Origin of the sequence: Pseudomonas sp. MOIL14HWK12:I1 (assembly GCF_000510705.1) — a bacterium.
GTDB classification, from domain to species: domain Bacteria; phylum Pseudomonadota; class Gammaproteobacteria; order Pseudomonadales; family Pseudomonadaceae; genus Chryseomonas; species Chryseomonas oryzihabitans.
Genome location: NZ_KI783308.1, coordinates 284,133 through 395,655, shown reverse-complemented (window position 1 = coordinate 395,655; position 111,523 = coordinate 284,133). Strand labels below are relative to the sequence as shown.

General features: G+C 67.0%; 103 protein-coding genes and 1 pseudogene (2 of these 104 only partly in view). 44 read left to right on the top strand and 60 right to left on the bottom strand.

Going from position 1 to position 111,523, the window contains the following annotated elements; translation table 11 throughout:
* Together PSEK12I1_RS0119465 and PSEK12I1_RS0119460 are read left to right on the top strand one after the other, a co-directional pair.
* Positions 1-35, top strand: partial view of a xanthine dehydrogenase family protein subunit M gene (locus PSEK12I1_RS0119465; protein ID WP_027596998.1) — the end only. It extends 946 nt beyond the left edge of the window; the window shows 35 of its 981 coding nt (coding positions 947-981); the start codon falls outside the window, past its left edge; the stop codon is at positions 33-35.
* A gap of 10 nt (positions 36-45) precedes the next feature.
* Entirely contained in the window at positions 46-2,268 is a 2,223-nt protein-coding gene (locus tag PSEK12I1_RS0119460) for a xanthine dehydrogenase family protein molybdopterin-binding subunit (protein WP_027602641.1), read from the top strand.
* A gap of 16 nt (positions 2,269-2,284) precedes the next feature.
* Here PSEK12I1_RS0119460 and PSEK12I1_RS25115 read toward each other — a convergent pair whose 3' ends face one another.
* Together PSEK12I1_RS25115 and PSEK12I1_RS0119450 are read right to left on the bottom strand one after the other, a co-directional pair.
* Positions 2,285-3,181, bottom strand: coding sequence for a DMT family transporter (locus PSEK12I1_RS25115; protein WP_027597000.1), 897 nt, complete (start codon positions 3,179-3,181; stop codon positions 2,285-2,287).
* A 22-nt stretch (positions 3,182-3,203) separates the two neighbouring features.
* Entirely contained in the window at positions 3,204-4,106 is a 903-nt protein-coding gene (locus PSEK12I1_RS0119450; protein ID WP_027602640.1) for a DMT family transporter, read from the bottom strand.
* Between the two features lie 104 nt (positions 4,107-4,210).
* Here PSEK12I1_RS0119450 and PSEK12I1_RS0119445 point away from each other — a divergent pair, with 104 nt between their 5' ends.
* The 5 genes from PSEK12I1_RS0119445 to PSEK12I1_RS0119425 all read left to right on the top strand — a co-directional run bounded on the left by PSEK12I1_RS0119445 (position 4,211) and on the right by PSEK12I1_RS0119425 (position 7,196).
* A complete protein-coding gene (locus PSEK12I1_RS0119445) occupies positions 4,211-5,167 on the top strand; it encodes a LysR substrate-binding domain-containing protein (protein WP_027602639.1) in 957 nt (318 codons plus the stop codon).
* Positions 5,168-5,221: 54 nt separating this feature from the next.
* Entirely contained in the window at positions 5,222-5,599 is a 378-nt protein-coding gene (locus tag PSEK12I1_RS0119440; protein ID WP_027602638.1) for a lysozyme inhibitor LprI family protein, read from the top strand.
* A 70-nt stretch (positions 5,600-5,669) separates the two neighbouring features.
* Entirely contained in the window at positions 5,670-6,326 is a 657-nt protein-coding gene (locus PSEK12I1_RS0119435; RefSeq protein WP_027602637.1) for a DUF2726 domain-containing protein, read from the top strand.
* Between the two features lie 16 nt (positions 6,327-6,342).
* Positions 6,343-6,669, top strand: a complete 327-nt coding sequence (locus PSEK12I1_RS0119430; RefSeq protein ID WP_027602636.1) for a hypothetical protein — start codon at positions 6,343-6,345, stop codon at positions 6,667-6,669.
* The gene (locus PSEK12I1_RS0119425; RefSeq protein ID WP_327170493.1) at positions 6,576-7,196 is read left to right on the top strand and encodes a GNAT family N-acetyltransferase; all 621 of its coding nucleotides are present in this window, start codon (positions 6,576-6,578) and stop codon (positions 7,194-7,196) included. The genes PSEK12I1_RS0119430 and PSEK12I1_RS0119425 overlap by 94 nt, the downstream gene beginning before the upstream one ends.
* A gap of 220 nt (positions 7,197-7,416) precedes the next feature.
* On the opposite strand, the gene PSEK12I1_RS0119420 is transcribed toward PSEK12I1_RS0119425, so the two are convergent.
* Positions 7,417-8,433: a LacI family DNA-binding transcriptional regulator gene (locus PSEK12I1_RS0119420; RefSeq protein WP_027602634.1), complete on the bottom strand. Its 1,017-nt coding sequence runs from the start codon at positions 8,431-8,433 to the stop codon at positions 7,417-7,419.
* A gap of 186 nt (positions 8,434-8,619) precedes the next feature.
* On the opposite strand from PSEK12I1_RS0119420, the gene PSEK12I1_RS0119415 reads away from it, so the two are divergent.
* Both PSEK12I1_RS0119415 and PSEK12I1_RS0119410 read left to right on the top strand, forming a co-directional pair.
* Complete coding sequence (locus PSEK12I1_RS0119415; RefSeq protein ID WP_027602633.1) at positions 8,620-9,153, top strand: gluconokinase; 534 nt, start codon at positions 8,620-8,622, stop codon at positions 9,151-9,153.
* A gap of 61 nt (positions 9,154-9,214) precedes the next feature.
* Positions 9,215-10,567, top strand: coding sequence for a GntP family permease (locus tag PSEK12I1_RS0119410; RefSeq protein ID WP_007159329.1), 1,353 nt, complete (start codon positions 9,215-9,217; stop codon positions 10,565-10,567).
* A 4-nt stretch (positions 10,568-10,571) separates the two neighbouring features.
* On the opposite strand, the gene PSEK12I1_RS0119405 is transcribed toward PSEK12I1_RS0119410, so the two are convergent.
* The 4 genes from PSEK12I1_RS0119405 to PSEK12I1_RS0119390 form a co-directional block, all read right to left on the bottom strand.
* On the bottom strand, positions 10,572-12,125 hold the full coding sequence (locus PSEK12I1_RS0119405; RefSeq protein WP_027602632.1) for an alkaline phosphatase: 1,554 nt from the start codon (positions 12,123-12,125) through the stop codon (positions 10,572-10,574).
* A 62-nt stretch (positions 12,126-12,187) separates the two neighbouring features.
* A complete protein-coding gene (locus PSEK12I1_RS0119400) occupies positions 12,188-12,490 on the bottom strand; it encodes a putative quinol monooxygenase (protein WP_027602631.1) in 303 nt (100 codons plus the stop codon).
* 88 nt (positions 12,491-12,578) lie between these two features.
* On the bottom strand, positions 12,579-12,983 hold the full coding sequence (locus PSEK12I1_RS0119395; protein ID WP_027597011.1) for an RcnB family protein: 405 nt from the start codon (positions 12,981-12,983) through the stop codon (positions 12,579-12,581).
* 85 nt (positions 12,984-13,068) lie between these two features.
* Entirely contained in the window at positions 13,069-13,320 is a 252-nt protein-coding gene (locus PSEK12I1_RS0119390) for a hypothetical protein (protein ID WP_027597012.1), read from the bottom strand.
* A 172-nt stretch (positions 13,321-13,492) separates the two neighbouring features.
* On the opposite strand from PSEK12I1_RS0119390, the gene PSEK12I1_RS0119385 reads away from it, so the two are divergent.
* The 3 genes from PSEK12I1_RS0119385 (at position 13,493) to trmA (ending at position 17,456) form a co-directional block, all read left to right on the top strand.
* Positions 13,493-14,884 (top strand): MFS transporter, encoded by a 1,392-nt coding sequence (locus tag PSEK12I1_RS0119385; RefSeq protein WP_027597013.1) that lies wholly within the window; start codon positions 13,493-13,495, stop codon positions 14,882-14,884.
* Positions 14,885-15,008: 124 nt separating this feature from the next.
* Positions 15,009-16,304: an NCS2 family permease gene (locus tag PSEK12I1_RS0119380; RefSeq protein WP_027602630.1), complete on the top strand. Its 1,296-nt coding sequence runs from the start codon at positions 15,009-15,011 to the stop codon at positions 16,302-16,304.
* Between the two features lie 63 nt (positions 16,305-16,367).
* A complete protein-coding gene (trmA, locus tag PSEK12I1_RS0119375; protein WP_027602629.1) occupies positions 16,368-17,456 on the top strand; it encodes a tRNA (uridine(54)-C5)-methyltransferase TrmA in 1,089 nt (362 codons plus the stop codon).
* 359 nt (positions 17,457-17,815) lie between these two features.
* Here trmA and PSEK12I1_RS0119370 read toward each other — a convergent pair whose 3' ends face one another.
* Both PSEK12I1_RS0119370 and PSEK12I1_RS0119365 read right to left on the bottom strand, forming a co-directional pair.
* Positions 17,816-18,736, bottom strand: a complete 921-nt coding sequence (locus PSEK12I1_RS0119370; RefSeq protein ID WP_027602628.1) for a Gfo/Idh/MocA family protein — start codon at positions 18,734-18,736, stop codon at positions 17,816-17,818.
* A gap of 50 nt (positions 18,737-18,786) precedes the next feature.
* Complete coding sequence (locus tag PSEK12I1_RS0119365; protein ID WP_027602627.1) at positions 18,787-19,671, bottom strand: LysR family transcriptional regulator; 885 nt, start codon at positions 19,669-19,671, stop codon at positions 18,787-18,789.
* 109 nt (positions 19,672-19,780) lie between these two features.
* Here PSEK12I1_RS0119365 and PSEK12I1_RS0119360 point away from each other — a divergent pair, with 109 nt between their 5' ends.
* The 3 genes from PSEK12I1_RS0119360 to PSEK12I1_RS0119350 all read left to right on the top strand — a co-directional run bounded on the left by PSEK12I1_RS0119360 (position 19,781) and on the right by PSEK12I1_RS0119350 (position 25,180).
* Positions 19,781-20,926: a YbfB/YjiJ family MFS transporter gene (locus PSEK12I1_RS0119360; protein WP_027602626.1), complete on the top strand. Its 1,146-nt coding sequence runs from the start codon at positions 19,781-19,783 to the stop codon at positions 20,924-20,926.
* Positions 20,927-21,078: 152 nt separating this feature from the next.
* A complete protein-coding gene (locus PSEK12I1_RS0119355; RefSeq protein WP_027597019.1) occupies positions 21,079-22,725 on the top strand; it encodes an acetolactate synthase large subunit in 1,647 nt (548 codons plus the stop codon).
* A 541-nt stretch (positions 22,726-23,266) separates the two neighbouring features.
* Positions 23,267-25,180, top strand: a complete 1,914-nt coding sequence (locus PSEK12I1_RS0119350; RefSeq protein WP_027602625.1) for a methyl-accepting chemotaxis protein — start codon at positions 23,267-23,269, stop codon at positions 25,178-25,180.
* A gap of 249 nt (positions 25,181-25,429) precedes the next feature.
* Here the strand turns inward: PSEK12I1_RS0119350 and PSEK12I1_RS0119345 are convergent, their stop codons facing one another.
* Entirely contained in the window at positions 25,430-26,299 is an 870-nt protein-coding gene (locus tag PSEK12I1_RS0119345) for a LysR substrate-binding domain-containing protein (protein ID WP_027602624.1), read from the bottom strand.
* Positions 26,300-26,433: 134 nt separating this feature from the next.
* Here PSEK12I1_RS0119345 and PSEK12I1_RS0119340 point away from each other — a divergent pair, with 134 nt between their 5' ends.
* A complete protein-coding gene (locus tag PSEK12I1_RS0119340) occupies positions 26,434-27,075 on the top strand; it encodes a DUF998 domain-containing protein (protein ID WP_037007252.1) in 642 nt (213 codons plus the stop codon).
* Positions 27,076-27,249: 174 nt separating this feature from the next.
* Here PSEK12I1_RS0119340 and PSEK12I1_RS24170 read toward each other — a convergent pair whose 3' ends face one another.
* The 7 genes from PSEK12I1_RS24170 to PSEK12I1_RS0119305 all read right to left on the bottom strand — a co-directional run bounded on the left by PSEK12I1_RS24170 (position 27,250) and on the right by PSEK12I1_RS0119305 (position 33,813).
* Positions 27,250-27,951 (bottom strand): ATP-dependent Clp protease proteolytic subunit, encoded by a 702-nt coding sequence (locus PSEK12I1_RS24170; RefSeq protein WP_051399075.1) that lies wholly within the window; start codon positions 27,949-27,951, stop codon positions 27,250-27,252.
* Positions 27,952-28,047: 96 nt separating this feature from the next.
* Positions 28,048-28,404, bottom strand: coding sequence for a YajD family HNH nuclease (locus tag PSEK12I1_RS0119330; RefSeq protein WP_007159345.1), 357 nt, complete (start codon positions 28,402-28,404; stop codon positions 28,048-28,050).
* A 78-nt stretch (positions 28,405-28,482) separates the two neighbouring features.
* Entirely contained in the window at positions 28,483-30,102 is a 1,620-nt protein-coding gene (locus PSEK12I1_RS0119325) for a bifunctional aspartate transaminase/aspartate 4-decarboxylase (RefSeq protein WP_027602622.1), read from the bottom strand.
* Positions 30,103-30,118: 16 nt separating this feature from the next.
* A complete protein-coding gene (gene aspT / locus PSEK12I1_RS0119320; RefSeq protein WP_027602621.1) occupies positions 30,119-31,816 on the bottom strand; it encodes an aspartate-alanine antiporter in 1,698 nt (565 codons plus the stop codon).
* Between the two features lie 480 nt (positions 31,817-32,296).
* Positions 32,297-32,728, bottom strand: a complete 432-nt coding sequence (locus tag PSEK12I1_RS0119315; RefSeq protein ID WP_027602620.1) for a carboxymuconolactone decarboxylase family protein — start codon at positions 32,726-32,728, stop codon at positions 32,297-32,299.
* 3 nt (positions 32,729-32,731) lie between these two features.
* Positions 32,732-33,370 carry an FMN-dependent NADH-azoreductase gene (locus PSEK12I1_RS0119310; protein WP_027602619.1) on the bottom strand — a complete coding sequence of 213 codons (639 nt, stop codon included), beginning with the start codon at positions 33,368-33,370 and terminating at the stop codon, positions 32,732-32,734.
* Complete coding sequence (locus PSEK12I1_RS0119305; RefSeq protein WP_027602618.1) at positions 33,367-33,813, bottom strand: GNAT family N-acetyltransferase; 447 nt, start codon at positions 33,811-33,813, stop codon at positions 33,367-33,369. The genes PSEK12I1_RS0119310 and PSEK12I1_RS0119305 overlap by 4 nt, the downstream gene beginning before the upstream one ends.
* 86 nt (positions 33,814-33,899) lie before the next feature.
* On the opposite strand from PSEK12I1_RS0119305, the gene PSEK12I1_RS0119300 reads away from it, so the two are divergent.
* The 7 genes and pseudogenes from PSEK12I1_RS0119300 to PSEK12I1_RS0119275 all read left to right on the top strand — a co-directional run bounded on the left by PSEK12I1_RS0119300 (position 33,900) and on the right by PSEK12I1_RS0119275 (position 42,770).
* Positions 33,900-35,300: a PLP-dependent aminotransferase family protein gene (locus PSEK12I1_RS0119300; RefSeq protein WP_027602617.1), complete on the top strand. Its 1,401-nt coding sequence runs from the start codon at positions 33,900-33,902 to the stop codon at positions 35,298-35,300.
* A 349-nt stretch (positions 35,301-35,649) separates the two neighbouring features.
* A pseudogene (locus tag PSEK12I1_RS25420) lies at positions 35,650-36,423 on the top strand (CHASE3 domain-containing protein); the annotation flags it as partial.
* Positions 36,418-37,281 carry a methyl-accepting chemotaxis protein gene (locus PSEK12I1_RS25415; protein WP_371099747.1) on the top strand — a complete coding sequence of 288 codons (864 nt, stop codon included), beginning with the start codon at positions 36,418-36,420 and terminating at the stop codon, positions 37,279-37,281. The pseudogene PSEK12I1_RS25420 and the gene PSEK12I1_RS25415, both read left to right, overlap by 6 nt.
* A 139-nt stretch (positions 37,282-37,420) precedes the next feature.
* Positions 37,421-38,614, top strand: a complete 1,194-nt coding sequence (locus tag PSEK12I1_RS0119290; RefSeq protein WP_027602615.1) for a DUF2252 domain-containing protein — start codon at positions 37,421-37,423, stop codon at positions 38,612-38,614.
* A 212-nt stretch (positions 38,615-38,826) separates the two neighbouring features.
* Entirely contained in the window at positions 38,827-39,396 is a 570-nt protein-coding gene (locus tag PSEK12I1_RS0119285) for an Sbal_3080 family lipoprotein (protein ID WP_007159355.1), read from the top strand.
* Between the two features lie 73 nt (positions 39,397-39,469).
* Positions 39,470-40,108 (top strand): HNH endonuclease, encoded by a 639-nt coding sequence (locus PSEK12I1_RS0119280; RefSeq protein ID WP_231500971.1) that lies wholly within the window; start codon positions 39,470-39,472, stop codon positions 40,106-40,108.
* Positions 40,109-40,157: 49 nt separating this feature from the next.
* Positions 40,158-42,770, top strand: a complete 2,613-nt coding sequence (locus PSEK12I1_RS0119275) for an excinuclease ABC subunit UvrA (protein WP_027602613.1) — start codon at positions 40,158-40,160, stop codon at positions 42,768-42,770.
* On the opposite strand, the gene PSEK12I1_RS0119270 is transcribed toward PSEK12I1_RS0119275, so the two are convergent.
* Positions 42,767-43,900, bottom strand: a complete 1,134-nt coding sequence (locus tag PSEK12I1_RS0119270; RefSeq protein ID WP_028700274.1) for an MFS transporter — start codon at positions 43,898-43,900, stop codon at positions 42,767-42,769. The two genes, PSEK12I1_RS0119275 and PSEK12I1_RS0119270, sit on opposite strands and share 4 nt — an antisense overlap.
* A 203-nt stretch (positions 43,901-44,103) precedes the next feature.
* On the opposite strand from PSEK12I1_RS0119270, the gene cobF reads away from it, so the two are divergent.
* The gene (gene cobF, locus PSEK12I1_RS0119265) at positions 44,104-44,865 is read left to right on the top strand and encodes a precorrin-6A synthase (deacetylating) (RefSeq protein WP_027602611.1); all 762 of its coding nucleotides are present in this window, start codon (positions 44,104-44,106) and stop codon (positions 44,863-44,865) included.
* Here cobF and PSEK12I1_RS0119260 read toward each other — a convergent pair.
* Complete coding sequence (locus PSEK12I1_RS0119260) at positions 44,832-45,377, bottom strand: GNAT family N-acetyltransferase (RefSeq protein WP_027602610.1); 546 nt, start codon at positions 45,375-45,377, stop codon at positions 44,832-44,834. The genes cobF and PSEK12I1_RS0119260 overlap by 34 nt on opposite strands.
* Before the next feature lie 103 nt (positions 45,378-45,480).
* Here PSEK12I1_RS0119260 and PSEK12I1_RS0119255 point away from each other — a divergent pair, with 103 nt between their 5' ends.
* The 3 genes from PSEK12I1_RS0119255 to PSEK12I1_RS0119245 all read left to right on the top strand — a co-directional run bounded on the left by PSEK12I1_RS0119255 (position 45,481) and on the right by PSEK12I1_RS0119245 (position 48,610).
* Positions 45,481-45,888 carry a hypothetical protein gene (locus PSEK12I1_RS0119255; RefSeq protein WP_027602609.1) on the top strand — a complete coding sequence of 136 codons (408 nt, stop codon included), beginning with the start codon at positions 45,481-45,483 and terminating at the stop codon, positions 45,886-45,888.
* An 89-nt stretch (positions 45,889-45,977) separates the two neighbouring features.
* Positions 45,978-47,351, top strand: coding sequence for a PepSY domain-containing protein (locus PSEK12I1_RS0119250; RefSeq protein WP_027602608.1), 1,374 nt, complete (start codon positions 45,978-45,980; stop codon positions 47,349-47,351).
* 650 nt (positions 47,352-48,001) lie between these two features.
* On the top strand, positions 48,002-48,610 hold the full coding sequence (locus PSEK12I1_RS0119245; protein WP_027602607.1) for an FMN-dependent NADH-azoreductase: 609 nt from the start codon (positions 48,002-48,004) through the stop codon (positions 48,608-48,610).
* Positions 48,611-48,740: 130 nt separating this feature from the next.
* Here PSEK12I1_RS0119245 and hutC read toward each other — a convergent pair whose 3' ends face one another.
* The 8 genes from hutC to PSEK12I1_RS0119205 all read right to left on the bottom strand — a co-directional run bounded on the left by hutC (position 48,741) and on the right by PSEK12I1_RS0119205 (position 58,823).
* Positions 48,741-49,454, bottom strand: a complete 714-nt coding sequence (hutC, locus tag PSEK12I1_RS0119240) for a histidine utilization repressor (protein WP_007159364.1) — start codon at positions 49,452-49,454, stop codon at positions 48,741-48,743.
* A 76-nt stretch (positions 49,455-49,530) separates the two neighbouring features.
* Positions 49,531-51,063 (bottom strand): histidine ammonia-lyase, encoded by a 1,533-nt coding sequence (gene hutH / locus PSEK12I1_RS0119235; protein WP_027602606.1) that lies wholly within the window; start codon positions 51,061-51,063, stop codon positions 49,531-49,533.
* Positions 51,064-51,066: 3 nt separating this feature from the next.
* Positions 51,067-52,737: a urocanate hydratase gene (gene hutU, locus PSEK12I1_RS0119230; protein ID WP_027602605.1), complete on the bottom strand. Its 1,671-nt coding sequence runs from the start codon at positions 52,735-52,737 to the stop codon at positions 51,067-51,069.
* 33 nt (positions 52,738-52,770) lie between these two features.
* Positions 52,771-53,715, bottom strand: coding sequence for a formimidoylglutamase (hutG, locus tag PSEK12I1_RS0119225; RefSeq protein ID WP_027602604.1), 945 nt, complete (start codon positions 53,713-53,715; stop codon positions 52,771-52,773).
* Entirely contained in the window at positions 53,705-54,919 is a 1,215-nt protein-coding gene (gene hutI / locus PSEK12I1_RS0119220; RefSeq protein ID WP_027602603.1) for an imidazolonepropionase, read from the bottom strand. The genes hutG and hutI overlap by 11 nt, the downstream gene beginning before the upstream one ends.
* A 158-nt stretch (positions 54,920-55,077) precedes the next feature.
* Positions 55,078-55,434 (bottom strand): hypothetical protein, encoded by a 357-nt coding sequence (locus tag PSEK12I1_RS0119215; protein ID WP_027602602.1) that lies wholly within the window; start codon positions 55,432-55,434, stop codon positions 55,078-55,080.
* 27 nt (positions 55,435-55,461) lie between these two features.
* A complete protein-coding gene (locus PSEK12I1_RS0119210; RefSeq protein WP_027602601.1) occupies positions 55,462-56,343 on the bottom strand; it encodes a transglutaminase family protein in 882 nt (293 codons plus the stop codon).
* Positions 56,343-58,823 carry a circularly permuted type 2 ATP-grasp protein gene (locus tag PSEK12I1_RS0119205; RefSeq protein ID WP_155951350.1) on the bottom strand — a complete coding sequence of 827 codons (2,481 nt, stop codon included), beginning with the start codon at positions 58,821-58,823 and terminating at the stop codon, positions 56,343-56,345. The genes PSEK12I1_RS0119210 and PSEK12I1_RS0119205 overlap by 1 nt, the downstream gene beginning before the upstream one ends.
* Before the next feature lie 311 nt (positions 58,824-59,134).
* Here PSEK12I1_RS0119205 and PSEK12I1_RS0119200 point away from each other — a divergent pair, with 311 nt between their 5' ends.
* The gene (locus tag PSEK12I1_RS0119200; RefSeq protein WP_027602599.1) at positions 59,135-60,334 is read left to right on the top strand and encodes a putative zinc-binding metallopeptidase; all 1,200 of its coding nucleotides are present in this window, start codon (positions 59,135-59,137) and stop codon (positions 60,332-60,334) included.
* A gap of 12 nt (positions 60,335-60,346) precedes the next feature.
* Here the strand turns inward: PSEK12I1_RS0119200 and PSEK12I1_RS0119195 are convergent, their stop codons facing one another.
* Both PSEK12I1_RS0119195 and erdR read right to left on the bottom strand, forming a co-directional pair.
* On the bottom strand, positions 60,347-60,715 hold the full coding sequence (locus tag PSEK12I1_RS0119195) for a diacylglycerol kinase (protein WP_007159374.1): 369 nt from the start codon (positions 60,713-60,715) through the stop codon (positions 60,347-60,349).
* A gap of 111 nt (positions 60,716-60,826) precedes the next feature.
* Positions 60,827-61,477 (bottom strand): response regulator transcription factor ErdR, encoded by a 651-nt coding sequence (erdR, locus tag PSEK12I1_RS0119190; protein WP_007159375.1) that lies wholly within the window; start codon positions 61,475-61,477, stop codon positions 60,827-60,829.
* A 172-nt stretch (positions 61,478-61,649) separates the two neighbouring features.
* Between erdR and PSEK12I1_RS0119185 the strand changes: the two genes are divergently transcribed.
* Positions 61,650-62,546: a DMT family transporter gene (locus PSEK12I1_RS0119185; protein ID WP_027602598.1), complete on the top strand. Its 897-nt coding sequence runs from the start codon at positions 61,650-61,652 to the stop codon at positions 62,544-62,546.
* On the opposite strand, the gene PSEK12I1_RS0119180 is transcribed toward PSEK12I1_RS0119185, so the two are convergent.
* Positions 62,539-63,276 carry a tRNA-uridine aminocarboxypropyltransferase gene (locus PSEK12I1_RS0119180; protein WP_027602597.1) on the bottom strand — a complete coding sequence of 246 codons (738 nt, stop codon included), beginning with the start codon at positions 63,274-63,276 and terminating at the stop codon, positions 62,539-62,541. The genes PSEK12I1_RS0119185 and PSEK12I1_RS0119180 overlap by 8 nt on opposite strands.
* A gap of 141 nt (positions 63,277-63,417) precedes the next feature.
* On the opposite strand from PSEK12I1_RS0119180, the gene PSEK12I1_RS0119175 reads away from it, so the two are divergent.
* Together PSEK12I1_RS0119175 and PSEK12I1_RS0119170 are read left to right on the top strand one after the other, a co-directional pair.
* Complete coding sequence (locus PSEK12I1_RS0119175) at positions 63,418-63,825, top strand: quorum-sensing-regulated virulence factor family protein (RefSeq protein WP_027597050.1); 408 nt, start codon at positions 63,418-63,420, stop codon at positions 63,823-63,825.
* 15 nt (positions 63,826-63,840) lie between these two features.
* The gene (locus tag PSEK12I1_RS0119170) at positions 63,841-64,920 is read left to right on the top strand and encodes a TIGR00730 family Rossman fold protein (protein ID WP_027602596.1); all 1,080 of its coding nucleotides are present in this window, start codon (positions 63,841-63,843) and stop codon (positions 64,918-64,920) included.
* A gap of 377 nt (positions 64,921-65,297) precedes the next feature.
* Here PSEK12I1_RS0119170 and recX read toward each other — a convergent pair whose 3' ends face one another.
* The 3 genes from recX to PSEK12I1_RS0119155 all read right to left on the bottom strand — a co-directional run bounded on the left by recX (position 65,298) and on the right by PSEK12I1_RS0119155 (position 67,446).
* Positions 65,298-65,750, bottom strand: coding sequence for a recombination regulator RecX (recX, locus tag PSEK12I1_RS0119165; RefSeq protein WP_007159380.1), 453 nt, complete (start codon positions 65,748-65,750; stop codon positions 65,298-65,300).
* Between the two features lie 65 nt (positions 65,751-65,815).
* Positions 65,816-66,859, bottom strand: a complete 1,044-nt coding sequence (gene recA / locus PSEK12I1_RS0119160) for a recombinase RecA (RefSeq protein WP_007159381.1) — start codon at positions 66,857-66,859, stop codon at positions 65,816-65,818.
* A gap of 86 nt (positions 66,860-66,945) precedes the next feature.
* Positions 66,946-67,446 (bottom strand): CinA family protein, encoded by a 501-nt coding sequence (locus tag PSEK12I1_RS0119155; RefSeq protein ID WP_027597052.1) that lies wholly within the window; start codon positions 67,444-67,446, stop codon positions 66,946-66,948.
* Between the two features lie 163 nt (positions 67,447-67,609).
* Here PSEK12I1_RS0119155 and PSEK12I1_RS0119150 point away from each other — a divergent pair, with 163 nt between their 5' ends.
* The 9 genes from PSEK12I1_RS0119150 to fdxA all read left to right on the top strand — a co-directional run bounded on the left by PSEK12I1_RS0119150 (position 67,610) and on the right by fdxA (position 78,063).
* The gene (locus PSEK12I1_RS0119150) at positions 67,610-68,647 is read left to right on the top strand and encodes a substrate-binding domain-containing protein (protein WP_027597053.1); all 1,038 of its coding nucleotides are present in this window, start codon (positions 67,610-67,612) and stop codon (positions 68,645-68,647) included.
* Between the two features lie 57 nt (positions 68,648-68,704).
* A complete protein-coding gene (locus PSEK12I1_RS0119145; RefSeq protein ID WP_027602595.1) occupies positions 68,705-69,487 on the top strand; it encodes a sugar phosphate isomerase/epimerase in 783 nt (260 codons plus the stop codon).
* Complete coding sequence (locus PSEK12I1_RS0119140) at positions 69,480-70,409, top strand: sugar kinase (protein ID WP_027597055.1); 930 nt, start codon at positions 69,480-69,482, stop codon at positions 70,407-70,409. Before PSEK12I1_RS0119145 ends, PSEK12I1_RS0119140 begins: the two co-directional genes overlap by 8 nt.
* Positions 70,410-70,446: 37 nt before the next feature.
* Positions 70,447-71,730, top strand: a complete 1,284-nt coding sequence (locus tag PSEK12I1_RS0119135; protein WP_027602594.1) for an MFS transporter — start codon at positions 70,447-70,449, stop codon at positions 71,728-71,730.
* A 14-nt stretch (positions 71,731-71,744) separates the two neighbouring features.
* On the top strand, positions 71,745-72,728 hold the full coding sequence (locus PSEK12I1_RS0119130; RefSeq protein ID WP_027602593.1) for an NAD(P)-dependent oxidoreductase: 984 nt from the start codon (positions 71,745-71,747) through the stop codon (positions 72,726-72,728).
* Positions 72,729-72,781: 53 nt separating this feature from the next.
* Positions 72,782-72,988: a hypothetical protein gene (locus PSEK12I1_RS0119125; RefSeq protein ID WP_007159388.1), complete on the top strand. Its 207-nt coding sequence runs from the start codon at positions 72,782-72,784 to the stop codon at positions 72,986-72,988.
* 64 nt (positions 72,989-73,052) lie between these two features.
* Positions 73,053-75,002: an ATP-binding protein gene (locus tag PSEK12I1_RS0119120; RefSeq protein WP_027602592.1), complete on the top strand. Its 1,950-nt coding sequence runs from the start codon at positions 73,053-73,055 to the stop codon at positions 75,000-75,002.
* 92 nt (positions 75,003-75,094) lie between these two features.
* The gene (gene mutS, locus PSEK12I1_RS0119115; protein WP_027602591.1) at positions 75,095-77,671 is read left to right on the top strand and encodes a DNA mismatch repair protein MutS; all 2,577 of its coding nucleotides are present in this window, start codon (positions 75,095-75,097) and stop codon (positions 77,669-77,671) included.
* Positions 77,672-77,739: 68 nt separating this feature from the next.
* Complete coding sequence (gene fdxA, locus PSEK12I1_RS0119110; RefSeq protein WP_007159459.1) at positions 77,740-78,063, top strand: ferredoxin FdxA; 324 nt, start codon at positions 77,740-77,742, stop codon at positions 78,061-78,063.
* Between the two features lie 407 nt (positions 78,064-78,470).
* On the opposite strand, the gene rpoS is transcribed toward fdxA, so the two are convergent.
* The 8 genes from rpoS to PSEK12I1_RS0119070 form a co-directional block, all read right to left on the bottom strand.
* On the bottom strand, positions 78,471-79,463 hold the full coding sequence (gene rpoS, locus PSEK12I1_RS0119105) for an RNA polymerase sigma factor RpoS (RefSeq protein ID WP_007159460.1): 993 nt from the start codon (positions 79,461-79,463) through the stop codon (positions 78,471-78,473).
* Positions 79,464-79,573: 110 nt separating this feature from the next.
* On the bottom strand, positions 79,574-80,419 hold the full coding sequence (locus PSEK12I1_RS0119100; RefSeq protein ID WP_007159461.1) for a peptidoglycan DD-metalloendopeptidase family protein: 846 nt from the start codon (positions 80,417-80,419) through the stop codon (positions 79,574-79,576).
* Between the two features lie 176 nt (positions 80,420-80,595).
* Entirely contained in the window at positions 80,596-81,234 is a 639-nt protein-coding gene (locus PSEK12I1_RS0119095) for a protein-L-isoaspartate(D-aspartate) O-methyltransferase (protein ID WP_007159462.1), read from the bottom strand.
* A gap of 38 nt (positions 81,235-81,272) precedes the next feature.
* A complete protein-coding gene (gene surE, locus PSEK12I1_RS0119090; protein WP_027602590.1) occupies positions 81,273-82,028 on the bottom strand; it encodes a 5'/3'-nucleotidase SurE in 756 nt (251 codons plus the stop codon).
* A complete protein-coding gene (truD, locus tag PSEK12I1_RS0119085; RefSeq protein WP_027602589.1) occupies positions 82,016-83,074 on the bottom strand; it encodes a tRNA pseudouridine(13) synthase TruD in 1,059 nt (352 codons plus the stop codon). The genes surE and truD overlap by 13 nt, the downstream gene beginning before the upstream one ends.
* Entirely contained in the window at positions 83,071-83,544 is a 474-nt protein-coding gene (gene ispF, locus PSEK12I1_RS0119080) for a 2-C-methyl-D-erythritol 2,4-cyclodiphosphate synthase (RefSeq protein ID WP_017639034.1), read from the bottom strand. The genes truD and ispF overlap by 4 nt, the downstream gene beginning before the upstream one ends.
* A gap of 66 nt (positions 83,545-83,610) precedes the next feature.
* The gene (gene fghA / locus PSEK12I1_RS0119075) at positions 83,611-84,465 is read right to left on the bottom strand and encodes an S-formylglutathione hydrolase (protein WP_177323767.1); all 855 of its coding nucleotides are present in this window, start codon (positions 84,463-84,465) and stop codon (positions 83,611-83,613) included.
* 39 nt (positions 84,466-84,504) lie between these two features.
* Positions 84,505-85,617, bottom strand: a complete 1,113-nt coding sequence (locus PSEK12I1_RS0119070; protein WP_027602587.1) for an S-(hydroxymethyl)glutathione dehydrogenase/class III alcohol dehydrogenase — start codon at positions 85,615-85,617, stop codon at positions 84,505-84,507.
* A gap of 101 nt (positions 85,618-85,718) precedes the next feature.
* Here PSEK12I1_RS0119070 and PSEK12I1_RS0119065 point away from each other — a divergent pair, with 101 nt between their 5' ends.
* From PSEK12I1_RS0119065 to yedF, 4 genes are all read left to right on the top strand, one after another.
* A complete protein-coding gene (locus PSEK12I1_RS0119065; RefSeq protein WP_108581292.1) occupies positions 85,719-86,624 on the top strand; it encodes a LysR substrate-binding domain-containing protein in 906 nt (301 codons plus the stop codon).
* A 106-nt stretch (positions 86,625-86,730) separates the two neighbouring features.
* Positions 86,731-87,897 carry a hypothetical protein gene (locus PSEK12I1_RS0119060; protein ID WP_027602586.1) on the top strand — a complete coding sequence of 389 codons (1,167 nt, stop codon included), beginning with the start codon at positions 86,731-86,733 and terminating at the stop codon, positions 87,895-87,897.
* A gap of 71 nt (positions 87,898-87,968) precedes the next feature.
* Positions 87,969-89,195 carry a selenium metabolism membrane protein YedE/FdhT gene (gene yedE / locus PSEK12I1_RS0119055; RefSeq protein ID WP_027602585.1) on the top strand — a complete coding sequence of 409 codons (1,227 nt, stop codon included), beginning with the start codon at positions 87,969-87,971 and terminating at the stop codon, positions 89,193-89,195.
* Positions 89,161-89,409 carry a sulfurtransferase-like selenium metabolism protein YedF gene (gene yedF, locus PSEK12I1_RS0119050; RefSeq protein WP_027602584.1) on the top strand — a complete coding sequence of 83 codons (249 nt, stop codon included), beginning with the start codon at positions 89,161-89,163 and terminating at the stop codon, positions 89,407-89,409. Before yedE ends, yedF begins: the two co-directional genes overlap by 35 nt.
* 3 nt (positions 89,410-89,412) lie before the next feature.
* Here the strand turns inward: yedF and ispD are convergent, their stop codons facing one another.
* From ispD to uppS, 19 genes are all read right to left on the bottom strand, one after another.
* A complete protein-coding gene (gene ispD / locus PSEK12I1_RS0119045) occupies positions 89,413-90,114 on the bottom strand; it encodes a 2-C-methyl-D-erythritol 4-phosphate cytidylyltransferase (protein ID WP_027602583.1) in 702 nt (233 codons plus the stop codon).
* Entirely contained in the window at positions 90,114-90,392 is a 279-nt protein-coding gene (locus tag PSEK12I1_RS0119040; protein ID WP_007159473.1) for a septum formation initiator family protein, read from the bottom strand. The genes ispD and PSEK12I1_RS0119040 overlap by 1 nt, the downstream gene beginning before the upstream one ends.
* A gap of 166 nt (positions 90,393-90,558) precedes the next feature.
* Complete coding sequence (eno, locus tag PSEK12I1_RS0119035) at positions 90,559-91,848, bottom strand: phosphopyruvate hydratase (RefSeq protein WP_007159474.1); 1,290 nt, start codon at positions 91,846-91,848, stop codon at positions 90,559-90,561.
* 79 nt (positions 91,849-91,927) lie between these two features.
* Positions 91,928-92,776, bottom strand: coding sequence for a 3-deoxy-8-phosphooctulonate synthase (gene kdsA / locus PSEK12I1_RS0119030; RefSeq protein ID WP_007159475.1), 849 nt, complete (start codon positions 92,774-92,776; stop codon positions 91,928-91,930).
* A gap of 2 nt (positions 92,777-92,778) precedes the next feature.
* Positions 92,779-94,407: a CTP synthase gene (locus PSEK12I1_RS0119025; protein ID WP_007159476.1), complete on the bottom strand. Its 1,629-nt coding sequence runs from the start codon at positions 94,405-94,407 to the stop codon at positions 92,779-92,781.
* A 142-nt stretch (positions 94,408-94,549) separates the two neighbouring features.
* Positions 94,550-95,866, bottom strand: a complete 1,317-nt coding sequence (gene tilS / locus PSEK12I1_RS0119020) for a tRNA lysidine(34) synthetase TilS (protein WP_027602581.1) — start codon at positions 95,864-95,866, stop codon at positions 94,550-94,552.
* A 10-nt stretch (positions 95,867-95,876) separates the two neighbouring features.
* The gene (locus PSEK12I1_RS0119015; RefSeq protein WP_027602580.1) at positions 95,877-96,827 is read right to left on the bottom strand and encodes an acetyl-CoA carboxylase carboxyltransferase subunit alpha; all 951 of its coding nucleotides are present in this window, start codon (positions 96,825-96,827) and stop codon (positions 95,877-95,879) included.
* A gap of 140 nt (positions 96,828-96,967) precedes the next feature.
* On the bottom strand, positions 96,968-100,489 hold the full coding sequence (gene dnaE, locus PSEK12I1_RS0119010) for a DNA polymerase III subunit alpha (protein ID WP_027602579.1): 3,522 nt from the start codon (positions 100,487-100,489) through the stop codon (positions 96,968-96,970).
* 76 nt (positions 100,490-100,565) lie between these two features.
* Positions 100,566-101,201: a ribonuclease HII gene (rnhB, locus tag PSEK12I1_RS0119005; protein ID WP_007159480.1), complete on the bottom strand. Its 636-nt coding sequence runs from the start codon at positions 101,199-101,201 to the stop codon at positions 100,566-100,568.
* Entirely contained in the window at positions 101,201-102,328 is a 1,128-nt protein-coding gene (lpxB, locus tag PSEK12I1_RS0119000) for a lipid-A-disaccharide synthase (protein ID WP_177323768.1), read from the bottom strand. Before lpxB ends, rnhB begins: the two co-directional genes overlap by 1 nt.
* A 16-nt stretch (positions 102,329-102,344) precedes the next feature.
* On the bottom strand, positions 102,345-103,121 hold the full coding sequence (gene lpxA / locus PSEK12I1_RS0118995) for an acyl-ACP--UDP-N-acetylglucosamine O-acyltransferase (RefSeq protein ID WP_007159482.1): 777 nt from the start codon (positions 103,119-103,121) through the stop codon (positions 102,345-102,347).
* Entirely contained in the window at positions 103,118-103,558 is a 441-nt protein-coding gene (gene fabZ / locus PSEK12I1_RS0118990) for a 3-hydroxyacyl-ACP dehydratase FabZ (RefSeq protein WP_007159483.1), read from the bottom strand. The genes lpxA and fabZ overlap by 4 nt, the downstream gene beginning before the upstream one ends.
* Positions 103,559-103,603: 45 nt before the next feature.
* On the bottom strand, positions 103,604-104,677 hold the full coding sequence (lpxD, locus tag PSEK12I1_RS0118985) for a UDP-3-O-(3-hydroxymyristoyl)glucosamine N-acyltransferase (protein ID WP_037007208.1): 1,074 nt from the start codon (positions 104,675-104,677) through the stop codon (positions 103,604-103,606).
* Entirely contained in the window at positions 104,677-105,180 is a 504-nt protein-coding gene (locus PSEK12I1_RS0118980; protein WP_027602576.1) for an OmpH family outer membrane protein, read from the bottom strand. Before PSEK12I1_RS0118980 ends, lpxD begins: the two co-directional genes overlap by 1 nt.
* 38 nt (positions 105,181-105,218) lie before the next feature.
* The gene (gene bamA, locus PSEK12I1_RS0118975; RefSeq protein WP_027602575.1) at positions 105,219-107,588 is read right to left on the bottom strand and encodes an outer membrane protein assembly factor BamA; all 2,370 of its coding nucleotides are present in this window, start codon (positions 107,586-107,588) and stop codon (positions 105,219-105,221) included.
* Positions 107,589-107,661: 73 nt separating this feature from the next.
* Positions 107,662-109,014, bottom strand: a complete 1,353-nt coding sequence (rseP, locus tag PSEK12I1_RS0118970) for a sigma E protease regulator RseP (RefSeq protein ID WP_027597076.1) — start codon at positions 109,012-109,014, stop codon at positions 107,662-107,664.
* 66 nt (positions 109,015-109,080) lie between these two features.
* Complete coding sequence (gene ispC / locus PSEK12I1_RS0118965) at positions 109,081-110,262, bottom strand: 1-deoxy-D-xylulose-5-phosphate reductoisomerase (RefSeq protein WP_027602574.1); 1,182 nt, start codon at positions 110,260-110,262, stop codon at positions 109,081-109,083.
* Positions 110,259-111,074, bottom strand: a complete 816-nt coding sequence (locus PSEK12I1_RS0118960) for a phosphatidate cytidylyltransferase (protein ID WP_027602573.1) — start codon at positions 111,072-111,074, stop codon at positions 110,259-110,261. Before PSEK12I1_RS0118960 ends, ispC begins: the two co-directional genes overlap by 4 nt.
* Positions 111,074-111,523, bottom strand: partial view of a polyprenyl diphosphate synthase gene (gene uppS, locus PSEK12I1_RS0118955; RefSeq protein ID WP_027602572.1) — the 3' portion only. It continues 300 nt past the right edge of the window; 450 of the gene's 750 nt are visible here — the last part of the coding sequence; the start codon falls outside the window, past its right edge; its stop codon occupies positions 111,074-111,076. The genes PSEK12I1_RS0118960 and uppS overlap by 1 nt, the downstream gene beginning before the upstream one ends.

Sequence of the window (111,523 nt, the reverse complement as noted above, 5' to 3'; positions counted from 1 at the left end):
GCGCCGGAGTGGCCGACGCTCGCCAACAGGCCTGAGGACAGCAGCATGGAAATGAATGAACCCGCCGGCCGCAACCTGATCGACGAAAATCGCGGCGGCCTGATCGGCAAGCCCATCGACCGCGTCGACGGCCTGCTCAAGGTCACCGGCCAGGCGCCCTACAGCTTCGAATTCCGCAACGATCGCGTGGCCTACGGCTTCATCGTCGGGGCCACCATCGCCAAGGGCCGCATCAGCCGGCTGGACACCTCGGCCGCGGAGGGCGCGCCGGGCGTGCTCGGCGTGCTGACCTATCGCAACGCGCCACGCCAGGCCGCCCGCGAGCCGGAGAACAGCGGTCGCTTCACCCGGCCCAAGCCATACCTCGACAGCGACCAGGTGCGCTATTTCGGCGAGCCGGTGGCCTTCGTGGTGGCCGAGACCTTCGAGGAGGCGCGCCTGGCGGCGGCCTTGGTGGAGATCGACTACGCGGCCGAACCGGGCGTCTTCGACCTCGCCGCCAACCTCGGCCAGGCGGTCAAGCCGCCGGATGCCGATCAGCCCACCGATACCGCCTCGGGCGATGTCGACGCCGCCTTTGCCCGGGCGCCGATCAAGCTCGACGAGCGCTATACCACGCCCTACCACATCCATGCGCAGATGGAGCCCCACGCCAGCCTCGCCCAGTGGGACGGCGACCGGGTGACCATCTATTGCTCCACCCAGTTCGTCGAGCAGGCGCAGAGTTGCGTGGCCAATACCCTGCAGCTGCCCAAGGAAAACGTGCGCATCGTGGCGCGCTATATCGGTGGTGGCTTCGGTGGCAAGTTGCCGATCTATGCCGACGCCCTGATCGGCGCCATGGCCGCTCGCGCCATCGGCCGGCCGGTCAAGGTCACCCTCACCCGCCAGCAGATGTTCCAGATCACCGACCATCGCTCGGCCACCATCCAGCGCATCCGCCTGGGCGCCGACCGCGAGGGCCGTATCCAGGCGATGGCCCACGAAGGCTGGTCCCATTCCGCCCGCGGCCTCACCTACTACGAACCCACCGGCCTGTCTTCGCGCACCCTCTATGCTGGCGACGACCGCCTGGTGGCGCACCGCATGGTCGAGCTGGATCTGCCCGAGTCCGGCTCCTGCCGGGCGCCCGGCGAAGCCGTGGGCATGCTCGCCAGCGAAAGCGCCATGGACGAGCTGGCGGTCATGCTCGGTCTCGATCCCATCGAGCTGCGCATCCGCAACGAGCCCAGCCAGGATCCGGAAAAGCACATCCCCTTCTCTTCCCGCAAACTGGTGGAGTGCATGCAGGACGGCGCCCGCCGCTTTGGCTGGAGCCAGCGCAAGGCCACGCCCGGCCAGGTGCGCGAGGGCGACTGGCTGATCGGCATGGGTATGGCGGCAGCCAGTCGCGCCAACATGCTCAGGCCGTCCCAGGCCGGGGTGCGTCTGGAAGCCGATGGCTCGGCCACGGTCAAGACCTCCATGACCGACATCGGCACCGGGACCTACACCATCCTGGCGCAGATCGCCGGCGAGTCGCTCGGCTTGCCGGTGGAGCGGGTCAAGGTGCTGCTGGGCGACAGCGACGACCCGGCCGGGGCCGGCTCCGGCGGTTCCTTTGGCGCCGCCAGTTCCGGTTCCTCGGTCTATGTCGCCTGCGAGAATCTGCGGCTGAAGGCGGCAGAGGCGGCAGGTCTGGATCCGGCCAGTGCCCGTTTCGTCGGCGGCCGGCTGATCGCCGACAACGGCAGTCGCGACCTCGCCGAACTGGCGCGCCAGCACGATCTCCAGGCCATCGGCGAGATCAAGCCGGGCCAGACGCTCAAGGACTATTCCCAGCAGGGCTATGGCGCCTTCTTCGCCGAGGTGGGGGTGCACGCCCTCACCGGCGAGATCCGCCTTAGACGCATGCTCGGGGTGTTCGCCGCCGGGCGTATTCTCAACGAGAAGACCGCCCATTCGCAGATGCTTGGCGGGATGATCTGGGGCGTGGGCAGCGCCCTGCACGAAGACGGGGTGATCGACACTCGCCATGGCCATTTCGTGAACCACGACCTGGCCGACTACCACTACCCCTGCCACCTGGACATTCCCGCCATCGAAGCCCATTTCTTGCCGGAAGTGGACGACAAGGCCAATCCGCTGAAGATCAAAGGCGTCGGCGAACTGGGGATCTGCGGCGCCGGGGCCGCGCTCACCAACGCCGTCTACAACGCCTGCGGGGTGCGCATCCGCGATTATCCGCTGACGGTGGACAAGGTGCTGGCCGGACTGAAGACGGCCTGACGGCGGGCGGCGCGGTTCAGCGCGCCGCCTTGCCCCCGGCCCGTGTCGCCAGCAGCACCCCACCGATGGCGATCACCATGGCCACCCAGGCCAGCGGCGGCAGGGTCTCGCCCAGCAGTAGCCAGGCGCTCAGGGCGGCGCCCGGCGGCACGCAAAAGAACAGCGCACTGACCCGCGCCGCCTCGCCGGCGCGGATCATCCACACCAGCAGGCTGATGGCCAGGAGCGAGTTGGCCAGTACCAGGTAGGCCAGGGCGCCGATGAAGGCCGGCGCCCAGTGCACCGGATTATGCTCGAACAGCAGCGCCACCGGCGCGCAGCAGACCAGGCCGACGCTGTACTGCACCAGGTTGTTGGTGACCGGATGCTGGGCCACGCCCAGGCGCTTTTCGTAGAGCACGGCGCTGGTCATGCCCAGCAGCGCGCCGACCGCCAGGAAGATGCCCGGGACGGACTCCACGGCGACGCTGGCCCGGGCCAGGATCACCCCGATGGCGCCGAGCAGCCCCAGGGCCAGCCCCAGCCACTGCAGCGGCGTCACCCGCTCGCCCACCAGCAGGGGTGCGCCCAGGGCCACCAGGATCGGCTGCAACGAAGCAACCATGGCCACCACGTTGGCCGAGGCGCCCAGCACCAGGGCGCCATAGCTCATGCCGAAATAGACGCCCTGGATCAGAAAGCCCACCACGGCGAGATTCGCCCATTCCCGCCGCGTTCGTGGCAGCGGCGGACGCAGGACCAGAAAAGCCACCAGCAGCACGCTGAAGGCCAGCGCATAGCGCATCGCCAGCAGGGTGAAGGGCGGCGCATAGGCCAGACCCACCTTGGACACGGCGAAGCCGGCGGACCACAGGGCCAGGAACACCAGGGGAATGAGGCGCAGCAACCAGGGATTCAGCGAGGTGGACGACATCGGATGCTCAGGGCCAGGCGAGTCAGCGGGACGCGACTCGCGAGCGGGAAGGATAGCTGACGATCAGCAGCCCGCTGAGCACCAGGGCCGCGCCGGCGAGAAATCCCGGTCCCGGGGTCTCGCCCAGCAGCCAGACGCCCATCAGCACACCGAACAGCGGCGTCAGCAGGGTCAACACGCCCAGGGGCGCCGCGCGATAGCGACTGAGCAGCACGAACCAGCCCAGCAGGCTGATGCCGGCGACGATGAACACCTGAAAGGCCAGGCTCGACCAGGCCAGGGAATCCAGCCCGGCCAGATCCAGGCGCTTGCCGAGCGGCAGGGCCAGCGCCAGCAGCACCACGCCGGTCACCCCGAGTTGATAGAACAGGGTGCGCAGCGGCGGCGCCTCGGCCAGGGCACTGCGGCGGATCAGCACCGTGGTGGCGCCCCAGGCGGCGCCGCCAGCCAGACCGATCAGATCGCCCAGCCAGCTGGTGCCGCCGCTCGGCTTGCCGATCAGAAAGGCGCAGACCACCCCAGTGGCCGCCAGCAGCATGCCCAGCCACTGCCGCCCCGACAGCCGCTCCCCGGGCACCAGCCAGTGCAGGCCGCAGGCGGCGAACAGCGGCGCCGTGTAGATGAACACCACCATGTGCGCGGCGCTGGTGTATTTCAGGCCGACCGCCATGCAGAGGAATTCCAGGGCGAACAGCGACCCGGCGAGCAGCCCGGGAATCAGCGTCTGGTCGCGGCCCAGGCAATGGATGCCGCGCCAGCGCGCCAGGCCATAGAGCAGCCCGGCCGCCAGCAGCGAGCGCCAGCCGATCTGCAGCAGGGGATCCACCTGCTCGGCGATGGCCTTGATCGCCGTCTGCTGCAGGCCCCAGACCAGGCAGAGCACCAGCATGACCAGCACGGCGGGGAGATCCAGCTCCTTGCGCATGAGCGTCGCTCCAGGAAAAAGTGAGCCTGCATGGTGAAGGTGGCTGAACAGGTCAGACAAACGATGTTTAATGGGCGTCAGGCTCAGGAAAAGTAAGGCTCAGTGTGACCACCGCCCTCCCCCTCAACGCCCTGCGCGCCTTTGCCGCCGCCGCGCGACACCAGCACTTCGCCAAGGCCGCGGACGAGCTGCACGTCACCGCGGGCGCCATCAGCCGGCAGATCCGCCTGCTCGAGGAAGAGCTGGGGCAGCCGCTGTTCGAGCGCCTGGCCCAGGGCGTGCGCCTCACCGTCCAGGGGCGCGCCCTGGCGGCGGAGATCGCGCCGCACCTCGACGGCCTGACCCGCGCCGTCGCCCGGGCGCGGGTCAAGAGCAGCGTCCTGACCGTCAGCGCGCCGCCCACCTTTGGCCAGGAATGGCTGCTGCCGCGCCTGGAAGACTTCCAGCGCCAGCATCCGGATATCGAGGTCTTTCTCGATGCCTCCTCCGCCATCGTGCCGCTGGGTACCGAGGGCGGTGCCCAGGCGGCGATCCGCTATGGCCGGGGCGACTGGCAGGACGGCGAGACGCGCCTGCTGCTGCGCGAATGGATCTTTCCGGTGTGCAGCCCGACGCTGATCCCGACGCCACTGACAGAACCCGCCGCCTTGCTGGCCTATCCGCTGCTGCATGCCGAATGGCCCGGCGGCTGGCGTTCGGGCCGGCCCAGCAGCCGTTTCAACGCCTGGCAGGACTGGTTCGCCAGCCAGCAGGTACCCCTGGGCGAAAGTCTGCGCGGTCCGCGCTATTCGCTGAGTGGCATGGCCCTGCAACAGGCCGCGGCCGGCAAGGGCGTGGCCCTCGGCGGCTGCGTGCTGGCCCAGCGCCTGCTGGCCAGCGGCGCCCTGGTCCGCCCGCTGCCGGATCGGTTCAACCAGCTGTCGACCCAGGCCTACTTCCTGGTCTTGCCCAAGGGCCCGGTGGACGCGCCGGTACAGCGCTGGATCGACTGGCTGCTGGTGCAGATCCGCCAATTCCGCGAGACCCAGGGCGAGCCGCAGGAGACCGGCGGCGCCTGGTGAGAGCCGCGCTTTTACGGCAGTCTAGGCGGTCCGCCCCTGCAATAGTCAGCCTGCATGAACACCTGTCGCCTGTCCGCCCTGCTCGCCCTGCTGCTCTCGACCGCCGCCCTGGCCGCCGAGCAGCCCCCGGCCGACTGCGATCGCCAGGGCAGCGAGGCGCAGCTGGCGGCCTGCGCCGCCGGGGATCTGGCCCTGGCCGAAGCCCGGCTGGCCGACGTCTACGGCCGCCGCCTGGCCGCGCTCTCCGCTGCGCAACGACCCGCCTTCGAACAGCTGCAGCAGCTCTGGCAAAGCGACCGCGCCCCCCGCTGCGCTGACGCGACGCGCGGATTCCAGGGCGCCATGCAGCAGCTGCAGTATCTGAGTTGTCTGAAGTCGGTGACCCTGCTGCGGCTGGACGATCTGCAACGGCAACTCCCGCGGCGCGACTGACACTTCGTCGCCACCGCTGCTGTCCGGCGCCGGAACTCACTATCATGGCGCCCCGCTGTTGGAGTTCGAGATGTACGAGCGTTACCTGCCCCTGCTGGTTTCGGCCGGACTGCTGTTTCTGGGGGCTTTGTGGTGGTGGCAGCGCCGGCGCCAGGCCGCCTTTCCCTATCGCCAGGTCGAAGCCCTCTTCACCCCCGCCGAACAGGCCTTTCTCGCGGTGCTCGACGAAGCCGTGGGCGACGACTACCGGGTGTTCGGCAAGGTGCGCATCGCCGATGTGGTCCAGACCCTGCCGCTGCGCGATCGCCGCCGCTATCTGATCGCGCAGAATCGCATCAACTGCAAGCACTTCGACTTCGCCATCTGCCGCCGCGACGACCTCGCCGTGCACGCCGTGGTCGAACTCAACGACAGATCGCACCTGCAGCGCCATCGCCAGCAGCGCGACCGCTTCGTTCGCGCAGTGTGCGAGGCCGCCCAGTTGCGCCTGGTGGAGATCCCGGCGGCGGCGCGCTATTCCGCCACCGCCGTGCGCGACGCCGTGTTCGGCGGGCGCCGTCCGCGCCAGCGAACCGCAGCGCCCAGCCAGCCCCTGGCGCCGGAATGCCCGGAATGCCAGGCGCCCATGGTCCGCCGCCGCGCGCGCAGCGGTCGCCACCAGGGCCGGGAATTCTGGGCCTGCTCGAACTATCCGGATTGCCGCGGCCTGCTCGACATCGACGACTGACCAAGGGGCCCTTGCCATGCGCTATCCCACCACCCCGGACGGACGCTACTTCGTGGTCAGGGGCCGACTCTGGCGCTGCACCGACCCCAGTCTGCCCGCCGACCGCCGCGACCTGCTGACCCATGAACTGATGGATGCCCGCCGTCAGGTGGGCGTGGCCAAGCGTCAGGGTGACGAAGCCGCCCTGCGCAGCGCACGCGCCGCGGTGGACGCCGCCAAGCACGCCCTGGGCGAGCGCGGACCGGTCTGGTGGACCGATGGCGCGCCCGACTACAACCGGCGGATGGCCAGGAACACCCCCTATGCCGACTGGTACCAGCAGCTGGATGCCAAGGCTTCCTGACCCGCGCAGCGCGGCGTAAGGTGAACGGCCGACTCCTCTTGCGAGCACCGCTCTTGCGTATCCGTCCCGCCTTCGTCACCGATCTCGCCGCCGTCTGCCGGCTGGCCGAGCAACTCGCCGAGCAGCATCACCGGCAGGCCCCGGCGACCTTCGCCGAGCCCTCCGGCGGCTGGCGCGACCAGGACTACTGGGCCGCCCAGCTGGAGCCGGAAGACGGGGTGCTGTTCGTCGCCGAGGCCGGTGACGAAATGGTCGGCTTCGTTACCGCGCGCCTGTCCGACACCCGCTCGATTTCCTTTCTGCAGCCGCTGATCCTCTGCCGGATCGGCACCCTGGTGGTGTCGGCCTGCCACCGACGGCTGGGCGTGGGTGCCCGGCTGCTGGACGCAGTGGAAGCCTGGGCGCGGGACAACGACGTCGACGAATTGCGCCTGGAGGTCATGGAATTCAACGAGGACGCCCAGGCCTTCTATGCCCGCCAGGATTTCCGGGGGCAGTCGCGGATATTGGCCAAGGCGTTGCGGTAAGACCTGCTGCACCGCGATCGCGGTTATGACGGTCCGCGGAGCTGATGGATGCCAGAAGATGGATTATTCGTTGTCGGAGCAAAACCTTATCGCGGCCATGGGCCGCTCCTACAGAAGCGTCAAGCCCGGTAGGAGCGGCCCATGGCCGCGATAAGCAAAGTCATACCGTTCTGGCTGCATCGACGGACCGCCGTGGTCACGATCGACCCAAGCCAAAGCCCTACACACTCTCCCGACTCACCAACTCGAATCCCAGGTCTACGCAGGTCGGTTGGCGGCGGCCGTCGAGCAGCCCCAGCAGGAGGGTCGCGGCCTGGCGCCCTACCGCGGCGCGGGGGGTCTGGATGGAGGTCAGCCGGGGGACCGTGTGCGCCGAGCCGGGCAGGTCGTTGAAGCCCAGCACCGAGATCCGTTCGGGGATGGCGATGCCCAGCCGCTGCGCCTCGAACAGCGCGCCTTGCGCCAGGTCGTCGTTGCAGAAGAACAGGCCGTCGACATCCGGGCGGCGGGCCAGCAGTTCGCGAAACTGTCGGGCGCCCAGGCCCACGGACGACGGCTGCGGATCCAGTACATCCAGACTCGGGTCATAGCAGCCCGCCTCGCGCAGCACCTCGCGAAAGCCCTCCCCTCGGGCCAGTGCCCGCGGGTCGAGCTGGGCGGCCACATAGCCCAGGCGCTTGCGTCCGGCCGCCAGCAGATGCCGCGCCGCGGCGGCCCCGGCGGCGCGCTGGGAAAAGCCGACGCTGGGCACCGCCCCCGCCGGGTCCAGCTCCATCATGTGCACCCGCGGCACCCCGCTGGCCGCCAGCAGCTGGCGCGCGGCGTCGGTGCGGTCGAAGCCGGTCAGCAGCAGTCCCCGGGGCTGATAGGCCAGGTAGTTGCGGATCAGCTTTTCCTCTTCCTCGGGATCGTAGTGGTAGTTGCCGATCAGCACCTCCAGGCCACGGGGACGCAGGACCTCGTGGATGGCCTCGAGGGGCTCGATGAACAGGTGGTTGGACAGCGAGGGCACCAGCACCACCACCGAATGCCCCTGGGCCGAGGCCAGGGCACGAGCGGCCGGATTGGTGACATAGCCAAGGCGCGCGGCGGCCTCCTGCACGCGGGTGACCAGCTCCGGTGCCACGCTGGCGACACCGCGCAGGGCACGCGAGGCCGTGATGGGGGAAACACCGGCCTGCAGCGCCACCTCGGTGAGGGTGGGCCGACCGGAACTACGAGAACCCGTTCGATTCATTGTTATGGTTTCAGGCTTGTCAGAGACGGAGAACGCGCCTAAGGTAGCGCTGTCTCAGCAGACACTACAAGCCTGACGTGGCCTTCCGCACCGCGTCGGCATTCGGCCTAACAAGATCGACAAGAACTGGAAGCCGCTGCCTTTTCCGCTTTTCGGGGTAGCGCTGTCTCCAGACCGGAGGTGACGATGAACACTCCCATTCCCGCGCTGGTGGTCATGGGCGTCGCAGGCTGCGGCAAGAGCAGCGTCGGCGCGGCCATCGCCGAGCAGGACGGTGGCCGCCTGATCGAAGGCGACGCCTTCCACCCCGCCGCCAACATCGCCAAGATGAGCGCCGGCATCCCCCTCGACGACGGGGATCGCGCCGGCTGGCTGACCCGCCTCGGTGAAGAAATGGCCGCTGCCGTGGCCGCGGGCGAACGCCCGGTGCTCACCTGTTCCGCACTCAAGCGCCGCTATCGCGACCAGCTGCGCCAGGCCGTGCCCGGTCTCGGCTTCGTCTTTCTCGAACTGACCCGCGAGACCGCCGCCCAGCGCGTGGCCAATCGCCCGGGGCACTTCATGCCCGCCAGCCTGATCGACAGTCAGTTCGCCACCCTCGAAGCACCCCACGGTGAACCGGCTACGCTGGTAGTGGACGCACGCGACAGCCTGCCCGCCATCGGCACCCAGGTGTCGGCCTGGTGGAACACCTCGATTCGCCTGGCCCAGCCGGCCTGACGAGACAGCGCTACCCAATCCAACCACCCGCAACGCCCACAACAACAATAGGAGAGGCGCCATGTTCGGCATGGACCACAACAGCTTCCTTCTGCTCGACGCCGCGGTCACCATCGTCGGCCTGGTGCTCCTGATCACCAAGTTCAAGGTCCATCCCTTCATCGCCCTGACCATCGCCTCGGGCTTTCTCGGCCTGACCTCCGGCATGCCGGTGGAAAAGGTCATGAAATCCTTCCAGGACGGCTTCGGCGGCGTGCTCGGCTTCGTCGGCATCCTGCTGGGCCTCGGCACCATGCTCGGCAAGCTGATGGCCGATTCCGGCGGCGCCGACCAGATCGCCCAGACGCTGATCCGCGCCTTCGGCATCAAGCGCGTGCACTGGGCGATGATGTTCGCCGCCTTCCTGGTGGGCATCCCGCTGTTCTTCGAGATCGGCTTCGTGCTGCTGGCGCCCCTGGTGTTCATCGTCGCCCGCCGTACCGGCTTGTCGCTGGTCAAGCTGGGCATCCCGCTGCTGGCCGGCCTGTCCGCCGTGCACGGCCTGGTGCCGCCGCACCCGGGTCCGCTGCTGGCGGTCGGGGTGTTCGGTGCCGACATCGGCAAGACCATCTTCTACGGCCTGATCGTCGGCCTGCCCACCGCCATGATCGCCGGTCCCATCTTCGGCGCCTGGATCTCCAAGCGCATCCCCGGCTCGGCCAATCCCGAGCTGGTCGCCCAGATCGCCCAGGAAACCGACAACCGCAACCTGCCGGGCTTCGGCATCACCGTCTTCACCGTGCTGCTGCCGGTGATCCTGATGCTGCTCAAGGCCTTCGCCGATATCTTCTTTGCCGCCGACAACCATTTCCGCATCTGGATGGACTTCATCGGCCACCCCATCACCGCCCTGCTCGCCGCCCTGCTGCTGAGCTTCTACAGCTTCGGCACCGCCTGCGGCTTCTCCCGCGAGAAGATCGTCAAGCTGCTCGACCAGAGCCTGGCGCCGGTGGCGGCCATCGTGCTGATCGTTGGCGCTGGCGGTGGCTTCAAGCAGATGCTGGTGGCCAGCGGCGTGGGTGAGGTGATCGGCAACCTGGCGGTGCAGACGCAGATCTCGCCGATCCTGCTGACCTGGCTGGTGGCAGCGGTGATCCGCGTGGCCACCGGTTCCGCCACCGTGGCGACCATCACCGGCGCCGGCATCGTCGCCCCCGTGGTGGCGCTGATCCCCGGGGTGAACAAGGAGTTGCTGGTGCTGGCCGCCGGCGCCGGTTCGGTGATCCTCTCCCACGTCAACGACGCCGGCTTCTGGCTGGTGAAGCAGTACTTCAACATGACCGTGGCCGAGACCTTCAAGACCTGGTCGATGATGGAAACCATCCTCTCGGTGGTGGCCCTGGCCTTCATCATGCTGCTGTCGCTGTTCGTCTGATCCGCTAGACCGGGACGGCCCCTGGCCGTCCCGCCTCCACCACGAAGCTCGCCCGGGTGCCGCGCCTGGCATCCGGGCGCGTTCGGTCACTGATGGTGCGCAGATCCACCTGCAGCCGCTCCCGCGTCAGCTCCAGGGCCAGATAGCCACGCTCCCGGCTGTCGAAGAAACGCACCTGGGGATTCTCCGGCAACAGCGCCTGGAAGCGTCGGTAATCCGGTCCGTCCGAGGTGATGGAAGTGCCGACGAACTCGCTCGCCACCACCGGGCTCCGCTCGTCCTCCGGATCGCGGTGCAGATCCGTCACCCAGAAGGAATGGATGTCCCCGCCCAGGGTCACCGGATTGGCCAGGCGACTCGCGGCCATGGCCGCCAGCAGGCGCTCGCGGGTGGCCGGATAGCCGTCCCAGCCATCGGTCCAGCGCGCCGGATCGCCATCCGGCAGGCGCTGCCGCAGGGGTGCGAGCAGGAGATCCTGGGCAATGAGGTTCCACTGCGTACCGTTATGGCGAAAGCCGTCCAGCAGCCAATCCTCCTGCGCCCGCCCCAACATGCTGCGCGTGGTATCACGCAGGCCCGGGCAATCCGGCGCGACCAGATGGCCACCGCGGGTCCTGGTCGTCGCGCAGGCCGGTTCGCTGCGGTATTGCCGGCCATCGAGCAGGTGGATCTCCGCCAGGTCGCCAAAGCGCCACCGGTCATAGAGGCGCAGCGCGCTGCCCTGGGTGCGCCAGGCGCGCAGCGGGGCGTGTTCGCGAAAGGCCTGGTAGGCCGCCTGCCGTCGCGCGGCGAAGGCGGCCAGACTGACCCGGGGATCCGCCGACCAGGGACCGGAATAGTCGTTCTGCACCTCGTGGTCGTCCCAGGTCAGCAGGCTGGTGACATTGGCATGCAGGTACTGCAGATCGGGATCGGTGCGGTAAAGGGCATGGCGCCGCCGATAGCTGGCCAGGTCGCGGGCCTCCGGCAGGCCGTGGCGGCGGATCGCTGGCAGCAGCAGCGGCACATTGGACTCATAGATGTAGTCGCCGAGGAACAGCGCCAGGTCCGGCTGCTCGTCGGCCATGTGCCGATAGGCACTGAAGAAGCCCTTCTCATAGTGGGAGCAGGAGGCCGCCACCAGCTTGAGTCGCTGCGGCGCGCTGGCCGGCGGCGGCAGCGTGAGGGCGCGACCGATGCGACTCTGATGCCCCAGGGCGGTGAAGCGGTACCAATAGGGTCGCCCCGGCAGCAGACCTACCAGGGTGATGGACACGCTGAAGGCCGCCCGGGGCTGCGCCTGGACCGTACCGCTCTGCACCACCTGGCGCAGCCCCGGATCCAGGGCGACTTCCCACCGCACCTCGACCGGGGCATGCAGACCTCCCAGGCCATCCTCGGCCAGGGGATCCGGCGCCAGGCGGGTCCAGATGACGAAGCCATCGGCAGCGGGATCGCCACTGGCGACGCCCAGGGTGAAGGGATCCAGTTGCGGTTCACGCGCGCTGCACCCGGCGAACCAGGGCGCGCTCAGACCCAGACCGAGCAGACCTAGCGCTTGACGTCGAGAGGGGTTCATCCAAGCCTCCACGAAAAGAGGCCAGGGTGACTCAGGCAAATGACAGCGCTATGTCGCCCGACTCAGGCCAGCGGCAATTCTTCCAGGATCATCACCTGGGGCGCCTCGGTGAGCAGGCCATCGAGATCGCTCAGCAGCTGCTTGAAGTGCGCGGTCTCCTCGTGCTCGGCCAGGGCCTCGCGGCTGGCCCAGCGCTCGATGAAGACATAGCGACCCTCGTGGCTCGGATCACGGTGCGGAGTATAGAAATGGCAGGCGGCCTCGGCGCGGGAAGGGGCGACGATGGCGCGTAGGGCGTTCTCGACGGCTGCGGCCTGGCCGGGCTTGGCCTGCAGGATGGCGACGACGCGAATTTCACTGGTCATGCAAAAAACTCCGAAAAGGGTGCCTCAGCATGCCGCCTGGACACCCCGAATACCACCGGGGTCGAGAATCGGCCCCGGCCATGGTGGATCACTGCTTGGCTTTGACGATCTTGTCGATCACCGCATTGCTGCGCTTGATCAGTACATAGTCGGAGCCGATCTTGACCCACTGGCTGTCTTCGCCCGGTTGCTCCAAGCCGTGCTTCTTGAAGTCCTTGATCACGTACTCGTCGCGGATGTACTTGCGCGGCGCCCGGCCACCCTCTTCGAGTTCAAAGGTAGGATGATCAGGGTCATGAGTGACGGCATCATCGCTCTGATTGGCATCCTTCTTGTTGACCTTGTTCTGGTACTGCGAGCTGGTGGGCTCCGAAGCCGCCTTGTCGGCAGCGGGCTTGACCGGGGTCATGGCCTCGGGCGCGGCCTGGGCCTGCAGGGCGCCGGTCAGGACGACGGTACCCAGGGCCAGAGAGAGCAGCGATTGCTTGATCATGGGGGTGTTTCTCCTCTGCATTCGAGGTTTTGACCCCGGGGTCAGCGGAAAAGCTCCACGAATACCTACGGCTACGCCTTTGGCCTTACTGGCATTCGTCCCGGTCTGCCTTTACCAGGGTCAGCACCGGGGGCAACTGGCGTGAGCGCTGGGTGGAAAAGGCGTCCAGCGAGCAACTCAGACGATAGGACTGCTGGCTGAGGAGTGAGGCCTCCTGACGCAGGGTCAGGAAGTTGAGGAAATAGCGCTGATGCTGGCGCTTGGCCTGGCTACCCCGTTCGAGCAGCCGCCGGGCTTCCGCCATGGCCATGATGTGGCTATCGATCACGTCCTTCATGCAACGGCTTCCTCATGGCGATGACGATTAGCGAACCTGTCTCCTCTGGACTTTAGCAGCCTGTTCGAGAGACGGTGGCAAATCCTTTGACTTTTTATCGGCAAGCCAGGGCTGGCGCGCCTTGCAGCACCTCAGGCAGAGTAGCCCACCCCTTGGCCTGAGGCGCTGACCCATGGAACGCTGGAAGATTCTCGCCGGCCTGGTGAGCTTTACCTTTTTCATGGAAAACCTCGACGCCACCGTGATCGCCACGGCCCTGCCGCAGATGGCGGCGTCTTTCGGCCGTGATCCGGTGGACCTCAACCTGGGCATCAGCGCCTATCTGCTGGCCATTGCCGTAGGCATCCCGGTCAGCGGCTGGATCGCCGAGCGCTTCGGTCCACGACCGGTCTTTACCCTGGCTATTGGCGTCTTCACCCTGGCCTCGCTGCTGTGTGGGATGGCCCTCTCCCTCGAGCAATTCATCGCCGCGCGCATCCTCCAGGGGCTCGGCGGCGCGCTGATGGTTCCGGTCGGGCGGCTGGTGGTGCTGCAGGTCACCGAAAAGCACGAACTGGTGCGCGCCATCGCCCTCATCACCTGGCCGGGCCTGGTGGCCCCCGTGCTGGGCCCGCCCCTGGGCGGCCTGATCACCACCTATGCCGACTGGCGCTGGATCTTCTATCTCAATCTGCCGCTGGGATCGATCGCCCTGCTGCTGGCCTGGCGCCTGGTGCCCGCCGACCTGCCGACCCAGCGCCATCCGCTGGACTGGCGCGGCTTCCTGTTGCTGGGCGGGGCCTGCGTCGCCTTCATGTGGGGCGTCGAACGGCTCGGCCAGAACCACGGCAGTCTGGGCAGCAACCTGGCCTGGATGGGGATAGGGCTGATCCTCGGCACCAAGGCGGTGCGTCACATGACGAAGATCGAACGTCCGCTGATCGATTTTGGCACACTGCGGATTCCCACCTACCGCGCCGCCATCCTCGGTGGCGGCCTGTTCCGCGTCACCATCGCCACCGCACCCTTCCTGCTCCCCCTGATGTTCCAGCTGGCCTTTGGCCTGGACGCCTTCCAGGCCGGCCTGCTGCTCCTGGCGCTGTTCGCTGGCAACCTGGCGGCCAAGCCCTTCACCACCGCCGCCATGCGCCGCTTCGGCCTGCGCGCCATCCTGACCATGAACGGCGTGCTCAGCGCGCTCAGCCTGCTGGCATGTGGCCTGCTCACCCCGGACTGGCCGCTGCCGCTGATCGTGCTGCTGCTGTTCGCCAGCGGCGTGTCCCGCTCGCTGCAATTCACCGCCAGCAATGCCCTGGCCTTCGCCGACATTCCGAAACCCCAGCTGAGCCATGCGTCCACTCTGTTCAGCACCAATTTCCAGCTGGCCATGGGCTTGGGCGTGGCCATCGCCGCCCTGCTGCTGCGCGCCTCGATGGAGTGGCACGGCCACCTCGATCCGCAGTTGTCGGACTTCCGGCTAGCCTTTTGCATAGTGGCCGTGCTCGGCATCCTGAGCACCCTGGATGCCTTCCGCCTGGCCCGCAACGCAGGCGATTCGGTCAGCGGCCACACCGCGAAAAGCTGACCGACCGGACAGTGCTCGACCCGATGCCGATTTGGGGGTAAGTCTTAGTGCCTTACCCGTGTTAACCGACCTGTTATGATGCGCGCCGTTTTTTCCGATCAGACCGGCGCGCACGAGGCATCCCATGCTGGAAAGACTCTTCCAACTCAAGGCCCACAACACCTCTGTCCGCACCGAACTGCTGGCTGGGGTGACCACCTTCCTGGCCATGGCCTACATCCTGTTCGTCAACCCGAGCATCCTCGGCGCGACCGGCATGGACAAGGGCGCGATCTTCGTCGCCACCTGCCTGGCCGCCGCCATCGGCTCGGCGCTCATGGGACTCATCGCCAACTACCCCATCGCCCTCGCCCCCGGCATGGGCCTCAACGCCTTCTTCACCTACACCGTGGTCCTGCACCTGGGCCATACCTGGCAGGTGGCCCTGGGCGCGGTGTTCCTCTCGGCGCTGATGTTCTTCCTGCTGTCGATCTTTCGCATCCGCGAATGGATCATCAACAGCATCCCGCTCCCGCTGCGCTCGGGTATCGCCGCCGGCATCGGCCTGTTCCTGGCGCTGATCGCCCTGCAGACCGCCGGCATCGTGGTGGGTAATCCGGCGACCCTGGTGGGCCTGGGCGACCTGTCCAAACCCGGTCCGCTGCTGGCCATCCTCGGCTTCTTCCTGATCGTCGTGCTCGAGGCGCGCAAGGTCACCGGCGCGGTGCTGATCGGCATCCTGGTGGTCACCGTGATCGCCATCGCCCTGGGCGTCAGCGCCTTCGGCGGCCTGGTCTCCATGCCGCCGTCGCTGGCACCGACCTTCCTGCAGCTGGACATCCGGGGGGCCCTGGACGTCGGCCTGATCAGCGTCATCTTCGCCTTCCTGTTCGTCGACCTGTTCGACAACTCCGGCACCCTGATCGGCGTGGCCAAGCGCGCCGGCCTGATGGGCAAGGACGGCCATCTGCCGAAGATGGGCCGCGCCCTGATCGCCGACAGCTCCGCCGCCATGTTCGGCTCGCTGCTGGGCACCTCCACCACCACCAGCTACATCGAATCGGCCGCGGGCGTTTCCGCCGGCGGCCGGACCGGCCTCACCGCCGTGGTGGTCGCGGTACTGTTCCTGCTGGCGCTGTTCTTCGCTCCCCTGGCCGGCAGCGTGCCGGCCTTCGCCACCGCCCCGGCGCTGTTCTTCATCGCCGTGCTGATGACCTCGGGCCTGGCCGAGATTGAGTGGGACGACCTGACCACCGCCGCCCCGGTGCTGGTCACCGCCCTGGCCATGCCGCTGACCTATTCCATCGCCAACGGCATCGCCTTCGGCTTCATCACCTGGACGGTCATCAAGCTGCTGTCCGGCCGTACCCGCGAGCTGAATTCGGCGCTGATCGTGCTGTCGATCCTGTTCGTCATCAAGCTGGGCTGGTTCAACGCCTGACCCTTCACCCTCGGGGCCCTGGTCCCGAGGGTTTCCCCGCCTTATCGTCTCTCCGGATCTACCATGTCCCAGCCTTCCTTCGCCCCCGCCGACTACCAGACCCAACTCGATGCCAAGGCCGGTCGCCTGCGCGACCTGCTGGCGCCCTTCCAGGCGCCCGAGCCGGAGGTCTTCGCCTCGCCGCTGCAGCACTACCGGCTGCGCGCCGAATTCCGCCTGTGGCGGGAGAACGAAGAGCGCCACTACGCGATGTTCGCCCCGGGCGACAAGCACACGCCGATCCTCATCGAGGACTTCCCCATCGCCAGCCAGCGCATCAACGACCTGATGCCCCGGCTCAAGGCCGGCTGGCAGGCGGACGTGGCGCTGTCGTTCAAGCTGTTCCAGGTGGAATTCCTCACCACCCTGAGCGGCGATGCGCTGATCACCCTGGCCTACCACCGCCCGCTGGACGCCGCCTGGCAGGCCGCCGCCGAGCGCCTGGCCGCCGACCTCGGTGTCAGTCTGATCGGTCGCTCCCGCGGTCAGCGCCTGGTGATCGGGCGTGACCATGTGCTCGAAGAACTGGAGGTGGCCGGGAAGACCTATAGCTATCTGCAACCCGAGGGCGGCTTCACCCAGCCCAATGGCACCGTCAACCAGAAGATGCTGACCTGGGCCCATACCGCCCTGGGCGAGCGCGAGGACGATCTGCTGGAGCTCTATTGCGGCAACGGCAACTTCACCCTGCCGCTGGCCAGCCGGGTCCGCAAGGTACTGGCCACCGAGGTGAGCAAGACCTCGGTCAACGCCGCCCTGCACAACCTGGCCAGCAATGGCGTGGACAACGTCAGCCTGGTGCGCCTCTCCGCCGAGGAACTGACTCAGGCGCTCAACGAGGTCCGTCCCTTCCGGCGCCTGGCCGGCGTGGATCTCAAGAGCTACGACTTCGGCACCGTGTTCGTCGATCCGCCGCGCGCCGGCATGGATCCGGACACCTGCGAACTGACCCGCCGCTTCGAGCGCATCCTCTACATCTCCTGCAACCCGGAGACCCTGGCCGAGAACATCGCCCAGCTGCAGGACACCCACCGCATCACCCGCTGCGCCCTGTTCGACCAGTTTCCCTGGACGCACCACATGGAGAGTGGGGTGTTGCTGGAGCGGCGTTGAGCATCGAGCCAGCCCGCGTGGAAAAGGCTACGCCGTTTTCCACCCTACGCCGGGGCTGAGCGCGTCTTTCCCTTGTGAAGAGGGTTGGGGTGAGGGAAGCCAACAAGCCAAGCCACCCTTGTTGAGCTTCGCTACGCTCAACCCAACCTACACGAGCCCGAGGTGGCGCCCCCTCTCCCTTTGGGAGAGGGCTGGGGTGAGGGAAGCCACCGAGCCGTAGATTGGGTTGAGACAGCTCCATCATCGAAACCCAACAAGCCAAGCCACCCTTGTTGGGCTTCGCTGCGCTCAACCCAACCTACACGAGCCCGAGGTGGCGCCCCCTCTCCCTCCGGGAGAGGGCTGGGGTGAGGGAGGCCCTACTCGTGAAACTCCGCCACCGTCTCGCGTCGGCCATAGAGGAAGGCGTCGGCCACATGCCGTAGCGGCGCCACGTCCACGTCGGAGCGGTTCTGCGCCACCAGCTCGGCGAAGCGCGCATAGAGACCGGCGTATTCCTGGTCCGGGCCCTGGTGGCTCAGTTGGCCGTCCAGGTACAGCTCGCTGCCGCCCTTGCTCAGGGTCAGGCGACCCGCATCGGTGTCGACGTGGATGTCCCAGGTCTGGGGCCCGGTCTGCAGGAAGTCGAAGTCGGCGGCGATGGGCACCCCGGCGCTGTCGACGAAGGCCAGCTGCGCCGCCACCGGGGTCTGGCAGTTGCCGGGCACCTGCAGCGTCGCCTCCTTGAGAAAGAACGGCCGCGGCAGGATGGCGGTGACAATGGACAGGGCATTGATGCCCGGATCGAAGACGCCCATGCCGCCCGGTTCCCAGATCCAGGCCTGACCCGGATGCCAGACGCGCACGTCTTCCTTCCACTCGATCCGCACCGCCTGGATGCGCTTGCCTTCCAGCCACTCGCGCGCCGGCTGCACGCCCTGGGCATGGCGGGAGTGCCAGGTGGCGAACAGCGAAAGGCGGGCCGCCTCGGCCTGGCGCGCCAGGGCGTCCACCTCGCTCAGGGTCGCCCCCGGCGGTTTCTCCAGCATCACGTGCTTGCCCGCCGCCAGGGCCTCGCGGGCCTGTTCGTAGCGCACCGCCGCGGGCGCGCAAAGCGACACGGCGTCGATCGCCGGACCGTCTTCGAGCAGCGCGCTCAGGCTGGGATAGTGGGCGACGCCGTCGAGCTGGGCATTGCGGCTGGCCACGGCGACCAGCTCGTAGTCGGGATTGGCGGCGAGCGCCGGCAGGTGCTGGTCACGGGCGATCTTGCCCAAACCGACGATGGCTATTCTTATCATGATCGTCCTCGGTAGACGGTAGGAAACCGCCGCCTAGGATCGGGTAATCATCACACCAAAGCAACAGCTTCGCGGTCGGTCTGCAGGCTCTCGCGCAACTCCAGCCAACTGCGCAGATTGGCCCCCTCGCGGCCCTTGCGCCACATCAGCCAGGTGGTGGCCCGGGCGAAGCGTGCCTGGATTTCGTGACGCTGCACCCGCTCGCGACCGGGCAGGCTGTCGAGCATGGATTCCGGCATCAGCGCCACTCCGCCGGTGATCACGCAGGCCAGCATGCTGTGGTAGGACTCGATCTCCATCACCGGTCCGCTGGGCACCCCGGCGGCGGCGTACCAGGTGTCCAGGTAGCGACGATAGGAGCAGCCGGCGCGAAAACCGAACACCGGGCGCCCCGCCACGTCGGCGGGCGAACGCACCGGACCGAGTTCCAGTCCGGTGATCAGCACCAGGCGCTCCTCGAACCAGGGCTGGCCTTCCAGCGCCGCGTCGGGCGCCGGGCCGTCCACCAGGGCGGCGTCCAGGCGACCGGCCAGCAGGCCCTCGACCAGTTCGCCACTGGGGCCGCTGTGCACCTGCAGATTCACCTTGGGATAGCGCTGGTGATAGCGCGCCAGCAGCCCCGGCAGGTGGATGGCCGCGGTGCTGAACATGGAGCCCAGCACGAAGGTACCGGCCGGCTCGCCGCCCTGCACCGCGCTGCGCGCCTCGTCGGCCAGGGCGAACAGGCGATGGGCGTAGTCCAGCAGCCGATGGCCGGCGGCGGTCAGGTGCAGCCGCTGGCGTTCGCGCAGGAACAGCTCTACCCCCAGTTTGTCTTCCAGCTGGCGCAGGCGCGTGGAGAGATTGGATGGCACCCGGTTGAGCCGCTCGGCGGCCTTCACCAGGGAACCTTCCTCGGCCACCGCCTGGAAAATGCGTAGCTCTGCGAATTCCATGGATCACCACCTTTCTCTTTAGCTGAACATCTATTTCTCTATTATTCGTTTTTATTGATTAACTTCAAGGCCTAGGCTGTACCCATCCGCTCGCTACTGGAGTCCTGCGATGACCGCCACCACCCGCCTGCTGGCCTGCCTGCTCGCCCTGGCCACCGCCATGGGCATCGGCCGCTTCGCCCTCACCCCCGCCCTGCCGCACCTGATCGCCGAAGGCCAGATCGACCTCACCGGCGCCAGCCTGCTGGCCGCGGCCAACTACCTGGGCTATCTGCTGGGCGCCCTGGATGCGCTCTTCGCCCGCCGGACCCATGCGCGGCTGGTCGGCGGCCTCTGGCTCTGCGCCGGCCTGACCCTGGCGTCGCTGCTGGCCGATGGCCTGGCCGCCCAGGCGCTGCTGCGCTTCGGCACCGGCCTGGCCAGCGCCTGGGTGCTGGTGATGGTGACCGGTCTCAGCCAGCCCCTGGCCGCCGAAGCCGGCCGGCCGCGCCTGGGCGCCCTGGTCTTTACCGGTCCCGGGGTGGGCATCCTCATCAGCGGGTTGATGGCCCTCGTCAGCAATCGCCTGGGCGGTGGCTCCAATCAGCTGTGGCTGAGCTACGGCCTGCTCGCCAGCGTGGCGACCCTGGCGCTGCTGCCCCTGCTGCCACGGCGCGGTCCGGCCACCCTGCTACCCACCGCCGCAGCGCCGGCCAAGCGTTCCCCGGCCTTCAACCGCCTGATCCTGGCCTATGGCCTGGTGGGCGTCGGCTACATCCTGCCGGCGACCTTTCTTTCGCAGATGGCCGCCAGCCGCTTCCATGGCCAGTGGCAGGCCGACCTCTTCTGGCCCGGCTACGGCCTGGCCGCAGCCCTGGGCGTGGTGCTGGTCAGCCTGAGACGCCCGGGCACCGACACCCGGCGCTGGCTGATCGCGACCCTTTGGCTACAGGCCGCGGGCGTACTGCTCTGCCTCCTGCCGGGCAGCCTGGCGCTGTTCCTCGGCGTGCTGCTCTGCGGCGGTCCCTTCCTCGCCTGCATGCAGTTGGTGATGCAATACGGTCGCGAGCTGGCACCGGCCACGCCGCAACGCAACGCCGGGGTGCTCACCGCCAGCTTCGCCAGCGGCCAGTTGCTCGGTCCGCTGCTCGGCGCGGCGAGCAGCCATTTCGCCGGCGACCTGCAACCGGCCCTGGTGATCGCCGCGCTGGGCCTGCTGTTCGCCGGTCTGCAACTGCGCCGCGCCCGGGCGTCGCTACAGCGCTGCATCGCCTGAATCGTTTCCGCTGCGGCCATTCGTCACAGAAGTAAAACTGGGTGGTTCCTTGTTTTGAAATGTTTCGCCGTTCCTGAGTACAGTGATCGCCGCGCCTCATAGAGGAGGCGCCTCAGGCGCTCGCCATCCACCCTACAAGGAATACAACACTCATGATGAAGGCCTCCGATCTGGTCGTTCGCTGCTTGGAGAACGAGGGTGTGGAATACATCTTCGGCATTCCCGGCGAAGAGAACCTGGACCTGCTGGAATCCCTGCGTCGCTCCTCGCAGATCAAGCTGATCCTGACTCGCCACGAGCAGTCCGCCGGCTTCATGGCCGCCACCTACGGCCGCTTCACCGGCAAGACCGGTGTCTGCCTTTCCACCCTCGGTCCAGGTGCCACCAACCTGGTCACCGCCGGCGCCTACGCCTACCTGGGCGGCATGCCGATGCTGATGCTGACCGGCCAGAAGCCGATCAAGAAATCCAAGCAGGGGCGTTTCCAGATTCTCGACGTGTGCCGCATGATGGCGCCGCTCACCAAGTACACCCATCAGTTCGCCTCCGCCGACAACATCCCGTCGCGCATCCGCGAGGCCTTCCGCCTCGCCGAGGAAGAAAAGCCCGGCTCCGTGCACCTGGAATTGCCGGAAGACATCGCCGACGAGCACACCGAGAGCCTGCCGGTCCCGCCGAGCCTGAGCCGTCGTCCGGTCGCCGAAGCCAAGGCCATCGCCGCCGCCGTCTCCAAGCTGGAAAACGCCCGCAGCCCGGTGCTGGTGCTGGGCGCCGGCACCAACCGCAAGATGACCGCGCGGGTACTGCGTCAGCTGATCGAGAAGACCGGCATCCCCTTCGTCACCACCCAGCTCGGCAAGGGCGTGGTCGACGAGCGCCATCCGCGCTTCCTGGGCAACGCCGCCCTCTCCGCCGGTGACTTCGTGCACCGTGCCCTGGAGTCCGCCGACCTCATCGTCAACATCGGCCACGACGTGATCGAGAAGCCGCCGTTCTTCATGACCCGTGGCGGCACCGAGGTCATCCACATCAACTTCCGCTCCGCCGAAGTCGATCCGGTGTACTTCCCGCAGGTCGAGGTGGTCGGCGACATCGCCAACGCCATCTGGGAGATCAAGGAGCGCATCGAGGTCCAGCCCACCTGGGACTTCGACCGCCTCCTGACCATCCGCGAAGCCAACGAGGCCCATGTCGCCGAAGGCGCCACCGACGACCGCTTCCCGGTCTATCCCCAGCGCCTGGTGGCCGATCTGCGCCACGTGCTGCCGTCCGACGGCATCGTCGCCCTGGACAACGGCATCTACAAGATCTGGTTCGCCCGCAACTACAAGGCCTACATGCCCAACACGGTGCTGCTGGACAACGCCCTGGCCACCATGGGCGCCGGTCTGCCGTCGGCCATGGCCGCGCGCCTGGTGCACCCCAACACCCCCATCGTGGCGGTGTGCGGTGACGGCGGCTTCATGATGAACAGCCAGGAGCTGGAAACCGCGGTGCGTCTGAAGATGAACCTGGTGGTCATCATCCTGCGCGACGACGGCTACGGCATGATCCGCTGGAAGCAGGCGCAGATGGGCTTCGAGGACTTCGGCCTGGACTACGGCAACCCGGACTTCGTCCGCTACGCCGAAAGCTACGGCGCCCACGGCCATCGCGTGGAAAGCGCGGCGGCCTTCGCGCCGCTGGTGCAGCACTGCCTAGACACCCCCGGCGTCCACGTCATCGACTGCCCGGTGGACTACTCCGAGAACGACCGCATCCTGCACCAGGACATCAAGGAGCGCAGCGCGGCGGTCTGATCGCTTAGCCCCGGCGATCCCTACGACGCCCCGGCCTCCAGGTCGGGGCGTTTTTCATGGCGCCCGAAGCAGCCAGCCAGTCCTCTCCGCCATCCAAGCTGGCGCCATATCGTCAAACTAATAGGCAGGAAAAGCCTGAAAAAACAAACAGATACGATGTGGGACCACACAAGACCCTGCCGGCTATCCGGGTAATCACACAGCCTATCGTCCGGACTCGAATATCGCGGCGATTCGCGTTCTATTAAGCAACCCTTAAGCACCGCGGTGGATGAGTTCTCGCCGTCCTTGAGCCGTCCTGACGAGCGCCCTGCCCTCGCCGAGGTCGCGGATCGGGACCCGACGGCAGATGGCTCGGTACCCGCAAAGAGTCCTTGGGGTCAATCCGTGGTTACCCGCACAAGCTGCCAAGCGCCCCCTTCGCGCCGTCCGGTCCTGCCGGCTGGCTGACGAATCGACAGAGGCCGCCGTAACCGCGAAGCACGAGGCGTGAGGCCCCCAGGCCCGCATCATCCAACGCTCCGCTATCCAGGTAGTCCACATGCAGCAAGTTGGCTGGAATCCACTAAGCAATATAAGCGTCAGGGCCAAGCTGGGCCTTGGCTTCGCCCTGCTCATCGGCATGATCCTGCTGGTGGCCTACACCGGCTGGTCGGCCACCGATACCCTGCGCGATCGCAGCGAGCGCATGAACGATATCGCCGGCTACAGCACCCTGGCCCGCGACATGCGCATCGAGCGACTGGTGTATTTCACCAAGGCCGATGACGCCCAGGCGGCCAAGTGGCTCGCCGCCCTGGACAAGACAGAAGGCCAGTTGCAGGCCATCGTCCCGCACTTCAACTCCCCGGCGAACAAGGCCCTGCTCGACGAGGCCGGGGCCGCGCTCAAACGCTATCGCGACTTCTACAACCAGACGATCACCGCCACCCGCGAGCGGGAATCCATCCGCAAGATCGCCAGCAATGCGGCAGAGGCGGCCAATGCCCAGCTGCTGGCACTGGCCGAAGAGGCGAATGGCGAGACCGGCCGCCAGGCCGATCGCCAGCAGCTGGCGGCGCTGTTCATCGGTGTACAGCGGATGAGGGTCGATTTCCGCGGCTACGCCAGCTTACCCGGGAAGGACACTGAGCAGACGGCACGCACCTCCGTCAATGCCACCCTCACCCAGGCCAAGGCGCTCGGCACCACGGCGTTGCCGACCGAGACCGTGCAAAAGCTGGTCGGTGAAATCACCGCCTACGGGCAGCGTCTCGACCAGCTGGTGGCCGCGCAGGCGCAGGTGGATCAGGCGCAGGGCGGTATCACCACCACCATCACCACCCTGCTCGGCATCGCCGACAAGCTCACCGCCATCCAGCAGGAATTCCGCGCGGCCGACGTGGCCGGTGCCCGTCAGCTGCTGTTGATCTGGCTGGCCGTCGCCATCGCCCTGTGCCTGACCTGTGCCTGGCTGATCACCCGCTCCATCGTCAAGCCCTTGCAGGACACCGTGACCCTGGCCAAGCAGGTTGCCAACGGTGACTTCACCCATCAGCAGCAGGTCACGCGCAAGGATGAACTCGGCGCCCTGCAGACCAGCATGCAAGGCATGACCGGCAACCTGCGGCGCCTGATCGGCGAGGTGCGCGACGGGGTGGTTCAGGTGGCCAGTGCCGCCGAGCAGCTGTCGGCGGTCACCGAGCAGACCAGTGCTGGCGTGCAATCGCAAAAGGTCGAGACCGACCAGATCGCCACCGCCATGCAGGAAATGACCGCCACCACCCACGAGGTGGCGCGCAACGCCGGGAATGCTGCCAAGTCCGCACTGGAAGCGAGTCGGCAGGCCCAGCAAGGGGAGCAGTCGGTGAGCAAGGCGGTCGACCAGATCGAGGTGCTGGCCCGGGAAATGGAATCGACCAAGGCCGCCATGGCCACCCTGCGCGGCCATGCCGACAGCATCGGCGGCGTGCTCGACGTGATCAAGGCCGTCTCCGAACAGACCAACCTGCTGGCGCTCAATGCCGCCATCGAAGCCGCCCGCGCCGGCGAGGCGGGCCGCGGCTTTGCCGTGGTCGCGGACGAGGTCCGCGGCCTGGCCCAGCGCACCCGCTCCTCGACCGACGAGATCGCCCAGCTCATCACCGGGCTGCACCAGAGCACCGATCGCATGGCGACGGTGCTCGACCACAACGTGCAGCTGACCGACAGCAGCGTCGGCCTGTCGCGCGAGGCGGGCGAGATGCTCAAGCGCATCACCCAGTCGGTCAAGGACATCGAATCGATGAACGAACAGATCGCCTGCGCCGCCGAGCAGCAGAGTTCGGCCGGCGAGGAGATCAGCCGCAATGTCACCAACGTCCGCGACATCTCCGACCAGACCGCGGCCGCCAGCGAGGAGACGGCTTCCTCGAGCATGGAGCTGGCCCGCATCGGCGTGCGCCTGCAGGAGATGACGGCGCGCTTCAAGGTGTAGGTCTGGCGCCGGGGCTTCCCTCACCCCGACCCTCTCCCCCAGGGAGAGGAGGCGCACCCGGTGTGGCCCGCGTAGGGTGGAAAACGGCGCAGCCTTTTCCACGCGAAAGAGCCCGCTGCGATAGCGGCTTCGCTGCAAACCAGCCTGCAGATCCCTTACCGCGCCCCCAGGGAGAGGGGGCGTACCCGCTATACCCCAGCGCAGGGTGGAAAACGGCGCAGCCTTATCCACCCTCGGGTAGCGACTCCCCTACTCCAGGCTGGCCTCTTCCAGCAACCACCGCTCGAAAAGCGCCAGCGTCGGATCGACGGCCTCCGCGGGACGGGTCACCAGCACATAGCGCTCGCGCAATTCCGGCATGGCCGGCCAGGGCGCCTGGAGGCGGCCGGTGGCCAGGTCTTCCTCGATGTAGCGCTGGGGCACCAGAGCCATGCCGAAACCGGCCTTGGCGGCCTCGATCAGCAGCGAATAGCGATCATAGGTAGGGCCGGTCGCCTGGGCACCCAAGGGCAGTCCGGTGAGCGCGGCATAACGACGCCAGCTGTGCGGACTCTCCCGCTTGTGCAACAACGGCAGACTGGCTGGCGGCTGCTCGGCCAGCTGCGGATGACAGACCGCGACCAGTTGCGCCTCGAACAGCCGTTGCACCCTCAGGCTCTGCCAGGCCGGATGCTCGTAGTTGATCGCGGCATGCAGGCCGCTGTCCTCCAGGGCGAAGGGCTGCGTCCGCTCGCGCAGGTTGACCTGGATCTCCGGATGGCGCTCGTGGAAACGCGCCAGGAGGGGGATCAGCCAGCGACCGGCCAGGGTCGGGATGACGCCGATCTCCAGCGTCGTGGCGCCGCGGGCCTGGGCGATCAGTTGCTGGGTATGGCGCTCGATGTCGGCGAGCGCCGTGCGCATCTGCGCAGCATAGCCGGCACCGGCGGCGGAGAGCTCGACGCGATTGCCGATCCGATTGAACAGCCGGACACCCACCGCAGCCTCCAGCTTGGCGATCTGCCGGCTGATGGCGCCCTCACTCAGCGCCAGTTCCTGCGCGGCCCTGGCGAAGCTGAGATGGCGGGCAGCCGCTTCCAGGGCCACCAGCGCCGTGGTGCTGGGCAGGCGTCTAGTCATCGGCGGTCATCCTTGGCGGCGGGGCGGCACAGGATGACGCCTGGGCAAGCTGCCTTGCAAAAAAATCCGTAACGCTCGCCGGCCAGCGCCTCCTAGCATGAGCGGACCTGAAGACCAAGGAAGCGCGAGCCATGATGACGAGGACGTCCACCTTGAACAGGGTCGACCGGGTTCTGCTGGGCATGGGCCTGGTGATTCCTGTCTGGTTGACGATCGGTGTAGGACTGACCGCCCTGGCCTATCCCGGCTATAGCCATGTCGACCACGCCCTGAGTCGGTTGGGCGCCATCGATGCGCCCACCCAGGGCTTTTCCGCCTGGATCAACAACCTGCCGCTCGGCGTGCTCTTCGTGCTGGTGGCCCTGGGCCTGGCCCGGCGCTTTCGCGGTTCGCGCCTGGCCCGCCTGAGTGCGGTCCTGATCCTGCTGCATGGTCTGGCGAGCTTCGCCACCGGCGTCTTTCCCTGCGATCAGGGCTGCGCCCCAGTGCAGCCCTCGCGCTCGCAAACGCTGCACAACCTGGCGGGCCTGGTGATGTTCCTGTCGCTAACCCTGGCCAGCGCACTCTGGGGCTGGCTTGGCAGGCGCCTGCTGGCCTCGCCGGGCTTTGCCTGCTTCTCGATCCTCTGTACCGCGCTGGCGCTAATCACCGCGGCCCTGATGGCGGGAGCGGTCACCGACGGCCAGGGCTTCGGACTCTACCAGCGCCTCAACTACGCCACGGGCGTCTGCTGGCTCGCGGTCCTGGCCTGGCTGGCCCGGCACGAACGCGGGTAACCGGCGGCCAGCAGCACGCAGACGAACGCCGCAGGCATCGCCACCTGATATCGCCGAACGTTCGGCGCTGACCGGCAAGGTGCGCGCCTTCATCGACTTTCTCGAAGAGGCGTTGCAGACCCGCGACGGGACGGTGCCCGCTCACTGAACAGGCCTGCGTCGGCAGCGCTGCGGTCAGTGCCCCCCGCCGTCGGTGACGAAGTAGGTAGCCCGGTCCAGGCCGCGTGGCAACTGCTCAGGGGTTCGGTTGATCAGGCCGATGTCCTTGGCGGCATCGTAGCCCAGGCGCCGTCTATTGCTCTCGGAGGACAGCAGGGTGGTGAGCTCCTCCGGCGCCAGCTTGAGGCAGCCCTTGTAGATCTCACTGAACTTGAGGTTCGCCCGTTCCGCATCCTCGAAGGCCTGCCTGGCCTGGTCGGGCTTCATGTAGCCGTTGACGGCGATGGACGTCGCGGCCGGATGCAGGAGAAAGGTGGACAACGGCGCGGCATAGCGATCCTCGGTCGCGCAGTAGATCAGCGTGGCGGAAGAGTCCGTCGCGGCGGCATTGATGGTGTTTAGATGCAGCGGATAGTGCCGGATGAATTCGTAGGCCACATAGCCCGCCTCCATGTTGCCACCATGGCTGTTGAGATAGAGATTGACGTTCTTGACGGCGGGGTATTTGAAAGCGATGTCGCTCAGGGCGGCCAGCAGGGAGCTGACCGCTCGATCGCTGATGCCGCTGTTGAAGTACACCGAGGCGGTGTCGGCAGTGGCCGCACCGCCCTCCCCGCGGATGACGGTCATGTCGGCCGCAGCCTCCGTCAGCCAGCTCGCGGCCAGCAGCGCCAGGACGACCCTGGACAGCCGTGGCGCACGCGTCGAACGTCTCATCCCTGCTCGCTCCCTTCTCGGCATCAGGCCTGAAAAGGTAGATAGCGAGCCTTAAGGTCGGCTTAACCCATCGGGGTGCGCAGGTTCGCGCTGGCCTCAGTCCTTTTTCAGCAGCCCGGCCAGTCCGGCGAAGGGATTGTGGGTGGCCTGGGCCACCTTGGGCGAGCTCAGGGAGCTGTCGCTGAAATACTGCTGATCGGTGTAGCGGCTGTGCTCGTTGTCGTGGCAGTACAGGCACAGCAACTCCCAGTTGGAGCCGTCCTGGGGATTGTTGTCGTGGTTGTGGTCACGGTGGTGCACGGTCAGCTCGCTCAGGCGCTTGCCGGAGAATTCGCGGGCACAGCGACCGCAGACGTGGGGATACATCTTCAGCGCCTTGTCGCGGTAACCGCGTTCGCGCTCGCGCTGGGTCTCGGCGAGGATTCGATCCAGCTTCGAGGTATCGGTGGCCATGCTGCGTCCTGAGGGGTCGTGTCGGGAGGCTCAGTATAGCCCGCGCCTGGCCCCGCGGGTGATCAGGCACGAGTCCACTCAGGGCTTCGGCTGGGCGCCTCCCTCCTCCCCCTCGAATTCGGCGAAATACTGCTCCGCCATGGCCCGCAACGAGCGGCCGATGTTGGCGTACTCGTATTCGTTGAGGTTGGCGAGGGACACCCGGGCAGCCGGTTGCTGGGTGCCGAAGCCCTTGCCGGGGAGGAGCACGATGCCGGTCTCCCTGGCGATGCGGAACAGCAGGTCGCCACTGCTGAATTTGGCCTTCACCCAGGTGGCGAAGGCGTCGCCATGGAGCTTGCGCGCCAGGTCTTCCAGATCCAGCAGGGTGTAATAGTCGACGGCGTTGGGATCGTTCTCCGGGGCGACGCCCAGTTCGCGATAGAGAGCGGCTTCACGGCGCCGCACCAGCTTTTTCAGCTCGGTCTTGTAGCCGTCGCTTTCGTCCATCAGGGCGAACAGCGCGAACAGCACCATCTGCACCTGCTGCGGCGTGGAGAGCCCGGCCGTGTGGTTGAGCGCCACGGTGCGGCTGTCGGCGACGAGCCGATCGAGGAATTTGAGGCCGCGCACGTCCGGCAGCAGGCTGCCGTAGCGGCGGTCCAGGGCGGCCTTGGTCGCCTCGGGCAGTTCGGCCAGGGCCTGGTCGAAGATGCTGTCCTTGTGCGCGCCTATCACCCCCAGACGCCAGCCGGTGGCACCGAAGTACTTGGAGAAGGAATACACCAGCAGGGTGTTGCGCGGGCAGGTGGCGAACAGCGAACGGAAGTCGTCGGCGAAGGTGCCGTAGACATCGTCGGTGAGGATGAAGAGGTCCGGACGCGCCTCGGCGACGAGGCGGGCGACGGTGGCCAGGCTGCGGTCGTCCATCTTCACCGAGGCCGGATTGCTGGGGTTGATGCAGAAGAAGATCTTGATCGTCGGATCGCGCAGCTTATCGAGTTCGCTGTCCGGATACTGCCAGTTCGCCTGGGGATCGGCGTGGATGTGCACCTGCTCCAGCCCGAATTCTTCCAGCTCCGGGATCTCGATGTAGGGGGTGAAGGCCGGCATGCCGATGGCTACCTTGTCGCCCCGCTTGACCAGGCCGTTCTGCTGCAGCGAATGGAAGATGTAGGTCATGGCGGCCGTGCCGCCCTCCACGGCGAAGAGGTCGACCGAGCCGGCGGGCACGTAGCCGCCGATCATCTCCTTGACGATGTAGTGGCTGACCACCTGCTCGGAGATCTTGAGCATGCGCGGCGGCACCGGGTAGTTGGCACCGAGGATGCCCTCCACCATCTCGTGGAGAAAGGCCGAGGCCGACAGGCCCAGCTGGTCGCGCACATAGCTCAGGCTCTTGGCCAGGAACAGCACGCCGGGCTGGTCGCGGTGTTCGGCGGTATAGCGCTCGAAGCGCGCCTCGATGCCATCGATCTGCGGCAGGCCGCCGACCCCGTGGGGCATGTAGGAATAGGACAGTTCCGCCTCACTGGTGGCGAACAGGCCGAGGCGGAAGAAGGCCCGCCGCGGCAGGGTCGCCAGGAAGTTGGGATTGCCGCGACCGGCGTTGAGCATCAGGCAGTTCTCGCTGCCCGAGGCGAGCTTGATCAGTTCGTCCTTGAGTTCGAACGGACTCAGTTTGGCGTACTGGGCGTAATCGTCTTGAACTTCGCTCATGACTTGTTTCCTTCGGTTAGGCGAAGGCCACGACCAGTGGCCCGAGCAGGGTGAGAAACACGTTGGCCAGGGCGTAGGTGACCGCGAAGGGCACCGTGGGGATCGAGTTGCCGGCCTTGTCCAGCACCTCGCCGAAGGCGGGGTTGGCGCTGCGCGCACCGGCGACGGCCCCGGCGAACAGCGCCAGGTTGCGGTAGCGCAGCACATAGCGACCGACCAGGATGGTGATGACGATGGGCACCACGCAGACCACCACCCCGATGAGGAAGATGGAGAGGCCCTGGGTGGCGATGGTCTCCACCGCCTGGCGCCCGGACTGCAGCCCCACCACCGCCACGAAGCCGGCCAGGCCAAGGTCGCGCAACAGGGTCGAGGCCGGCAACGGCAGGTTGCCGCGGGTCAGGTGGCGACTGCGATACCAGCCAAAGACCAGGCCGGCGATCAGCGCCCCGCCGCCGCTGCCCAGGGTCAGGGGGATGGCGCCCAGCCGGATCACGACCAGGCCGATGAGCAGCCCGACGGCCAGACCGAAGCCATGGAAGACGAAGTCGGTCTTGTCGCTGGGGACGATGATGGAGCCGACCTGCTGGGCGACTCTCTGGATGTCGTCCGGGGTGCCATAGAGGGTGACCAGGTCACCTGCCTCGATGACGGTATCGGGCTCCAGCGCCAGGGGCCGCCCGGCGCGTTTCACGCCAACCACGTAGACGCCGTGGCGCAGGGCCTGGCTGGCGGCCTGGCGGATCTCGGCCACGCGGCGACCGACGAAGGCCGGGTTGTCGAGGCTGACGTCGCGCTGCACCACCACCACGTCCATGTCGGGCGAGGACTGCAACTCGGCGCCCAGGCGCCCGGCGATGGCCACCACCCCGGCGCGCCGCCCCACCACCAGCACCACGTCGCCGGCTTCCAGCACCGTCGTCGGGGTCACCCCGACCAGGGCGCCGCCGCGCTTGATGCGCTCGATGGTGAGGGCCGCCTGGGGATCGCCCTGGTCGCTGACCTCCAGCTGTGCCACGGTCTGGCCGGCCGCCTGGTCGATGCGATAGAGCCGTCCCACCAGCGGCGGGATGGCGGGCAATTCCCCCGGACCATAGACCTTGGCCCCGGCCAGCAACTCGGCCTCGGCCTGGGTCGCATCGTCGCGGATGCTGCGCCGCATGAACCAGGGCAGCACATTGACGCAGAGGATGATGGCGCCAAAGGAGCCGAAGATGTAGGTCACCGCATAGCCCACGGCGACGTTGCCCTGCAGTGCCTGGATCTGCTCCAGCGGCAAGTCGAGCTTGGCGATGGCGGCGCTGGCGGTGCCGATGATGGCGGACTGAGTCATGGAGCCCGCGGCGATCCCCGCGGCGATGCCCTTATCGAGGCCGAACAGCCGGGCGCAGGCGATGACGGTCAGCAGGCCGCTGAGCGCCATCACCGCGGCCAGGACGATCTCGCGCAACGATTGCCGACCCAGGGAGCGAAAGAACTGCGGTCCGCTCTCGAAGCCTACGGCGTAGATGAACAGCGCGAAGAGCACCGACTTGATGCCGTTGTCGATGCTGATGCCGATCTGGCTGATGACCACCGCCACCAGCAGCGAGCCGGCGACCCCACCCAGCTGGAATTTGCCGAACTGGATGCTGCCGACCCAGTAACCGATGGCCAGGGACAGGAACAGGGCCAGTTCCGGTGCCTGATTCAAGATCTGCCGCAGGTATTCCATGGGAGCCGCCTTCGACCAGGGATTCGAGAGCGGAACGAAGTGAAGGGGGTTCGGGCTGGCCTTCGAACGGCCCGGCGAGCCACGGCTCCACCTGCTACGCCACCTTGCCCTGCAGGAAACTCCTGACAGCGAGGGCGCCCCGCCGACGTTAGTCTGGTCATATGAAGACCTATGGCGGCATGGCCCAAAGAACCTAAGCACAGCATTCTAGAGCTGTCAAAAGCGCAGCCACCGCGAATCGGCGCCGCGAAGACAGACTTCGCGGGCGTGAAATCCGCTCCCCATGGCGGGGCTCGGCAGGCCACCGGCAGCCCGCCGACACTGGCCTGGCAGGAAGGTCGAGCGCGCCAGCGCCTGGCGTTCTTCGGGTGGAACTCACCTGGCACCCCTACCTGCCATTCATCGGGTACTTCGGCGCGGTTCATCCGGGTTTCGGGTGATCCTTTCGCCCTCGGCCGCGCCCCTTGGCCGCGTCACCGGCTAGAGCTTCATGCCCACCGCGAGCCGGTTGAAGGCGTTCATCAGCGCCACGACAAAGGTGAGGTCGGAGATTTCGGCATCGCTGAAATGCGTCCTCAGCGATTCATAGACGGCATCGGGCGCGCCCTTGTCGGCGACGGCGGTCAGGGTCTCGGCCCATTCCAGGGCCGCGCGCTCGCGAGCGTCGAACAGCTCGCTGATGCGCCAGCCGGCCAGGCGATCCAGCTTGGCCTGGCTGACGCCCTGCCCACGCAGGGTCTCGGCGTGCTTGCCCAGGCAGAAGGCGCAGCCGTTGATCTGGGAGATGCGCAGGTAGATCAGCTCCACCATTTCCAGGCCGAGGGCGCTCTGCGCCAGGGCCTGGCCCGTGGCGATCAGCCCCTGATAGGCGGCGGGCGAGAGGGTGGAAAACGGCAGTCGTAGTTGGCTCATGGCTTACTCCAGGGTCGTGGTCACAGGGTGGGCGAGATGGCGGAAGGGCACCTCGCGGGAGAGTTGTTCACGGGCGCTCGCCAGGGTGTCGGCCACCTCAGCCGGGTCGCCGACCAGGCCCTCCAGATAGCTGAAGTGCAGGTCCAACAGCCCGAGCGTGCCCAGGGCATGGCGCACGTAGGAGGTCAGGAAATCCGGCTGCCGTGCGCGTGGCCCGCGGTGATGACCGCCCGAACTGACCAGCAGATAGACCGGCCGGTCGGCCAGCAGGCCGCGCTTGCCCTCGGCGGTGGACTCGAAGGTGCGGCCGATGCGCAGTACGAAGTCCAGCCACAGCTTGAGCGCCGCCGGCAGGGTGAAGTTGTGCAACGGCGTATTGATCAGCAGCAGGTCACTGGCCTCCAGCTCGCCGATGAGGGTTTCGGACAGGGCGAATACCGGTGCCTCCGGTGGCGTCCGCCGGGTCAGGGCCCCGGCATAGTCGGCGCTCAGCGGTGGCAGCGGCGCGGTAGCCAGATCCCGCTCCAGTACCTGCAGGCGGGGATAGCCCTGGCGCAGGGCAGCCAGGAGTTCGCCGGCCAGCCGATGCCCGTGGGAGGCGGCCGGGCGCGGACTGGCGTTGAGGTAGAGGACGGTCTTCATGCCGGCACCTCTCCGCTCAGGCGCTCGGCGAAATGCAGGCCACGGGCGAGCAGGCCCTGACGGAAATAGAAACGCTGGGCCAGGGGCATATGCAGCCCGGTATCCAGGATCAGATGGGAGCAGCCGCGCTCCAGGGCCTCGCTACGGACCGCTGCCAGCAGGCGGGCCCCCAGGCCATCGCGCTGGCGAGCCGGCGCCACCACCAGATCGTCCACATAGAGGAAACGACCGTAGAGCAGATTTTCCAGTTCGCGGTAACCGGCCAGGCCGACCACCCCGCCCTCCAGGGCGGCCAGCAGCCGATAACCCTGAGCCGCCTGGCGCTGAAGTTGCGCCTGGTAGCGCTCGGCGTCGGCGAGATGGGGGCGCAGAACCTGCATCAGCGGCAGACTGGCCTGGCACAGGGGATGATCGGGCAGCAGTGGCTGGAAGGTCAGGGCCATGGTGAGGGTCTCCAGGAAAGATGCCGCCACTCTAGGCCGCCAATGGCCTAGGCTATAGAGCCAAGAAAGCTACAAACGACCAGGCCATGACCCTGAACGGCGCCCTCGACAGCCGCCTTGCCCTGCCGCTCTATCGCCAGCTCTACCAGCGCTTTCGCCAGGCGCTGGACGAGGGCCAGCTGCGACCCGGTGACCGGGTCCCGGCGGTGCGCGCCCTGGCGGCGGAGTTGAACGTGGCCCGGGGCACGGTGGAAATGGCCTACCAGCAGCTGATCGCCGAAGGCTTTCTACTGCCGCGCGGTCCGGCCGGGACCATCGTCTCGCCGCAGTGGAGTCGCCCGACCGCTCCACCAGCGGCCGTACCCTCCTCACCGACGGCCTCGGCAACCCATGCCGGCGGCGCGCCGTTGCCGCTGCAGCTGGGTCTGCCGGCGCTGGACGCCTTCCCGCGCAAGCTCTGGACGCGCCTGGCCGCGCGGCAACTGCGCAGCCAGGGACTGGAGGGTCTGGTCTATCCCGATGCCCGGGGTCACGCCGGCTTGCGCGCCGCCCTCGCCACCTACCTCGGCCTGTCCCGCGGGATCGCCTGTCGTCCGGAGCAGGTGTTCGTCTGCGCGGGCTATCGCGCCTGCCTGGATCTGATCGTGCAGACGCTGCTGGCGCCGGGTGCTGCCTGCTGGTTCGAGGAGCCCGGCTATTTCATCGCCCGCCGGGCATTGCAGGACGCCGGCCTGGAACTGGTGCCGGTTCCCGTGGACGCAGCGGGACTGGATGTCGCCGCCGGCCTCGCCCGGGCACCGACCGCCCGTTGCGCCCTGGTCACCCCCAGTCACCAGAGCCCGCTGGGCGTGTCTCTCGCCCTGCCCCGGCGGCTGGCACTGCTGGACTGGGCGGGGCGGCAGAACGCCTGGATCATCGAGGACGACTACGACAGCGAATACCGCTATCAGGGCAAGCCGCTGCCCGCGCTCAAGAGTCTGGATGACGGAGGACGGGTGCTCTACACCGGTACCTTCAGCAAGGTGCTGTTTCCCGGCCTGCGCCTCGCCTACCTAGTGGTGCCGCCCGGTCAGGTCGCCGCCTTCGGTCGCAGCGCCGACCGCTTGCACAACCACGCGCCCCTGCTGCTGCAGGGCACGGTGGCGAGCTTTCTCGAAGAAGGGCATTTCGCCCGCCATCTCAATCGCATGCGCACCCTCTACCGACAGCGCCGCCTGTGGCTGGCCGAGGCGCTGACGAGCGCGCTGGGCGACGCGATGCGGATCGACCTGCAGGCCGGCGGCCTGCACCTGCTGGCACGCCTGACCCAGGGCGACGATCGCCGCTGGGCGGAGGCCGCCCAGGCCGACGGCCTGGCGGTCCAGGCCCTGTCTCGCTGGTATCTGGAGACGCCCAGTGCCCAGGGCCTGCTGCTGGGCTTCACCAATGTCGTCAGCGCGGCGGAAGCCGTCGCCCTGGCCCGGCGGCTGGCTCAGCTGGCGCCCTGACCGCTCGCTGTTCGTCTCGGCCCTTCGCCCGTCCCGTCATCAGGGGCTGCACCGAAGCGCAAAAATGTTTATTGCGTCACATAAAACTTTTTCAGGTGCGACCGTTCAAAGACCAGGTTCGGAGGCTCTAGCCTGCCACTCTTGATTGGAAACAAAGCCTTTTTTGGCACCCACTCCGCAGGGAGCGGCGCGAGCGGAGTCACCCGCGATACCTGCACTACCAGGAGCCACGCTTCCCTGCCGTCCACGCAAGACACGGATCAGTCGCGTTTCCCTCCGCTCGTTCGCTGTACTCCCAAAACGTTGCCCTCTGGGCGTGAGTCGACAACCTGGCGCGTGAGGCCTTCCCATGCTGCAACAGCTGACCATCGCGAACAAACTCAGACTCGGCTTCGGTGCCATTCTGGTCATCATCCTGGCGCTGATCCTGGCGGCCCGGCAGGGCTTCAACCAGGTCAATCTGGCGGTTCAGCAGAACATTCATTCCTACCATGTCCTGCAGGATTCGGACGCGGCCCTGCTGGCGCTGGTCAACATGGAAACCGGCATGCGCGGTTTCGCCCTGACCGGCAAGGAAGAGTTTCTCGAACCCCTGAACAGGGGTGAGCAGCGCTTCGCCGAGCAGTTGCAGGAGCTGACTCAGCTCACTCGCGACAACCCCGCCCAGCAGGCCGATCTGGCCCAGCTGGGCCAGGCCAAGCAGCAGTGGAATAGCGAGTCCGTCCAGCAGATCCTGGCGTTGCGCCGGCAGGTCAATGCCGGTACCCAGCCGCTGGATGCCCTGACCGCCCGCATCGCCACCGCCCAGGACAAGGGCAGGATGGATGGCATGCGCGAGTTGCTGGCGCAGATCAAGACCCGTGAGAACGCCTTGCTGGACGGCCGGACCCAGTCGATGGCCGACGCCAAGCAGCAGGCCATGGCGATCCTCATCAGTGGTGGCATCCTCGCCGCCCTGCTGGCGCTGGGCATCGCCTGGTCGCTGACCCGTACCATCGTTGGGCGGCTCAACCAGACCGTCGCCATCGCCCGCACCATCGCCGCCGGCCAGCTGGATTCGCCGATTCCCACTGGCGGACGCGACGAACTGGGCCAGCTGCTGACCGCCTTCGGCCAGATGCAGGACAAGCTGCGCGGCATGATCCAGGGGATCAAGCAGGGCACCGACCAGTTGGTGGCCGCCTCCCACAGCATCTCGGCCAATTCCCAGCAGCTGTCCGCCGCTGCCCAGGAACAGTCCAGCGCCGCCTCCAGCATGGCGGCTACCGTGGAAGAGCTGACCGTGAGCATCAACCACGTTTCCGACAACGCCGGGGAAGCCCACGACCTCTCCAGCCAGTCGGGCCGACTGGCCCAGGACGGTGGCCAGACCATCCAGGCCTCGGTGGACAGCATGAGATCCATCGCCGGCACGGTGCAGTCCTCGGCCGCCCGCATCGGCGAACTGGGCGAGCATTCCGAGCGGGTCTCCTCCATCGTCAGCGTGATCAAGGGCATCGCCGACCAGACCAACCTGCTGGCGTTGAATGCCGCCATCGAGGCGGCGCGGGCCGGCGAACAGGGACGCGGTTTCGCCGTGGTGGCCGACGAGGTGCGCCAGCTGGCGCAACGCACCACCAATTCCACCCAGGAGATCGCCGCCATGATCGAGAAGATCCAGGCGGCGACCCAGGCCGCCATGAGCGACATGGAAGTGGGCGTGCGCCAGGTCAACGGTGGGGTCGACCTGGCCAACCAGGCGGGTGAGGCGGTGGTCAGTATCAACACCGCCTCGGACAAGGTGGTGCGGGTGGTCAACCAGATCTCCCTGGCCCTGCGCGAGCAGACCGCCGCCAGCCACGACGTGGCCCGTACCGTGGAGCGCCTGGCGCAGATGGCCCAGCAGAACAGCGAAGCCATCGGCGAGACGGTGCAGACCGCAGTGTCCCTCGACGCCCTGGCCAACGACCTGAATCGCCAGATCGGGCAGTTCCGCTGCTAGCGCCAGAGGCGGGGCGTTCGCGCGAGAACCTTGAGCAGCCTCCCCCGGCGTCTGGCCGGGAGAGGCCCACCGAAACACCCTGCAACATTTGCCAGGCGCAACGGTCACAAAGGCGTCTCCCTCAAGGCCTGCGCCCTGCATGAAAACCCCGCGTCCCGTCGATCGTCTGCCCCGCCTCAACCAGCTGCGCAATCTGAAAATGGCTCGCTCCGCCCACGCCTACGTCCGCGGCAGCACGGTGCAGTTCTACGAGTGGCTGCACAGCCAGCCCGGCCGCAACCTGCCCAATGGGCCGGCGGTATGGATCTGTGGCGACTGCCATGCCGGCAACCTGGGCCCCACCGGCGATCTGCACGGCTCCACCGACGTCAACATCCGCGACCTGGATCAGACCGTGGTCGGCAATCCGGCCCATGACCTGGTGCGTCTGGCGCTGTCGCTGGCCACGGCGGCGCGTGGCTCCGACCTCCCGGGGGTGACCACGGCGCGGATGCTCGAAGAGATGATGCGCGGCTACGAGGTGGCCTTCGAAGACGACCTCGAACGCGAGGTCCCGCGCCCCGCTCAGGTCAAGGCCGGGATGCGCAGCGCGGTGCAGCGTACCTGGAAGCACCTGGCCAGGGAGCGCATGGAAAACACCCGCCCCAAGCTGCCGCTGGGCAAGCACTTCTGGCAGCTGAGCAAGGACGAGCGCAAGGCCATCGCCGAGTTGTGCGAGACGCCCGGGATCCATGCCCTGGTGACCTCGCTCAAGGGCCGCAGCCACGACAGCCGCGTCGAACTGCTGGACAGCGCCTACTGGGTCAAGGGCTGCAGCTCCCTGGGGCTGCGCCGCTACGCCGTGCTGCTGGGCGTGGACGACGGCGACGACCAGGACTACTGCCTGATCGACGTCAAGCAGGCGGTGGCCGCCGCCGCTCCGCGCGTGGCCCATGCCACCATGCCCCGCGACAACGGCAAGCGCGTGGTGGAAGGCGCCCGCCAGCTTTCCCCGGCCCTGGGCAATCGCATGCTGGCGGTGCGCATGCTGGATCACTCCTTCTTCATCCGCGAATTGCTGCCTCAGGATCTCAAGCTGGAGCTGGACGAACTCAGCGCCCGCGAAGCCATGAGCGCCGCCGCCTACCTGGCCCGCGTGGTCGGCCGCGCCCACGCCCGGCAGATGGACCTGGCCACCCGCGTCGAGTGGATGAGCGACCTGCAGCGCAATCGCACCCGCACCCTGGATGCCCCTTCCTGGCTGTGGAGCAGCGTGGTGCAACTGGTAGGCGCCCACGAAATGGGTTACCTCGCCCACTGCCGCGCCTATGCGCTGGAGCATGCGCAGGACTGATCAGGTAGGGGCCAAATCTCCAGACTGGCACGTCACGTGGCCACTTGCGGAGCACGACTTGCGGTCCTTGTACCGTAAGCGATCCAAGAGAGTGGTAGTGAGACCTCTGGCAATCGCTACCACTCTTCCCCTCCTTTTGCCCGTCCTGCCAGTTTCTACGGCAGACAATGTCATGCCGCACTTAAACTTCCATTTTTTACAAGGAGGTTTCAGTGAAAAGGACGGTCATTCTCTTTGCTGCTTTGCTTAGCGGCTGCAGCATAAAACAGCAGGTGGCTCCGGCCGAGCTGTCCGGGGCGAGCTCTTCTGAGATCTGTACCATCCCTGCGGCAGGGCTAAGATCGGGCTTCAATACGACCTATGTCGATGCCCTGGAACGGAAAGGATTCAAGGTCAGGCCACTACCTGCTGGTTCGAACCCCGCCGAGTGCGACCTTTCCACCACCTATACCGGAACGTGGGGTTGGGATCTGGCGCTGTACATGAAGTTCGCGGATATCCGCGTGTTTCAGAATGGACGTCAAATTGGCCAGGCTATATACGACTCACGCTGGGGCTCGGGTCGACCGGACAAGTTCATCAACGCCGAAAACAAAATCAACCAGCTTGCAAACGAGTTGTTTCCCCGCGGTGCCGGCGAGCTCGTCCGCAAGTACCAGGCACCCGCTTCCATATCGGCGCCTAGCCTCTCGTCCAAGGAGGCCCGGATCCAGGCTCTTCAAGGTCAAGGGTTGTCTTATGAGGAATACTCGAGACGTTATCGGGAAATCATGGCCCAGTGATACTTCGTACTTTGTCATTGCTCATTCAGAAGGGCACCTTGAGTAGATGTCGGGCGGGCCGAAGGTAGTAACCATGAAACGCTGCTTTCGCTCGCCCATTCCCGCGCTCTTCGATGTCGCACGTTATCTGGACGCTGCGGTATCCGCACACCACGCGGGCTATGCAATGGACGCAGCAAGATTGTTCACGCTCGCTGACTGTCAGCTTTCGCGGCAATGGCTGGAGTCCATCTGGGGCCGAGCCAGCCCCTACGTGACGGTGACCAAGTTGCCGCCCTTACCTATCACGATGCCTGTCAAAGCCAGGATGCCCACCAACGCCCAGATCCGCAGCCTTCATGCGCGCGACGGCTTTCATTGCCGTTTCTGTGGACTACCCGTGATTCGCGCGGAAATTCGGAAGAAGGCGGTCGCGCTGTATCCCGAGGCCGTCAGCTGGGGCAGGACCAATGCCTCCCAGCATGCGGGCTTCCAGGCGTTATGGGCTCAGTACGATCATGTCGTGCCCCATTCCGCAGGCGGTACCAACGAGCTGGATAACCTAATCGTGACCTGTGCCGCCTGCAACTTCGGCAAGATGTCCTATCGTCTGGAGGAAATTGGCCTGCTGGACCCCAGAGAGTTTCCCATCGTGGTCAGCCATTGGGACGGACTGGAGCGATTCGAGGCTTTCCCGGACCATAAATTCGAGCTGAACGGAGACTCTTACTAACTCGCAAGGTCCGATTCTGCACGTTCCTGAACAAGGCTGTACTTCGCCCATGCCCTCCTCCCCCCGTCCCGGTTTCGTCTCCGTCCGCGGTGCCCGCGAGCACAATCTGAAGAACGTCGACGTGGACATCCCTCGCGATGCCCTGGTGGTCTTTACCGGGGTGTCCGGCTCGGGCAAGTCGTCGCTGGCCTTCGGCACCCTCTACGCCGAGGCCCAGCGCCGCTACTTCGAATCCGTGGCGCCCTATGCGCGGCGACTGATCGACCAGGTCGGGGTACCCCAGGTGGAAGCCATCGAGGGTCTGCCGCCGGCGGTGGCCCTGCAGCAGCAGCGCGGCCAGCCCAGCAGTCGGTCGTCCATGGGCAGCGTGACCGGACTGTCCAGCCTGGTGCGAATGCTCTACTCCCGCGCCGGGCGCTATCCCGCCGACCAGCCGATGCTCTATGCCGAGGACTTCTCGCCCAACACGCCCCAGGGCGCCTGCCCGGAGTGCCACGGCCTGGGCCGGGTCTACGAGGTGACCGAGGCCTCCATGGTGCCGGACCCCGCGCTGACCATCCGCCAGCGCGCCATCGCCGCCTGGCCCACCGCCTGGGGCGGGCAGAATCTGCGAGACATCCTGGTCACCCTGGGCTATGACGTCGACATCCCCTGGCGCGACCTGCCGCAAGAGCAGCGCGACTGGATCCTCTTCACCGAGGAGCAGCCCACCGTCCCGGTCTATGCCGGCCTCACCCCCGAGCAGACCCGCGCCGCGCTCAAGCGCAAGGCCGAGCCCAGCTACCAGGGCACCTATACCGGTGCACGGCGCCATGTGCTGCACACCTTCGCCAATTCCCAGAGCGCCAAGATGAAGCAGCGCGCGGCGCGCTTCATGATCGGCCAGACCTGCCCGCTGTGCCATGGCAAGCGGCTGACCCGGGCGGCGCTCTCGGTGACCTTTGCCGGCCTGGACATCGGCGAGCTGTCGCGGCTACCGCTGGATGATCTCACCGTACTGCTGCGCCGGGTCGCGGCCGGCGATTTCGACGAGGCGAAGGACGCCCGCGTGCTGGACGCCAAGGCCGGCCAGCAGGATCGCGCCCGGCGCAAGGCTGCCGGTGGCAGCGACCACGCCGGCGCGCCGGACGTGCGCCGCACCCCCGATCTGTCCCCGGAAAAACGCCTGGCCGCCCAGCGCATGGCCAGCGAATTGCTGGAACGGCTGCAGACCCTCACCCGCCTCGGCCTCGGCTACCTGGCACTGGAACGCAGCACCACCACCCTCTCCTCCGGCGAGTTGCAGCGGCTGCGCCTGGCGACCCAGCTGGTGTCCCAGCTGTTCGGCGTGGTCTATGTGCTGGACGAACCCTCTGCCGGTCTGCATCCGGCCGATGGCGAATCCCTCCTGGAAGCCCTCGACGGCCTCAAGGCCCAGGGCAATTCGCTGTTCGTGGTGGAGCACGACCTGGCCACCATGAAGCGTGCCGACTGGCTGGTGGATGTCGGTCCCGCCGCTGGCGAAGGCGGTGGCCGGGTGCTCTACAGCGGTCCGCCCGCCGGCCTGGCCGACATCGAGGAATCGGTGACGGCGCGCTATCTGTTCGCCGCGCCGCAACGCGAGACCCGGCCACCGCGCGAGCCCCAGGGCTGGCTGCGGCTGGCCGGGGTCACCCGCAACAACCTGCAAGGCCTGGACGCCGCCTTTCCGCTGGGCTGCCTGACCGCGGTGACCGGTGTCTCCGGTTCGGGCAAGTCCAGCCTGGTCAGCCAGGCGCTGCTGGAACTGGTGGGCGCCGAGCTGGGCCAGCGCGCCGCCGAGGACAGTGACGAGGCAACGGAGCTGGAGGCCGATGCCCTGCCCGCCACCGCCGGCCAGGTGGTCGAGGGTCTCGGCGGCATCCGCCGCCTGGTGCCGGTGGACCAGAAACCCATCGGTCGCACGCCACGCTCCAACCTCGCCACCTACACCGGCCTGTTCGACGGAGTACGCAAGCTGTTCGCCGCCACCCCCGAGGCCCGGGAAAGAGGCTTCGACGCCGGACGCTTCTCCTTCAACGTCGCCAAGGGCCGCTGCCCGACCTGCGAGGGCGAAGGCTTCGTCAGCGTCGAGCTGCTGTTCATGCCCAGCGTCTATGCCGCCTGCCCCACCTGCCAGGGTGCCCGCTACAACCCCGAGACCCTGGAGGTGCGCTGGCAGGGCAAGACCATCGCCGAGGTGCTCGGTCTGACGGTGGACGAGGCCCTGGCCTTCTTTGCCGAGGAAGCCCCGGTGGCGCGAGCGCTGCGGGTACTGGCCGACATCGGCCTGGGCTATCTGCGCCTGGGCCAGCCGGCCACCGAACTCTCCGGCGGCGAGGCCCAGCGCATCAAGCTGGCCACCGAGTTGCAGCGCACCAGCCGTGGCACCACCCTCTATGTGCTGGACGAACCCACCACCGGCCTGCACCCGGCCGACGTGGAGCGCCTGATGCGCCAGCTGCACGGCCTGGTCGACGAAGGCAATACCGTGGTGCTGGTGGAGCACAATCTGCAGGTGGTGGCCGGCAGCGACTGGCTGATCGACATCGGCCCCGGCGCCGGCACGGCCGGCGGTCGCATCGTCGCCAGCGGCACGCCCCGCGCGGTGGCGGACGATCCCGCCAGCCCCACGGCGCCCTATCTGCGCCCCCTGTTCGACTAGCTGGCCAGCGGTGCCACGCTGCGGCGACAGGCCGCCAGCACCAGCAGGGAAGCCACCGCCGCCAGGGCACCGAACTGGAAGGTGGCGGCGGAGCCGAGAAAGTGCCAGAGCGCACCGGCGATGCTGCTGGCTAGCAACAGGGCGATGCCACTGACCAGGTTGAACAGGCCGAAGGCGGTGCCGCGCAATTCGGCCGGGGCGGTGCGGGCGACCATCGCGGCGAGCAGCCCCTGGGTCATGCCCATGTGCAGGCCCCAGAGCACGATGCCCAGCGCCAGACCGCTCCAGCCGCTGCTGAAGGCCAGCGCCAGGTCAGCCAGGATCAGCAGCACCAGGCCCCAGGCCAGCAGCGCGCGGTGGCTGACCCGGTCGGATAGCGCCCCAAGCGGATAGGCCGACAGCGAGAACACCAGGTGCATGCCCACCATCACCAGCGGCACCAGCGCCAGGGGTACGCCCACCTGCTCGGCCTTGAGCACCAGGAAGGCTTCGCTGAAACGCGCCAGGGTGAAGACGCCGCCGAGCAGCGCCACCTGCCAGAAGGCCGCCGGCAGCTTGCGCAGCTGGCTGCGCGTCAGCGGATTGGTGCGCGCCTGGACGATGGCCGCCTTGGGCTCGTCCAGCCCGAAAACCAGCAGGGCCACGGCGATGAAGGCCGGGATCACCGCCACCCAGAACACCGCGCGGAAATCGTTGGCCCAGAGCAGCATCAGCCCCACCGCCAGCAGCGGGCCGAGAAAGGCGCCGAAGGTGTCCAGCGACTGGCGCAGGCCATAGGCGGCGCCACGGATCTCCGGCGGCGTCACGTCGGCCACCAGGGCGTCGCGCGGCGCGCCGCGGATGCCCTTGCCGATGCGATCCATGAAGCGCGCGCCGAATACCAGGCCGGCCCCGCTGGCCAGGGCGAACAGTGGCTTGCTCAGGGCGCCCAGGCCATAGCCCAGCACCGCCAGGCCCTTGCGCTTGCCCAGGTAGTCGCTGAGTACGCCGGAAAAGATCTTGGTGATGAGCGCGGTCGCCTCGGCCACCCCTTCGAGAATGCCGATATAGAGCACGCTCAGGCCCAGGCCGGTGGCCAGGAACAGCGGCAGCAGGCTGTGGATCATCTCCGAAGAGATGTCCATGAACATGCTCACTCCACCCAGAATCCAGACCCCTCGGGGTATCCGTCGCCAGCTCGCCGTCATCGTCACGCCCCTGTCCCCCTCGATCCCGTCCATCCCTGCCTTGCGCCAGGCAAACCGGTCGAAACTAGCATGACGATTGCCTGAGGCTCTACGGACGTGACATCCCCCGTTACACTGGGCGCCGCTCCTTTCCTCGAGGCCATCCCATGAAGACCCTGCTGGTCATCGGCATCGGCGCCGGCGATCCCGACTACCTCACCCTCCAGGCCATCGCCGCCCTCAATCGCGCCAGTACCTTCTTCCTGTTCGACAAGGGCACGGAAAAGGACAGCCTGATCCACCTGCGCGAAACCATCTGCGCCCGCCACATCCGCCAGGCGGACTATCGCTTCGTCACCGCGCCCATCCCCGAGCGTCGCCGCGAAGGCGACTACCGCCAGGCGGTGGACGACCTCAACGCCGCCAAGCAGGCGCTGATGGTGGAGATGATCGAGCAGGAACTGGTGGACGATGAATGCGGCGCCTTTCTGGTCTGGGGCGATCCGGCGCTGTACGACAGCACCCTGCGCATCCTGGCGGCGATCAAGCGCGAAGGCCGGCTGGACTTCGACTACGAGGTGATCCCCGGCATCTCCAGCGTCCAGGCCCTGGCCGCGCGCCACCGGGTGCCGCTCAATCGCATCGGCCAGGCCCTGGAGATCACCCCTGGTCGGCGCCTGGAGCGCTTCCCCGCGCACCTGGACAGCCTGGTGGTGATGCTCGATTCCCACGAAGCCTATCGCCGCCTGGACGAACCCGGCCTGTATATCTACTGGGGTGCCTATGTGGGTACGGCGGACGAGATCCTCATCGCCGGTCCGCTGCAGGAGGTGGCCGAGGAGATCCACCGGGTGCGCAGCGCCGCGCGTGAAGAGCACGGCTGGATCATGGACACCTATCTGCTCTGTCGGGGGCCGGCGGACGCCTGAGAGTTGTCCAGGCGTCGATCCAGGTGAAGGGTCTGCCAGGGCAAGACCGTCTCCCGCGCGACGACCTGAAACCCCTGGTCGAGCCAGAAGGCCTCGGCCCCGGGCAGGAAGGGATGGGTGTGCAGGTAGAGGCGCTCGACCGCGTCGCGCCGCGCCTGGGCCAGCAGCGCCGCGAACAGCCGTCGCGCCAGGCCCTCGCGCCGCTGCCGGGGCACCACGAATAGCCGCACCACTTCGACCACCCTTTCGCCGGGATAGGCCAGCTGGGGAAAGCGTCGGTCGTAGGGTCGATAGGCGATGCTGCCGATCGGCTCTCCGGCGGCGTCTCGGGCAAGCAGCAGGCAGCCACGATCCGCACCATAGTGGTCGGCGAAGCACCGTAGATCCTGGGGTACGGCCGTCGCCTCGACCCGGCTACCGAACAGCTCGCGATAGCTCGCCAGCAGAAAACCCAGCGTCTCGTCATCCGCCACGGTGAGCCGTTCGAGGGTGATGGGTGGCGCTTCGCTCATGGTCCTGTTCGTCTCTCCAGCAGCGGCAGGGGCGCGACATTTCGGCGCAGGTTCGCGCCGGCCGGGCTGTGCGTGGCCCGCGACGATGATACAGTCCCCCGCCATGATAACCGTCCGTTCCCCGCGCGCTTCGCTCGCCTGGATGCTGCTCGCCTGCATCCTGCTGAACGGACTCGTCTGCGCCCTGGGCCATGGCCAGATGCTGGCGCGACTTACCTTGCCGGTCTCGCCTCCGCTGGCCCAGACGCACGAGCATCACCACGGCCTGCACGCCCAGACCGCCCAGGACGACATGGCCGGCATGCATGCGGGCCTGCCGGGCGGCAGCGTGACCACCCTTTCCCCCACGGGTGACTGCGTCTTCGCCGCCACCCTGTTCCTCGCCACGCTGGCCGCCGTCGTACTGCAGTGGCTGCTGCGCCCCGGCGATCCTCATCGTCCTCGCTACCAGAGTGCCCTGCCGCCGCCACCCCGCGCACGGCGCTCCACGCTGCATCCCCAGGCGCCCTGACACCCCGGCGACGAAAGACGGCTGTCCTCCTTTCTCGTAATCCTGCGCGTGGCCCCTTGCTGGCCGCGCGTCGCTCCGTGGTGAACGCTATGACTTCGCACCCCTCCACTCCGGCCACCAAGACGCCGGGGCCGCTGCTGCAACTATTGGCGCGGCTGCATTTCCTCATCGGTCTGTTCGTCGGTCCCTTCCTGCTGGTGGCCGCCGCCAGCGGCCTGATCTATGCCCTCACGCCGCAAGTCGAGGCCCACCTCTATGCCGAGGCCCTGCACACCCCCAGTCGCGGCAAGCCCCTGCCGCTGGCCGAGCAGATCCATATCGCCCAGGCCGCGGTAGGCCCCACCCTGACCCTGGGCGCGGTGCGCCCGGCGCCGGCCGAGGGCGACACCACCCGGGTGATGTTCAACGATCCGTCGCTGGGCGAGTCGACCCACCGGGCGCTGTTCATCGACCCGGTCACCGGCGCCATCCGCGGCGATCTGGCGGTCTATGGCACCAGCGGCATCCTGCCGCTGCGCACCACCATCGACCAGTTCCACCGCAGCCTGCTGCTGGGCGAACCCGGTCGCCTCTACAGCGAACTGGCCGCCTCCTGGCTCTGGGTCGCGGCCCTCGGCGGCCTGACCCTGTGGCTGGTGCGCCGCCGCCAGCGCCGCCCGGCCCGCGGCCTGCGCGGCCTGCATGCCAGCACCGGGGTCTGGCTGCTGGGTGGCCTGCTGTTCCTCTCCGCCACCGGTCTGACCTGGTCGCGCTTCGCCGGCGACAACATCGGCGTGCTGCGCGCCCACTACGGCTGGTCCACGCCGGGCGTGAAAACCGCCCTGGGCACCGCACCCGCGCCGGCCATGGCCCATGACGAGCACGCCGATCACCATGGCGCCATGCACATGGCCAAGGCACCGGCTCTGGATCCGGCCACCTTCGACGGGGTGCTGGCCAGCGCCCGCGCCGCCGGCATCGACGCCGGCAAGCTGGAGATCCGTCCGGGGCGCAGCGCCGACAAGGCCTGGACGGTGAGCGAGATCGACCGCCGCTGGCCGACCCAGGTGGACGCCGTCGCCGTCGACCCGACCAGCTTCAAGGTGGTCGATCAGGTGCGTTTCGCCCAGTACTCGCTGCCGGCCAAGCTGACCCGCTGGGGCATCGATGCCCACATGGGCGTGCTGTTCGGCCTGGCCAACCAGCTGGTGCTGGCGGTCGTCGCCCTGGGCCTGCTGGTGATGACCGTCTGGGGCTATCTGCTCTGGTGGCGCCGCCGCCCCAGCCGCGATCCGGCGCAACCCGGCCTGATCGCCCTCTGGCGCCAGCTGTCGCCCCTGCCGCGTCTGCTGGTCCCGGCGACGGCCCTGCTGCTCGGCCTGTGCCTGCCGGTGCTGGGCGGCAGCCTGCTGCTGTTCCTGGTGGTGGACGCCCTGCTGGGTCTGCGCGGCCCGGCCCTGCGCACGGAGGCCGGTTCGGCCTGAGGTGGGGATGGGTAGTTGTTGGGCTTCGCCCTGACCTAGTCGAAGCGTGGAAAACCGCGCAGCGTTTTCCACCTGTGCCCATCCCGAACGCGTGGACAAGGCTGCGCCGTTGTCCACCCTACCCGCACGCCGCCTCCCGCCCACACCAACCACCCCAGCCCTCTCCCGCCGGGAGAGGGCTGGGGTGAGGGCCCGCCCCAAATCGCAACCGTAGCGTGGAAAACCGCGCAGCGTTTTCCACCTGTGCCCACCCCGAACGCGTGGACAAGGCTGCGCCGTTGTCCACCCTACCCGCACGTAGCCACCCGCCCACACCGAACCACCCCCTCTCCCTCCGGAGAGGGCTGGGGTGAGGGCCCGTCCCAAATCGCAGCCGTAGCGTGGAAAACCGCGCAGCGTTTTCCACCTGTGCCCACCCCGAAAGCGTGGACAAGGCTGCGCCGTTGTCCACCCTACACGCACGTAGCCACCCGCCCACACCAACCACCCCCTCTCCCTCCGGGAGAGGGCTGGGGTGAGGGCCCGCCCAACACCAGTCGTCACGCCAGGAACCGCCTCCCAGACCATCCATCGGCACACCCTATCTGACGCTGGCGCACCCCAGCGAGACGCTTATAGTTATCGCAATCCCCATCCTTCGAGGATCTGCCATGCCCCGTCTTTTGCACGTGATAGGTTCGCCCCGCCAGGATCGCTCCGCTTCGCTGGAAGTCGCCACTGCCTTCATCCAGGCCTGGCAGGACAAACACCCCGATGCCGAGGTCGATACCCTCGACGTCTGGCAGTGCGACCTGCCGGAATTCGACGGTCCCATCCTCGACGCCAAGTACGCCGGCATCCAGGGCGAGTCTCTCAGCAGCGAGCAGGAGCACGCCTGGAAGGTGGCCAAGGCACTGGCACAGCGCTTCAAGGCCGCCGATGTACTGGTATTCGGCGTGCCCTGCTGGAATTTCGGCATCCCCTACAAGCTCAAGCAGCTGTTCGACGTGGTCAGCCAGAAGGACCTGCTGTTCACCTTCGACGACCGCGGCCTCAACGGCCTGCTCGGCGGTCGCCAGGCGCTGGTGATCGCGGCCCGCGGCGCGGCCCTGGATCGTCAGGAGCACCAGGAATCCTATCTGCGCACCTGGTGCGAGATGGTCGGCATTGATCGGATGCACACCGTGGTGGTCGAAAAGACCCTGTTCGGGCCGGAAGTCGACCAGGCGTCGCGCGACCAGGCCAAACAGGACGCCGTGGCGCTGGTCAGCAAGCTCTGACCCCTGACTGCAGGGGCCACCCTCACCCAACCCTCTCCCCAAGGGAGAGGGGGTAGATCGGCGCGGGCGGACGGGCGCGTAGGTTGGGTTGAGCACCGCGAAGCCCTACCCCCTCCCCGCGCCAGGTCCCTCAGCGATGCCGGGTGGTCGAGCTCAGCTTGTACCTGTCGCCCGGATGCAGCAACCGCACATAGCTGACCAGGTGCTCGTCCGACCAGGTGCGGCGGATCATCGACAGGCAGGCCGCGCCCTCGGCGATGTCCAGCCAGCGTGCGGTCTGGGCGGTGGCCAGCACCGCCTCGACGATATGTTCCACATCGCTGATCGGACAGCTGGCCACCAGCACCTCGTTGGGCGTCTGGCGGCTGAAGTCGCTTTCCAGGTAGTGCGGTACCCAGCGCGGATTGACGTAGCGATCCTCCAGCTGGATGGGCAGGCCGTTCTCGCGGTGCACCAGGATGCTGTGAAACACCTGGCTGCCGATCCGCAGGCCCAGACGCAGGGCCACCTCGTCGTCGGCGGCGATGGCCTCGCTGCGCAGCACCTCGTTGGAATAGACATGCCCGCGGGCGCGCACCTCGGCGGCGATGTTCATCACCTCGTGCAGCGAGGACTCGGCCTTGCGCTCGATGACAAAGGTCCCGAGTCCTGCCTGGCGCGTCAGGTAGCCCTGCTGCACCAGGCGGGTGATGGCCTTGTTGGCGGTCATGCGGCTGACCGCGAAATCCCGCGCCAGCTGCTCCTCGGTGGGGATCTGGTGATGCACCGGGTAGGCGCCACCCTGGATGCGTTCGAGCAGAAAGTCCTCGATCACCTTGTAGCGCGGGGGTGTCGTGCTGCTCACGCGAACTCCAGGTCGGAAAATGGACAGCCGATGATAACGCGCGGTCCGGCCTTCTGGCTGCCGGACCGCGTCCGCCTCAGAGACTGGGCAGCAGCCGCGGCGTGACCAGCCCGTTCAGGCAACCGCTGGCCAGCAGTGCGCTGGCCGCCTCGATGTCCGGGGCGAAGAAGCGGTCTTCCTGGTAGTAGGGCACCCTCTCGCGCAAGAGGCTGCGCGCCCTTTCCAGGCGTTCCGAACTCTTCAGGCCATGCCGGAAGTCCAGGCCCTGGCAGGCGCCCAGCCACTCGATGGCGAGGATGCCGCGCACATTCTCGGCCATGGCCCACAGCCGCTTGCCGGCATTGGGCGCCATGGACACATGGTCTTCCTGGTTGGCCGAGGTGGGCAGGCTGTCGACGCTGGCCGGGTGCGCCAGGGCCTTGTTGTCGCTGGCCAGGGCCGCGGCGGTGACCTGGGCGATCATGAAGCCGGAATTGACCCCGCCGTTCTCCACCAGGAAGGGCGGCAGCTGGGACATGTGCCGATCCATCATCAGCGAGATGCGCCGCTCCGACAGGGCGCCGATCTCGGCCAGCGCCAGGGCCAGGTTGTCGGCGGCCATGGCCACCGGCTCCGCGTGGAAGTTGCCGCCGGAGATGACGTCGCCCTCTTCCGCGAACACCAGCGGGTTATCGGACACGGCGTTGGCCTCCACCTCCAGCACCTCGGCGGCCTGGCGCAACTGGGTCAGGCAGGCGCCCATCACCTGGGGCTGGCAGCGCAGCGAATAGGGATCCTGGACCTTGTCGCAATTGGCGTGGGAGCGGGACACCTCGCTGCTGTCAGTGAGCAGCTCGCGATAGGCCGCGGCCACGTCGATCTGGCCACGCTGGCCCCGCGCGGCATGGATACGCGCATCGAAGGGCGCCCGAGAACCGAGCATGGCCTCGACGCTCAGGCCGCCGCAGACCGTGGCCGCGGCGAACAGGTCTTCACCCTCGAACAGCCCGCGCAAGGCGTAGGCGGTGGACACCTGGGTGCCATTGAGCAGCGCCAGGCCCTCCTTGGCGGCCAGGGTCATGGGTTCGAGACCCGCCATCGCCAGCGCCTCGCGGGCCGGCAGCCACTGGCCCTGGTAGCGCGCCTTGCTCTCGCCGATCAGCACCAGCGACATGTGCGCCAGCGGCGCCAGGTCACCCGAGGCCCCCACAGAGCCCTTGAGCGGGATGTGCGGATAGACCTCGGCATTGATCAGGGCGATCAGCGCCTCGATGACCTGGCGGCGAATGGCGGAGAAACCGCGGGCCAGGCTGTTGACCTTGAGCAGCATGATCAGCCGCACCAGGTCATCATCCAGCGCCTCGCCCACGCCGGCGGCGTGGGACAGCACCAGGGAGCGCTGCAGCTTTTCCAGATCCGCCGGCGCGATCCGCGTCGAGGCCAGCAGGCCGAAGCCGGTGTTGATGCCATAGGCGGTCCGGCCTTCCGCGAGAATGCTTTCCACGCAGGCCACGCTGGCGTCGATGGCCACGTGGGCCGCCGGATCCAGCTCCATGCGTAGCGGCTGCTGGTAGGCCTGGCGCAGCTGGGCCAGGTGGAGGGTGCCGGGTTTCAGGATAAGGGTGTGCATCGATCAGACTCCTTTGCCGATCATGGGCAGATTCAGGCCCTGCTCGCGGGCGCAGTCGATGGCGATGTCATAGCCGGCGTCGGCGTGGCGCATCACCCCGGTGGCCGGGTCGTTGTGCAGCACCCGGGCGATACGGGCGGCGGCGGCGTCGGTGCCGTCGCAGACGATGACCATCCCGGAGTGCTGGGAGAAGCCCATCCCTACCCCGCCGCCGTGGTGCAGCGAGACCCAGGTGGCGCCGCTGGCGGTGTTGAGCAGGGCGTTCAGCAGCGGCCAGTCGGAGACGGCATCGGAGCCGTCCCGCATGGCCTCGGTCTCGCGGTTGGGGCTGGATACCGAGCCGCTGTCCAGGTGATCACGCCCGATGACGATGGGCGCCTTGAGTTCGCCGCTGCGCACCATCTCGTTGAAGGCCAGGCCCAGCTTGGCGCGCAGGCCCAGGCCGACCCAGCAGATGCGCGCCGGCAAGCCCTGGAAGGCGATGCGCTCGCGGGCCATGTCCAGCCAGCGGTGCAGGTGGGCGTCATCGGGGATCAGTTCCTTGACCTTGGCGTCGGTGCGATGGATGTCCCCGGCATCGCCCGACAATGCGGCCCAGCGGAACGGACCGATGCCGCGGCAGAACAGCGGACGGATATAGGCCGGCACGAAGCCCGGGAAGGCGAAGGCATCGGCGACGCCGGCTTCCTGGGCCATCTGGCGGATGTTGTTACCGTAGTCGAAGGTGGGGACGCCCATCTTCTGGAAGTCCAGCATGGCCTGGACGTGCACGGCCATCGACTGCTTGGCCGCGGCGACCACGGCAGCCGGATCGGTCTGGGCGCGATCACGATACTGCTCCCAGCTCCAACCGGCCGGCAGGTAGCCATTGAGCGGATCGTGGGCGCTGGTCTGGTCGGTGACCATATCCGGGCGCACGCCGCGGCGGACCAGTTCCGGCAGGATCTCGGCGGCGTTGCCCAGCAGGGCGACGGAAACCGCGGCGCCGGCGGCGGTGTGCCGGGCGATGCGTGCCAGGGCGTCGTCCAGGTCGCTGGCCTGTTCGTCCACATAGCGGGTCTTGAGGCGGAAATCGATACGGCTCTGCTGGCACTCGATGTTCAGCGAACAGGCACCGGCCAGGGTCGCGGCCAGGGGCTGGGCACCGCCCATGCCGCCGAGGCCAGCGGTCAGCACCCAGCGTCCGCGCAGGTCGCCCTGATAGTGCTGGCGCCCGGCCTCGACAAAGGTCTCGTAGGTGCCCTGGACGATGCCCTGGCTGCCGATGTAGATCCAGCTGCCGGCGGTCATCTGGCCGTACATGGCCAGGCCCTTGGCATCCAGTTCGTTGAAGTGCTCCCAGCTGGCCCAGTGCGGCACCAGGTTGGAGTTGGCGATCAGCACCCGCGGGGCATCGGCGTGAGTCTTGAACACCCCGACCGGCTTGCCCGATTGCACCAGCAGGGTTTCGTCGTCACCCAGCGCCTTGAGGCTCTCGACGATCCTGTCGTAACACTCCCAGTTGCGCGCCGCCCGGCCGATGCCGCCGTAGACCACCAGTTCCTCGGGATTTTCCGCGACCTCGGGATCGAGATTGTTCATCAGCATGCGCAGCGGCGCCTCGGTCAGCCAGCTCTTGGCATTGAGCTGGGTGCCGCGGGGGGCGCGAATCTCACCTTCACGAAAACGGGTCATGGGGTCTTCCTCTCTTGTTGTTCGCGGCAGGCCCTAGAGGTCCAGTGCCAGGGTATGGATCAGCCGCGCCGCGACCCGGGCGGTGCGGCCGTCTTGGTCGAGCGCGGGATTGAGTTCGGCCACGTCGGCCAGGCGCAACTTGCCGCTGGCCTTGAGCCGGCGGATCAGGGGTTCCAGAAGTGCGAGACTCACGCCATGAGCGGCAGGCGCGCTGACCCCGGGGGCGTCGGCCGCGGGCAGCACATCCAGGTCGAAGGTGAGATAGAGGGCATCGCAGCCGGCGGCGAAGGCGTCCAGCTCGGCGCCGATGCGCTCAAGGCTGCCCTCGCGAATCTCGTGGTCTTCGCGGATCAGCACGTCCAGCTCGGCGGCACGCCTGAGCAGCGTCCGGGTATTGGCCGCCAGGCTCAGACCCAGGCAGGCATAGCGAAAGGGCCAGTCGTGGTGGGCGCAGTGCGCGGCGATCTGGGCGAAGGGCGTACCTGAGGTGGGTCCCCGCGTCGGATCGCGCAGGTCCAGGTGGGCATCGAAATTGACGATGCCGATGCGCGGCTTGGGCAGCGTCTTGGCCAGGTGCAGCGCCAGGCCCGACCAGCTGGCCCAGGCCACCTCGTGACCGCCGCCCAGCACCAGCGGCAGATGACCGCCGTCCAGCAGACCGCGCACGGCCCCGGCCAGGCGCGTCTGAGCGCCTTCCAGATCACCGTCGGCGCAGCGGACATCACCGGCGTCATAGGCCGGGCCCTGCCGCTGCCAGGCGACATTGGCCAGGGCCCGCCGCAGGGCGACGGGACCCTCGGCAGCGCCGGTGCGCCCCTGATTGCGCCGCACCCCCTCGTCGCAGGCGAAACCCAGCAGCGCCATACCCGGCGCGCTGTCCACGGCCAGCGGCTGGATGCACAGGTGCCAGCGCAAGGCGTCGGCTTCCGGATCGGTACGACCGGTCCAGCATTCCAGGGTCTGGCGATCAGCGAACATGCTGCACCTCCCCGCCGAAGACGCGCTGACGCAGGCGGCCCGGACGCACCTCATAGGCCAGCTCCGCCGGCTGACCGACGTCCCACAGGCAGAGATCCGCCGGGGCGCCGACCTGGATGCGGCCCAGTTCCGGACGCCCCAGGGCCTGGGCTGCATGGGCGGTCATGCCGGCCAGGGCTTCGCGGGGGGTCAGGCGAAACAGGGTGCAGCCCAGGTGCGCGATCAGGGTCGGCAGATAGAGCGGCGAGGTGCCGGGATTGGCGTCACTGGCCAGGGCCATGGGCACCCCGTACCGACGGAGCAATTCCACCGGCGGATGCTGGGTTTCGCCCAGCATCAGGAAGGCGCCGGGCAAGAGCACGGCGACCGTACCGGCGGCGGCCAGGGCACGTACCCCGGCTTCGTCGAGATACTCCACGTGATCCGCCGACAACGCGCCCAGCCGCGCGGCCAGGGCGCTGCCACCCAGATTGGACAGCTGCTCGGCATGGGCCTTGATCGGCAGACCGTGCTCGCGCGCCGCCAGGAAGACCCGCTCACACTGGGCCGGCGAAAAGGCGATGCCCTCGCAGAAGACGTCCACCGCATCGGCCAGGCCCTCGGCCACCGCGGCCGGGATCATCTCCCGACAGACCAGATCGACGTAGCCGTCGGCATCGCCCTGGAATTCCGGGGGTACGGCATGGGCACCCAGCAGCGTGGTAATTACCCGTACCGGTAGCGCCTCGCCCAGACGCCGAGCGACCCGCAATAGCTTGAGTTCGTCGGCCACGGTCAGGCCATAGCCGGACTTGATCTCCACGGTGGTAACACCCCCGTCGATCAGCGCACGCAAGCGCGGTCGGGCAACGGCGAAGAGTTCTGCCTCGCTGGCCGCCCGCGTCGCACGCACCGTGCCGAGGATGCCACCACCGGCCCGGGCGATCTCAGCATAGCTCGTCCCTTCCAGTCGCTGCTCGAATTCCCCGGCACGCTGGCCGGCATGGACCAGATGGGTATGGCAATCCACCAGCCCGGGCGTCAGCACCCCGCCTTTCCCGGCCATTTCGGCCCCCTCGCCCTGCGCGGCCTGGAAGTCGGCTTCCGGCCAGAGTCCGACAATGCGGCCAGCCTCCACCCGCACGGCCATGGGCGTGGGCCAGGTCTGGAGGCCATCGAACAGGGTGACATGGCGCCAGAGCAGCGCTTGGGTAGCGACGGACATGGTGACCTCTCCGGTTAATGTATATACATTTAATCCAGAGTCGATCCCTCGTCAAGCATTCCCGATATAGCTATCATCTCAAAATAGCAGACAAGCGACTCCGTTCATGGGCGGCCAATGTTAGGTAAAGAGGTAGCCTATTTGTATAGACAATAGCTTCAGTGGATATCTGGAAACCAGATGCCCACCTGTTGCCATAGCCAGCTCGTAACTGGCCGCGACAACGGCTCAATCTTGAAAATCGCCACGATCAGTGCCGCTCTTGCCAGCAAGACCAGTAGAGGCGCGAAGCCGTAACGGCAGCGTCGGCTCCAGTCGTCCAGCCAATGAAGGCGCGTAAACACTGCCCAGGTCAGGGGAAGGCCGATCAGTAACAGATACATCCAGGCTTCCGGCGTCGCAGGTCGACCGATCCGGATGCCTAGGAGCAAGGCCAGGAGGACCGTTATGCAGAACAGGAAGGTATTGGGTCGTGCAGGGCCGAGCGGGATGTTCAGCCACTTGGGATCTTTCATCAATGGAGTCCTTTCCAAACCAGCACGCTACAGCGGCGTCACCGTCACCTCGACCACCGGATCGTGGTCGCCGCCGCCGAGAATCACCCCGCGTAGCGGCGAGACGTCGGTGAAGTCGCGCCCCCAGGCCAGGGTGATGTGCTCCAGGTCCGGCAGGACATCGTTGGTGGGATCGAAGTCGACCCAGCCCAGCAGCGGGCAATGCACGCTGACCCAGGCGTGGGAGGCGTCGGCACCGATCAGCCGCGGCTTGCCCGGCGGCGGCCGGGTCAGCAGATAGCCACTGACATAGCGCGCCACCAGCCCCAGGGCGCGCAGGCAGGCCAGCATCAGGTGGGCGAAGTCCTGGCAGACGCCATGGCGATGCTCCAGCACCTCGCGCAGCGGCGTCGCCACCTGGGTGGCGGTGGCGTCGAAGCGGAATTCGCGGTGGACTTTTTCCATCAGCGCCCGGCAGCCCAGCAGCAGGGGGCGGCCCGGTGGGAAGCAGTCCTCGGCAAAACGGGCGAAGATGCCATCCACGGGCACCGCCGGGGATTCGAAACGGAAGTGATGGACGTCCAGCGGCACCCGGTCCGCGGGATAGCGCAGGCCATCGCGCACCTGTTCCCAGGGGGGCGAATCCGCCAGCCCGAGACCGGCGCGGGAGTCCACTTCCACCTCCAGCTCGGTGCCGACATAGAGTTCGTCGTGGGGCCGCTCGAAGGACAGCCGGGTCAGCGGATTGCCGAAGGCGTCCCAGGCGTCCTGGCGCTGGGTCGGCTGCGGCAGGATCACCAGTTGCCGGGACAGGCAGCGCTGCCAGGCGCAGTCGCGCGGCAACAGGTGCAGCAGCTGCTGCGACAGCGACACCGGCGCCTCGTAGCGATAGTGGGTGTCGTGCTGGATGCGATAGCGAACCTGATTCATCACATGGACACCGTGCGCTGGCTGACGGCGTCGACATGGGCGAAGCAGCGATAGATGACCCGTTCGGACAGCTGGCTGCTGGCCTCGGCGATCTGTCGCAGCAGGCGCGCCAGGCCCTGCTGCACCTCGACCCGGCCAGCGTCGCCGAACAGGGTGTTCTCCAGGGTGCCGAGGTCAAAGCGGCGCAGGCGGTCGTAGGTATCGTGCAATGCCGGATCGCGGGGCAGGCCGTAATAGCGCTCCAGGTGCTCCACGGCGTTGATCAGCGCATGCAGCTGGAAGCGGATCGAATAGGGGTTGTGCTCGTGCAGCATCAGCAGGTCCAGCACCGGGATCAGCTGGGGCGCCGCCTGGTAGCGCGAGCGATAGGTGATGATGCTGTTGCCCAGCTCCAGCAGCCATTCCAGGCCCGCCGCATCCCAGGTGGCGCCGCCTTCGAGGAAGTGCGCCAGGCTGCCGGCGAGGAATTGCACCCGTTCGATGCGCCGGCCGATCATCAGAAAGCGCCAGCTCTCGTCGTGGGTCATGTCGTCGAAGGTGAAGCCGGCCACCGCCGCCAGCGCCATCACCAGGCGGTTGAGACTCTGCAGCGCCTCGCCCGGCTCGCTGCCGACCTGGCCCAGGCCATGGGCCTCGCGCTCCACCTCGCGGATGGCGCGCCAGTTCTCCGGCGACAGCCGGCCACGGACCTGGGCCGCGGCCCAGTGCAGCCGTTGCAGATTGGCGCCCAGGCCGCTGGGAAAGTCGCCCGGCCCCAGGGCGGCATGCAGCTGCTCCGCCAGCCGGCCACCCGTGGGCAGCAATTCCAGGGCCGTGGCCAGATCGATGGCCGACTGCACCGCCGGCCCGCCGTCATCGGCGTCCAGGTAGCGACTCAGGACGATCCGCAGCAGGCGCGCGGCATCCTCGCAGCGCTCGCTGTAGCGACCGTACCAGAACAGATTCTCGGCCGTGCGCGAGGGCAGGAAGGGGTCCTTGCGCACCAGGTCGCGCACCCCCAGCACCCGCGCCCCGGGCACCTCGGCGGCGCCGCGACTGCCGCCCAGCACCCAGGTGTCCTTGCTCGACCCGCCGCGCTGCATGGACACCACCGCGGCGCCTTCATGAGCGACCCGGGTCAGCCCCCCGGGCATCACCCAGTAGCCGTCTTCGCTGGCCACCGCATAGACGCGCATGCCGATGGCCCGCGACTGCAGACTGCTGCCCTGCCAGACCGGCGCTTGGGACAGCTGGATGCGTTCCTGGGCCACGAAGGCGTGGGGCGTGGCCAGGATGCGCGCGCGCAGTTCGGCCAGCCCCGCGGCATCCAGGGCCTTGCCGAACACCGGCTCGAAGCCCTGGGCCGGATAGGCCGGCTTGATCACCAGCTCCGCCAGCCGCGCCAGGGCCGCTTCGCGCACCGGCGTCTCGCCGCACCACCAGGTGGCGACGGAAGGCAATGCCAGGGTCTCACCCAGCAGGGCCTGGCAGACACCGGGCAGAAAACCCAGCAGACCGGGCGACTCCAGCAAGCCGCTGCCCAGGGCATTGGCCATGATGACGTTACCCTGGCGCACCGCTTCCAGCAGTCCGGGTACGCCCAGCGCCGAGTCGGTGCGCAATTCCAGCGGATCGCAGAAGTCGTCGTCCAGCCGGCGGAACACCGCATGGACGCGCCTCAGCCCGCTCAGGGTCTTGAGATAGAGGCAGGCGTCGCGCACCGTGAGGTCCTGGCCTTCCACCAGCGGAAAGCCCAGTTGCCGCGCCTGGTAGAGGTGCTCGAAGTAGGTCTCGTTGTAGCGCCCCGGCGTCAGCAGCACCGCCAGCGGCGCCTCCTCGCCGGTGTCCAGGCCCGTGCTCAGGGTGCGCTGCAGCGCCTGGAAGTAGCCATTGAGCGGCTGGACCTGCAGATCGCGGTGCAACTCGGGAAAGGCCCGCGCCACGATGTGGCGATTCTCCAGGGCATAGCCGGCGCCGGACGGCGCCTGGGTGCGATCGGCCAGCACCCACCAGCGGCCATCAGGCGCCCGCGCCAGATCCACCGCATAGACGTGCAGCCAGGTATCGCCCGGCGGACGCAACCCCTGGCAGGCCCAGAGAAAGTTGTTGTGGCCGAACACCAGCTCCGGCGGCAGCAGCCGCTCGTGCAACAGGCGCTGTTCGCCATAGAGATCGCCCAGTACCCGATTCAGCAAGCGGGCCCGCTGCGCCACGCCGGTCGCCAGGGGCGCCCACTCCTCCGCAGAGATCAGTTGCGGCAGCAGGTCCAGCGCCCAGGGCCGGTCGCTGCCCTTGGGATCGGCGTAGACATTGTAGGTCACGCCGTTTTCCTGGATCTGCCGGGCGATCAGGGCCTGGCGCTGGTCGAGCTGCGCGGGTCGCAGCCCGGCCAGATGGCCGTAGAAACGGCGCCAGGGCGGCCGCACGCCACCCCGCGGACTCCAGAGTTCGTGGTAGCTGCCGGTCATGTCGCTGGCATTGCGGGAAGCGTTCGGGGGCATGGTCAAGGGACGGCTGACAGGGTACGGAAGCGGATTCGGACGGCGCGTAGCGGCGGGGGCGCCGCAACGCCCGCGCCCGTCTCGATGGTCACTAGGGTAGTGGTGTGGCTCGGGATGCGCCACCGCAAACACGGGCCACCGCGGCCAGCGGAGCGTCAGCGGGTGCCGGGACCGATCCTAGAGCCCTTGCCAGTCATCCCAGGCGACGAACAACCCGGAACTCCAGGGTCTGGCCGCTCTACTAATTCGCTAGCAAGACGCCGGCGCTCCGCCGGCGTCCGACGCGGCCGCTCTCGCCAGGTATCAGCCCCATGCGCAATTTTCTCGGAAGCTACAGTTCCAATCGTCAGCAACGCAACGCCCTGCGCGCCCTGCCCGTCCAGCGCAAGGTCGCCAACTGCACCTGCGGCCAGGCCATCTTCTTTCCCAACAGCGAATGCCTGGCCTGTGGCAACGCCCTGGGCTACGCCCCGGACCAGGGCACGCCGACGGCGCTGCTGCCGGGCGAAGGCGGTCTATGGCAGTTGCCCGAGGCCAGCAGCGGCCTCTATCGCCGCTGCGCCAACCTGGACACGCCGGCCGCCTGCAACTGGCTGGTGCCGGCCGATTCCGGCAATGAATTCTGCGTGGCCTGCCAGCTCAACCACACCATTCCGGATCTGTCCTTCGAGGGCAACGGCGAGCGCTGGCGCAAGCTGGAGCTGGCCAAGCGGCAACTGGTCGCCCAGTTGCTGGGGCTGGGGCTGCAGGTGATCCCCCAGACCGTGGATGCCGAGCACGGACTCGCCTTCGACTTCCTCGCCCCCGACGCCACCGGCACCCCCACCACCGGGCATGCCAATGGCCTCATCACCCTGAACATCCTCGAGGCGGACGATGCCCACCGGGAAAAGGTCCGCGCCGACATGCACGAGCCCTATCGCACCCTGCTCGGCCATTTCCGCCACGAGGTCGGGCATTACTACTTCGATCGTCTGGTCGCCGGGACCGACTGGGAAGAGCCCTTCCGCGCCCTGTTCGGCGACGAGCGCGCCGACTATGGCGAAGCCCTGCAGCGCCACTATGAACAGGGCGCACCGGCCGGCTGGGAAAGCCAGTACGTCAGCGCCTACGCCACCATGCACCCCTGGGAAGACTGGGCGGAGACCTGGGCGCACTACCTGCACATGATGGACACCCTGGCCACCGCCGCCAGCCTGGGCATGAACGCCGGCAGCCTGCAGCTGGACTTCCAGCCCTTTACCCGCGAGGCGCTGTACGAGGCGGAAGACCGCAGCGACGACGAATTCCTCGGCTTCGCCAATGCCTGGATCGAACTGGCGGCCATGCTCAACGAATTGTCCCGCAGCATGGGCCAGCCGGACTTCTATCCCTTCGCCCTGCCCGCTCCGGTGATCGCCAAGCTGCACTTCATCCACAAGGTCATCCATTCGGCCCAGCCCAGCCTGCTGGAACAGGGCCTGGCCACGGACGACACGGCAGCCGGCGCCACCCTGGGCGCGACCCTGTGATCTTCGTCCTGCTCAGCCGAGCAGGACGATGCCCCAGACCACGGCGATGATGATCATGGCCACGAACTGCGCGGCACTGCCAAGATCCTTGGCATTCTTCGAAAGTTCGTGCCAGTCCAGGGAAATGCGATCCACCACCGCCTCGATGGCGGCGTTGAACAATTCGACCACCAGCGACAGCAGGCAGACCGCCACCAGCAGCGCCCGCTCGCCGCGACTCACATCCAGCCAGAAGGCCAGGGGCACCAGCACCACGTTGAGCAGCACCAGCGAACGAAAGGCCGCTTCCTGGCGAAAGGCCGTGCGCAGGCCGGCCAGGGAATAGCCGGTGGCGTTGATGACCCGGCGCAGACCGGTCTTGCCTTTGTAGGGAGAGATCACGAAAAAAGCTCCATCCAGCAGGGGCGAACCGCCGCCGCGCGTGGACGGCAGGTGCGGAAAAAGGGGAAAGCGGGCAGTCACGCCTACGCCGGGCGCCGCTGCCAGCGGACATCAGCCGGACGTGCTCTCCAGCTGCTGCAGCAGCAGGGCCGCCTGGGTGCGGGTGCGGACGCCGAGTTTACGAAAGATGGCCGTGGCATGGGCCTTGACCGTGGCTTCGGAGACATTCAGCTCGAAGGCGATCTGCTTGTTGAGCAGCCCCTCGCAGAGCATGGTGAGCACCCGGAATTGCTGCGGCGTGAGACTGGCGAGGCCGGCACTGGCGGCCTTGGCCTCCTCGCTCAGGGCGGCGGCGCCTTCCACCTGCGGTGGCCACCAGGTATCGCCATCCAGCACCTGACTGACCGCCTGTTGCAGGGTGCTCAGATCGCTGGACTTGGGAATGAAGCCACTGGCGCCGAATTCCCGGGCGCGCTGCACCACGGCGGGTTCTTCCTGGGCCGAGATCATCACCACCGGCACCTGGGGATACTGGCCGCGCAAGAGGACCAGTCCGGAAAAGCCATAGGCGCCGGGCATGTTGAGATCGAGCAGGACCAGATCCCAGTCGGTGCGCTCGGCCAGGCAGGCCTGGAGTTCGGCGATGTCGGCCACCTCGGTGAGCCGTGCCTGGGCGCCCAGGCCCAGGGTCAGGGCCTGCTGCAGCGCGCTGCGAAACAGCGGATGATCGTCGGCGATCAGGATCTGGTAGGCAGCCGCCATGGTGTAGCTTTCCTTGTTGTCGTGAGCGCCCCCATCGACCAGGAAGCTGGCGCACGGGCTGCACGCAAGCATGCCGAACGGCGCGGACGGGAGCAAGGCCGGGTGGCTCGCCGACGGTAGGCAAGGCCCTGCGGTTTGCGGCACAGTTGCCGTTTTGCCCAAGAGATGCCCCATGCCCAGCGCCGCCTTGCGTGCCGATCTGCTCATGCTGCTCACCGCCCTCATCTGGGGCAGCGCCTTCGTCGCCCAGACCGGCGGCATGGAGCACATCGGTCCCTTTCTCTATACCGGCCTGAGATTCGCCCTGGGCGCCCTCACCCTGGTCCCGCTGCTACTGTTCCTGCGCCGCCGCGGCCGTCAGCAGCGCCTGACCCGCGACACCCTCAAGGGCGGCCTGCTGATGGGCCTGGTGCTGACCCTGGGCATCAATCTGCAGCAGGTGGGGCTGCTGTTCACCAGCGTGACCAACTCCGGCTTCATCACCGGTCTCTATGTCATCGTGGTGCCGCTGCTGGGGCTGCTGCTCGGCCAGCGCAGCCACCTGGGCACCTGGATCGGCGCCAGCCTGGCGGTGGTGGGCATGGGGCTGCTGAGCATCGGCGACAACTTCCAGGTGGCCTCGGGCGATCTGCTGCAACTGGCCGGCGCCCTGGCCTGGGGTGTCCATGTCCTGCTGGTGGGCCACTATTCCAGTCGCCACGACGCCACGGTGCTGTCGATCCTGCAATTCGGCGTCTGCGCCGTGCTCAGCCTCGCGCTGGCGCTGGCCTTCGAGCCGATCCAGTCGGCCGGGGTCGTCCTGGCCCTGCCCGAGCTGCTCTATGGCGGGGTGATCGCCGCCGGCATCGGCTACACCCTGCAGGTCTTCGCCCAACGCGGCGCCATCGCCTCCCATGCGGCGGTGATCTTTTCCCTGGAGGCGGTGTTCGCCGCCTTCTTTGGTGCCTGGCTGCTGGGCGAGGCCCTCAGCGGCCGTGGCTACCTGGGTTGCGTCCTGATGTTCGCCGGCATGCTCGCCGCCCAGCTCTGGCCGCGCCAGGCGCCGGTCGAGGTCAAGCCGGTCAACTAGCGCGCAGGGTCTTCAGTTGCTGGCTGGCCGGGCTGTCCGCCGCCAGCGGCAGGTGATGCTTGGCATCCAGGTAGCGCTCGCTGAAGACATCCAGATAGGCCTCCAGCAGGCGTCCGGCCGGTGCCTCACCGGCCAGTTCCAGGCACAGGGCGGCGACCTCGGCGGTGCACAGGTGCTCGCCGCGAGTGGAGCGCCGCAACCGGTAGCGCGACAGCGCATTGGGCTGAAAGCTCAGCACCGGCAGGTGGTCCAGATAGGGACTCTTGCGAAACATCTTGCGCGCCTCGGTCCAGGTGGCATCCAGCAGCACGAACAGCGGGCGCTGACCGGGGGCCAGCGGCAGGCTCTCGACCACCCGCTCGGGCGCGGCGTATTCGCCGGGAAACACCAGCAGCGGTTGCCACTCGGGCTGCGCGAGCAAATCCGGCAGCGCCGGATCCACCGCCGTGCGACTCCAGCCGAAGGCGTGGGTGTCGGCCACCACGTCGGCGATCAGCCAGCCGGTGTTGCTCGGCTTGAGCGGCTCGACGTCGTGCATCAGCAGGCACATGCCGGCCTGGGTCTGGCGCAGGGGACGCAGGTCGCAGAGGCAGTGGCTGGGCGCCAGGCGGCAATTCGGGCAGCGCGCCATGCGCGAGCCACGAGCGATGAAGGGTTTGATGCTGCGCGCCAGGCGCTCCTGGCGCAAACGGGCCACGGCATGCAGAGGGGTGTCGCTGATCGGGGTCATGCCGGGCTCGCGGGCAAAAGCGCAGTTTACCAGAGCGATCGGGATGCCCGCGGCGGCCAGGCAGGTTACCCTGCGCAGACGCCTTGCGAACCCCCGCCCGCGACCACGGTCGAAACGGGCTCCTCTATGCTGGAGAACACGATGCCTCGTTTTGCTTTGCTCGCCCTGACCCTCGCCCTGCCCTTCACCGTCCAGGCGGCCGAGTCGCTCAAGGACCACGAGCTCAACCAGATGCTGCGCAAGGTGGCTACCGAAAGCAGCCAGGGCACGCCCCGCGCCATCAACGAAGACATCCTCGACCGCGGCTACACCGTGCAGGGCAAGCAGCTGATCAACAACCTCAGCGTCCGCCCGGCCCATGCCGCCCGCATGCGAGAGAATCCGGCCACGGTGCGGGTGCAGCTCGCCGAGAGCGTCTGCCAGAACAACGGCTATCGCCAGTTGCTGGCCCGCGGCGCCACCCTGGTCTATGACTTCACCGAATACCAGACCAACAAGCCGGTCATGGTCGAGCGCTTCCAGGCCGCCGACTGCGGCCTGGGCAAGTAAGCGGAGACCGCGGCCATGACCGAGGACAGCGACGACAGCTACCTGGCCCGCCATGTGGAGCCCAGCGCCGCCGACCTCGGTCAGCGCATCGACGAATTGCTGGCGCACGCCCTGCCGGGCGGCAGTCCTAATCTCGGCCTCTACCGCGAGATGCTGGTGACGGTGGTGCGCATGGCGCAGACCAATCCGGCGCGCTGGGACGCCAAGATCATGCTGCAGACGCTCAAGGAGCTGGAGCAGGCCTTCCGCACCCTGGAGCGCTTTCGCCGGCGGCGCAAGGTCACGGTGTTCGGCTCGGCGCGGACCCGCATCGATCACGGCCTCTATACCCTCGCCCGAGAGCTGGGCAGCGCCCTGGCCCGCCGCGACATGATGGTCATCACCGGCGGTGGCGCCGGCATCATGGGCGCTGCCCACGAGGGCGCGGGGCCGGAAGCCAGCCTCGGCTTCAACATCACCCTGCCCTTCGAACAGCGCGCCAATCCGACCATCGAAGGCACGGATCACCTGCTGTCCTTTCACTTCTTCTATGTGCGCAAGCTGTTCTTTTTGAAGGAGGCGGATGCCCTGGTGCTCTGCCCCGGCGGCTTCGGCACCCTGGACGAGACCTTCGAGGTGCTCACCCTGATCCAGACCGGCAAGAGCCCCCTGGTGCCGCTGGTCCTGCTGGACACCCCCGACGGCCATTTCTGGGACGACACCCTGGCCTATCTGCAGCGCAATCTGCTGGAAGAAGGCTACATCCTCCCCGCCGATCTCAAGCTGGTGCGCCTGGTGCGTTCGCCGGAAGCCGCGGCAGCCGAGATCGAGCACTTCTACGACAACTACCACTCCACCCGCCGGCGTGACGGCCTGCTGCATATCCGTCTCAAGCACGCCGTGACCCCTGCCTGCCTGGAGCAGCTGGCCGCGGATTTCGCCGACCTCTGCCGCACCCCGGGCTTCACCCTACTGGCCCCGGGCGAAGGCGAGGCCGACGAAGCCGAGTTCGCCCACCTGACACGCCTCACCTTCGACTTCCACGGCCGTCACTATGGCCGTCTGCGCGAACTGGTGGACGAACTCAATCGACCAGAGCATTGGGCAGCCACCTAGGTTGGGTTGAGCGCAGCGAAGCCCAACGCTCTCCAACACCAGAACCGATGTTGGGCTGCACTCTGCTCAGGGCAAACCTGCGCGACCGAGGTTGATTGCTGACATCGCGGCCATGGGCCGCTCCTACGGACGCTGAGTTGAGGGTAGGAGCGGCCCATGGCCGCGATGGCGCTGAGCTCGAGTCGTTCCAGGCAAAAGCACGGGAAATGGCGACTCCCTTTCCCTTCGGCATCACCGCGACGCGCGCCCTCACCCCAACCCTCTCCCTCAGGGAGAGGGGGTTAGCCGTTTTCCGCAATCAGTCGCTCACCGCGGGCGGAGTGGACCTGCAGGCTGGCGCTGAGCGCAGCGGAGCCCAACACCGCAAGCCACGCCCATTACCGCCGGCTCAGCACCCGATTGATCCCGTCCATGGCATAACCTCGGTAGGCCAGGAAGCGGCCCTGCTTGGCGCGCTCCTTGGCGTCGGCAGGCGGTGTACCGAATTTCCGGCGCCACACCTCTTCCAGCTGCGCCTGCCAGTCCACATCCGCTTCGCGCAGGGCCGTTTCCACCTGCTCTCTTTTCAGGCCACGCTGGCCCAGTTCTTCGCGGATCCGCATGGGGCCGTAACCGGAACGGGCACGGCTGGCGATATAGCTCTCCAGATAGCGACTTTCGTCGAGCAGGCCATCCTCGGCCAGGCGATCCAGCACCGGACCGAGCAGGCTTTCCTCGGCCCCGCGCCGCCGCAGTTTGCGCGACAGCTCTTCACGGCCATGCTCGCGACGCGCCAGGAGGTCCATGGCGGCGAAACGGATGGCAGCGGTGGTATCCAGTGGATTGCCCAAGGGTGATCCTCCTTATGCGAAAACCCCCGCACGGGGCGGGGGTCGTCTAGAGCACTGGCCGGCGATCAGAAATCGACGTCAGCGTCTTCTTCAGCGGCCACTTCGGCCTTCTGATTGGTCGGCTGGCTCAGCAGCTTCTCGCGGATCGCCTTGTCCACGGCGCCCTTGATCTCGGGGTTGTCTTCCAGGAACTTGGCGGCGTTGCCCTTGCCCTGGCCGATCTTGCTGCCCTGGTAGCTGTACCAGGCGCCCGACTTCTCGATCAGACCCAGTTGCACGCCCAGATCAATGATCTCGCCGTTCAGGTAGATACCCTTGCCGTAGAGGATCTGGAACTCGGCCTGGCGGAACGGCGGTGCCACCTTGTTCTTGACCACCTTGACACGGGTTTCGCTGCCGATCACCTCGTCGCCTTCCTTCACCGCGCCGATGCGGCGGATGTCGAGACGGACCGAGGAGTAGAACTTCAGGGCGTTACCGCCGGTGGTGGTCTCGGGGTTGCCGAACATCACACCGATCTTCATGCGGATCTGGTTGATGAAGATGACCAGGCAGTTGGCGTTCTTGATGTTGCCGGTGATCTTGCGCAGCGCCTGGGACATCAGACGCGCCTGCAGACCCACGTGCATGTCACCCATCTCGCCTTCGATCTCGGCCTTGGGCACCAGGGCGGCCACGGAGTCGACGATGATGACGTCAACCGCGTTGGAGCGCACCAGCATGTCGGTGATTTCCAGGGCCTGTTCGCCGGTATCCGGCTGGGACACCAGCAGGTCGTCGACGTTGACGCCCAGCTTGCCGGCGTAGTCCGGGTCCAGCGCGTGTTCGGCGTCGACGAAGGCGCAGGTGGCGCCCTGCTTCTGGGCCTGAGCGATGACCGACAGGGTCAGGGTGGTCTTGCCCGAGGACTCGGGACCGTAGATTTCGACGATACGGCCCTTGGGCAGACCGCCGATGCCGAGGGCGATGTCGAGACCCAGGGAGCCGGTGGAAATCGCCGGAATGGCCTGGCGATCGTGATCGCCCATGCGCATCACGGTGCCCTTGCCGAATTGCTTTTCAATCTGTCCCAAGGCCGCGGCCAGGGCACGCTTTTTGTTGTCGTCCATTAGATTCCTCTCGGAGAAAGAAGGGCCAGACGGCCGTGGATACCTGTATAAGTGAACAGTATTAAACCATAGTCGCCCCCTGGTTGCTACACCTGAGGGCCTTTTTCCTCGGTCAGAAACGCCAATAAAACCTCCAGCGCGCGGACCTGGGTCTGCTGGCGGACGGCGGCGCGATCGCCGGCAAAGACCTGCCGTTCAGTGCGCAATTTCTCGCCGTCGCGCCAGGCCAGCCAGACGGTGCCGACCGGCTTGCCCGGCACCGCGCCACCCGGCCCGGCGATCCCGCTCACCGCAACGGCGAAGCGCGCCCCGGCGCGCTGTTGCGCACCCAGCGCCATGGCCGTCACCACCTCTTCGCTGACCGCTCCGACCTGCTCGAACAGGGCCTCGGGCACGTCCAGCTGCAAGGTCTTCTGGCGGTTGGAATAGGTAACGAAGCCGGCCTCGAACCAGGCGGAGCTGCCGGCGATGCGGGTAATGGCTTCGGCGATACCGCCACCGGTGCAGGATTCGGCGGTGGTGACCTGGGCGCCGGCCGCCTGCAGGGCTTCACCCAGGCGTTGGGCCAGGCTGTCGAGGAGGTCCATCGAAAGCTTCCTGTGCAAAGAGACTTAGAAGGTGACCGCGGCAAGCGAGTGGCTGCGGCGACCACTGGTCGGCCTGCACCTTAGACCGGCTTGCCGCCGCGCGTGAGAAAAGATTTACTGAAACCGGTTTCAGGCACCTACAAAAACCTAACAGCGGTACGCCATGAACGATGTCTACCTCCCCGGTCCGCGCGCCACCCGTGCGACCATCGCCGAAGTGGCCGCCGCCGCCGGCGTGTCCAAGGCCAGCGTGTCCCGCTACATCAGCGGTGATCGCCGCCTGCTGTCCGACTCCCTCGCCGCGCGCATCGAGCAGGCCGTGGTCGCCCTCGATTTCCAGCCCAACCAGATGGCCCGCGGCCTCAAGCGCGGTCGCAGTCGCCTGATCGGCATGCTGGTGGCCGACCTGCTCAACCCCTACTCCACCGCGGTCATGCATGGCGTCGAAACCGCCTGCCGCCAGCAGGGCTATTCGCTGCTGATCTGCAATACGGATCAGGACGCCCGCCAGGAGCGCCAGCAACTGGCCGCGCTGCAGTCCTACAGCATCGAAGGCCTGATCGTGAACACCTTCGGCCAGCACGCCGCCGACCTGCGCCAGCTGGGCAGCCGTCTGCCGCTGGTGCTGCTGGACCGCGAACTGCCCGGCGTCGAGGCCGATCTGGTCGGCCTCGACAACCACCAGGCCATCGCCACCGGGGTCGCCCACCTGCAACGCCAGGGCTATCGCGACCTGCTGCTGGTCAGCGAACCCCTGGACGGCACCAGCTCCCGTCGCCAGCGCCTGACGGCCTTCGACACGGCACTGGCCGAACACCCCGGCTGCCGTGGTACCCATTGCGCCCAGGCTGACGATGCCCTGGCGCTGCAGACCGCCCTCGCCACCTTCCTCGCCGCTCCCGGTCCCGGTCCCAAGGCGCTGCTCACCGCCAACGGCGTGGCGACACTGGCCACCACCCTGGCGCTGCAGGCCCTGGGCGAGCCCCTGTTCGAGCGCTTCGGTCTGTTGGCCCTGGATGATCTGGATTGGTTTCCCCTGGTGGGCGGCGGTATCAGCGCCCTGGCCCAACCGACCCATGCCCTGGGCGTGGCCGCCTTCGAGCGCCTGCAGCGGCGTATCGACGGCGATCGCAGCGCTCCGGTGCAGCAGACCTTCGGCGCGGAGTTGCGTATCCGCCAGTCGACTCGCGCCAGAACCTAGGGGCACCTTTCGTCTTTTTGCCCGTCTTTCTTTGAAACCGGTTTCAGGAGAACAACAATGCCACCGGAGATCGCCATCACCACCTCGGCCTTTGGCGCCGACGGGGTCCGAGCCCAGGGTCAGGCCGCCTGGCTCGATCTGATCGCCGCTGCGGGAGCCTCCCATGTGGAGATCCGCGCCGAACTCTTTACCGAGGCCCCCGACTTCGCGGCCCTGGGCGCCGCCATCCGGGCCGCCGGCCTGGGCTGCGTCTATTCCGTCCCCCTGGAGCTCTGGCCCGAAACCGACGCCGCGCTCTCGCCGCGCCTCCCCGCCGCCCTCGCCGAGGCCCGCCTGCTGGGCGCCGACACGCTCAAGGTGTCCCTCGGGCACTATCGCGCCGCAGCCGATCTGGCGGCGCTCGCCCCCCTGCTGACCGACGCGGGCCCTCAACTGCTGGTGGAAAACGACCAGACCGCCCAGGGTGGTCGGATCGAACCGCTGCGCGCCTTCATCCAGGCGGCGCGGGCAGCGCAGCTGCCGGTGGGACTGACCTTCGATGTCGGCAACTGGCGCTGGCAGGACGAAGACCCGCTGCAGGCCGCCCGCCTGCTCGGCCCGGACGTCCGTTACCTGCATTGCAAGGCGGTGCGCCGGCGTGCCGGCGGCCTGCATGCGGTGCCGCCGGAGGCCGCGGACCTGCTGGCCTGGCAGGGGCTGATGACGCACTTCCCCAGCGGCCTGCGGCGGGCCATCGAATTTCCCCTGATGGGTGCGGATCTGCTGGCCGAGACCCGTCGCCAGGTGGCGGCGTTGCGCACCCTGGATGCCCAGGTTCAGGAGGCGCGCCGGCATGGCTGACATCGACATCCTCGCCTTTGGCGAAACCATGACCATGTTCGTCGCCGAGACGCCGGGCGAGCTGGCCACGGTCGGCCAGTTCGGCAAGCGCATCGCCGGCGCCGACAACAACGTGGCCATCGGCCTGAGCCGCCTGGGCTTCAAGGTCACCTGGCTGTCGCGGGTCGGCGATGACTCCTTTGGCCGCTTCGTGCGCGCCAGCCTCGAAGCCGAGGGGCTGGACTGCCGCCGCCTCAGGATCGATCCCCGGCACCCCACCGGCTTTCAGCTCAAGTCTCGCGCCACCGATGGCAGCGATCCGGTGGTCGAGTACTTCCGCCGCGGCTCGGCGGCCAGCCACCTCAACATCGAGGAAGACTTCGACCCCAGCCTGCTCCAGGCGCGTCACCTGCATGCCACCGGTATCCCGCCAGCGCTGTCGCCCAGCGCCCGCGCCTTCAGCCGGCACCTGCTGCAGGCCATGCGCGACGCCGGCCGCAGCATCTCCTTCGATCCCAATCTGCGGCCGTCGCTGTGGGACAGCGAAGACCAGATGCGCCGTGAACTTAACGACCTCGCCGCCCTGGCCGACTGGGTGCTGCCCGGCCTGGCCGAGGGCCGCCTGCTGACCGGCTACGACACCCCGGCGGACATCGCCGCCTTCTACCTCGACCGTGGCGCCAAGGCCGTGGCCATCAAGCTCGGCCCCGAGGGCGGCTACTGGCGCACGCCCGACGCCGAGGGCGAGGTCCCCGGTGTGCCCGTGGCCGAAGTGGTCGACACCGTCGGCGCCGGCGATGGCTTCGCCACCGGCTTCGTAAGCGCCCTGCTCGACGGTCTCGACGTCGCTACCGCCGTCGCCCGTGGCAACTGGATCGGCGCCCGCGCCGTGCAGGTGGTCGGCGACATGGAAGGACTGCCCTACCGTCACGAACTACCCTGATCTACACCCCTACAAGAACAATCAAGCAGGTGACCCCATGAACGCCTCTTCTCTCGCTCCACGCCGCTGGTGGTATCTGATGCCGGTGGTCTTCATCACCTACAGCCTGGCCTATCTCGATCGAGCCAACTATGGCTTCGCGGCCGCCTCGGGCATGGCCGACGACCTGGGCATCACTCCGGCGATGTCGTCGCTGCTCGGCGCACTGTTCTTTCTCGGCTACTTCTTCTTCCAGGTGCCTGGCGCCATCTACGCCGAGAAGCGCAGCGTCAAGCGGCTGATCTTCTGGAGCCTGATCGGCTGGGGCGGCCTGGCGACCCTGACCGGCATGGTGCCCAACGTCACCCTGCTGATCGCCATCCGCTTCCTGCTCGGTGTGGTGGAGGCGGCAGTGATGCCGGCGATGCTGGTCTATCTCTGCCACTGGTTCACCAAGCGCGAGCGCTCCCGGGCCAACACCTTTCTGATCCTAGGCAATCCGGTGACCATCCTCTGGATGTCGGTGGTCTCGGGTTATCTGATCCATGCCCTGGACTGGCGCTGGATGTTCATCATCGAAGGCCTGCCGGCGGTGATCTGGGCCTTTATCTGGTGGCGGATCGCCGACGAGCGGCCCAAGGACGCCAAGTGGCTCGATCAGGCCGAAAAGGCCCGCCTGGAAGAGGCCCTGAAGGCCGAGCAGCAGGGCATGAAGCCGGTCAAGAACTACGCCGAAGCCTTCCGCTCGCCCAAGGTCATCCTGCTGTCGCTGCAGTATTTCTGCTGGAGCATCGGCGTCTATGGCTTCGTCATCTGGCTGCCCTCGATCCTGCGCAAGGGTGCCCAACTGGACATCGTCCAGGCCGGCTGGCTGTCTTCGCTGCCCTACCTCGCCGCCGTGCTGGCCATGGTCGGCGTGTCCTGGGCGTCGGATCGCCTGCAGAATCGCAAGCTGTTCGTCTGGCCGCCGCTGCTGATCGCCGCCCTGGCCTTCCTCGGCTCCTTCGCCCTCGGCACCCAGCACTTCTGGTGGTCCTATGCCCTGCTGGTGGTGGCCGGTGCCTGCATGTACGCCCCCTATGGCCCCTTCTTCGCCATCGTCCCGGAAATCCTGCCCGGCAACGTCGCCGGTGGCGCCATGGCGCTGATCAACAGCATGGGTGCCCTGGGCTCCTTTGCCGGCTCCTACCTGGTGGGCTATCTCAATGGCGTGACCGGCGGTCCCGGGGCGTCTTTCGGCTTCATGGGCGGCGCCCTGCTGGTGGCCGTGGTCCTGACCCTGCTGCTGCGCCAGGAGCCGGTCACCCGCGCCGCGGCGCTCAAGCCCGCCGCCAGTCACTAGAGGAAACGCTGTCCATGAAAAAGAAGGTGATCCACTACAAGGCCCTGTCCCAGGCGCTCACCGCGCGCCTGGAAGAGGCCTTCGACCTGGAATACGTCGACGTCAAGGCGCCGGGCGGCGAAGCCCGGCTGCGCGAGCGTCTGCCCGAGGCCCAGGGCCTGCTCGGCTCCAGCTTCAAGCTGACGCCCGAGTTGCTGGACGTGGCGCCCCGGCTGGAAGCCATCGCCAGCGTCTCGGTCGGCTTCGACAGCTATGACCTGCCCTATCTGCAGCGGCGCGGCATCCTGCTCTGCAACACCCCGGATGTCCTGACCGAGAGCGTGGCCGACGCCGCCTTCGCCCTGCTGCTCGCCACCGCGCGGCGCATCGTCGAGCTGGCCGATTGGGTGCGCGCCGGCCAGTGGCGGGCCAGTCTGGGCGAGGCGCACTTCGGCTGCGACGTCCATGGCAAGACCCTGGGGCTGGTGGGCATGGGCCGCATCGGCCAGGCCATCGCCCGCCGCGCCCACCTGGGTTTCGGCATGCAGGTCAACTACACCGCCCACGCCGCCAAGCCCGAGGTGGACGAGCGCTTCGGCGCGCGCTTCCTGCCGCTGCCCGAGTTGCTGGCGAGCTGCGACTTCCTCTGCGTCACCGTGCCCCTGAGCGAGGAGACCCATCACCTGCTGGGCGCCGCCGAGCTCGCGCGGCTACCGGCCCACGCCATCCTGATCAACGTCTCGCGCGGACCGGTGATCGACGAGGCCGCGCTGATTACGGCCTTGCAGGAAGGCCGCCTGCGCGGCGCCGGCCTGGATGTCTTCGATCAGGAACCCGTGGCAGCGGACTCGCCCCTGCTGCAACTGCCCAACGTGGTGCCTACGCCGCACCTGGGCTCGGCGACCCGGGAGACGCGTGAAGCCATGGCCCGCTGCGCGGTGGACAATCTGCTGGCCGCCCTGGGCGGTCAACGACCGGCGAATCTGGTGAATCCCGAGGTCTGGCAGCGGCGCGAGTGAGCCTTGGCCGTCATTTGTGGTCAGACAAGTATCATCCCCACGGAGAACGCCCCATGACCGCCTTCGACGATCCCCAAGCCTTCGTCAACCGCGTGCGCGAGCAGGCCGCCGATGCCGAGCGCAGCGGCGACATCCCGCGCCTGCTGCAGCTGGTCAACGAACTGGCCACCGCCTTCGAGCGCCAGGCCCGCAGCACGGCGGCGGACAATGCCGAGGTAGCGCGTGCCGTCGAGGAATTCGAGCGACACGAGGGCACCTGATCGGCCTGCCGCTCGTGCAGCCTTTCGCTACCGTGACGGACCCGCGTCCCGAGGTCTAGCGCCAGTGCCCATCGCCCCTTACATCCTGCTCGGCCGGTTGCTCAAGCTGGCCCCGCGGGACGCCCCCGCCCCCTTGCGCTATCTGGGCGCGGCCCTGCTCATCGCCGTCGCGGCCGGCATTCGCCTGAGCCTGGGGATCGACAGCCTGCCCTATCTGCTGTTCATTCCCTTCATCATGGCCGGGGCCTTCTGGTTCGGCCTCGGTCCCGGGATCTTCGCCACCCTGCTGTCGGTACTGCTGGCCGAGACCCTCTTCGTCAAGGCCCCGGCCTATTTCGCGTTGTTCTCCGAACGCTGGGTGTCCCATGCGCTGTTCGTGCTGGTCAACGTCATCATGGCCATGGTCTGCGCGGCCCAGCGCCGTAGCCTGGAGTCCCTCCATCGCTTCGCCGGCAATCTCGGCGAAGAAGTGGCCCTGCGCACCCGGCAGCGTGACCTGATCTGGCAGGCCAGCCCCGACCTGCTCTGCACGGCTACCCTAGAAGGCCAGCTGCTGGACCTCAATCCGGCCTGGACCAGCACCCTGGGCTGGAGTGCAGAGCAGCTGCGCCACGAACCCTTCATGGCCTTCGTCCACGTCGAGGATCGCGCCCGCACCGAGGCGGCGCTGGAACGCCTGACGCTTGGCGAACCGGTGTTCGGCTTCGAGAATCGCTATCGGCATCGCGAAGGCGGCTATCGCTGGCTGTCGTGGAATTCGGTCTTGCAGGATGGCCTCATCTATTCCGCGGTACGCGAGGTGACGGCCATCCGCGAGCAGCAGGAAGCCCTGCGCCAGACCGAGGAACAGTTGCGCCAGAGTCAGAAGATGGAGGCCGTGGGCCAGCTGACCGGCGGCATCGCCCATGACTTCAACAACCTGCTGACCGGCGTGATCGGCAGTCTCGACATGCTCAGCCTGAGACTCGCCCAGGGCCGCTACACCGATCTCGAACGCTATGCCACGGGCGCCAAGGGCGCCGCCGAACGCGCCGCGGCCCTGACTCACCGCCTGCTCGCCTTTTCCCGCCGCCAGGCGCTGGACCCCACCGCCACCCAGACCAACGCCCTGGTGCTGGGCATGGAAGAACTGATCCGCCGCTCGGTCGGTCCCCAGGTCGAGATCCACATCGAACTGGCCGAGGCCTTGAATCCCACCCTGTGCGATCCCCACCAGCTGGAGAACGCCCTGCTCAACCTGTGCATCAACGCTCTGGATGCCATGCCCGAGGGCGGGACGCTGCGCATCGTCACCGCCAATCGCCGGCTCAACGACGCCCAGGCTGCCGCCCTGGAATTGCCGCCTGGCGACTATGTGACCCTGGCGGTGCTCGATACCGGTACCGGCATGCCGCCCGAGGTTCTGGCGCGCGCCTTCGATCCCTTCTTCACCACCAAGCCGGTGGGCATGGGCACCGGCCTTGGTCTGTCGATGATCTATGGCTTCGCCAAACAGTCCGGCGGCGTCGCCCATATCGTCTCGGCACCCGAGCGGGGCACCACCGTCACCCTCTATCTGCCGCGCCTGGTGGACGCCCCGCCGCCGTCGATCGAGACGCTGCGCACCTCACCATTGCGCTATCCCACTGGCATGACGGTACTGGTGGTGGACGACGAACCCCTGGTGCGGACGCTCGTGGACGAGGCCCTGCGCGAACACCGTATCCGCACCCTGGAGGCGACCGATGCCGCCACCGCCCTGCAGGTGCTGGAATCGGATACGCCGCTGGATTTGCTGATCGCCGATGTCGGCCTGCCAGGCGGGCTGAGCGGCTGCCAGCTCGCCGCCCTGGCCCGTGAACGCCGCCCCGGCCTGATGACCCTGCTGATTACCGGCTACGCCGAGGCGGACCTGCCCGGTCAGCCCCTGCCGGTCCCCGGCGTCGAGGTGCTGGCCAAGCCCTTTACCCTGGAAAGGCTCATGACCCAGATCGATCTGCTGCTGGCTGCCCGCGAACAACGACCGCAGGCCTGATGCCGCTGCCCTGAGCCGAGCGGGGCCGACAAACGCCGCCAGTTGATGGACAATAAGCGGCTATCCACAGGCAACCGGATCGAAACACCCGCATGAGCGACCTCTCCGCGCACACGCCCATGATGCAGCAGTACCTCAAGATCAAGCATCAGCATCCCGAACAGCTGCTGTTCTATCGCATGGGCGATTTCTACGAGCTGTTCTATGACGACGCCCGGCGTGCCGCCAAGTTGCTCGACATCACCCTGACCGCTCGTGGCGCCTCGGCCGGCAAGTCCATCCCCATGGCCGGCATCCCCTTCCATTCCGCCGAAGGCTACCTGGCCAAGCTGGTCAAGCTCGGCGAATCCGTGGTGATCTGCGAGCAGATCGGCGACCCGGCCACCAGCAAGGGCCCGGTGGAACGCCAGGTGGTGCGCATCATCACCCCGGGTACGGTCAGCGACGAGGCGCTGCTCGACGAGCGCCGCGACAACCTGCTGACCGCCGTGCTGGGCGACGAACGCCTGTTCGGCCTGGCCGTACTGGACATCGCCAGCGGTCGCTTCACCGTGCAGGAACTGGCCGGCTGGGAAACCCTGCTGGCGGAGCTGGACCGTCTCAATCCCGCCGAGCTGCTGATCCCCGACGACTGGCCCGCCGGCCTGCCCGCCGAGAAGCGCCGCGGAGTACGTCGCCGGGCGCCCTGGGATTTCGACTGCGATTCGGCGCTCAAGAGCCTCTGCCAGCAATTCGGCACCGGTGACCTCAAGGGCTTCGGTTGCGACAAGCTGGGCCTGGCCCTCGGCGCCGCCGGCTGCCTGCTGGCCTACGCCAAGGAAACCCAGCGTACCGCCCTGCCGCACCTGCGCAGCCTCCGCCACGAGCGCCTGGACGACACGGTCATCCTCGACGGCGCCAGCCGCCGCAACCTGGAACTGGACGTCAACCTGGCCGGCGGTCGCGACAACACCCTGCAGTCGGTGGTGGACCGCTGCCAGACCGCCATGGGCAGTCGCCTGCTGACCCGCTGGCTGAATCGCCCGTTGCGCAATCGCGCCATCATCGAAGCCCGCCAGGACGCCATCACCTGCCTGCTGGAAGGCTATCGCTTCGAGACGCTGCAACCGCAGCTCAAGGACATCGGCGACCTGGAACGCATCCTCGCCCGCATCGGCCTGCGCAACGCCCGCCCGCGCGATCTCGCCCGCCTGCGCGATGCCCTGGCCGCGTTGCCAATGCTGCAGGACGGGCTGACGCAGATGATCGCCCCGCACCTGCTCGACCTGGCCCGGAGCATCCAGACCTATCCGGAGCTGGCCGCCACCCTGGCCCGCGCCATCATCGACAACCCGCCCGCGGTGATCCGCGATGGCGGCGTCATCAAGCGCGGCTACGACAGCGAGCTGGACGAGTTGCAGACCCTGAGCGAGAACGCCGGCCAGTTCCTCATGGACCTGGAGGCCCGGGAAAAGGCCCGCACCGGCCTGCAGGGCCTCAAGGTCGGCTACAACCGCGTCCACGGCTACTTCATCGAGATCCCCAGCCGCCAGGCCGAATCGGCCCCGGCCGACTACATCCGCCGCCAGACCCTCAAGGGCGCCGAGCGCTTCATCACCCCGGAGCTGAAGGCCTTCGAAGACAAGGCGCTGTCGGCGCAAAGCCGCGCCCTGGCCCGCGAGAAGGCGCTCTACGAAGCCCTGCTCGACGAGCTCATCGGCCACCTGGCGCCGTTGCAGGACAGCGCCGCCGCCCTGGCCGAACTGGACGTCCTGGCCAACTTCGCCGAGCGCGCTCTCAACCTGGACCTGAACAAGCCGCGCTTCGTCGAGGAGCCCTGCCTGAAGATCGGCCAGGGGCGCCACCCGGTGGTGGAACAGGTGCTGGAAACGCCCTTCGTCGCCAACGACGTCACCCTGGACAACGACACCCGCATGCTGGTGATCACCGGTCCGAACATGGGCGGCAAGTCCACCTACATGCGCCAGACCGCGCTGATCGTGCTCCTGGCCCATGTCGGCAGCTTCGTCCCGGCGGCCAGTTGCGAGCTGTCGCTGGTGGATCGCATCTTTACCCGCATCGGTTCCAGCGACGACCTGGCCGGCGGCCGTTCCACCTTCATGGTGGAGATGAGCGAGACCGCCAACATCCTGCACAACGCTAGCGAACACAGCCTGGTGCTGATGGACGAGGTCGGTCGCGGCACCAGCACCTTCGACGGCCTGTCGCTGGCCTGGGCCGCCGCCGAGCAACTGGCGCGACTGCGCGCCTGGACGCTGTTCGCCACCCACTACTTCGAGCTGACCGTGCTGCCGGACGGCCAGCCGAGCGTGGCCAACGTCCACCTCAACGCCACCGAGCACAATGACCGCATCGTCTTTCTGCACCATGTGCTGCCCGGCCCGGCCAGCCAGAGCTACGGCTTGGCCGTGGCGCAGCTGGCCGGAGTACCGGAAGACGTCATCCTGCGCGCGCGCGAGCATCTCGCCCGCCTGGAAGCGGCCAGTTTCAACGGTGAGGTGGGTACGCCGCTGCCGGTAAGCGCGCCAGCCAAGGATCGTCCGCTACAGGCCGATCTGTTCGCCAGCGCCGCCCATCCTCTCATCGAGGAACTGGAACGCCTGCAGCCGGACGACATCACACCCAGACGGGCCCTGGAGCTTATCTACGAATGGAAAAAGCGTATCTGAGTTAACGGATACGAGGGTTCCGGCAATGCTGCTAGAATCCGCCGCCTTAGCCTGAGGAGAACGAGCAGATGACCTTCGTCGTCACTGACAACTGCATCAAATGCAAATATACCGACTGCGTGGAAGTCTGCCCGGTGGACTGCTTCTACGAAGGCCCCAACTTCCTGGTGATCCACCCGGACGAGTGCATCGACTGCGCCCTGTGCGAACCCGAATGCCCAGCCCAGGCGATCTTCTCGGAAGACGAGGTGCCGGCCGGCCAGGAAGCCTTCATCGAACTCAACAGTGAACTGGCCAACATCTGGCCGAACATCACCGAGAAGAAGGACGCCCTGCCTGACGCCGCCGAGTGGGATGGTAAGCCCAACAAGCTCCCCCAGCTCGAACGCTAGGCCTTGCCTGGAATCTCCAGGCAATAAAAAAGGGGGCGGATCGCTCCGCCCCCTTCGTCCCTGTCCCTGTAATCCTGCCACCATCCTGGTGAACCTCGTCCTGAGGTGTTCCTGATCCGCATCCTGCCGATCCGTGTCGTCCCAGACACAGCGCCGATAGTACGCTTCTCCCGCAGGCTGGCAATCTGCCATAGTGCGCCTTTCGATCTCGCCTTGCGCTTAGAACAGAAACAGAAAAACGTTATGTAGCAGGCACTTGGCGTCTTCTCGCGCTGATCAAGCGATGCTTTCTGGCAGCTCCAAGCGATACAGGCTTACGCAGGCTGTAAGCCCTGGCTTACAAGAACACGCAGAAAAAAGCCCGGAAAAATCCGGGCTCCGTTTGGCTGACATTCAGCTAGGCGCGATCAGAACAGCGAATCACTGGACAGGCCGTTACGTTCGAAGATTTCCCGCAACCGCTTGAGCGCCTCGACCTGGATCTGCCGGACCCGCTCACGGGTAAGGCCTATCTCCTGCCCTACCTCTTCCAGGGTGCAGGCTTCATGACCGCGCAGCCCGAAGCGCCGGATCACCACTTCGCGCTGCTTTTCCGGCAACTCCAGCAGCCACTGGTCGATGCTCTGGTTGAGATCCGAATCCTGCAGCAGTTCGCAGGGATCGGTGGGACGGTCATCGGTCAGGGTATCGAGCAGGGTCTTGTCGGAGTCGGGGCCGAGGACCATGTCCACCGAGCTGATCCGCTCGTTAAGGCCCATCACCCGCTTCACGTCCGCCACCGGCTTTTCCAGCAGAGCGGCAATTTCCTCGGGAGAAGGCTCGTGATCGAGCTTCTGGGTCAGCTCCCGCGCGGCGCGCAGGTGCAGATTGAGCTCCTTGACCACATGGATCGGCAGGCGAATGGTGCGGGTCTGATTCATGATCGCCCGCTCGATGGTCTGCCGAATCCACCAGGTGGCATAGGTGGAAAATCTGAAGCCCCGCTCGGGATCGAATTTCTCCACCGCGCGGATCAAGCCCAGGTTGCCCTCTTCGATCAGATCGAGCAGCGACAGACCACGGTTGATGTAGCGCCGGGCGATCTTGACCACCAGACGCAGGTTGCTTTCGATCATGCGCTTACGACCGGCGGGATCGCCGCGCTGCGCGAGACGGGCGAAATGCACCTCTTCTGCCGGTGACAGCAGTGGCGAGAAGCCGATTTCGTTGAGATAGAGCTGAGTGGCGTCGAGTGCACGGCCATAGTCGGCCAGCTTGGCACCGCGCAAGACCTGGTTGCCGCGCCCGGACAGGGCCTTGGTCATGGCGGTATCGGCGGATTCCTCACCGAAGGGATTGGAATCGAGAAGCAGGACATCGTCGCCGAGATCGTACTCGGTTTCTTGTTTGTTCTGGATCATCTTGAGTAACCCTTGCTCGTCTGTGCTTCGAGCCAGGGCGTATCGATACGTTGCCGATGCGCCATGACTCGCCCCCAAAGAGCTGCGGGATCGAGTCGGCGCCTAGCGAATCAGCGATTGGGCAAAAACTGCAAGGGATCCACCGGCTTGCCCTGACGGCGAATCTCGAAATGGAGCTTGACGCGGTCGGTCCCGGTCGAACCCATCTCGGCAATCGTCTGCCCTATCTTGACACGCTCACCTTCCCGAACCAGCAACCTACGATTGTGACCGTAGGCACTGACGTAGGTTTCGCTGTGTTTGACGATAACCAGTTCACCATAACCCCGTAGACCATTTCCCGCATAGACCACGGTGCCATCGGCGGCGGCCATCACGGGCTGACCTTCCTGGCCGGCGATGTCTATTCCCTTGTTTAGGCTGCTGCTGGCCGAGAAGCGACTGATCAACGTACCTTTCGTCGGCCAGGCCCAACCGGCGGCGGATTGGGGGACGTCACGGGTCGGCGTCTGGGCCGGTGTCACCGGCGTCGGCGGCGGTGCGGCGGGCAGATTCGGAGTCACCACCGGCGTGGCGGCGGTGGGATTGGAGGTCACGGGCGGCGGAATGGGTACCGGGGTCGCCACCGGATTGCCGGGTGCCGGCGCGGAAGCGACAGGGGTGGCCGAGCCCGTGGCCGGCCGGCGAATGATGCGACTGGAACCCGTGGCGCTGCCGCCATTGCCGAAGCGGATCACCTGGCCGACATGGATGACATAGGGCGCAGCGAGGCCGTTCTGAGCCGCCAGGGCGCGCCATTCCCAGCCGTTGCGCGAGGCGATGGAAAACAGGGTGTCTCCGCGCTTGACGCGATACTGGCCGGAGGTGACCTGGGGCACGCTGCTGCGGCCATCGCCGCGGTCGACCACCGGCGCTCGCGAGCCGTTGCTCGAACAACCCGTCAGCAGCAGGGCCACGAGCAGTGTCGCCAGCCAGCCTGAACGCCCTCGTCCTGGAAATCCTTGCGCTCGGGCCTTCACCCGTTCCTCCCGCAGAGTCTGATCATCTACCGTCCGGCCATCCTGCCGGCCTCAAGCGGCCGCTGCCGTCAGGCAGCCTTGGAGCGCGGTACCGGGGTAACGTTCCCTGTCTCTCACTGGGCCAGAGGTCCGTTGAGCAGGGGCACGAAACGGACGGCGTTGAGTTCGTGGCGGACGAAGCCTTCGGCCTCGCGCACGATCAGCAGGAGCTTCTGCTCCTCGTCGACGCCTACCGGGATCACCAGGCGACCGCCAGGGGCCAGCTGGTCGAGCAGCGCCTGGGGCACTTCCCGCGCGGCGGCGGTGACGATGATGCCGTTGTAGGGTGCCAGTGCCGGCCAGCCTTCCCAGCCATCGCCCCAGCGGAACACCACGTTGCGCAGGTTGAGTTCGAGCAGACGCTCCTTGGCCCGATCCTGCAGCGACTGGATACGCTCCACGGAAAACACCCGCTCCACGGTCTGCGCCAGGATGGCGGTCTGGTAGCCGGAGCCGGTGCCGATCTCCATGACCTTGTCCAGCGGCCCGCCGGCGAGCAGCAGCTCGGTCATGCGCGCCACCATGAACGGCTGGGAGATGGTCTGGTTGTGGCCGATGGGCAACGCCGTGTCTTCGTAGGCGCGATGGGCCAGGGCCTCGTCGACGAACAGGTGGCGCGGCGTACGGCGGATCACCTCCAGCACCTGGGCGTTGGACAGCCCCTCTTCGTAGAGGCGCTGGATGAGCCGCTCCCGGGTGCGCTGGGAGGTCATGCCGATGCCGTGTCTTTGCATATGCTCTTGCCCCTGAGTCATGCCAGCAGCTCCGTCAGCGCCGACAGGCCGGCGAAGCCCTCGCGGAAGGTGCGATCGAACTGCAGCGGCGTCACCGAGACATAGCCTTCCAGCACGGCGTGGAAGTCGGTACCCGGTCCGCCATCCACCGCATCGCCGGCAACCGAGATCCAGTAACCGGCCTTGCCGCGCGGATTGATCTCGCGCACCGGCGGCTTGGCCTGGGCCCGGTGCCCCAGGCGGGTCAGCTGCAGGCCCTTGATCTGCTCGAGCGGCAGATCCGGGATGTTGACGTTGAGCACGGTGCGCGGCGGCAGATCGAAGCGTTCGTGCAGGGCCACGATGCGGGCGGCGATCTCGGCCGCCACCGCCATGTTGTCGGCACTGCGCGACACCAGCGAGAAGGCCAGCGCCGGCCGATCGAGGAACCGTCCTTCCATGGCCGCGGCCACGGTGCCGGAATAGAGGACGTCGTCGCCCAGGTTGGCACCCAGGTTGATGCCGGCCACCACCATGTCCGGCGTCTCTTCCAGCAGGCCATTGAGGCCGAGGTGAACGCAATCGGTAGGCGTGCCGTTGACGCCCAGGTAGCCATTGGGCAGGCGCTGCGGATGCAGGGGGCGGTCCAGCGTCAGGGCACTGCTCACACCGCTCATGTCATAGAGCGGCGCGACTACCTGGCACTCGTAGTCCGCACGGGCGGAGAGCGCGGCATGCAGCGCGGCGATACCGGGGGCCAGCACCCCATCGTCGTTGGCGATCAGAAGTCGCATGGATGTTCCGTCTGCCCTGCCTCGCCAAGCGTTACCAGCTCGCGAACCACTGCGGTGGCGAAACAGCCGGCCGGCAGGACGAATTCGAGTTGCAGAATGTCAGGAGCGGGATAATGCCACGTCAGGCCGCCAATGGGGAGGCGCAGGATGCGCCGTTCATGCGAGAGGCCGGCACCGGCCAGCCAGGCGGGCAGCTCTCCGGCGGCCTCTGCGACCTGCCGCTCCAGGTCTGCGGCCGGCCCCTGCACCGGCGACTCGCCGGCGCCCCACAGGGGGCCGGTGGGGTGCAGATCGAGCGCCGCCAGGCGCGGATCGGTCAGATCGGCGGCGGTGGCCGGAAAGTGGCTGCGGCTGTCGGTGAAGGCCAGCAGATCGCCCTCCTGCGCCCGCTTCCAGGAGCCGTCGGCGATGCGCCCGGCCAGCACCTGATTGAACAGCCAGCTGCGCGCGGCGGACAGGGTGCGCGAGCGCCGATTGCGTTGCTCGGGCAGGCGCTGCTCGCGGGCGCACTGCTGGGCGTCCGCCAGGTTGCCACCCTGATAGCCGAAGCGCTGCGGACCGAAATAATTGGGCACGCCAGCGGCGGCGATGGCCTGCAGCCGCGCCTCCAGCGCCACCGGATCGGCCTGGAGCCCAGTCAGCCGCAGGCGGAAGCCGTTGGCGGCATGGGCGCCGCGCTGCAGCTTGCGGCGGTGGCGACCCTGCTGGAGGATCACCAGCGTCTCGTCGCAGGCGGCCGCGAGATCCGGGTCGGCCTTGCCGGGCAGGTGCAGGCTGAACCACTGGCGGGTCAGGGCCTGGCGATCCTTGAGACCGGCATAGCTGATCGCCCGCTGCGGCACCCCGGCGGCGCGCGCCAGGCGGCGCACCGCTTCCTCGGTGTTGAGGCCGCGCTTCTCGACCCACAGCCAGAGGTGCTCGCCATCACCGCTGAGCGGGATGTCCAGCACCTCGTCCACCTGGAAGTCCTCGGCACTGGCCTTGAGGATCGCCTGGCCGCAGGACTCGCCATGGGCGCGCGGCCCGAGCAACTGGTCTTCGGTCATAGCGGCAGCAGCAGGGCCACGGCGTGCACGGCGATGCCCTCTTCGCGCCCGACGAAACCCAGGCGTTCGGTGGTGGTGGCCTTGACGTTGACCTGACCCAGCTCGACCTGCAGATCCTCGGCGATGGCCTGGCGCATGGCTTCGATGTGCGGCGCCATCTTGGGCGCCTGGGCGGCGATGGTGCCGTCGACGTTACCGACCTGCCAGCCCTGCTCGCGGACCAGGCCGACCACATGACGCAGCAGCACCCGACTGTCGGCGCCCTTGAAGCGTGGATCGGTATCGGGGAAATGCTTGCCGATGTCGCCCAGCGCGGCCGCGCCCAGCAGGGCATCGGCCAGGGCATGCAGCAGCACGTCGCCATCGGAGTGGGCGACCAGGCCATGGTGGTGGGGAATACGAATGCCACCGAGGGTGATGAAGTCGCCCTCGCCAAAGGCGTGAACGTCGAAACCGTGACCTATGCGCATGAAGAGAGACGCCCTTGAGACTGACAGGGCGTCGATTCTACCGGCTGGGGACAGCTCCCGTCGCCCTCAGGGGGCCGTGAGCGCCGCCGCGTGATGCCGCAGATGGTCGTCGATGAAGCTGGCGACGAAGAAATAGCTGTGGTCATACCCCGGTTGCAGACGCAGTTCCAGCGGATGGCCCACGGCTTCCGCCGCGCGCTGCAGCGCCTGGGGCTTGAGCTGTTCGGCGAGGAAGCTGTCCTGCTCGCCCTGGTCAATCAGCAGCGGCAGGCGCTCCTCGGCCTTCTCCAGCAGCGCACAGGCGTCCCACTCGGCCCAGGTGCTGCGGTCCTCGCCCAGGTAGTTGGAGAACGCCTTGTGCCCCCAGGGACAATCCAGCGGATTGACGATGGGGGAAAAGGCCGACACCGAGCGATAACGACCGGGATGCCGCAAGGCGCAGATCAGGGCACCGTGGCCGCCCATGGAGTGACCGCTGACGCCGCGACGATCCGAGACCGGGAAGTTGGCCTCGATCAACGCCGGCAATTCTTCCACCACATAGTCGTGCATGCGGTAGTGCCGAGCCCAGGGCTGCTGGGTGGCGTTGACGTAGAAACCCGCCCCCAGACCGAAATCCCAGGCTTTTTCGGGGTCGTCCGGCACCCCTTCGCCGCGCGGACTGGTGTCCGGCGCCACCAGCACCAGGCCCAGCTCGGCGGCCAGGCGCTGGGCACCGGCCTTCTGCATGAAGTTCTCGTCGGTGCAGGTCAGCCCCGACAGCCAGTAGAGCACCGGCAGGTCGCTGCGCGCCTCCGCCTGGGGCGGCAGGTAGACGGCGAAGGTCATGTCGCAGTCGAGACTGCGGGCGCGATGGCGATAGCGCTTGTGCCAGCCGCCGAAACTCTTGTTGCTGGAGAGCAGTTCGAGACTCATGGTCATCTCCCGGACAGGGGGCGCCCCTGGGCGCCCGCCTGGCGATCAGTAGTGGACGACGGTGCGGATGCTCTTGCCTTCGTGCATCAGCTCGAAGGCCTCGTTGATCTGCTCCAGGCCCATGGTGTGGGTGATGAAGGTGTCCAGCGGGATCTCGCCGCTCTGCGCCTTGCGCACATAGCCGGGCAGCTCGCTGCGGCCCTTGACGCCGCCGAAGGCGCTGCCGCGCCAGACGCGACCGGTCACCAGCTGGAACGGGCGGGTGCTGATTTCCTGGCCGGCCCCGGCCACCCCGATGATCACCGACTCACCCCAACCCTTGTGGCAGCACTCCAGCGCTGCACGCATCAGGTTGACGTTGCCGACGCACTCGAAGCTGTAGTCGACGCCGCCATCGGTCAGCTCGACGATGACCTCCTGGATCGGCTTCTGGTAATCCTTGGGATTGATGAAGTCGGTGGCACCCAGTTCACGGGCGATGTCGAACTTGGACGGATTGATGTCGATGGCGATGATGCGGCTGGCCTTGGCCATCTTGGCCCCGATGATGGCGGCCAGGCCGATGCCGCCCAGGCCGAAGACGGCGACGGTGGCGCCCTCTTCCACCTTGGCGGTGTTGAGCACGGCGCCGATGCCGGTGGTCACGCCGCAACCCAGCAGGCAGACCTTTTCCAGGGGCGCTTCCTCGGGAATCTTCGCCACCGAGACCTCCGGCAGCACCGTGTATTCGGAAAAGGTGGAGCAGCCCATGTAGTGGTAGATCGGCTCGCCGTTGTAGGAGAAACGGGAGGTGCCGTCGGGCATCAGGCCCTTGCCCTGGGTGGCGCGTACCGAGCTGCACAGGTTGGTCTTGCCGGATTTGCAGAATTTGCACTGACCGCATTCGGCGGTGTACAGCGGGATGACGTGATCGCCCACGGCGACCGAGGTCACGCCCTCGCCCACCGCCTCGACGATGCCACCGCCCTCGTGACCGAGGATGCAGGGAAAGACCCCTTCGGAATCCTGACCCGAGAGGGTGTAGGCATCGGTGTGGCAGACACCGGTGGCGACGATGCGGATGAGCACCTCACCGGCCTTGGGCGGCTCGACGTCCACTTCGACGATCTTGAGGGGCTCGTTGGGCGCGAAGGCTACGGCGGCGCGGGACTTGATCATGGTCGACTCCAGAGGGGCGAAAAAACGAGAGGACCAGTTTAGACGCCAGAATTCCTGGAACAATCGGGCATACTGGAATTCATTTTTGCCACTGGGAAACAATCATGGGCTGGGAGGGCATCGACGAATTCGTCGCCGTGGCGAGCACCCTGCACTTCGGCCAGGCCGCCGATCGCCTCGGCACCTCGACCTCGCACGTGAGCCGGCAGGTGGCCCGACTGGAAGAACGGCTGCAGGCGCGTCTGCTCTATCGCAGCACCCGCAGCGTCGCCCTCACCGAAGCCGGCCACACCTTTCTGCAGCACTGCCGCCGGCTGCAGGAGGCACGCGACGAAGCCCTGCGCGAGGTCAGCGATCTCTCCAGCCAGCCCAAGGGGCTGATCCGCATGACCTGCGCCGTGACCTATGGCGAGCGCTTCGTCGTGCCCCTGGTCAACGACTTCCTCGCCCGTTATCCCGAGGTCAGCCTGGAACTGGACCTGACCAACCGCACCGTCGATCTCCTGCACGAAGGCTACGACCTGGCCATCCGCCTGGGGCGCCTGGCCGATTCCCGCCTGGTAGCGACCCGTCTGGCGCCGCGGGAGCTCTATCTGTGTGCCGCGCCCAGCTACCTGGAGCGCTTCGGCGCACCCCATACCCTGTCGGAACTCGGGCGCCATCGCTGCCTGGTGGGCACCAGCGATATCTGGAGCTTTCGCGAAAACGATCGCGAGGTGCTGCACCGGGTCCAGGGTTCCTGGCGCTGCAACAGCGGTCAGGCGGTGCTGGACGCCGCCCTGCGCGGCTTCGGCCTGTGCCAGCTGCCGGACTACTATGTCCTGCCGCACCTGGCCCGCGGCGAGTTGCGCGCCCTGCTGGACAATCGCCAGCCGCCCAACAGCGCGGTCTGGGCGCTCTACCCACAGCGGCGCTTTCTCTCGCCGAAGATTCGCCTGCTGGTGGAACACCTCAAACAGGGCCTGAGCACCCCGCGCCCCGGCGCTCGCCACCCATCCGGAAGCTGAGCGCAGCGGAGGAACCGGGTCTTTCGAGCGGCCTTCGAAAGGGTGTCGGTCGTCCTGACCCCGCCCTGCCGGTGGCGTCACGGCGACTCCTGCAGCCGGAGGTCCCATGAACGACACCCTCGATCATCACGCACTCGCCACCTGGATGAAGGAGGCGACCCCACCATGCCTGTCTCTCTACATGCCCACCGAGCGCGCCTTTCCGCAGCGTGAGCAGAATGTCATCCGCTTCAAGAATCTGTTGCGGCAGCTGGAAGCGGATCTCGTCGAGCGCTTTCCCGAAGCCGATCACGTCGCGCTGCTGGCGCCGCTGCAGACCCTGGTGGACAACGCCGATTTCTGGCACTACCCGCGCGGCGGCCTGGCCATCCTGCGCGACCGCGATCAGTTCCGGGTGCTCAAGGTGCTGGACCCCCTGGAAGAGACCGCCCGGGTCAATCACCACTTCCAGCTGCAGCCGCTGCTGCGCCTGGCCCAGGCGCGGGATCGCTATCAGGTGCTGTGCCTGACCCGCAATCAGGCGCACCTGTTCGAAGGCAACCGCGACAACCTGGTGGAGGTGGAGCTGGGCGAAGGGGTGCCGCGCACCCTGGAAGACGCCCTTGGCACCGAGCTGACCGAAGGCAACCAGCGCGGCCTACCCCAGGGCTTCAGCCGGGCCGGCGAGCGTGGCGACTCCATGCAGCACAACGCCGGCGGCATCAGCAAGCATGACGAGCAGGACGCCGACCGCGAGCGCTACTTCCTGGCCCTGGACCGCGCCCTGACCCGGGTGCACAGCAACACCGCTCGCCTACCCCTGGTGCTGGCCGCGCTGCCGGAGCACCAGGCCGCCTTTCGCCGCCTGAGCCAGAACCCCCATCTCTTGCCGGAAGGCATCGCCGGTGATCCCGGCCCCCTGGACAACGACGCCCTGCGTGCCAGGGCCTGGGCGGTGATGGCGCCCCGCATGGAACAGCGACTCGACGACCTGCTGGATACCTACGCCCAGCGTCATGGCCAGGGGCTGGCCTCGGATCGCCTGGAAGACATCGGCGGCGCCCTGCTGGACGCCCGGGTCGACACCCTGCTGGTGGAAGCCGATCGCCATATCCCGGGCTATCTGGACCTGGAACGGCGCCTGCTGGTCCCCGCCAAGCCGGAGGGCGCCAATGCCGACGACCTGCTGGACGAACTCAGCTTCCAGGCCCTGCAGCAAGGTGGCGAGGTGCTGGTCCTGCCGCGCGAGCGGATGCCTGGCGGCACCGGCGTGGCGGCCATCTATCGCTACTAGCCGCTGCGCTGGACCGGATTGGCGCTTGAACTAGACTTCAGCGCCAATCCGCCCCTGCCAAGGTTGTCACCATGTCTGCCCTAGCCGCCTTTCGCGAGCGCTATCTGCTGCGCTTCTGGGCGCCCCTGCCCACGCTGATCGCCCTCGGCGTCGCCTCGGCCTACTACTTCGCCCTGACCGGAACCTTCTGGGCCGTGACTGGCGAATTCACCCGCTGGGGCGGCCATGTGCTGGCCTGGTTCGGCGTCCCGGTAAGGGACTGGAGCTATTTCCGGCTGATCGGCCTGCAGGGCACGCCCCTGGATCGCATCGATGGCGTCATGATCATCGGCATGCTGCTGGGCGCCCTGGCCTGCGCCCTCTGGGCCGGCAACGTCGGCCTGCGCTGGCCCACTAGTCGCCGCCGGCTGCTCCAGGGCCTGGTCGGCGGCATCATCGCGGGCTTCGGTGCCCGCCTGGCCATGGGTTGCAACCTGGCGGCCTTCTTTACCGGCATCCCCATGTTCTCGCTGCATGCCTGGGCCTTCATGCTGGCCACGGTGGCCGGCGCCTGGCTTGGCGTGAAGCTGACCCTGCTGCCCTGGCTGCGCATTCCGCTGAAGGTCACCGCCCACGCCGCCACCCTGCCCGATGCCGGGCAGCTGGCCCGGCGCGCGCGTCGCCAGGCGCGGCTGGGTCTCGCCGTGCTGGTGGTGGCGCTGCTCTTCGCCGCCTGGCGCTTCGAGGTCTCCCTGGTACTGGGTCTGGCTACCCTTTTCGGCCTGGTCTTCGGCGGCCTGATCGAGCGGGCGCAGATCTGCTTCACCAGCGCCGCCCGCGACCTCTGGACCACCGGCCGCACCCAGGCGGCGACCGGCATCCTGCTGGGCATGGCGGTGGCCTGCCTCGGCACCTTTGGCGCCATCCAGCTGGGCATGGCGCCAAAGATCTTCTGGATGGGCCCCAACGCCGTGATCGGTGGCCTGCTGTTTGGCGTCGGCATCGTCCTCGCCGGTGGCTGCGAGACCGGCTGGATGTACCGCGCGGTGGAAGGCCAGCTGCATTTCTGGGTGGTGGGCCTGGGCAACGTCATCGGCGGGACCCTGGTGGCGGTCTACTGGGACCGCCTGGGCAGCGCCCTCGCCCTGCCCTATCCCAGGATCAATCTGCTGCAGCAGGCAGGCCCCGGCAGCGGCCTGCTGCTGACCTTTGCCGGCCTGGCCCTCTGCCTGCTGCTGGTGCAACTCAACGCCCGCCGTTTCACTCGCTCCCGGAAGCCTGTCCATGACGCTCGCCAAGACGCCGACGCTGTCGCTTAATCTGCGGGGCGAACACTGCCCCTACAACGCCATCGCCACCCTGGAGACCTTGCAGACCCTGCAGCCTGGCGATCTCCTGGAGGTGATCACCGATTGCGCCCAGTCGATCCACGGCATTCCGGAAGATACCCGGCGCCAGGGCTACGATTGCCAGGCGGTGGAACAGCATGGCGCGCTGTTCCGCTTTCTCATCGAGGTTCCGCTGCGGGCCTGAGGGCTAGGCCTCGGCGAAGACACTTTGCAGTCGCTGCAGGTCTTCGGGGGTGGTGACCTTGATGTTGTCCGCCCGGCCTTCGACCAGGCGCGGCGCATGCCCCGCCCACTCCATGGCCGAGGCCTCGTCGGTGATGGCGGCGCCCGCGGCCAGACCGGCGCTCAGGGCGTCTCGCAGCGCACCGAGGCGGAACATCTGCGGCGTATAGGCCAGCCAGACCTGGCTGCGGTCGACGGTTTCGCTCACCCGGCCATCGCGGCCAACGCGCTTGAGGGTATCCCGCGCCGGCACGCCCAAGAGACCACCCACCGGGTCCTGGGCCAGTTCGGCCAGTAGCCGATCCAGATCGGCGCGGCAGAGATTGGGCCGGGCAGCATCGTGCACCAGCACCCAGTCGCCATCGTTGGCGCCCTGCTCGCTCAGCAGCAGCAGGCCACCCAGCACCGAGTCGGCGCGCTCACGACCGCCCGGGGCGCGCAGGATGCGGGCGTCGCGGGCACAGGCCAGCGTCGGCCACCAGGGATCTTCCGCCGCCAGGCTCACCGCCAGGCCGCGCAGGCGCGGATGGTCGAGAAAACAGTCGAGGGTGCGCTCCAGCAGGCTGCGGCCGCACAGGTCGAGGTATTGCTTGGGTCGGTCGGCACGCATCCGCGCACCCACGCCCGCGGCGGGAATGACCGCCCAGAAGGAAGGCAGAAGGGACATTATTTGGATTGCAGGAAAAGGGTTTCGCCTTGTTTGACCATGCCGAGTTCGTGGCGGGCACGCTCCTCGACGGTCTCCATGCCTTTCTTGAGCTCGACGACCTCGGCTTCGAGGATCTCGTTGCGCTCCAGCAGGCGCTTGTTCTCACCATTCTGGTCGGCGATCTGCTGCTTGAGTTCACGCACCTGGGCGAAGCTGCCATCACCGACCCACAGGCGATACTGAAGACCGCCAAGCAGCAGGAGCAGGAAGGGGAACAGCCAGTAGGGACTTCGCATGGGAGATAACGGATTCGCGGACGGCGGATGCCGCAAAGGCGGCGGCAGAGACGAAAACAGGATAGAAGCCCGGCTCTACGCTTGTAAACTGGGCATCTATCCTGTGGTCCGTCGGACGTGGCGGAAGGCGACGATCTCTGTCATCGCCTCCCCGGTCGCGCAACCCTTAGCTGCGGAACTCGGCACGACCGCGGTAAGGCGCCTTGGCACCCAGCTGCTCTTCGATGCGCAGCAGCTGGTTGTACTTGGAGACGCGATCGGAACGGCACAGCGAACCGGTCTTGATCTGACCGGCGGCGGTGCCCACGGCCAGGTCGGCGATGGTGGAGTCTTCGGTCTCGCCGCTGCGGTGGGAGATCACCGCGGTGTAGCCGGCGGCCTTGGCCATCTGGATGGCTTCCAGGGTCTCGGTCAGGGAGCCGATCTGGTTGAACTTGATCAGGATCGAGTTACCGATGCCCTTCTCGATGCCTTCCTTGAGGATCTTGGTGTTGGTGACGAACAGGTCGTCGCCCACCAGCTGCACCTTGCTGCCGATCTTGTCGGTCAGGGCCTTCCAACCGGCCCAGTCGGACTCGTCCATGCCGTCTTCGATGGAGATGATCGGGAACTGCTCGGTCAGCCCGGCCAGGTAGTCGGCGAAACCGTTGGCGTCGAAGGCCTTGCCCTCGCCGGACAGGTCGTACTGGCCGTCCTTGTAGAACTCGCTGGAGGCGCAGTCCAGAGCCAGGGTCACGTCGGTGCCCAGCTCGTAACCGGCATTCTTAACCGCTTCGGCGATGGCGGCCAGGGCGTCGGCGTTGGAGGCCAGGTTCGGCGCGAAGCCGCCTTCGTCACCCACGGAGGTGCTCAGGCCACGGGCCTTGAGCACGGCTTTGAGGTGATGGAAGATCTCAGCACCCACGCGCAGGGCGTCGGCAAAGCTCTTGGCGCCGACCGGCTGGACCATGAATTCCTGAATGTCGACGTTGTTGTCGGCATGCTCGCCGCCGTTGATGATGTTCATCATCGGCACCGGCATGGAGTACTGACCGGGGGTGCCGTTCAGGTTGGCGATGTGGGCGTAGAGCGGCAGGTCCTGGTCTTCGGCAGCGGCCTTGGCGGCCGCCAGGGACACGGCCAGGATGGCGTTGGCGCCCAGCTTGGCCTTGTTGTCGGTACCGTCCAGCTCGATCATCGCGCGGTCCAGGGCCTTCTGGTCGCTCGGATCCTTGCCCAGCAGCAGGTCACGGATCGGGCCGTTGATGTTGCCCACGGCCTTCAGGACGCCCTTGCCCAGGTAACGGCTCTTGTCGCCGTCGCGCAGCTCCAGTGCCTCGCGCGAACCGGTGGACGCGCCGGACGGCGCGGTGGCGCGACCGACGATACCATTGTCCAGGATCACGTCCGCTTCAACGGTGGGGTTGCCGCGGGAATCCAGGACCTCACGTCCCTTGATGTCGACGATGTTAGCCATTTTTGTATCGATCTCCATGTTACCGGTCATTGACGGATCAGCCTTCGGCTGCGCCTGGGCCTTTTGGTTCAGCCGCCGCTTAGGCAGTTTCGATCGGCGTGAACGACTTCACCAGCTCGTCCAGCGCCTTGAGCTGGGCCAGGAAGGGCTCCAGCTTGTCCAGGCGCAGGGCACAGGGGCCGTCGCACTTGGCATGTTCGGGATCCGGATGGGCTTCGAGGAACAGACCGGCCAGGCCCTGGCTCATGCCGGCCTTGGCCAGGTCGGTGACCTGGGCGCGGCGGCCGCCGGCGGAATCGGCACGCCCGCCCGGCATCTGCAGGGCATGGGTGACATCGAAGAACACCGGGTAGCCGAAGCTCTTCATGATGCCGAAGCCGAGCATGTCGACCACCAGGTTGTTGTAGCCGAAGGAGGAGCCCCGCTCGCAGAGGATCAGCTGGTCGTTGCCGGCTTCTTCGCACTTGGCGAGGATGTGCTTCATCTCCTGGGGCGCGAGGAATTGCGCCTTCTTGATGTTGATCACGGCGTCGGTCTTGGCCATGGCCACCACCAGATCGGTCTGCCGCGAGAGGAAGGCCGGCAGCTGGATGATGTCGCACACCGCCGCCACTGGCGCCGCTTGGTAGGGCTCGTGGACGTCGGTGATCACCGGCATGCCGAAGGTGGCCTTGAGCTCTTCGAAGATGCGCAGGCCGGCTTCCATGCCCGGACCGCGATAGCTGGTCACGGAGGAGCGGTTGGCCTTGTCGAAGCTGGCCTTGAAGACGTAGGGGATGCCCAGCTTCTCGGTCACCTTGACGTATTGCTCGCACACCTGCATGGCCAGGTCGCGAGATTCCAGCACGTTCATGCCGCCGAACAGCACGAAGGGCTTGTCGTTGGCGATCTCGATGCTGCCGACGCGGACGATCTTCTGAGCGGTCATGATCAATCCTTCTTGGCGTAACGCAGGGCGGCGTTGACGAAGCCGCTGAACAGCGGATGGCCGTCACGCGGGGTGGAGGTGAACTCCGGGTGGAACTGGCAGGCGACGAACCAGGGATGATCCGGGGCTTCCACCACTTCGACCAGGGCGCCGTCGCCCGAGCGACCGGAGATCTTCAGGCCGGCGGCCTCGATCTGCGGCAGGAGGTTGTTGTTGACCTCGTAGCGGTGACGGTGGCGCTCGACGATGACGTCCTGGCCATAGCAGTCGTGCACCTGGGTACCGCCGATCAGCTGGCACTCCTGGGCGCCCAGGCGCATGGTGCCGCCTAGGTCGGAGCCTTCGGTACGGATCTCGGTGGCGCCGGTGGAATCCTGCCATTCGGTGATCAGGCCGACCACCGGGTGGCCGCTGGCCTTGTCGAATTCGGTGGAGTTGGCGTCTTTCCAGCCCAGCACGTTACGGGCGAATTCGATGACCGCCACCTGCATGCCCAGGCAGATGCCCAGGTAGGGGATCTTGTTCTCGCGGGCGTACTGCACGGTGGCGATCTTGCCTTCCACGCCGCGCAGGCCGAAGCCGCCGGGCACCAGGATGGCATCGACGCCCTTGAGCAGATGGGTGCCCTGCTGCTCGATGTGCTCGGAGTCGATATAGCGCAGGTTGACCTTGGTGCGGCTCTGGATACCGGCGTGGGTCATGGCCTCGATCAGCGACTTGTAGGCGTCGAGCAGCTCCATGTACTTACCGACCATGGCGATGGTGACTTCCTGCTCGGGGTTGAGCTTGGCGTCCACCACGCGATCCCACTCGGACAGATCGGCCGGCTTGCACTCCAGGCCGAAGCGCTCGACGACGAATTCGTCAAGGCCCTGGGCGTGCAGCACGGAGGGAATGCGGTAGATGGTGTCGACGTCTTCCAGGGAGATGACCGCGCGCTCTTCGACGTTGGTGAAGAGCGCGATCTTGCGGCGGGAAGAGCTGTCGACGGTGTGGTCGGAACGGCAGATCAGCACATCGGGCTGCAGGCCGATGGAGCGCAGTTCCTTGACCGAATGCTGGGTCGGCTTGGTCTTGGTCTCGCCGGCGGTGGCGATGTAGGGGACCAGGGTCAGGTGCATCAGCATGGCACGGCGCGCGCCGATCTCCACCCGCAGCTGGCGGATGGCTTCGAGGAAGGGCTGCGACTCGATGTCACCGACGGTGCCGCCGATCTCCACCAGGGCTACGTCGGCATCGCCGGCGCCCTTGATGATGCGTCTCTTGATCTCGTCGGTGATGTGCGGGATCACCTGCACGGTGGCGCCCAGGTAGTCGCCACGACGCTCCTTGCGCAGGACGTCCATGTAGATGCGACCGGTGGTGAAGTTGTTGTTCTGGGTCACGGTGGTGCGGATGAAGCGCTCGTAGTGACCCAGGTCCAGATCGGTCTCGGCGCCGTCATGGGTGACGAACACCTCGCCGTGCTGGAAGGGGCTCATGGTGCCGGGATCCACGTTGATGTAGGGATCCAGCTTGAGCATGGTGACCTTCAGCCCTCTCGCTTCCAGAATGGCGCCCAGGGAGGCCGAGGCGATGCCTTTCCCCAAAGAAGAAACAACACCGCCCGTGACGAAAATAAAGCGCGTCATGAAAATTCCTAGAATCTGCGTTGAGGCGGAGAGCCGCCGATGAAAGCGAGAGCGGTCGGCCTGGCGCCGGACCAATGCACACCATCCACTCGGGGCGAGCGGAAAATGCGATATAAGACGGGAGCGTAGTCTAGCCTAAAGGTCATCCCAGCTCAAACCCGCCCATGCCGTCTGCGGGCTGCCACTCAAGCCGCCCTCCCCCCGGCAGCCCATCCAGACCGGGCAGGTTGGCCACCGCCAGCAGTTCGTCGCCGCGCCAGAGCAGCGGCAATCGGCCGCGCAGGAACGGCGGCACCCCCTGCTCGTTGAGCAAACGCTTGAGATCGCGGCTGCCGCGACCCGGTACGACCAGCCGCTCGCCACCCTGGCGATAGCCGATTCTCCAGCCGGATGCGACGACCGGTACGCTGAATCGCAGGCGACCATTCCCCTGGAGTTCCAGGGTGGTTTCCTGCCCGTTAATGGCCCGGGGTGACGGCGCGACCTGCCAGGCCGCGGGCACCCACCAGATCCGCCCTGCCCCCCGGCGCAGACTGCCACCTTCGAGACGCCAGACCGGATCGCCGGCCTCGCCCGCCTCGCGCAATGCCTGCCAACCGGCCCAGTGGGCGCTGTCGGGCTGGCGGGTGAAGCTGTCCAGCCAGAACCGCAGGGCATTGCGCTGGCGTGCCTCGCTCAGGGACTGCAAGGGCGCCAGGGCCAGACTGGGCAAGGGAATCCAGGGGAAAGGCTGTTCGGCCCGCCGGGCCTGCTGCAGATCCAGGCTGGCCAGTTCACCAAGCAATTCGTCGGCTTCGGCCAGATGCCGGGCACTGCGCGCCATGACCTGATCGACGCCCGGCCAGCGGTCGCGTAGCCGCGGCAGCACCTGGTGCCTCAGGTAATTGCGATCCAGCCGGGTATCGGCATTGCTGGGATCCTCGATCCAGTCCAGCCCCTCGGCTTCGGCATAGGCCAGCAGCGCGCGCCGCGGCTCGTCCAACAAGGGCCGCCAGAGCCGACCGTCGGCCAAGGAACGGGTCTCGGGCATGCCGGCCAGGCCCTTGACCCCCGCACCGCGCACCAGCCGCTGCAGCAGGGTCTCCAGCTGATCGTCGCGATGCTGGCCCAGCACCAGGCAGCCTTCCCTGGGCAGTACCCGGACGAAGGCGGCATAGCGTGCCTCGCGGGCAGCCCTTTCGAGACTGGCGGCGCCATCGATGTGGACGTGCAGGATATCGAGAGGAATGGCCAGCCTCTGGCAGACCCGGGCGCAGTGCGAGCCCCAGGCATCCGCCGCAGCTTGCAGACCATGGTGCACATGCACCGCCTGCAGATCGGCCAGCAACCCCTGTTCGCGCAGCTGCGCGAGGAGATGCAGGAGAACGGTGGAATCGAGTCCGCCGGAAAAGCCCACCCGCCAGTGACGGGTAGGCGGCTGCCGCTCCAGGCGGGCGCGCAGCCGATCCAGCAGACTCATAGGGGCGGGATCAGGCGATGCCGTAGCTCATCAGGCGCTCGTAGCGACGCTCCAGCAGCGCCGGCATGTCGTAGCCCTTGAGTTCGTCCAGCTGTTCCAGCAGCGCGGTGCGCAGGCTGTTGGCCATGGCCTGGGGATCGCGGTGCGCGCCACCCAGGGGCTCGTCGATCACCTGGTCGACGATGTTCAGGCTCTTCAGTCGCTCGGCGGTGATGCCCATGGCCTCGGCGGCATCGGGCGCCTTCTCGGCGGTCTTCCAGAGAATGGAGGCGCAACCTTCCGGCGAGATCACCGAGTAGGTGGAGTGCTGCAGCATGTTGAGCTGGTCGCAGACGCCAATGGCCAGGGCGCCACCGGAACCACCCTCGCCGATCACGGTGGCGATGATGGGGGTCTTCAGGCGCGCCATGACGCGCAGGTTCCAGGCGATGGCCTCGCTCTGGCCACGCTCTTCGGCGTCGATGCCCGGGTAGGCGCCGGGGGTATCGATGAAGGTCAGGATCGGCATCTTGAAGCGCTCGGCCATTTCCATCAGGCGGCAGGCCTTGCGATAGCCTTCCGGACGCGGCATGCCGAAGTTGCGGCGGACCTTCTCGCGGACTTCACGGCCTTTCTGGTGGCCGATGATCATCACCGAACGGCCTTCCAGGCGGGCGATGCCACCGACGATGGCCGGATCGTCGGCGAAGTGGCGGTCGCCGTGCAGCTCTTCGAAATCGCTGAACAGGTAGTTGATGTAGTCGAGGGTGTAGGGACGCAGCGGATGACGCGCCAGACGAGCCACCTGCCAGCTGGACAGGTCGCTGAAGATGCTCTTGGTGAGCGCCTGGCTCTTCTCCTGCAACCGGGCGATCTCGTCACTGATGTTCAGCGCATTGTCGTTACCGACCAGTCGAAGTTCTTCGATCTTGGCCTGGAGATCGGCGATGGGCTGTTCGAAATCGAGATAGTTCGGGTTCATGGGCATCCGTTAGTGCAATCTAGAGCCAAGGGCCGGGGCGCCTACCTTAAGGGATCGGACGGGACAGGTCGAGACTCCTGCCACGTCACCGGCGCCCGCCGCTGGCGAGGGTTGGGACGAAGCGCACGAGGCGCTCGGACTTAACGATAGTTCAGAAAGACGTTCTCCCTGCCGAACTGGTCACGCAGGGTTTGAATCAGGCCATCGGCCGGGTCGATCCGGTAGTTCTCGCCAAACTGCAGCAGCGCCCGCGCGGTGGGGCCCTGGTAGTCGATGGTGACCGGACAGGCGCCGCGATGACGGCCGCACAACTCGCCCAGCCAGCGCAGCCGGTCGCCGGCCAGTGCCTCGCTGCGCACCGCGATCCTCAGGCTTTCCGCCAGCGCGGTACGGGCCTCTTCCAGACCCAGCACGCGCTTGGCACGCAGGCGCAGGCCACCGGAGAAATCGTCCTGGCTGACCTCACCCTCGACGATCACCAGGGCGTCGGTCTGCAAGAGCGCCTGGGCGGCGTTGAAGGCTTCGGCGAACAGCGAGGCCTCGATGCGCCCGGACCTGTCGTCCAGGGTAACGAAGCCCATCTTGTCGCCGCGCTTGTTCTTCATCACCCGCAGATTGACGATCAGCCCGGCCACGGTCTGGGTTTCGCGCGACGGCTTGAGGTCGACGATGCGCTGGCGCGCCAGCCGGCGCACCTCACCTTCGTATTCCTCGATGGGGTGACCGGTCAGGTACAGCCCCAGGGTTTCCTTTTCCCCGCGCAGGCGCTCCTTGAGATTGAGCTCGCGGGCGCGCCGGTGGTTGGCATAGACGTCGGCCTCGGGCTCGGCGAAGACGCCACCGAAGAGATCGACATGGCCGCTGTTGTGGCTGCGGGCGGTCTGTTCGGCCGAGGCGATGGCCTCCTCCATGGCGGCCAGCAGCACGGCGCGATTCTGGTCGATGGTCGCCTGATAGGCCTTGAGCTCGTCATGGTAGTGCGGACCCAGGCGATCCAGGGCACCGGAGCGGATCAGGGCTTCCAGGGTGCGCTTGTTGATGCGCTTGAGGTCCACCCGCGCGCAGAAGTCGAAGAGGTCCTTGAAGAGGCCTTCGGCCCGCGCCTCGACGATGGCCTCCACCGGGCCCTCACCGACACCCTTGATCGCCCCCAGGCCGTAGACGATGCGCCCGCCGTCGTTGACGGTGAACTTGAACTCGGAAATGTTCACGTCCGGCGTGTCGATGCGCAGCTTCATGTGGCGGCATTCCTCGATGAGGATCACCACCTTGTCGGTGTTGTGCATGTCCGCCGACAGCACCGCGGCCATGAAGGGCGCCGGATAGTGGGTCTTCAGCCAGGCGGTCTGGTAGGACACCAGACCATAGGCCGCCGAGTGCGACTTGTTGAAGCCGTAGCCGGCGAATTTTTCCACCAGGTCGAAGATGTTGCCGGCCAGGTCCGCATCGATGCCGTTGTTGGCGCAGCCTTCGATGAAGCCGCCGCGCTGCTTGGCCATCTCCTCGGGCTTCTTCTTGCCCATGGCGCGGCGCAGCATGTCGGCCTGGCCGAGGGTGTAGCCGCCCATGACCTGGGCGATCTGCATCACCTGTTCCTGGTAGAGGATGATGCCGTAGGTGGGCGCCAGCACCGGCTGCAGGCCGTCGTACTGGTAGTCCGGATGCGGATAGGCCAGCTCGGCGCGGCCGTGCTTGCGGTTGATGAAGTCGTCCACCATGCCCGACTGCAGCGGACCGGGGCGGAACAGCGCCACCAGAGCAATGAGGTCTTCCAGGCAGTCCGGCTTGAGCTTCTTGATCAGCTCCTTCATGCCGCGGGATTCCAGCTGGAAGACGGCGGTGGTCTCGGCCTTCTGCAGCAGGGCATAGGTCGGCTTGTCGTCCAGCGGGATGAAGTCGATGTTGAGCGGCTCGCGCCCCTCCTCCACTTCCGTGCGATTGATGGTCTCCAGCGCCCACTTGATGATGGTCAGGGTGCGCAGACCGAGGAAGTCGAACTTGACCAGACCGGCCTGTTCGACATCGTCCTTGTCGAACTGGGTCACCAGGCCATTGCCGTCCTCATCGCAGGCGATGGGCGAGAAATCGGTCAACTTGGTCGGCGCGATCACCACACCACCGGCGTGCTTGCCGGTACCCCGGGTGATGCCCTCGAGCTTCAAGGCCATGTCCCAGATTTCCTTGGCGTCCTCGTCGGTCGCCAGGAAATCGCGCAGCGGCTCCTCCTGCTCGAAGGCTTTCTGCAGGGTCATGCCCACTTCGAAGGGGATCATCTTCGACAGGCGATCGGCCAGGCCATAGGACTTGCCCTGCACCCGCGCCACGTCGCGCACCACCGCCTTGGCGGCCATGGTGCCGAAGGTGATGATCTGGCTCACCGCCTCGCGGCCGTACAGGTCGGCCACGTATTCGATCACCCGGTCGCGACCGTCCATGCAGAAGTCGACGTCGAAGTCGGGCATGGAGATCCGTTCGGGGTTGAGGAAGCGCTCGAACAGCAGGTCATAGGCCAGCGGATCGAGGTCGGTGATCTTGAGTACGTAGGCGACCAGGGAGCCGGCACCCGAGCCCCGGCCGGGGCCGACCGGCACGCCGTTGTTCTTCGCCCACTTGATGAAGTCCATCACGATGAGGAAGTAACCGGGGAAGCCCATCTGGATGATGATGTCGAGCTCGAAGTTGAGCCGGTCGACGTACTCCTGGCGTTTCTCTTCGTAGTTGGGCGTGGTCTCGCGCGGCCAGAGCACGGCCAGGCGCTCTTCCAGGCCCTCGAAGGAGACGTGGCGCAAGTAGTCGTTGATGGTCATCCCGTTGGGGATCGGGAAGTTGGGCAGGAAGTACTTGCCCAGCTGGATCTCGATGTTGCAGCGCTTGGCGATCTCGACGGTGTTTTCCAGCGCCTCGGGCAGGTCGCTGAACAGCTCGGCCATCTCGGCCGCCGACTTCAGGTACTGCTGGTCGCTGTACTTGCGCTCGCGCCGGGGATCGTCCAGCGGCCGGCCCTCGCCGATGCAGACGCGGGTCTCGTGGGCCTCGAAGTCCTCGGCCTTGAGAAAGCGCACATCGTTGGTCGCCACCAGGGCGCCCCCGCAGCGATCGGCCAGGGCCACGGCGGCATGCAGGTGCTCTTCGTCACCGACTCGCTCGGTGCGCTGCACCTCCAGATAGAAGCGATCCTGGAAGACCTGCTGCCATTCCTCGAACAGCTGATCGGCCAGCGCCAGGTCGCCTTCGAGCAGCGCCAGGCCGATCTCACCCTCCTTGGAACCGGACAGGGCGATCAGGCCTTCGCTGGCGTCCTTCACCCAGTCGCGCTGGATGACGATCTGACCGTCCTGCTGGCCTTCCTGGAATCCGCGGGACAGCAACTCGGTGAGGTTGCGATAGCCCTTGGCGTTCATGACCAGCAGGGTCATGCGGCTCAGGGGCGCGTCGCCTTCGCGGCCGGCCAGCCAGATGTCGGCGCCGGCGATGGGCTTTATCCCGGCGCCCATGGCCGCCTTGTAGAACTTGACCAGCGAACAGAGGTTGCCCTGGTCTGTCACCGCCACGGCCGGCATCCCGGCGGCTTCGGCAGCCTTGACCAGCCCCTTCACCCGCACGATCCCGTCGACCAGGGAGTATTCCGTGTGGAGACGCAGGTGGACGAAGGATGCGGACATGGCAGAGACCCCTTGATGCATGAGGCGCGAGATTGTACTGGATTGTCGACCCGGGGTCAGAACGCCGCGACGGCCGTCAGTAGGTGGCGATGATCTGGGTGGAGGCCTGGGTCTCGAGGGCGTGCCAGGCATCGCGCACCGGCGCGAAGGAGCGCCGGTGAATGGGCGTGGGCCCCAGGCGCCGGAGCGCGTCGAGATGTTCGGCGGTGGGATAGCCCTTGTGCCCGGCCAGGCCATAGCCCGGATAGAGGGCATCCAGCACCTGCATCTCGCGATCGCGGGTCACCTTGGCCAGGATGGACGCCGCGGCGATCGCCGGGACCTGGCTGTCGCCCTTCACTACCGGCGCACTAGGCACCGCCAGCTTGGGACAGCGATTGCCATCGATCAGGGCCAGCCGCGGCTGCACCTGGAGGCCTTCCACCGCGCGCTGCATGGCCAGCATGGTGGCGTGCAGGATGTTCAGCCGGTCGATCTCGGCGACCTCGGCGCGGGCCACGCACCAGGCCAGGGCCTTTTCCTGGATCTCGTCGAACAGGGCTTCGCGGCGCGCCAGCGACAGCTTCTTCGAATCGTTCAGGCCGAGGATGGGCTTGCCCGGATCGAGGATCACCGCGGCGGTGACCACGGCGCCGCACAGCGGACCGCGACCGACTTCGTCGACCCCGGCGACCAGCGCCTCGACCAGGTTGAAATCCAAGCCCAGTTGCATCAGCCACGCTGCCGCAGGAGATCCAGCACGGCAGCGGCCGCCTGGACCGAGGCATCGCGCCTCAGGCTGTGATGAATGGCGGCGAAGCTGTCGGTCTGCTGCTGCGGCTGCTCCAGCAGCGGCAGGAGTTCGGCCACCAGCCGCTCCGGCGTCGCCTCGTGCTGGATCAGCTCGGGCACCAGCTTGCGCCCGGCCAGGAGGTTGGGCAGCGAGATGTAGGGACTCTTCACCAGCTGCTTGAGGATCAGATAGGTCAGCGGGGCCACCCGATAGGCCACCACCATGGGTCTCTTGAACAGCAGCGTCTCCAGGGTCGCGGTGCCCGAGGCGATCAGCACGCCATCACAGGCGGCCAGCACCTCATGGGAACGCCCATCGGTCAGCAGCAGCGGCAGCGGCGGCCGGCCTTCCAGCAACTGCTCCACCTGGGCCCGCCGCGCGGCATTGGCACAGGGCAGGACGAAGCGCACACCAGGACGTACGGCCAGCAACTGGGCGGCAGCGTCGAGGAACAGCGCACCCAGGCGCCCTACTTCACCGCCGCGACTGCCCGGCAACAGGGCGACGACCTGCCCCTCTTCCGGCAAGCCCAGGGCCTGCCGGGCGGCCAGGCGGTCGCTGTCCAGGGGAATGGTATCGGCCAGTGGATGGCCGACGAAGCGCACCGGCACCTGCTGTTCTTCGTAGAAACGCGCCTCGAAGGGAAACAGGGTCAGCATCAGGTCGCAGCCGTCGCGGATCTTCAGCACCCGCTTCTGTCGCCAGGCCCAGACCGAGGGACTGACATAGTGCACGGCCGGAATGCCGGCGCGATGCAGCTGGGCTTCGATCTCGAGGACGAAATCCGGGGCGTCGATGCCGATGAAGACATCGGGACGGGCGTCGAGCAACTGACTGATCAGCGCCTTGCGTCGACCCAGGAGTTCCCGCAGGCGGCCGAGCACCTCGACCAGCCCCATGACCGCCAGACGCTCCATGGGAAATTCGGACACCAGCCCTTCAGCTTCCATCCGCGGACCGCCCACGCCCATGAAGAAGATATTCGGATGCTGCGCACGCAGCGCCTGCATCAGACCGGCGCCGAGCAGATCACCCGAGGCCTCTCCCGCCACCAGCGCCACACGCAGAGGGCGCTGGGCGAACTCAGCGGGTGATGCCACGCGTCGCACTCAGGATGGAATCGCGGAACACCGCCACTTCGGGAAACTGCTGAGCCACCGGTTCCAGCTCGCGCAGGGCGTCATCGACAGTCAGACCCTGGCGGTAGACCACCTTGTAGGCGCGGCGCAATTCCTTGATGGCTTCGGCCGAGAAACCCCGGCGGCGCATGCCTTCGAAGTTCATGCTGCGGGCTTCGGCCGGATTGCCGAACACCGTGACATAGGCCGGTACGTCCTTGCCGATGGCCGTGCCCATCCCGGAAAAGCTGTGGGCGCCGATGCGGCAGAACTGATGCACCAGGGTATAGCCGGACAGGATCGCCCAGTCGTCGACGTGCACGTGCCCGGCGAGGGCCGTGTTGTTGACCAGGATGCAGTGATTGCCGATCACGCTGTCATGGCCGATGTGCACATAGGCCATCAGCAGGTTGTGATCGCCAAGGGTCGTCTCTTCCCGATCCTGCACGGTACCGCGATGGATGGTGACCCCTTCGCGGATGGTGTTGTGATCGCCGATCCGCAGCCGGGTCGGTTCACCCTGATACTTGAGGTCGGGCGTATCCTCGCCGATCGACGAGAACTGGAAGATACGGTTGTGACGCCCGATCACGGTCGGACCCTTGAGGATGACGTGAGGCCCGATGACGGTCCCCTCGCCAATCTCGACATCCGGTCCGATGATCGACCAGGGGCCGACCTGGACATCGGCGGCGAGCCGTGCCTTGGGGTCGACGATAGCCCTGGGGTCAATCAACGTCATAGCTTGCGTTCCGCACAGATGATTTCAGCCGAGCAGACCGGCTTGTCGTCCACACTGGCGTGGCATTCGAATTTCCAGATGCCGCGCTTGGTGCTGATGAAGCGAGCGTCGAGCATCAGCTGATCGCCCGGTGTCACCGGCTGGCGAAACCGCAGCTTATCCGATCCGACGAAGTAGTACAGGGTGCCATCGGCCGGCGAGGAATTCATCATCTTGAAGCCGAGCACGCCGGCAGCCTGGGCCATGGCCTCGACGATCAGCACGCCCGGCATGATCGGGTGCTGGGGGAAGTGGCCGGTGAAGAAGGGCTCGTTGATGCTGACGTTCTTGTAGGCACGAATGCGCTTGGCTTCGATATCCAGCTCCAGCACGCGATCCACCAATAGAAAGGGATAGCGATGCGGGAGATATTCACGGATCTCGTTGATGTCCATCATGGTCGGGGAAGGCCTGTTCAGAAAGGGGAAACATCCGATGCAGAATCAAGCATCAGAAGCAGCGTCATCCCGCGAGGTCACGGTAGCAACGATTTTTTCCAGATGTTGCAGACGGCGGGCCATGTCGTCGAGGTGACGAATCCGCGCGGCGCTCTTCTTCCATTCGCCGGCCGGCTGCATGGCCGTACCGGAGGAATAGGCGCCGGGCTCGGTAATCGAGCGGGTCACCATGGTCATACCGGTGACGAACACGTGGTCGCACACCTCGATATGACCGACCATGCCCACGCCGCCGGCGATGGTGCAGTGTTTGCCGATCTTGGTGCTGCCAGAGATGCCGACGCAGGCGGCCATGGCGGTGTGCTCACCGACCTGGACGTTGTGCGCGATCATGATCTGGTTGTCGAGCTTCACGCCATTGCTGATGACCGTGTTCGCCAGGGCGCCTCGGTCGATGGTGGTGTTGGCGCCGATCTCGACGTCGTCGCCGATCAGTACGCCACCCAGCTGGGCGATCTTCTGCCACTGGCCGCGCTCGTTGGCGAAGCCGAAGCCCTCGGCGCCGATCACGGCACCCGATTGCACCACGGCACGCTCGCCGATGGTCACGTCATGATAGAGCGTGACCCGCGGTGCCAGCCAGCTGTCGGCACCGATGACGCTGCGCGCACCCACCACGCAGTGGGCGCCCAGACTGACACCGGCGCCGATGCGCGCCTGGGCCTCGATCACCACGTAGGGACCAATGGCCGCCGTCGGATCGACCTGGGCATCCGCCGCGACCAGCGCGGTGGGATGGATACCGGCTGCGCTGCGCGGCTTGCGATCGAACAGATGGGAAAGGCGCGCATAGGCCAGATAGGGATTCACCAGGATCAGGGCGTCACCGGCGTAGCCGTCGGCGTCCTTTTCCGTCAGCAGCACGGCCCCGGCCTGGGTGTCGGCCAGGTAGCGGCGGTACTGCGGATTGGCGAGAAAACTCAACTGCTCAGGACCGGCCTCGGGCAGGGTAGCCAGACCGGTCACCAGGCGCTCGGACGAACCGCGTAACTCCACGGTCAACTGGCGGCTTTCCAGCCACTGCGCCAGTTCGCCCAGCGTAAAGGTGCTATGGCTCATCAACGACCCGCGTTCATGCGCTCGATGACCTGGCGCGTGATGTCGAACTGCGGCTTCACGTCCACCACGGCGCCACGCTCCAGCACCAGATCGTAATCACCCTTTTTCAGCACCTCTTCCACGGCCTTGTCCAGGCGCGGCTTGAGCAGCTTGAGCATGTCGCGATCCGAGGCCGCCTTGGCGTCGTTGAGTTCCTTGGACTGGAACTGGAAGTCACGGGCCTTCTGGCGGAAGTCGTTCTCCAGGCGGGTGCGCTCGGCCTGGGCCATCTTGTCACCGCCCTTGTTGAGCTTGTCCTGGATGTCCTTGGCGGAGCTTTCCAGACCCTTGAGCTTGTTCAGCTGGGGACCGAACTTCTTCTCGGAATCCACCGCGTACTTCTTGGCGGCGTCGGATTCCAGCAGGGCCATCTGGTAGTTCAGGACAGCGATCTTGGTATCGGCGAACACCGGAGCGGCGACGAGAACGGCAGCGAACAGAGCGTAACGGGTGTACTTGTGCACAGTTGACTCCTGCGTAAAGCGCAAAGGTGTAGCCTGGGTCAGAACGTCTGACCCAGCGAGAACTGGAAGACCTGCGGATCGGAGTTGCTCGGCTTCTTGACCGGCACGCCCAGGCTGAAGCTCAGCGGACCGAGGGCGGTAACCCAGGTCACACCGACGCCGACGGAACTGGCCATATTGGAGAAGCTGACGTCGCCGCAATTCTGCGTGCTGCTCAGGTAGCACTTGGTGCTGAACACATTGCCCACGTCCCAGAACAGCACGGTACGCAGGGACTTCTGGTCCTTCACGAAGGGCAAGGGGAACAGGTATTCCACACCGCCGGTAATCAGGACATTGCCACCGAAGGCTTCGTCGTTGTCACGATCACGATAGCCCTGGCCTTGATCGGCATATCTCGGACTCGGACTGGGCGGCGTGGTCCGCGGACCCAGGCTGCTATCCTCGAAACCCCGTACCGAGTTGAAGCCACCGGCGTAGTAGTTCTCGTAGAACGGCAGGCCATCGGTGCTGCCATAGCCGTCGCCGTAACCCAGCTCGGTATGGAAGCGCAGCGCCGTATTGTCGGTCAGCGGGGTGAACAGCTGGCCGCGATAGTCGAGCTTGTAGAAGCTCAGGTCGCTGCCCGGGATGGTGATCTGGCCGGTCAGGCTCTGGGAGGCCCCACGGGTCGGCAGGACGCCACGGTTCAGCGTCGAGCTCGACCAGCCGATGCTGGCCTTGAAGTTGGTGAAATTGTCCCCCTCGCGCTGGACGAAATCATAGATCTCGTCGGCGCTGTAGGTACCCGGATTGATCTCGTCTTTCTGCACGCTCAGACCATAGGTCAGGCGCGAGGTCTCGCTGATCGGATAGCCCAGGGTGACACCGGTACCCAGGCTGTTGATCGAGTAGTAGGAGACGTCACTGTCGTACAGTTTGCTGTAGTCGGTGCTGCGATAGAAGATGTTGTAGCCCAAGCTCACGCCATCCGGCGTGAAGTAGGGATCGGTGAAGCTGAAGTTGTAGCGGCTCTGGTACTGGGAACGGGTCAGACCGATGCTGACCTGGTTGCCGGTACCCAGGAAGTTGTTCTGGCTGATGGAGCCACCCAGGATCAGACCGGCGCTCTGGGCGAAGCCGATGCTGGCGGTGATGGAGCCCGACGGCTGCTCTTCGACGTTGTAGTTGACGTCGACCATGTCGTCGGTACCGGGTACCTGGGGCGTCTCGACCTTGACTTCCTTGAAGTAGCCCAGGCGCTCGAGGCGGGTCTTGGACTGGTCGATGAGATAGGTGGAGGCCCAACCGCCCTCCATCTGGCGCATCTCGCGACGCAGCACCTCGTCCTCGGTCTTGGTGTTGCCGCGGAAGTTGATGCGGTTGACGTAAGCACGCTTGCCCGGATCGACCATATAGGTGAGGGACACGCTGTGGTCGTCGTCATGGGGCTCGGGCAGGCCGTTGACGTTGGCGAAGGTATAGCCTTCGTTGCCCAGCCGGCGGGTGATCAGGTCCGAGGTGCTGGTCATGACCTTGCGCGAGAAGACCTGGCCCGGCTGGACCAGCATCAGTTTGCGCAGCTCTTCCTCCGGCACCTTGAGGTCGCCGGACAGCTTGACTTCACGAACGGTGTACTTCTGCCCTTCGTTGACATTGACCGTGATGTAGACGTGCTTCTTGTCGGGCGTAATGGACACCTGGGTCGAGGTGATGTCCATGTTGATATAGCCGCGGTCCAGGTAATAGGAGCGCAGGCGCTCGAGGTCACCCGCCAACTTTTCCCGGGAGTACTTGTCATCGTTGCGGAAGAACGACAGCCAGTTGCTCGGCTTGAGCTCGAACAGCGAGGTCAGGTCATCCTCGGCGAAGACCGTGTTGCCCACCACGTTGACGTGGGAGATGGTCGCCACCTCGCCTTCGTTGATGGTGATCTTCAGCTGCACCCGATTACGGGGCTGCGGCACCACCTCGGCGTCGATGCTGGCGGAGTAGCGACCCTGGGCGACGTACTGGCGCAGCAGTTCGTTGCGCACGCCTTCCAGCGTCGCGCGCTGGAAGATCTCGCCTTCGGCGAGACCGGCCTGCTTGAGACCCTTCATCAGGTCGTCGCTGGAGATCGCCTTGTTGCCTTCCAGGGTGATGCTGGAAATGGAGGGACGCTCGACCAGGTTCACGACCAGGACGTTGCCGTCACGACCCAGCTGGATGTCCTGGAAGAATCCGGTACGGAAGAGCGAGCGGGAGGCTTCGGCCAACTTGTTGTCGTCGACGGATTCGCCGACGTTGAGCGGCAGGGCACCGAAGACGCTGCCGGACGATACTCGTTGCAGTCCGTTGACGCGGATATCGGAGATGGTGAAGGACTCGGCGTGTACCTCGCCGATCATCAGCGCGGCTATTACCGCAGGTAGCAGCAGGCGTTTCATGAGTCCCTTTTATTCCAACTGGCAAATAAAGAATCTGCCGCACGGGGCGGCAGATTCGGCAATCAGCAGAGTGTCAGAGGCGACCGAGGTCATTGACCAAGGCCAGCAGCATCACACCCACGACGAGGCTAATACCGATCTGCATGCCCCATGTCTGTACACGCTCGGACAAGGGCCGCCCGCGAATCCACTCGACGAAGTAGAAGACCAGATGACCGCCGTCGAGCACAGGGATAGGCAACAGATTCAGAACCCCCAGGCTTATGCTCAGGTACGCCAGAAAATTGAGGAAATCCCCCAGGCCTGACTGAGCTGAAGCGCCCGCCACTTTAGCAATGGTTATCGGCCCGCTCAAGTTTTTTACCGACAGCTCTCCCAAGAGCATCTTCTTCAGGGAAACCAGCGTCAGCACGCTCATCTGCCAGGTTCGGCTGATACCTTCGCCCACGGCCGCCACGGGTCCGTAGCTGATTTCGCGAACCATTTCCGCTGGCCACTTGACCGGCGCCACACCCGCGCCGAGGTAACCGGTCTCGGCGCTATCGACGCGCCGCGCGCCCAGGCGCAGGGACAGCTCGCGTCGCTGACCCTCGCGCTCATAGCTCACCTTGACCTGCTGATCCGGGTGCGCCCGCACCCAGTCCACGGCCTGCTGCCAGTCACCGATGGGCGTATCGTTCAGGGCGATGAGGCGATCACCCGCCTGGAGGCCGGCGGCTTTCGCCGGACCGGCCGGATCCAGCTCGGCGAAGATGGCCGGAATCTGCGGCCGCCAGGGTTTGAGACCCAGCGCCTGGATCGGGTCCGGATCTTCCGCGCCGCGCAGCCAGCCGTCGAGCTGGATGACCGTGCTCTGCTCGGCAGTGGTGCCCGGGATCCGGTAGCTCAGGCGTAGCGGACCGCTTTCGCCCAGGCGATCGACCAGGCGCAGATTGACCGCCGACCAGCTGTCTACCGCCGCGTCATCGACCGCGGTCAGTTCGGCGCCCGCCGGGATACCCGCGGTGGCAGCCAGGGTATCAGGCGTGACCGATCCCACCACCGGACGCGGCTGCTGGGAGCCGAGCATGGCCAGCACCCAGAAGAACAGGATGGCGAGCAGGAAGTTGGCGATCGGACCGGCGGCGACGATGGCGATGCGCTGGCGTACCGTCTTGCGATTGAAGGCGGCATGCTGTTCTTCAGGCGCCACCGGCGCTTCGCGCTCGTCCAGCATCTTGACGTAGCCGCCCAGCGGGATCGCGGCCACCACGAATTCGGTGCCCTGGCGATCGTGCCAGCGCAGCAGCGGTTTGCCGAAGCCAACGGAGAAGCGCAGGACCTTGACGCCGCAACGGCGCGCCGTCCAGAAATGGCCATACTCGTGGATGGTCACCAGGACGCCCAGGGCGATCAGGGTTCCCAGAATCGTATAAAGGATGGACATTGGCTGCCTCCGCTACCTCAGTGTGCAGATTCTGCGGACTCGCAGGCCAGGTGTCGAGGCGCGGGATCAGCGTCTCGACAGCCACTCCCGAGCCAGCTGCCGAGCGGTGCTGTCGGCCGCGAAGACCGTGTCGAGATCGCTGGCCGGACATGGCTCGACAGCCTTGAGCACCGCTTCGATCAGCTGCGGGATCTCGGTAAAGCCCAGTCGCCCCTCGAGAAAGGCCTCGACGGCGACCTCGTTGGCCGCATTCAGCGTAGCCGGCATGCAACCACCCGCCTGAGCCGCCTCCCGCGCCAGCCGCAGGCAGGGAAAGCGCTCTTCGTCGGGCCGCTCGAAGTCGAGCCGGCCGATCTCGAACAGGTCCAGCGCCGCGACACCGGAGTCGATGCGCTCGGGCCAGGCCAGGGCGTGGGCGATAGGGGTGCGCATGTCGGGATTGCCCAGCTGGGCCAGCACCGAGCCATCCACGTAGTCCACCAGCGAATGAATCACGCTCTGGGGATGGATGACCACCTCGACCTGCTCCGGCGTCGCCTCGAACAGCCAGCAGGCTTCGATCAGCTCCAGCCCCTTGTTCATCAGGGTCGCGGAGTCCACCGAAATCTTGCGCCCCATGGACCACTTGGGATGGGCACAGGCCTGATCCGGCGTCACCCCGGTCAGTTGTTCGGCCGGCGTCTCGCGGAACGGGCCGCCCGAAGCGGTGAGCAGGATGCGTCTTACGCCCTTGCGGGCCAGGCCGGGCGTCGCCGGATCGGCCAGGCACTGGAAGATGGCATTGTGCTCACTGTCGATGGGCAGCAGGGTCGCGCCACTGGCCTGCACGGCCTCGATGAAGAGCGCGCCGCTCATGACCAGGGCTTCCTTGTTGGCCAGCAGTACGCGCTTGCCGGCCTTGACCGCCGCCAGGGTGGGCTTCAGACCCGCCGCGCCGACGATGGCCGCCATGACGGTATCTACCCGGGGATGGGCCGCGATGGCCTCCAGGCCACCCTCCCCCACCAGGATCTCTGGGCGGGCTTCAGCCCCTTGCAGCAAAGCGGTCAGCTGCTCGGCGGACGCCTGATCCGGCACGGCTGCATAGACCGGCTGGAAACGCCGGCAGAGGTCTGCCAGCTCGCTCAGCCGACGATGCCCGCTGAGGGCGAAGATGCGATAGCGATCGGGATACCGGGCCACGACATCCAGGGTGCTGGCGCCGATAGAGCCCGTCGCACCCAGGACACAAAGCTGCTGGAGACTCACTGGACACCCCAGCCGGCCCACCAGAGCAGCAGGGCGAACAGCGGTACGGCGGCCGTGAGGCTGTCGATGCGATCCAGCACGCCACCGTGCCCCGGCAGCAACTGGCTGCTGTCCTTGAGCCCGGCCTGACGCTTGAACATGCTTTCGGTGAGATCACCCACTACCGAGATCAGCACCACGCAGGCGGCGCCGATAAGTGCCTGCAGGAGGTCGCCCAGGCCCCAGCCACGGACCAGACCGAGCACCAGAGTAGCCACCAGCGCGGCGGCCAGGCCGCCATAGAGACCTTCCCAGCTCTTGCCCGGACTCACGGCCGGCGCCAGCTTGCGCTTGCCGAAGGCCCGCCCGGAAAAATAGGCGAAGATGTCGGCCAGCCACACCAGCATCATCACTTCGAGAATCAGCAGATTGCCACCCGGTGCCGCCTTGAGCAGCATCAGCCCCTGCCAGGCCGGGACCAGCACCACCAGACCGATCAGCAGGCGCCGCCAGGAGGCCTGCCAGGCGCGAGCGCTGTCGGGATAGGTAAGCACCAGCACAGTCGCATAGAGCCACCAGGCCAGACTGATGAACAGCAGGCCATGGGCACCGGCGGGGAGCCAACAGCAGAGCAGCAGCGCCAGAGCGACCACGGCGGCATAGGCGCAACGCAGCGGCTGGGCTTCCAGACCCGCCAGCCGCGCCCATTCCCAGGCGCCCAGGACCACGACCGCACCGATGAACAGGGCGAAAGCCGCCCCTTCCAGCCAGAAAAATCCGGCCAGGGCGATGGGCAGGAGCACCATCGCCGTGATAACTCGCTGCTTCAGCATTAGGCGCGTAGCTCCGCTTCCACCTGTTCGCAGGTCCGGCCAAACCGCCGCTGGCGGGTGGCAAAGTCCGCCAGGGCGGCGTGCATGGCCTCGTGCTTGAAGTCCGGCCAGAACAGGTCGGAGAAATACAGCTCGGCATAGGCGATCTGCCAGAGCAGGAAGTTGCTGACCCGACGCTCGCCACCGGTGCGGATGCACAGGTCGGGCAGCGGCAGGTCGGCGGTCGCCAGACAGCCTTGCAGCAGCTCCGGCGTGATCTCACCCGGCTGCAGCGACCCCTGCTGGACCCGCGCCGCCAGCTGCTGGGCGGCCTGGGTGATATCCCACTGCCCCCCGTAGTTGGCGGCGATCTGCAGCACGAACCGGGTGTGATGGGCAGTGAGCGCCTCGACTTCCGCCATGGCCGCCTGCAGTTCCGGATGGAACAGCGAACGATCGCCGATGATGCG

What these genes read in the sequence shown, in the direction of transcription:
- fdxA (WP_007159459.1), top strand. Translation starts at nt 77,740, where the DNA reads ATGACCTTCGTCGTCACTGACAACTGCATCAAATGCAAATATACCGAC.
- PSEK12I1_RS25115 (WP_027597000.1), bottom strand. Translation starts at nt 3,181, where the DNA reads ATGTCGTCCACCTCGCTGAATCCCTGGTTGCTGCGCCTCATTCCCCTG.
- erdR (WP_007159375.1), bottom strand. Translation starts at nt 61,477, where the DNA reads ATGGCGGCTGCCTACCAGATCCTGATCGCCGACGATCATCCGCTGTTT.
- PSEK12I1_RS0119130 (WP_027602593.1), top strand. Translation starts at nt 71,745, where the DNA reads ATGAAAAAGAAGGTGATCCACTACAAGGCCCTGTCCCAGGCGCTCACC.
- PSEK12I1_RS0119170 (WP_027602596.1), top strand. Translation starts at nt 63,841, where the DNA reads ATGACCGAGGACAGCGACGACAGCTACCTGGCCCGCCATGTGGAGCCC.
- PSEK12I1_RS0119365 (WP_027602627.1), bottom strand. Translation starts at nt 19,671, where the DNA reads ATGGAATTCGCAGAGCTACGCATTTTCCAGGCGGTGGCCGAGGAAGGT.
- trmA (WP_027602629.1), top strand. Translation starts at nt 16,368, where the DNA reads ATGTCCCAGCCTTCCTTCGCCCCCGCCGACTACCAGACCCAACTCGAT.
- PSEK12I1_RS0119135 (WP_027602594.1), top strand. Translation starts at nt 70,447, where the DNA reads ATGAACGCCTCTTCTCTCGCTCCACGCCGCTGGTGGTATCTGATGCCG.
- PSEK12I1_RS0119095 (WP_007159462.1), bottom strand. Translation starts at nt 81,234, where the DNA reads ATGACCTCCCAGCGCACCCGGGAGCGGCTCATCCAGCGCCTCTACGAA.
- PSEK12I1_RS0119070 (WP_027602587.1), bottom strand. Translation starts at nt 85,617, where the DNA reads ATGATCAAGTCCCGCGCCGCCGTAGCCTTCGCGCCCAACGAGCCCCTC.
- lpxA (WP_007159482.1), bottom strand. Translation starts at nt 103,121, where the DNA reads ATGACGTTGATTGACCCCAGGGCTATCGTCGACCCCAAGGCACGGCTC.
- cobF (WP_027602611.1), top strand. Translation starts at nt 44,104, where the DNA reads ATGAAGACCCTGCTGGTCATCGGCATCGGCGCCGGCGATCCCGACTAC.
- fabZ (WP_007159483.1), bottom strand. Translation starts at nt 103,558, where the DNA reads ATGATGGACATCAACGAGATCCGTGAATATCTCCCGCATCGCTATCCC.
- PSEK12I1_RS0119300 (WP_027602617.1), top strand. Translation starts at nt 33,900, where the DNA reads ATGACCCTGAACGGCGCCCTCGACAGCCGCCTTGCCCTGCCGCTCTAT.
- PSEK12I1_RS0119215 (WP_027602602.1), bottom strand. Translation starts at nt 55,434, where the DNA reads ATGAAAGATCCCAAGTGGCTGAACATCCCGCTCGGCCCTGCACGACCC.
- rpoS (WP_007159460.1), bottom strand. Translation starts at nt 79,463, where the DNA reads ATGATCCAGAACAAACAAGAAACCGAGTACGATCTCGGCGACGATGTC.
- PSEK12I1_RS0119205 (WP_155951350.1), bottom strand. Translation starts at nt 58,823, where the DNA reads ATGCCCCCGAACGCTTCCCGCAATGCCAGCGACATGACCGGCAGCTAC.
- surE (WP_027602590.1), bottom strand. Translation starts at nt 82,028, where the DNA reads ATGCGACTTCTGATCGCCAACGACGATGGGGTGCTGGCCCCCGGTATC.
- recA (WP_007159381.1), bottom strand. Translation starts at nt 66,859, where the DNA reads ATGGACGACAACAAAAAGCGTGCCCTGGCCGCGGCCTTGGGACAGATT.
- ispF (WP_017639034.1), bottom strand. Translation starts at nt 83,544, where the DNA reads ATGCGCATAGGTCACGGTTTCGACGTTCACGCCTTTGGCGAGGGCGAC.
- PSEK12I1_RS0119245 (WP_027602607.1), top strand. Translation starts at nt 48,002, where the DNA reads ATGCCCCGTCTTTTGCACGTGATAGGTTCGCCCCGCCAGGATCGCTCC.
- PSEK12I1_RS0119395 (WP_027597011.1), bottom strand. Translation starts at nt 12,983, where the DNA reads ATGATCAAGCAATCGCTGCTCTCTCTGGCCCTGGGTACCGTCGTCCTG.
- PSEK12I1_RS0119260 (WP_027602610.1), bottom strand. Translation starts at nt 45,377, where the DNA reads ATGAGCGAAGCGCCACCCATCACCCTCGAACGGCTCACCGTGGCGGAT.
- PSEK12I1_RS0119325 (WP_027602622.1), bottom strand. Translation starts at nt 30,102, where the DNA reads ATGAGCGAAGTTCAAGACGATTACGCCCAGTACGCCAAACTGAGTCCG.
- PSEK12I1_RS0119025 (WP_007159476.1), bottom strand. Translation starts at nt 94,407, where the DNA reads ATGACGCGCTTTATTTTCGTCACGGGCGGTGTTGTTTCTTCTTTGGGG.
- PSEK12I1_RS0119040 (WP_007159473.1), bottom strand. Translation starts at nt 90,392, where the DNA reads ATGCGAAGTCCCTACTGGCTGTTCCCCTTCCTGCTCCTGCTGCTTGGC.
- PSEK12I1_RS0119460 (WP_027602641.1), top strand. Translation starts at nt 46, where the DNA reads ATGGAAATGAATGAACCCGCCGGCCGCAACCTGATCGACGAAAATCGC.
- kdsA (WP_007159475.1), bottom strand. Translation starts at nt 92,776, where the DNA reads ATGACCGCTCAGAAGATCGTCCGCGTCGGCAGCATCGAGATCGCCAAC.
- PSEK12I1_RS0119370 (WP_027602628.1), bottom strand. Translation starts at nt 18,736, where the DNA reads ATGATAAGAATAGCCATCGTCGGTTTGGGCAAGATCGCCCGTGACCAG.
- PSEK12I1_RS0119330 (WP_007159345.1), bottom strand. Translation starts at nt 28,404, where the DNA reads ATGGCCACCGATACCTCGAAGCTGGATCGAATCCTCGCCGAGACCCAG.
- PSEK12I1_RS0119305 (WP_027602618.1), bottom strand. Translation starts at nt 33,813, where the DNA reads ATGGCCCTGACCTTCCAGCCACTGCTGCCCGATCATCCCCTGTGCCAG.
- PSEK12I1_RS0119400 (WP_027602631.1), bottom strand. Translation starts at nt 12,490, where the DNA reads ATGACCAGTGAAATTCGCGTCGTCGCCATCCTGCAGGCCAAGCCCGGC.
- PSEK12I1_RS0119385 (WP_027597013.1), top strand. Translation starts at nt 13,493, where the DNA reads ATGGAACGCTGGAAGATTCTCGCCGGCCTGGTGAGCTTTACCTTTTTC.
- PSEK12I1_RS0119440 (WP_027602638.1), top strand. Translation starts at nt 5,222, where the DNA reads ATGAACACCTGTCGCCTGTCCGCCCTGCTCGCCCTGCTGCTCTCGACC.
- hutG (WP_027602604.1), bottom strand. Translation starts at nt 53,715, where the DNA reads ATGTTCGCTGATCGCCAGACCCTGGAATGCTGGACCGGTCGTACCGAT.
- PSEK12I1_RS0119430 (WP_027602636.1), top strand. Translation starts at nt 6,343, where the DNA reads ATGCGCTATCCCACCACCCCGGACGGACGCTACTTCGTGGTCAGGGGC.
- PSEK12I1_RS0119360 (WP_027602626.1), top strand. Translation starts at nt 19,781, where the DNA reads ATGACCGCCACCACCCGCCTGCTGGCCTGCCTGCTCGCCCTGGCCACC.
- PSEK12I1_RS0119140 (WP_027597055.1), top strand. Translation starts at nt 69,480, where the DNA reads ATGGCTGACATCGACATCCTCGCCTTTGGCGAAACCATGACCATGTTC.
- PSEK12I1_RS0119015 (WP_027602580.1), bottom strand. Translation starts at nt 96,827, where the DNA reads ATGAACCCGAACTATCTCGATTTCGAACAGCCCATCGCCGATCTCCAG.
- PSEK12I1_RS0119405 (WP_027602632.1), bottom strand. Translation starts at nt 12,125, where the DNA reads ATGAACCCCTCTCGACGTCAAGCGCTAGGTCTGCTCGGTCTGGGTCTG.
- PSEK12I1_RS0119340 (WP_037007252.1), top strand. Translation starts at nt 26,434, where the DNA reads ATGACGAGGACGTCCACCTTGAACAGGGTCGACCGGGTTCTGCTGGGC.
- rseP (WP_027597076.1), bottom strand. Translation starts at nt 109,014, where the DNA reads ATGTCCATCCTTTATACGATTCTGGGAACCCTGATCGCCCTGGGCGTC.
- PSEK12I1_RS0119250 (WP_027602608.1), top strand. Translation starts at nt 45,978, where the DNA reads ATGACTTCGCACCCCTCCACTCCGGCCACCAAGACGCCGGGGCCGCTG.
- PSEK12I1_RS0119275 (WP_027602613.1), top strand. Translation starts at nt 40,158, where the DNA reads ATGCCCTCCTCCCCCCGTCCCGGTTTCGTCTCCGTCCGCGGTGCCCGC.
- PSEK12I1_RS0119380 (WP_027602630.1), top strand. Translation starts at nt 15,009, where the DNA reads ATGCTGGAAAGACTCTTCCAACTCAAGGCCCACAACACCTCTGTCCGC.
- PSEK12I1_RS24170 (WP_051399075.1), bottom strand. Translation starts at nt 27,951, where the DNA reads ATGAGACGTTCGACGCGTGCGCCACGGCTGTCCAGGGTCGTCCTGGCG.
- aspT (WP_027602621.1), bottom strand. Translation starts at nt 31,816, where the DNA reads ATGGAATACCTGCGGCAGATCTTGAATCAGGCACCGGAACTGGCCCTG.
- lpxD (WP_037007208.1), bottom strand. Translation starts at nt 104,677, where the DNA reads ATGAGCCATAGCACCTTTACGCTGGGCGAACTGGCGCAGTGGCTGGAA.
- PSEK12I1_RS0119315 (WP_027602620.1), bottom strand. Translation starts at nt 32,728, where the DNA reads ATGAGCCAACTACGACTGCCGTTTTCCACCCTCTCGCCCGCCGCCTAT.
- PSEK12I1_RS0119390 (WP_027597012.1), bottom strand. Translation starts at nt 13,320, where the DNA reads ATGAAGGACGTGATCGATAGCCACATCATGGCCATGGCGGAAGCCCGG.
- PSEK12I1_RS0119410 (WP_007159329.1), top strand. Translation starts at nt 9,215, where the DNA reads ATGTTCGGCATGGACCACAACAGCTTCCTTCTGCTCGACGCCGCGGTC.
- hutI (WP_027602603.1), bottom strand. Translation starts at nt 54,919, where the DNA reads ATGTCCGTCGCTACCCAAGCGCTGCTCTGGCGCCATGTCACCCTGTTC.
- PSEK12I1_RS0119060 (WP_027602586.1), top strand. Translation starts at nt 86,731, where the DNA reads ATGAACGACACCCTCGATCATCACGCACTCGCCACCTGGATGAAGGAG.
- PSEK12I1_RS0119280 (WP_231500971.1), top strand. Translation starts at nt 39,470, where the DNA reads ATGAAACGCTGCTTTCGCTCGCCCATTCCCGCGCTCTTCGATGTCGCA.
- PSEK12I1_RS0119290 (WP_027602615.1), top strand. Translation starts at nt 37,421, where the DNA reads ATGAAAACCCCGCGTCCCGTCGATCGTCTGCCCCGCCTCAACCAGCTG.
- PSEK12I1_RS0119145 (WP_027602595.1), top strand. Translation starts at nt 68,705, where the DNA reads ATGCCACCGGAGATCGCCATCACCACCTCGGCCTTTGGCGCCGACGGG.
- PSEK12I1_RS0119350 (WP_027602625.1), top strand. Translation starts at nt 23,267, where the DNA reads ATGCAGCAAGTTGGCTGGAATCCACTAAGCAATATAAGCGTCAGGGCC.
- PSEK12I1_RS0119415 (WP_027602633.1), top strand. Translation starts at nt 8,620, where the DNA reads ATGAACACTCCCATTCCCGCGCTGGTGGTCATGGGCGTCGCAGGCTGC.
- PSEK12I1_RS0119355 (WP_027597019.1), top strand. Translation starts at nt 21,079, where the DNA reads ATGATGAAGGCCTCCGATCTGGTCGTTCGCTGCTTGGAGAACGAGGGT.
- PSEK12I1_RS0119210 (WP_027602601.1), bottom strand. Translation starts at nt 56,343, where the DNA reads ATGAATCAGGTTCGCTATCGCATCCAGCACGACACCCACTATCGCTAC.
- PSEK12I1_RS0119155 (WP_027597052.1), bottom strand. Translation starts at nt 67,446, where the DNA reads ATGGACCTCCTCGACAGCCTGGCCCAACGCCTGGGTGAAGCCCTGCAG.
- dnaE (WP_027602579.1), bottom strand. Translation starts at nt 100,489, where the DNA reads ATGTCCGCATCCTTCGTCCACCTGCGTCTCCACACGGAATACTCCCTG.
- ispD (WP_027602583.1), bottom strand. Translation starts at nt 90,114, where the DNA reads ATGTCCCTTCTGCCTTCCTTCTGGGCGGTCATTCCCGCCGCGGGCGTG.
- PSEK12I1_RS0119185 (WP_027602598.1), top strand. Translation starts at nt 61,650, where the DNA reads ATGCCCAGCGCCGCCTTGCGTGCCGATCTGCTCATGCTGCTCACCGCC.
- PSEK12I1_RS0119420 (WP_027602634.1), bottom strand. Translation starts at nt 8,433, where the DNA reads ATGAATCGAACGGGTTCTCGTAGTTCCGGTCGGCCCACCCTCACCGAG.
- PSEK12I1_RS0119180 (WP_027602597.1), bottom strand. Translation starts at nt 63,276, where the DNA reads ATGACCCCGATCAGCGACACCCCTCTGCATGCCGTGGCCCGTTTGCGC.
- yedF (WP_027602584.1), top strand. Translation starts at nt 89,161, where the DNA reads ATGACGCTCGCCAAGACGCCGACGCTGTCGCTTAATCTGCGGGGCGAA.
- PSEK12I1_RS0119175 (WP_027597050.1), top strand. Translation starts at nt 63,418, where the DNA reads ATGCCTCGTTTTGCTTTGCTCGCCCTGACCCTCGCCCTGCCCTTCACC.
- PSEK12I1_RS0119310 (WP_027602619.1), bottom strand. Translation starts at nt 33,370, where the DNA reads ATGAAGACCGTCCTCTACCTCAACGCCAGTCCGCGCCCGGCCGCCTCC.
- PSEK12I1_RS0118960 (WP_027602573.1), bottom strand. Translation starts at nt 111,074, where the DNA reads ATGCTGAAGCAGCGAGTTATCACGGCGATGGTGCTCCTGCCCATCGCC.
- PSEK12I1_RS0119435 (WP_027602637.1), top strand. Translation starts at nt 5,670, where the DNA reads ATGTACGAGCGTTACCTGCCCCTGCTGGTTTCGGCCGGACTGCTGTTT.
- mutS (WP_027602591.1), top strand. Translation starts at nt 75,095, where the DNA reads ATGAGCGACCTCTCCGCGCACACGCCCATGATGCAGCAGTACCTCAAG.
- PSEK12I1_RS0119150 (WP_027597053.1), top strand. Translation starts at nt 67,610, where the DNA reads ATGAACGATGTCTACCTCCCCGGTCCGCGCGCCACCCGTGCGACCATC.
- hutU (WP_027602605.1), bottom strand. Translation starts at nt 52,737, where the DNA reads ATGACCCGTTTTCGTGAAGGTGAGATTCGCGCCCCCCGCGGCACCCAG.
- PSEK12I1_RS0119200 (WP_027602599.1), top strand. Translation starts at nt 59,135, where the DNA reads ATGCGCAATTTTCTCGGAAGCTACAGTTCCAATCGTCAGCAACGCAAC.
- hutH (WP_027602606.1), bottom strand. Translation starts at nt 51,063, where the DNA reads ATGCACACCCTTATCCTGAAACCCGGCACCCTCCACCTGGCCCAGCTG.
- PSEK12I1_RS25415 (WP_371099747.1), top strand. Translation starts at nt 36,418, where the DNA reads ATGCAGGACAAGCTGCGCGGCATGATCCAGGGGATCAAGCAGGGCACC.
- rnhB (WP_007159480.1), bottom strand. Translation starts at nt 101,201, where the DNA reads ATGCAACTGGGCTTGGATTTCAACCTGGTCGAGGCGCTGGTCGCCGGG.
- PSEK12I1_RS0119255 (WP_027602609.1), top strand. Translation starts at nt 45,481, where the DNA reads ATGATAACCGTCCGTTCCCCGCGCGCTTCGCTCGCCTGGATGCTGCTC.
- tilS (WP_027602581.1), bottom strand. Translation starts at nt 95,866, where the DNA reads ATGAGTCTGCTGGATCGGCTGCGCGCCCGCCTGGAGCGGCAGCCGCCT.
- PSEK12I1_RS0119345 (WP_027602624.1), bottom strand. Translation starts at nt 26,299, where the DNA reads ATGACTAGACGCCTGCCCAGCACCACGGCGCTGGTGGCCCTGGAAGCG.
- PSEK12I1_RS0119125 (WP_007159388.1), top strand. Translation starts at nt 72,782, where the DNA reads ATGACCGCCTTCGACGATCCCCAAGCCTTCGTCAACCGCGTGCGCGAG.
- fghA (WP_177323767.1), bottom strand. Translation starts at nt 84,465, where the DNA reads ATGACCATGAGTCTCGAACTGCTCTCCAGCAACAAGAGTTTCGGCGGC.
- PSEK12I1_RS0119450 (WP_027602640.1), bottom strand. Translation starts at nt 4,106, where the DNA reads ATGCGCAAGGAGCTGGATCTCCCCGCCGTGCTGGTCATGCTGGTGCTC.
- truD (WP_027602589.1), bottom strand. Translation starts at nt 83,074, where the DNA reads ATGACCGAAGACCAGTTGCTCGGGCCGCGCGCCCATGGCGAGTCCTGC.
- PSEK12I1_RS0119270 (WP_028700274.1), bottom strand. Translation starts at nt 43,900, where the DNA reads ATGTTCATGGACATCTCTTCGGAGATGATCCACAGCCTGCTGCCGCTG.
- yedE (WP_027602585.1), top strand. Translation starts at nt 87,969, where the DNA reads ATGTCTGCCCTAGCCGCCTTTCGCGAGCGCTATCTGCTGCGCTTCTGG.
- bamA (WP_027602575.1), bottom strand. Translation starts at nt 107,588, where the DNA reads ATGAAACGCCTGCTGCTACCTGCGGTAATAGCCGCGCTGATGATCGGC.
- eno (WP_007159474.1), bottom strand. Translation starts at nt 91,848, where the DNA reads ATGGCTAACATCGTCGACATCAAGGGACGTGAGGTCCTGGATTCCCGC.